General features: G+C 57.9%; 108 protein-coding genes, 1 tRNA gene and 2 pseudogenes (2 of these 111 only partly in view). 63 read left to right on the plus strand and 48 right to left on the minus strand.

From position 1 onward, the window contains the following. Window positions 1-131: pseudogene (locus KW849_RS31805) on the minus strand (site-specific integrase) (its annotated part extends 106 nt beyond the left edge of the window); the annotation flags it as partial. A 962-nt stretch (window positions 132-1,093) separates the two neighbouring features. Between KW849_RS31805 and KW849_RS08115 the strand changes: the two are divergent. Further along, on the plus strand, window positions 1,094-1,750 hold the full coding sequence (locus tag KW849_RS08115) for a trypsin-like peptidase domain-containing protein (RefSeq protein ID WP_218428909.1): 657 nt from the start codon (window positions 1,094-1,096) through the stop codon (window positions 1,748-1,750). Window positions 1,751-1,973: 223 nt separating this feature from the next. On the opposite strand, the gene KW849_RS08120 is transcribed toward KW849_RS08115, so the two are convergent. Further along, on the minus strand, window positions 1,974-2,180 hold the full coding sequence (locus KW849_RS08120; RefSeq protein WP_218428910.1) for a hypothetical protein: 207 nt from the start codon (window positions 2,178-2,180) through the stop codon (window positions 1,974-1,976). 252 nt (window positions 2,181-2,432) lie between these two features. Between KW849_RS08120 and KW849_RS08125 the strand changes: the two genes are divergently transcribed. Next, entirely contained in the window at window positions 2,433-2,627 is a 195-nt protein-coding gene (locus tag KW849_RS08125) for a hypothetical protein (protein WP_108217768.1), read from the plus strand. 75 nt (window positions 2,628-2,702) lie between these two features. On the opposite strand, the gene KW849_RS08130 is transcribed toward KW849_RS08125, so the two are convergent. Continuing rightward, a complete protein-coding gene (locus KW849_RS08130; protein ID WP_218428911.1) occupies window positions 2,703-3,455 on the minus strand; it encodes a carbonic anhydrase in 753 nt (250 codons plus the stop codon). Between the two features lie 203 nt (window positions 3,456-3,658). Here KW849_RS08130 and KW849_RS08135 point away from each other — a divergent pair, with 203 nt between their 5' ends. Beyond that, entirely contained in the window at window positions 3,659-4,114 is a 456-nt protein-coding gene (locus KW849_RS08135; protein WP_218428912.1) for a DUF2214 family protein, read from the plus strand. A gap of 184 nt (window positions 4,115-4,298) precedes the next feature. Here the strand turns inward: KW849_RS08135 and csrA are convergent, their stop codons facing one another. After that, a complete protein-coding gene (gene csrA, locus KW849_RS08140) occupies window positions 4,299-4,490 on the minus strand; it encodes a carbon storage regulator CsrA (protein WP_053161267.1) in 192 nt (63 codons plus the stop codon). A 250-nt stretch (window positions 4,491-4,740) separates the two neighbouring features. Here csrA and KW849_RS08145 point away from each other — a divergent pair, with 250 nt between their 5' ends. Continuing rightward, complete coding sequence (locus tag KW849_RS08145; protein WP_218428913.1) at window positions 4,741-5,106, plus strand: SPOR domain-containing protein; 366 nt, start codon at window positions 4,741-4,743, stop codon at window positions 5,104-5,106. A gap of 86 nt (window positions 5,107-5,192) precedes the next feature. Here the strand turns inward: KW849_RS08145 and KW849_RS08150 are convergent, their stop codons facing one another. The 3 genes from KW849_RS08150 to KW849_RS08160 all read right to left on the minus strand — a co-directional run bounded on the left by KW849_RS08150 (window position 5,193) and on the right by KW849_RS08160 (window position 7,426). After that, window positions 5,193-5,882 carry an endonuclease gene (locus KW849_RS08150; RefSeq protein WP_108217764.1) on the minus strand — a complete coding sequence of 230 codons (690 nt, stop codon included), beginning with the start codon at window positions 5,880-5,882 and terminating at the stop codon, window positions 5,193-5,195. Window positions 5,883-5,886: 4 nt separating this feature from the next. Then, a complete protein-coding gene (locus KW849_RS08155; protein WP_033047987.1) occupies window positions 5,887-6,156 on the minus strand; it encodes a DUF1654 domain-containing protein in 270 nt (89 codons plus the stop codon). Between the two features lie 181 nt (window positions 6,157-6,337). Continuing rightward, window positions 6,338-7,426, minus strand: coding sequence for an asparaginase (locus KW849_RS08160; protein WP_218428914.1), 1,089 nt, complete (start codon window positions 7,424-7,426; stop codon window positions 6,338-6,340). Window positions 7,427-7,773: 347 nt separating this feature from the next. Here KW849_RS08160 and KW849_RS08165 point away from each other — a divergent pair, with 347 nt between their 5' ends. The 8 genes from KW849_RS08165 (at window position 7,774) to KW849_RS08200 (ending at window position 15,475) form a co-directional block, all read left to right on the plus strand. Further along, complete coding sequence (locus KW849_RS08165) at window positions 7,774-8,235, plus strand: hypothetical protein (RefSeq protein WP_218428915.1); 462 nt, start codon at window positions 7,774-7,776, stop codon at window positions 8,233-8,235. A gap of 193 nt (window positions 8,236-8,428) precedes the next feature. After that, window positions 8,429-9,385, plus strand: a complete 957-nt coding sequence (locus tag KW849_RS08170; protein ID WP_218428916.1) for a sugar ABC transporter substrate-binding protein — start codon at window positions 8,429-8,431, stop codon at window positions 9,383-9,385. A 55-nt stretch (window positions 9,386-9,440) separates the two neighbouring features. Next, entirely contained in the window at window positions 9,441-10,994 is a 1,554-nt protein-coding gene (locus tag KW849_RS08175) for a sugar ABC transporter ATP-binding protein (protein WP_218428917.1), read from the plus strand. Then, window positions 10,991-11,968 carry an ABC transporter permease gene (locus tag KW849_RS08180; RefSeq protein WP_218428918.1) on the plus strand — a complete coding sequence of 326 codons (978 nt, stop codon included), beginning with the start codon at window positions 10,991-10,993 and terminating at the stop codon, window positions 11,966-11,968. The genes KW849_RS08175 and KW849_RS08180 overlap by 4 nt, the downstream gene beginning before the upstream one ends. 3 nt (window positions 11,969-11,971) lie before the next feature. Then, window positions 11,972-12,991: a LacI family DNA-binding transcriptional regulator gene (locus tag KW849_RS08185; RefSeq protein ID WP_108217758.1), complete on the plus strand. Its 1,020-nt coding sequence runs from the start codon at window positions 11,972-11,974 to the stop codon at window positions 12,989-12,991. A 92-nt stretch (window positions 12,992-13,083) separates the two neighbouring features. Further along, the gene (gene rbsK / locus KW849_RS08190) at window positions 13,084-14,001 is read left to right on the plus strand and encodes a ribokinase (RefSeq protein ID WP_218428919.1); all 918 of its coding nucleotides are present in this window, start codon (window positions 13,084-13,086) and stop codon (window positions 13,999-14,001) included. Next, window positions 13,998-14,402, plus strand: a complete 405-nt coding sequence (rbsD, locus tag KW849_RS08195) for a D-ribose pyranase (RefSeq protein ID WP_218428920.1) — start codon at window positions 13,998-14,000, stop codon at window positions 14,400-14,402. The genes rbsK and rbsD overlap by 4 nt, the downstream gene beginning before the upstream one ends. Before the next feature lie 65 nt (window positions 14,403-14,467). Continuing rightward, a complete protein-coding gene (locus KW849_RS08200) occupies window positions 14,468-15,475 on the plus strand; it encodes a nucleoside hydrolase (protein WP_218429140.1) in 1,008 nt (335 codons plus the stop codon). Between the two features lie 54 nt (window positions 15,476-15,529). Here KW849_RS08200 and KW849_RS08205 read toward each other — a convergent pair whose 3' ends face one another. After that, a complete protein-coding gene (locus tag KW849_RS08205) occupies window positions 15,530-15,721 on the minus strand; it encodes a hypothetical protein (RefSeq protein ID WP_218428921.1) in 192 nt (63 codons plus the stop codon). A 132-nt stretch (window positions 15,722-15,853) separates the two neighbouring features. Here KW849_RS08205 and KW849_RS08210 point away from each other — a divergent pair, with 132 nt between their 5' ends. Together KW849_RS08210 and KW849_RS08215 are read left to right on the plus strand one after the other, a co-directional pair. Continuing rightward, complete coding sequence (locus tag KW849_RS08210; RefSeq protein ID WP_007975706.1) at window positions 15,854-16,159, plus strand: hypothetical protein; 306 nt, start codon at window positions 15,854-15,856, stop codon at window positions 16,157-16,159. 148 nt (window positions 16,160-16,307) lie between these two features. Beyond that, window positions 16,308-16,628: an I78 family peptidase inhibitor gene (locus KW849_RS08215; RefSeq protein ID WP_218428922.1), complete on the plus strand. Its 321-nt coding sequence runs from the start codon at window positions 16,308-16,310 to the stop codon at window positions 16,626-16,628. 70 nt (window positions 16,629-16,698) lie between these two features. Here KW849_RS08215 and KW849_RS08220 read toward each other — a convergent pair whose 3' ends face one another. Continuing rightward, window positions 16,699-16,911 carry a cold-shock protein gene (locus KW849_RS08220; RefSeq protein WP_003179963.1) on the minus strand — a complete coding sequence of 71 codons (213 nt, stop codon included), beginning with the start codon at window positions 16,909-16,911 and terminating at the stop codon, window positions 16,699-16,701. A 291-nt stretch (window positions 16,912-17,202) separates the two neighbouring features. Further along, the gene (locus tag KW849_RS08225; RefSeq protein ID WP_218428923.1) at window positions 17,203-17,505 is read right to left on the minus strand and encodes a hypothetical protein; all 303 of its coding nucleotides are present in this window, start codon (window positions 17,503-17,505) and stop codon (window positions 17,203-17,205) included. Window positions 17,506-17,879: 374 nt separating this feature from the next. On the opposite strand from KW849_RS08225, the gene thrS reads away from it, so the two are divergent. The 9 genes from thrS (at window position 17,880) to KW849_RS08270 (ending at window position 25,333) form a co-directional block, all read left to right on the plus strand. Then, window positions 17,880-19,802: a threonine--tRNA ligase gene (thrS, locus tag KW849_RS08230; protein ID WP_108217750.1), complete on the plus strand. Its 1,923-nt coding sequence runs from the start codon at window positions 17,880-17,882 to the stop codon at window positions 19,800-19,802. Beyond that, window positions 19,802-20,353, plus strand: coding sequence for a translation initiation factor IF-3 (gene infC / locus KW849_RS08235; RefSeq protein ID WP_172668659.1), 552 nt, complete (start codon window positions 19,802-19,804; stop codon window positions 20,351-20,353). The genes thrS and infC overlap by 1 nt, the downstream gene beginning before the upstream one ends. A gap of 60 nt (window positions 20,354-20,413) precedes the next feature. Further along, window positions 20,414-20,608 (plus strand): 50S ribosomal protein L35, encoded by a 195-nt coding sequence (gene rpmI / locus KW849_RS08240; protein ID WP_002553160.1) that lies wholly within the window; start codon window positions 20,414-20,416, stop codon window positions 20,606-20,608. A 28-nt stretch (window positions 20,609-20,636) separates the two neighbouring features. Then, window positions 20,637-20,993 (plus strand): 50S ribosomal protein L20, encoded by a 357-nt coding sequence (gene rplT, locus KW849_RS08245; protein ID WP_007905879.1) that lies wholly within the window; start codon window positions 20,637-20,639, stop codon window positions 20,991-20,993. Window positions 20,994-21,102: 109 nt separating this feature from the next. Continuing rightward, the gene (gene pheS / locus KW849_RS08250; protein WP_007975711.1) at window positions 21,103-22,119 is read left to right on the plus strand and encodes a phenylalanine--tRNA ligase subunit alpha; all 1,017 of its coding nucleotides are present in this window, start codon (window positions 21,103-21,105) and stop codon (window positions 22,117-22,119) included. Between the two features lie 26 nt (window positions 22,120-22,145). After that, window positions 22,146-24,524 carry a phenylalanine--tRNA ligase subunit beta gene (gene pheT / locus KW849_RS08255; protein ID WP_218428924.1) on the plus strand — a complete coding sequence of 793 codons (2,379 nt, stop codon included), beginning with the start codon at window positions 22,146-22,148 and terminating at the stop codon, window positions 24,522-24,524. Window positions 24,525-24,527: 3 nt separating this feature from the next. Beyond that, window positions 24,528-24,830: an integration host factor subunit alpha gene (ihfA, locus tag KW849_RS08260; RefSeq protein ID WP_002553164.1), complete on the plus strand. Its 303-nt coding sequence runs from the start codon at window positions 24,528-24,530 to the stop codon at window positions 24,828-24,830. Beyond that, window positions 24,811-25,167, plus strand: coding sequence for a MerR family transcriptional regulator (locus KW849_RS08265; RefSeq protein ID WP_003179985.1), 357 nt, complete (start codon window positions 24,811-24,813; stop codon window positions 25,165-25,167). The genes ihfA and KW849_RS08265 overlap by 20 nt, the downstream gene beginning before the upstream one ends. 89 nt (window positions 25,168-25,256) lie before the next feature. Then, window positions 25,257-25,333: transfer RNA gene (locus tag KW849_RS08270), tRNA-Pro, on the plus strand. Window positions 25,334-25,781: 448 nt separating this feature from the next. Here the strand turns inward: KW849_RS08270 and KW849_RS08275 are convergent. Beyond that, complete coding sequence (locus tag KW849_RS08275; RefSeq protein WP_218428925.1) at window positions 25,782-26,648, minus strand: DUF5677 domain-containing protein; 867 nt, start codon at window positions 26,646-26,648, stop codon at window positions 25,782-25,784. A 292-nt stretch (window positions 26,649-26,940) separates the two neighbouring features. Between KW849_RS08275 and KW849_RS08280 the strand changes: the two genes are divergently transcribed. From KW849_RS08280 to KW849_RS08295, 4 genes are all read left to right on the plus strand, one after another. Further along, window positions 26,941-27,498, plus strand: coding sequence for a hypothetical protein (locus KW849_RS08280; protein ID WP_218428926.1), 558 nt, complete (start codon window positions 26,941-26,943; stop codon window positions 27,496-27,498). A 132-nt stretch (window positions 27,499-27,630) separates the two neighbouring features. Then, window positions 27,631-27,945: a type II toxin-antitoxin system YafO family toxin gene (locus KW849_RS08285; protein WP_256357151.1), complete on the plus strand. Its 315-nt coding sequence runs from the start codon at window positions 27,631-27,633 to the stop codon at window positions 27,943-27,945. Window positions 27,946-28,003: 58 nt separating this feature from the next. After that, complete coding sequence (locus KW849_RS08290) at window positions 28,004-28,225, plus strand: hypothetical protein (protein WP_218428928.1); 222 nt, start codon at window positions 28,004-28,006, stop codon at window positions 28,223-28,225. Between the two features lie 93 nt (window positions 28,226-28,318). Beyond that, window positions 28,319-28,930 carry a hypothetical protein gene (locus KW849_RS08295; protein WP_218428929.1) on the plus strand — a complete coding sequence of 204 codons (612 nt, stop codon included), beginning with the start codon at window positions 28,319-28,321 and terminating at the stop codon, window positions 28,928-28,930. Window positions 28,931-29,156: 226 nt separating this feature from the next. Here the strand turns inward: KW849_RS08295 and KW849_RS08300 are convergent, their stop codons facing one another. The 4 genes from KW849_RS08300 to KW849_RS08315 all read right to left on the minus strand — a co-directional run bounded on the left by KW849_RS08300 (window position 29,157) and on the right by KW849_RS08315 (window position 40,997). Beyond that, the gene (locus KW849_RS08300; protein ID WP_218428930.1) at window positions 29,157-29,303 is read right to left on the minus strand and encodes a hypothetical protein; all 147 of its coding nucleotides are present in this window, start codon (window positions 29,301-29,303) and stop codon (window positions 29,157-29,159) included. Between the two features lie 306 nt (window positions 29,304-29,609). Next, the gene (locus KW849_RS08305) at window positions 29,610-34,886 is read right to left on the minus strand and encodes a hypothetical protein (protein WP_218428931.1); all 5,277 of its coding nucleotides are present in this window, start codon (window positions 34,884-34,886) and stop codon (window positions 29,610-29,612) included. A gap of 1,292 nt (window positions 34,887-36,178) precedes the next feature. Further along, entirely contained in the window at window positions 36,179-38,428 is a 2,250-nt protein-coding gene (locus KW849_RS08310; protein WP_218428932.1) for an NACHT domain-containing NTPase, read from the minus strand. A gap of 985 nt (window positions 38,429-39,413) precedes the next feature. Further along, window positions 39,414-40,997: a hypothetical protein gene (locus tag KW849_RS08315; protein WP_218428933.1), complete on the minus strand. Its 1,584-nt coding sequence runs from the start codon at window positions 40,995-40,997 to the stop codon at window positions 39,414-39,416. A gap of 265 nt (window positions 40,998-41,262) precedes the next feature. On the opposite strand from KW849_RS08315, the gene KW849_RS08320 reads away from it, so the two are divergent. From KW849_RS08320 to KW849_RS08330, 3 genes are all read left to right on the plus strand, one after another. Next, entirely contained in the window at window positions 41,263-42,693 is a 1,431-nt protein-coding gene (locus KW849_RS08320) for an IS1182 family transposase (RefSeq protein ID WP_218428934.1), read from the plus strand. 315 nt (window positions 42,694-43,008) lie between these two features. After that, a complete protein-coding gene (locus KW849_RS08325; RefSeq protein WP_218428935.1) occupies window positions 43,009-43,359 on the plus strand; it encodes a helix-turn-helix transcriptional regulator in 351 nt (116 codons plus the stop codon). 37 nt (window positions 43,360-43,396) lie between these two features. Continuing rightward, window positions 43,397-44,467, plus strand: coding sequence for an NAD(P)/FAD-dependent oxidoreductase (locus KW849_RS08330; RefSeq protein ID WP_218428936.1), 1,071 nt, complete (start codon window positions 43,397-43,399; stop codon window positions 44,465-44,467). Between the two features lie 53 nt (window positions 44,468-44,520). Here KW849_RS08330 and KW849_RS08335 read toward each other — a convergent pair whose 3' ends face one another. Further along, on the minus strand, window positions 44,521-45,738 hold the full coding sequence (locus KW849_RS08335) for an MFS transporter (protein ID WP_256357152.1): 1,218 nt from the start codon (window positions 45,736-45,738) through the stop codon (window positions 44,521-44,523). 121 nt (window positions 45,739-45,859) lie between these two features. Here KW849_RS08335 and KW849_RS08340 point away from each other — a divergent pair, with 121 nt between their 5' ends. The 12 genes from KW849_RS08340 (at window position 45,860) to KW849_RS08395 (ending at window position 56,597) form a co-directional block, all read left to right on the plus strand. Further along, on the plus strand, window positions 45,860-46,357 hold the full coding sequence (locus KW849_RS08340; RefSeq protein ID WP_218428937.1) for a MarR family winged helix-turn-helix transcriptional regulator: 498 nt from the start codon (window positions 45,860-45,862) through the stop codon (window positions 46,355-46,357). Between the two features lie 64 nt (window positions 46,358-46,421). After that, window positions 46,422-46,925, plus strand: a complete 504-nt coding sequence (locus KW849_RS08345; RefSeq protein ID WP_218428938.1) for an arsinothricin resistance N-acetyltransferase ArsN1 family A — start codon at window positions 46,422-46,424, stop codon at window positions 46,923-46,925. Between the two features lie 14 nt (window positions 46,926-46,939). Further along, window positions 46,940-48,295, plus strand: a complete 1,356-nt coding sequence (locus tag KW849_RS08350; protein ID WP_218428939.1) for an FAD-dependent oxidoreductase — start codon at window positions 46,940-46,942, stop codon at window positions 48,293-48,295. Between the two features lie 328 nt (window positions 48,296-48,623). Beyond that, the gene (locus KW849_RS08355) at window positions 48,624-49,037 is read left to right on the plus strand and encodes an arsenate reductase ArsC (protein WP_218428940.1); all 414 of its coding nucleotides are present in this window, start codon (window positions 48,624-48,626) and stop codon (window positions 49,035-49,037) included. Between the two features lie 8 nt (window positions 49,038-49,045). Further along, entirely contained in the window at window positions 49,046-49,408 is a 363-nt protein-coding gene (locus tag KW849_RS08360; protein ID WP_218428941.1) for a metalloregulator ArsR/SmtB family transcription factor, read from the plus strand. A gap of 36 nt (window positions 49,409-49,444) precedes the next feature. Then, window positions 49,445-49,915 carry an arsenate reductase ArsC gene (locus KW849_RS08365; RefSeq protein ID WP_218428942.1) on the plus strand — a complete coding sequence of 157 codons (471 nt, stop codon included), beginning with the start codon at window positions 49,445-49,447 and terminating at the stop codon, window positions 49,913-49,915. Window positions 49,916-49,933: 18 nt separating this feature from the next. Beyond that, on the plus strand, window positions 49,934-51,007 hold the full coding sequence (gene arsB, locus KW849_RS08370; protein ID WP_218428943.1) for an ACR3 family arsenite efflux transporter: 1,074 nt from the start codon (window positions 49,934-49,936) through the stop codon (window positions 51,005-51,007). Beyond that, window positions 51,000-51,716 carry an arsenical resistance protein ArsH gene (gene arsH / locus KW849_RS08375; protein ID WP_218428944.1) on the plus strand — a complete coding sequence of 239 codons (717 nt, stop codon included), beginning with the start codon at window positions 51,000-51,002 and terminating at the stop codon, window positions 51,714-51,716. Before arsB ends, arsH begins: the two co-directional genes overlap by 8 nt. A 12-nt stretch (window positions 51,717-51,728) precedes the next feature. Next, the gene (locus KW849_RS08380; RefSeq protein ID WP_218428945.1) at window positions 51,729-52,241 is read left to right on the plus strand and encodes a cyclin-dependent kinase inhibitor 3 family protein; all 513 of its coding nucleotides are present in this window, start codon (window positions 51,729-51,731) and stop codon (window positions 52,239-52,241) included. A 23-nt stretch (window positions 52,242-52,264) separates the two neighbouring features. Next, entirely contained in the window at window positions 52,265-53,269 is a 1,005-nt protein-coding gene (locus tag KW849_RS08385) for an ArsJ-associated glyceraldehyde-3-phosphate dehydrogenase (protein ID WP_218428946.1), read from the plus strand. Window positions 53,270-53,278: 9 nt separating this feature from the next. After that, window positions 53,279-54,499, plus strand: coding sequence for an organoarsenical effux MFS transporter ArsJ (gene arsJ, locus KW849_RS08390; protein WP_218428947.1), 1,221 nt, complete (start codon window positions 53,279-53,281; stop codon window positions 54,497-54,499). Window positions 54,500-54,737: 238 nt separating this feature from the next. Then, window positions 54,738-56,597, plus strand: a complete 1,860-nt coding sequence (locus KW849_RS08395) for an ABC transporter ATP-binding protein (RefSeq protein ID WP_218428948.1) — start codon at window positions 54,738-54,740, stop codon at window positions 56,595-56,597. 510 nt (window positions 56,598-57,107) lie between these two features. Here the strand turns inward: KW849_RS08395 and KW849_RS08400 are convergent. The 14 genes from KW849_RS08400 to KW849_RS08465 form a co-directional block, all read right to left on the minus strand. Then, a complete protein-coding gene (locus tag KW849_RS08400; RefSeq protein ID WP_218428949.1) occupies window positions 57,108-57,626 on the minus strand; it encodes a cysteine hydrolase family protein in 519 nt (172 codons plus the stop codon). A 421-nt stretch (window positions 57,627-58,047) separates the two neighbouring features. Next, window positions 58,048-58,611 carry a hypothetical protein gene (locus tag KW849_RS08405; protein ID WP_218428950.1) on the minus strand — a complete coding sequence of 188 codons (564 nt, stop codon included), beginning with the start codon at window positions 58,609-58,611 and terminating at the stop codon, window positions 58,048-58,050. After that, entirely contained in the window at window positions 58,608-60,251 is a 1,644-nt protein-coding gene (locus KW849_RS08410; protein ID WP_218428951.1) for a YfjI family protein, read from the minus strand. The genes KW849_RS08405 and KW849_RS08410 overlap by 4 nt, the downstream gene beginning before the upstream one ends. Then, on the minus strand, window positions 60,248-61,117 hold the full coding sequence (locus KW849_RS08415) for a toprim domain-containing protein (protein WP_218428952.1): 870 nt from the start codon (window positions 61,115-61,117) through the stop codon (window positions 60,248-60,250). The genes KW849_RS08410 and KW849_RS08415 overlap by 4 nt, the downstream gene beginning before the upstream one ends. 148 nt (window positions 61,118-61,265) lie before the next feature. Next, window positions 61,266-61,472, minus strand: a complete 207-nt coding sequence (locus tag KW849_RS08420; protein ID WP_218428953.1) for an AlpA family transcriptional regulator — start codon at window positions 61,470-61,472, stop codon at window positions 61,266-61,268. Between the two features lie 116 nt (window positions 61,473-61,588). Continuing rightward, entirely contained in the window at window positions 61,589-62,620 is a 1,032-nt protein-coding gene (locus KW849_RS08425) for a hypothetical protein (protein WP_218428954.1), read from the minus strand. Window positions 62,621-62,718: 98 nt separating this feature from the next. After that, entirely contained in the window at window positions 62,719-64,134 is a 1,416-nt protein-coding gene (locus KW849_RS08430; protein ID WP_218428955.1) for a site-specific integrase, read from the minus strand. Between the two features lie 390 nt (window positions 64,135-64,524). After that, complete coding sequence (locus KW849_RS08435; RefSeq protein ID WP_218428956.1) at window positions 64,525-65,121, minus strand: sarcosine oxidase subunit gamma; 597 nt, start codon at window positions 65,119-65,121, stop codon at window positions 64,525-64,527. 3 nt (window positions 65,122-65,124) lie between these two features. Continuing rightward, window positions 65,125-68,022, minus strand: a complete 2,898-nt coding sequence (locus tag KW849_RS08440) for an FAD-dependent oxidoreductase (RefSeq protein WP_218428957.1) — start codon at window positions 68,020-68,022, stop codon at window positions 65,125-65,127. Continuing rightward, window positions 68,019-68,318, minus strand: a complete 300-nt coding sequence (locus tag KW849_RS08445; RefSeq protein ID WP_218428958.1) for a sarcosine oxidase subunit delta — start codon at window positions 68,316-68,318, stop codon at window positions 68,019-68,021. The genes KW849_RS08440 and KW849_RS08445 overlap by 4 nt, the downstream gene beginning before the upstream one ends. A gap of 13 nt (window positions 68,319-68,331) precedes the next feature. Then, window positions 68,332-69,573, minus strand: a complete 1,242-nt coding sequence (locus tag KW849_RS08450) for an FAD-dependent oxidoreductase (protein ID WP_160386916.1) — start codon at window positions 69,571-69,573, stop codon at window positions 68,332-68,334. Next, entirely contained in the window at window positions 69,555-70,469 is a 915-nt protein-coding gene (gene folD / locus KW849_RS08455; RefSeq protein WP_218428959.1) for a bifunctional methylenetetrahydrofolate dehydrogenase/methenyltetrahydrofolate cyclohydrolase FolD, read from the minus strand. The genes KW849_RS08450 and folD overlap by 19 nt, the downstream gene beginning before the upstream one ends. Further along, window positions 70,466-71,332: a formyltetrahydrofolate deformylase gene (purU, locus tag KW849_RS08460; protein ID WP_218428960.1), complete on the minus strand. Its 867-nt coding sequence runs from the start codon at window positions 71,330-71,332 to the stop codon at window positions 70,466-70,468. Before purU (KW849_RS08460) ends, folD begins: the two co-directional genes overlap by 4 nt. Window positions 71,333-71,573: 241 nt before the next feature. Beyond that, window positions 71,574-72,173: a helix-turn-helix domain-containing protein gene (locus KW849_RS08465; protein WP_218428961.1), complete on the minus strand. Its 600-nt coding sequence runs from the start codon at window positions 72,171-72,173 to the stop codon at window positions 71,574-71,576. 287 nt (window positions 72,174-72,460) lie between these two features. Here KW849_RS08465 and glnT point away from each other — a divergent pair, with 287 nt between their 5' ends. From glnT to KW849_RS08490, 5 genes are all read left to right on the plus strand, one after another. Continuing rightward, window positions 72,461-73,795 (plus strand): type III glutamate--ammonia ligase, encoded by a 1,335-nt coding sequence (gene glnT, locus KW849_RS08470; protein ID WP_218428962.1) that lies wholly within the window; start codon window positions 72,461-72,463, stop codon window positions 73,793-73,795. Between the two features lie 76 nt (window positions 73,796-73,871). Next, on the plus strand, window positions 73,872-74,777 hold the full coding sequence (locus KW849_RS08475; RefSeq protein ID WP_218428963.1) for a glutamine amidotransferase family protein: 906 nt from the start codon (window positions 73,872-73,874) through the stop codon (window positions 74,775-74,777). An 11-nt stretch (window positions 74,778-74,788) separates the two neighbouring features. Continuing rightward, entirely contained in the window at window positions 74,789-75,472 is a 684-nt protein-coding gene (locus KW849_RS08480) for a protein glxC (RefSeq protein ID WP_218428964.1), read from the plus strand. A 20-nt stretch (window positions 75,473-75,492) separates the two neighbouring features. Then, window positions 75,493-76,833: an FMN-binding glutamate synthase family protein gene (locus tag KW849_RS08485; RefSeq protein WP_218428965.1), complete on the plus strand. Its 1,341-nt coding sequence runs from the start codon at window positions 75,493-75,495 to the stop codon at window positions 76,831-76,833. Between the two features lie 229 nt (window positions 76,834-77,062). Beyond that, a complete protein-coding gene (locus tag KW849_RS08490; RefSeq protein ID WP_218428966.1) occupies window positions 77,063-78,388 on the plus strand; it encodes an ammonium transporter in 1,326 nt (441 codons plus the stop codon). A 129-nt stretch (window positions 78,389-78,517) separates the two neighbouring features. On the opposite strand, the gene KW849_RS08495 is transcribed toward KW849_RS08490, so the two are convergent. The 9 genes from KW849_RS08495 to KW849_RS08535 form a co-directional block, all read right to left on the minus strand. Continuing rightward, on the minus strand, window positions 78,518-79,438 hold the full coding sequence (locus KW849_RS08495) for a bifunctional 5,10-methylenetetrahydrofolate dehydrogenase/5,10-methenyltetrahydrofolate cyclohydrolase (RefSeq protein ID WP_218428967.1): 921 nt from the start codon (window positions 79,436-79,438) through the stop codon (window positions 78,518-78,520). A 96-nt stretch (window positions 79,439-79,534) separates the two neighbouring features. After that, complete coding sequence (locus KW849_RS08500) at window positions 79,535-81,214, minus strand: APC family permease (RefSeq protein ID WP_218428968.1); 1,680 nt, start codon at window positions 81,212-81,214, stop codon at window positions 79,535-79,537. A 156-nt stretch (window positions 81,215-81,370) separates the two neighbouring features. After that, entirely contained in the window at window positions 81,371-83,713 is a 2,343-nt protein-coding gene (locus KW849_RS08505) for a DUF1989 domain-containing protein (RefSeq protein WP_218428969.1), read from the minus strand. 14 nt (window positions 83,714-83,727) lie between these two features. Next, window positions 83,728-85,095: an NAD(P)-binding domain-containing protein gene (locus tag KW849_RS08510; protein ID WP_218428970.1), complete on the minus strand. Its 1,368-nt coding sequence runs from the start codon at window positions 85,093-85,095 to the stop codon at window positions 83,728-83,730. Between the two features lie 38 nt (window positions 85,096-85,133). Then, window positions 85,134-86,000, minus strand: a complete 867-nt coding sequence (purU, locus tag KW849_RS08515) for a formyltetrahydrofolate deformylase (protein ID WP_218428971.1) — start codon at window positions 85,998-86,000, stop codon at window positions 85,134-85,136. A gap of 31 nt (window positions 86,001-86,031) precedes the next feature. After that, window positions 86,032-87,162: an aminomethyltransferase family protein gene (locus KW849_RS08520; protein WP_218428972.1), complete on the minus strand. Its 1,131-nt coding sequence runs from the start codon at window positions 87,160-87,162 to the stop codon at window positions 86,032-86,034. A 33-nt stretch (window positions 87,163-87,195) separates the two neighbouring features. Beyond that, window positions 87,196-88,212, minus strand: coding sequence for a DUF3445 domain-containing protein (locus KW849_RS08525; protein WP_218428973.1), 1,017 nt, complete (start codon window positions 88,210-88,212; stop codon window positions 87,196-87,198). A 9-nt stretch (window positions 88,213-88,221) separates the two neighbouring features. Then, window positions 88,222-89,151, minus strand: a complete 930-nt coding sequence (locus KW849_RS08530) for a PDR/VanB family oxidoreductase (RefSeq protein WP_218428974.1) — start codon at window positions 89,149-89,151, stop codon at window positions 88,222-88,224. Next, window positions 89,148-89,660: a dimethylamine monooxygenase subunit DmmA family protein gene (locus tag KW849_RS08535; RefSeq protein ID WP_218428975.1), complete on the minus strand. Its 513-nt coding sequence runs from the start codon at window positions 89,658-89,660 to the stop codon at window positions 89,148-89,150. Before KW849_RS08535 ends, KW849_RS08530 begins: the two co-directional genes overlap by 4 nt. 223 nt (window positions 89,661-89,883) lie before the next feature. Between KW849_RS08535 and KW849_RS08540 the strand changes: the two genes are divergently transcribed. Genes KW849_RS08540 through KW849_RS08555 form a run of 4 tightly spaced genes read left to right on the plus strand, consistent with a single transcriptional unit; the run spans window position 89,884 to window position 92,694 of the window. Then, window positions 89,884-91,029 (plus strand): ATP-binding protein, encoded by a 1,146-nt coding sequence (locus KW849_RS08540; protein ID WP_371319120.1) that lies wholly within the window; start codon window positions 89,884-89,886, stop codon window positions 91,027-91,029. Further along, complete coding sequence (locus KW849_RS08545) at window positions 90,998-91,669, plus strand: response regulator (protein WP_218428976.1); 672 nt, start codon at window positions 90,998-91,000, stop codon at window positions 91,667-91,669. Before KW849_RS08540 ends, KW849_RS08545 begins: the two co-directional genes overlap by 32 nt. Then, complete coding sequence (locus KW849_RS08550) at window positions 91,670-92,431, plus strand: PAS domain-containing protein (RefSeq protein WP_218428977.1); 762 nt, start codon at window positions 91,670-91,672, stop codon at window positions 92,429-92,431. Further along, on the plus strand, window positions 92,428-92,694 hold the full coding sequence (locus KW849_RS08555) for a hypothetical protein (RefSeq protein WP_218428978.1): 267 nt from the start codon (window positions 92,428-92,430) through the stop codon (window positions 92,692-92,694). Before KW849_RS08550 ends, KW849_RS08555 begins: the two co-directional genes overlap by 4 nt. 508 nt (window positions 92,695-93,202) lie before the next feature. Here the strand turns inward: KW849_RS08555 and KW849_RS08560 are convergent. Continuing rightward, window positions 93,203-94,078, minus strand: a complete 876-nt coding sequence (locus tag KW849_RS08560; protein WP_218428979.1) for a LysR family transcriptional regulator — start codon at window positions 94,076-94,078, stop codon at window positions 93,203-93,205. 99 nt (window positions 94,079-94,177) lie between these two features. On the opposite strand from KW849_RS08560, the gene KW849_RS08565 reads away from it, so the two are divergent. The 7 genes from KW849_RS08565 (at window position 94,178) to KW849_RS08590 (ending at window position 100,352) form a co-directional block, all read left to right on the plus strand. Then, entirely contained in the window at window positions 94,178-95,347 is a 1,170-nt protein-coding gene (locus KW849_RS08565) for a mandelate racemase/muconate lactonizing enzyme family protein (protein ID WP_218428980.1), read from the plus strand. Between the two features lie 102 nt (window positions 95,348-95,449). Then, entirely contained in the window at window positions 95,450-96,757 is a 1,308-nt protein-coding gene (gene dctA / locus KW849_RS08570; protein WP_218428981.1) for a C4-dicarboxylate transporter DctA, read from the plus strand. A 120-nt stretch (window positions 96,758-96,877) separates the two neighbouring features. After that, window positions 96,878-97,750 (plus strand): oxaloacetate decarboxylase, encoded by an 873-nt coding sequence (locus KW849_RS08575; protein ID WP_218429143.1) that lies wholly within the window; start codon window positions 96,878-96,880, stop codon window positions 97,748-97,750. A 554-nt stretch (window positions 97,751-98,304) separates the two neighbouring features. Further along, entirely contained in the window at window positions 98,305-98,736 is a 432-nt protein-coding gene (locus KW849_RS08580; protein ID WP_218428982.1) for a MarR family winged helix-turn-helix transcriptional regulator, read from the plus strand. A 31-nt stretch (window positions 98,737-98,767) separates the two neighbouring features. After that, window positions 98,768-99,226: a nitroreductase family protein gene (locus tag KW849_RS31295; RefSeq protein ID WP_256357128.1), complete on the plus strand. Its 459-nt coding sequence runs from the start codon at window positions 98,768-98,770 to the stop codon at window positions 99,224-99,226. 28 nt (window positions 99,227-99,254) lie between these two features. Then, a complete protein-coding gene (locus KW849_RS31300; protein ID WP_256357129.1) occupies window positions 99,255-99,482 on the plus strand; it encodes a nitroreductase family protein in 228 nt (75 codons plus the stop codon). Window positions 99,483-99,611: 129 nt separating this feature from the next. Then, window positions 99,612-100,352, plus strand: a complete 741-nt coding sequence (locus KW849_RS08590; protein WP_218429144.1) for an NAD(P)-binding domain-containing protein — start codon at window positions 99,612-99,614, stop codon at window positions 100,350-100,352. Window positions 100,353-100,422: 70 nt separating this feature from the next. On the opposite strand, the gene KW849_RS08595 is transcribed toward KW849_RS08590, so the two are convergent. Then, window positions 100,423-100,638: a hypothetical protein gene (locus KW849_RS08595; protein ID WP_218429156.1), complete on the minus strand. Its 216-nt coding sequence runs from the start codon at window positions 100,636-100,638 to the stop codon at window positions 100,423-100,425. Between the two features lie 339 nt (window positions 100,639-100,977). Next, window positions 100,978-101,091: pseudogene (locus tag KW849_RS31305) on the minus strand (integrase); the annotation flags it as partial. 5 nt (window positions 101,092-101,096) lie between these two features. Between KW849_RS31305 and KW849_RS08600 the strand changes: the two are divergent. Then, a complete protein-coding gene (locus tag KW849_RS08600) occupies window positions 101,097-101,447 on the plus strand; it encodes an XdhC family protein (protein WP_218429145.1) in 351 nt (116 codons plus the stop codon). Window positions 101,448-101,648: 201 nt separating this feature from the next. Here the strand turns inward: KW849_RS08600 and KW849_RS08605 are convergent, their stop codons facing one another. The 6 genes from KW849_RS08605 to KW849_RS08630 all read right to left on the minus strand — a co-directional run bounded on the left by KW849_RS08605 (window position 101,649) and on the right by KW849_RS08630 (window position 108,124). Then, on the minus strand, window positions 101,649-102,941 hold the full coding sequence (locus tag KW849_RS08605) for an OprD family porin (protein WP_256357131.1): 1,293 nt from the start codon (window positions 102,939-102,941) through the stop codon (window positions 101,649-101,651). 205 nt (window positions 102,942-103,146) lie between these two features. Continuing rightward, window positions 103,147-104,463: an MFS transporter gene (locus tag KW849_RS08610; protein ID WP_218428983.1), complete on the minus strand. Its 1,317-nt coding sequence runs from the start codon at window positions 104,461-104,463 to the stop codon at window positions 103,147-103,149. A 269-nt stretch (window positions 104,464-104,732) separates the two neighbouring features. Beyond that, window positions 104,733-105,365, minus strand: coding sequence for an N-carbamoylsarcosine amidohydrolase (locus KW849_RS08615; RefSeq protein WP_218428984.1), 633 nt, complete (start codon window positions 105,363-105,365; stop codon window positions 104,733-104,735). Between the two features lie 9 nt (window positions 105,366-105,374). Continuing rightward, the gene (locus KW849_RS08620) at window positions 105,375-106,130 is read right to left on the minus strand and encodes an Asp/Glu racemase (protein ID WP_371319121.1); all 756 of its coding nucleotides are present in this window, start codon (window positions 106,128-106,130) and stop codon (window positions 105,375-105,377) included. Between the two features lie 30 nt (window positions 106,131-106,160). Then, window positions 106,161-106,979, minus strand: coding sequence for an alpha/beta fold hydrolase (locus KW849_RS08625; protein WP_218428985.1), 819 nt, complete (start codon window positions 106,977-106,979; stop codon window positions 106,161-106,163). After that, window positions 106,976-108,124: an FAD-dependent monooxygenase gene (locus KW849_RS08630; protein ID WP_108217711.1), complete on the minus strand. Its 1,149-nt coding sequence runs from the start codon at window positions 108,122-108,124 to the stop codon at window positions 106,976-106,978. Before KW849_RS08630 ends, KW849_RS08625 begins: the two co-directional genes overlap by 4 nt. 344 nt (window positions 108,125-108,468) lie before the next feature. Here KW849_RS08630 and KW849_RS08635 point away from each other — a divergent pair, with 344 nt between their 5' ends. The 4 genes from KW849_RS08635 to KW849_RS08650 all read left to right on the plus strand — a co-directional run. Then, window positions 108,469-109,521, plus strand: a complete 1,053-nt coding sequence (locus KW849_RS08635; protein WP_046043574.1) for a 2,5-dihydroxypyridine 5,6-dioxygenase — start codon at window positions 108,469-108,471, stop codon at window positions 109,519-109,521. Between the two features lie 104 nt (window positions 109,522-109,625). Continuing rightward, window positions 109,626-110,090, plus strand: a complete 465-nt coding sequence (locus KW849_RS08640) for a MarR family winged helix-turn-helix transcriptional regulator (RefSeq protein ID WP_218428986.1) — start codon at window positions 109,626-109,628, stop codon at window positions 110,088-110,090. Window positions 110,091-110,324: 234 nt separating this feature from the next. After that, on the plus strand, window positions 110,325-110,813 hold the full coding sequence (locus tag KW849_RS08645) for a (2Fe-2S)-binding protein (protein ID WP_218428987.1): 489 nt from the start codon (window positions 110,325-110,327) through the stop codon (window positions 110,811-110,813). 14 nt (window positions 110,814-110,827) lie between these two features. After that, window positions 110,828-113,766, plus strand: the 5' portion of a protein-coding gene (locus tag KW849_RS08650) for a molybdopterin cofactor-binding domain-containing protein (protein ID WP_218428988.1). Its footprint extends 631 nt past the window's final position; 2,939 of the gene's 3,570 nt are visible here — the first part of the coding sequence; it begins with the start codon at window positions 110,828-110,830; its stop codon lies beyond the right edge, outside the window.

Here is a 113,766-nt window from a genome sequence, read left to right on the forward strand (position 1 = left end):
CACGGCTTCGAGCTGGCTTGCCCAAGACTCGGCTTTTGTTTTCGTGCTGAAGGTTTTCGACTGGGGGATTTACCCTTAACCCGGACCTGAGCGCTCCAGTTGCCGGACGGTAGTAAGCGGAAATTGGCCATTGTTGACGCCTCATAATGTGAATAGGCGTTCTCTTAGGGCCTTGAGCTCCGTGGCTCAGCGCTTAGCATGGTGGCCCTTGACATGGTGGGGGTCGTTGGTTCGAGTCCAATCGCGACTACCAAACAAAATCCGCTCTGCTGGGCGGTCTGGAAGGGCTCACCGAAAGGTGGGCCCTTTTTCGTTGTTTGAAATTTCATGAGATTTTTCCTGGTCTGTTTAAAGCAAGAGACTTAAGCCTCTTGCCTCGCGTTACTGCGCCGCCGCTTGTACGGCGATACGCATGGTCCCTTTCTATAGCCGGTGTTACCACTCGATATTCAATAGTGCTGTTCGTAGTGCCCGCTGTATAACAGCGCGTGAAGCCAGGTTCCAATGTTTTACCGTTAACCCTGTCAGTGATGGCTTAATATCCTGGCGCCTGGACGTATAAATAAAACAGTCAGGAATAACCATGCCTTTAACTCCGGCAGAGTCTCTATGGGTGACTGCTCTTTAGAATGGTTGGTTGACTTGCTACTACCGCTAAAACCCGTTCCGTCGATATTGAAACGGTCCGGTTTCGCTATTGGCGAATTGCCTGTTGTATAGGCGCCCGATGCAAATGTTCTTGCGTTTGCGACTGCTTGCACTTTTCGCTCTTGTGGGTGACGGGCATAGCGATTGATTCAGGTAGGCGCCACTTTCCATGATCGTTGGTGCCATTAACGAAGGCGTCGATAGCAACGGCTGGTTTTGTTTCTCGTCTTTAACAATTTTCAGGCGCCAAATATTTGAACTTTTGAAGTTGATCGAAAAGCAATTGGCATTAGCACGATTTATTCATACGCGTCATTGCAAACTCAGCCATAAGTAAGAAAACGTCCAACTAGAGCAAACGGCGAGGAGTACTGCAATCTGACAAAAGCCAAAATAATGACAACAAAAAACAGTCACATTCTCCCAATTAAGTCGGTGATATATCATGATCAAGATCATGGCCTGCTTTTTAATTGGAGCTGTAACTGCAGGATGCAACGGCATCGTAAAACCCGACTTTTCGGGTCCTGCCAATGAGTCATACTTTTTAGTCCACTCGGGGTTTCCCGCACCGTATCTATACATGGCCTCGGCCGTGCAATGGAACGATGACTATGCGGTAACCACCCGCCACACTCCGTTCATCCCCAACGTGAAGTACAGCTGCAGCACAGGCTGCGATCTCGTCTTCATCCAGCACAAGGCCAGCGGCCATTACCCATCATGGCGCGCGCCGCGTGTGGGCGAGAGCGTCACTGCCGTTGGGACGAGTCCTTACCTCATGACCACTACCGGGAAAGGCAAGGTGTATCAAACGCCTTTCATCAATGCCGATGAACACAGTGGTGATCTCTATGCCATCCATGATGCCCCGCTGGTCAAGGGCATGTCGGGTGGGCCGGTCCTCACCAGTGACGGCTGTATTGTCGGCATCAATATCGGTTTCTACTCAACCACTCTGAACGATGTGAGCAATAACTCCGGCGTAAAGGGGGCTGAGAGGATCAGCATTTTTATTCCTTATTCGATCATTCAGCGCGAGTGGGGGATATTGCAGGCAAAACTCAACGATCCACACGGCGCGAGGTATGTCGCGAAGTAGCTTTTAGCTACCGATCAATTGGTCATTGAGCCTAACGAGCAAAATCCGCTCTACCGGGCGGTCTGGAAGGGCTCACCGAAAGTTGGGCCCTTTTTTGTTGGTGAGTGAGTCCAGTGTGGCTCCGAGACGCGTGTGAACCGGATAAACGCGGCGTACTTGAGTCCATCGCCAGCACGCTGGCTCCTACAGTTTCCCGGGATTGCGTGAAGAACCTCAAAAAAGGTCAGAGCGCGAAACCCGTCGCATGGGCAAGATGTCCCTCCTGCACGCCCGCGATCAGGTGCAGTGGGATGCTCTGCTGTACTTCAATGGACGGTACCTCGATGCTTCCTACAATCTGCAGCTGCCGCTCGCTCGGTTCGGTCGATTCTGCTGCCTTTTCCCTGGCCATTCTTGCGTGGTTCATTGCGATTTCGTTGAGCGTTGACACGTTACATCTCCTGGTGACTGGCCAAGCGTATCGCTGGAGTCCTTAAGCATTGGTTGAATGGCTACTGCGTCAGAATCATGTCGTTCCGGCCGCTGCTATACGCGATCTTAGCAATCCTCAAGCCACGGATGTGGGGGGATTCTTCGTTGTGTTTTCGTAGGCGACGAATGGCGGGCCGCCGTGGATGATAGTCCGGATTCTTTGCCATTCAGGCGTAAACTAGTGAGGCTGCGTCATCGAAAGGAGCCGCCTATGAACGTCGATCAAATCAGCAAGCAGGCATCTGTGGACAAGGCTGTTTGGGATCAATATTTCTGCACTGCATTAATTGCGGAAAGCAATTTGACTGCCCCGGTTGTGGGCGGTGCTACGCACGAAGACAGACAGAATCTGTTGATCGAGAGGGCTATAACCCTCGCCGACAAAATGATGGAAAATCGAAAATAAACAGAGCCCAGCCATCGCGCTGGGCTCTTTGCATGCGCGGTTGTGCTCCGATGCTGGCGATGTGCGTGTTGCGGTTCAAGCGATCAACTCTACCTTGCCGCTTGCCAGGCGATAAATGCCTCCCACTATCTTCAACTTGCCCTTGCTCTGCGCATCTGTCAGCAATGGCGAGGCCTGTTTCAGGCTGTTGACAGAGTTTTTGACGTTCTGCGCGGTGGCGTTTTCCATCAAGCTCCCGGGTTGCTTCAGCACTGTCTCGATTGCCGACTTGAGTGCGTCAGTCAGTTTCGGGATATGGCCCGGGAAAATCGTCTGATCCTTGACGGCCTTGATGCCTGCCTCGATGGCGCCACAGCTCTCATGACCGAGTACGAGAATCAGCGGTGCGCCCAGTACGGCAACCCCGTATTCAAGACTGCCCAGGCCTTCCGGGGTCACGAAGTTGCCCGCGACGCGGATGGAGAAAAGATCGCCTCGCGCGGTATCAAACGCGTATTCCGGAGCGATCCGCGAGTCAGAGCAGCTCAGTACTGCCACGAACGGATTTTGACCGGACACCAGGGCCTCTCGCTCAGCCTTGAAATCGTGTGTCGTGGAAGTACCGCTTACATATCGTTCGTTGCCCTCCATCAGCCTTTTCAGCGCCATATCCGGACTGATTACGTTTTGAGGTTTTGGTGGGGCTGACGCTTTCTCGGCTGCCTGGATGAGCTTGCCGGGCAGTGTGCCGGTCAGTAGCAGGGCGCCTGCGCTCAACCCGGCAAATTGAAGAAAACGACGACGGCCTGTTGTGTTTGAAGCAGAGCTTGAATCACATGATTCACACATGATTTTGTTTACTCAGTTCAATGCGGTGAGAGTGAGTTGTCGTTGGGGCTGGTACTGTCACGGACACTCAATGCCAGCGCAGTGGAGTCTAGTTGGTCTGTCATATTGTGTTCCGGACATTGTCCGCAGATGCCATGCAAGCAGCCATTTCATGGGCTACTACTGACAGGCTCATACAACTTCGACCTGGCAGGAGTTTCTCGATGCTGACTCACTGGTTTCTAGCGGCGGTTCATCTTTTGGCATTTGCCTTGGGATTTTGGGCGGTGTTGGTTCGAGGCACAGCTTTTCGGCGTTTGGCCGACGGGGCCGCGCAAGTGCGCAGTGTTCTGATGGCGGACAATATCTGGGGTATTTCAGCTGTCGTTTTGCTGATCAGCGGGGGGATGCGAGCCTTTGGCGGGTACGAGAAAGGCACGGACTATTACCTGCATCAGCCGCTGTTTCATCTGAAGATGACGCTGTTCGTCCTGATCTTGCTGCTGGAGATTGCGCCCATGGTGACGCTGATCAAATGGCGGATAGCGCTTGCCCGTAAAGTGGCGATCGATACGGGCCGTGCGAAGCTATTTGCGCGGATCAGTCATGTCGAGGCGCTGCTGGTGCTGCTGGTGATGGTGGCGGCGACGGGTATGGCGCGTGGCGTGATGTTTGGTTGATCACGCAGCTAACGCGTACTTCCGTAGGGCGAACCGGAAATGTCTGACAGCCAGAGCGTTGAGCTTGTCGCTAGTATCGGACCTTGGAGGCTTGTGTGGAAAGCAGGCGGGAACGATGCAATGTCGAATCTTTAGCCAGCCGTGATTCCGGACTGAACGGGCTGGCTACTGACTGCAGCAGGATTCAGGGTTGCGGCTTTTCCGGGGCGGTCAGGCCAGCCTGAATGCGCTGATAAATTTCTTCTCGATGCACGGCAACGTCCTTCGGGGCGTTGATGCCGATCCTGACTTGCTGGCCGCTTACGCCCAGGATGGTGATCGTAATGTCATCACCAATGTTTATGCTTTCACCGACTTTGCGGGTGAGTATCAGCATGGTCTTCTCCTTGATTGCTTCGTGGGGCACCTGATTCGGACAGTGCAGAGGTCGGTGTTATGTATAGATTAGTGCGAAGTCTCGCGGTTTGGGTGCCTCTTTCTGACGTGCAGATGCGGCATTAATTCCCAAGGCGTAACTATACAGAGGCCGCAACCATCATTCTCGTTGTTTTGAGCCCATTTTAAGGCGCTCGTGAAGTATTCATGGATGTTAAAATCCCCGCTTTATGGATTTAGAGGGAAACGCCGTGCGCAAAATGGTTTTGGTAGTCGCGATATTGGCGCTGGCGGGATGTGGCGAGGGCAGTAGTGTGGATGCGCCGAAGCCTGAACCGGCCATGGCTGCCGTACCCGCGACGGTGTCCGGCCCGCAATGGGATCTTGAAGTGCGAGGTGAAACCCCTCAGGCAGTCAGCGATTTGAGTGGCTGGCTGATCGAGCACAGCTTCATGTCCAGCGTCGTCAAGGAAAATGGCAATACGCGAATCCTGATGGGGCCGTTCATTTCGAAAGCCGAGGCCGAAGCCAAACAGGATGAAGTCCGTGCGGCGCTCACTCGCGCGAAAAAACAGAACATCGAATTGCTGGTGCTTGAGCGTCCGGCCGCTCAGTAACGTTCTGTATTGCGGATGCTCAAGAAATAAAAAAGGTCTCGGGTGCTCAGCCCCGAGGCCTTTTCAATTTCGGGTATTGCCTGGATTCAGCCGCAGGCCTTCATGTCTACCGGGCCGACAAACTCGTTGCCGCGCCCCATGACGCACGCCACGCTCTGGTTGCGTTGCCGTTCCCAGGCCTGAACCGGATAGGTTTTGTCCCACGCTTCGTACAGTTGCCGATCCCGTTTCGACAGACGTAAACCATACTGCTTGCTCATGTAGAAGTACGTTCGGGCGATCATGCCGCGGATGGAAGGGCGGGGCATGACTTTCTTGGCCTTGAAGTCGACTTGGGTCAGGCACGAACCATATTGCCCCGACTGCACGGGCAACCAGCCGAAGCTGAAGTTGCTGCGATCGCCATTGACCTCGCCAATGCTGGGCACCAGGTTGTGCAGATCGGACTCGGCCTTTTGGTAAACTGGATCGTAGCGGGTGCAGTTCTTGCGGCCGCCTTCTTGCCAGCACTGGCGTTGATGGCCGATCTGCCAGGCCGGAACGATATGCTCCCATTCGATGCGGGATGCGCGTTTGGCATTTTTACGTGGCACGTAACCGCAAGCGGCAAGGTTCACTCGGTTGCCGGTGTACTTGCAGCCACAGTAAAACTCGGTGGATTGGGGCGCGTAGAGCTTCCACGCCACCTTTTTCGCTTCGGTGAAGGTACGCGGAGCGTCGGCTTGCGCGCCCACGACAAAAAACAGGAACAGTAAAGCAAGCCAGCGGACACTCATCGACTCAATCTTCCTTCGGCACAACCCAGAAAATCTGCACGCCGCCATCGTCGCGATAGGCGAGGGTGACGTTGTCGTTCTCGTCGATTTCTTCCAGCAAGCGTTCCCATTCATCCACCGGCTCGTCAGGAAGGCGGAAGATCAGTGCTGCCCTGGCTTTTTGTGCGGTGGGAGAGTTGATGATTTTCTGAACGCGCAGGCCCATGCGTACATAGGTGTCAGGAGAGGCAGAGGTGGTGTCCACGGGATTATCCTTATTAAGCTGTACGTGCATACAGTATTTAACTGTAGGCCATTTCGCAACTGCTTAAAATTCAAGAAAATCCTCTGACAGCGATTTGTTCCGTTTGGCGTAAGACGAAGGGAGTTTTTTTGTCAGATTCAACGACGGCCACTCGCCAAGGCTGGCGAATGGCGCACGGGGTGCCCGACCGGATCGGTCGGGCGAGGGCGAATCAGTATTCCCAGAACATCCGTTGCAGCTCTTTGCTGTCATTGGTTTTGGTCAGCGCGACCATTGCCAGGATTCGGGCCTTTTGCGGGTTCAGATCGTGAGCCACGACCCAGTCGTATTTATCGTCAGGCTGTTCGGCGTTGCGCAGTACAAAGCCGCCGGCGTTGACGTGGGAGGAGCGAATGATCTGCACGCCGTCCTTGCGCAAGGCTTGCAGGGATGGAACTACCCGCGACGATACCGAGCCATTGCCGGTGCCGGCGTGGATGATGGCTTTGGCGCCGGCTTGAGCCAGGGCCTTGTAAGCAGTGTCGCTGACGTTGCCGTAGGAGTAGGCAATTTCGACGTCAGGCAGGCTCTTGATGTTCTTGATGTCGAATTCGGAATCCATGGTGTGGCGCTTGGCCGGCAGGCGGAACCAGTAGGATTTGCCTTCTACCACCATGCCCAGCGGACCCCAGGCGCTTTTAAACGCTTCGGTCTTGATGTTGATCATTTTGCTGACGTCGCGACCCGACTGGATTTCATCGTTCATGGTCACCAGCACACCTTTGCCCCGCGCGTCTTTGCTGCTGGCCACGGCCACCGCGTTGTACAGGTTCAGCATGCCATCGGCGGACATCGCGGTGCCCGGGCGCATCGAGCCCACGACAATGATCGGCTTCTCGGTTTTTTCCACCAGGTTCAGGAAGTACGCGGTTTCTTCCAGGGTGTCGGTGCCGTGAGTGATCACGATGCCATCGACGTCTTTGCTGTCGGCCAGTTCAGACACACGGCGACCCAGCTGCAGCAGGTTTTCGTTGGTAATGCTTTCGGAGGCGATCTGCATGACCTGTTCGCCGCGAACGTTAGCCAGTTGGCTCAGCTCAGGAACGCCAGCGATCAACTGTTCAATGCCGACTTTCGCCGCTTGATAGGTTGCGCTGTTGGCGGAGCTGGCCCCTGCGCCGGCAATGGTGCCGCCGGTGGCCAGGATCACCACGTTGGCCAGTTTCTGTTGGGTTTCGGCTTCTTTGGCCTGAAGGGCAGTGGGCAGAAGCAGCAGGAGGGCCAAGGCGCCCGGAACAAAGTTCTTGAGTGCAGATGTCATTATTTTTCTCTTCTGGTTGTGAGGCGGTGCAGATGCAAGTTCATCTAGCCCCAGGCGAATCTGAACGCTGGGGGTACGAGGGGAAAAGCAGGATCTGTACCAGTAATACCTGGAATCGAAAAATCCGCTTAAGTTAATGATTTGTAACGATATTGCTGTTTGTGTTCGGGCCGGTTTCGGGGGCGGGGCGTCCGGAATGCCGAACATGTTTAACTTTCGCGTTCGGCTCTCCGAAACGGATCGCGGTCTTGTTTAAAATTTCAACGGGTCAAATCATCCGTCACGACTAAAGAAACGCCCGCGCCGGTCGATGCTCCTTCAAGGGATCTTTTTCTTCAGGAGTTCACATGTCGTTATCTATTGGCTTCCCGAATGCCGCGGGCATCACCATCGGGGGCAAGTCTGCGGCGACCATTCGCGCTTTGGGCGATGCGACTGAGGATGCGGCTGCCAAAGCGCTGGGTGTAAAGGAAGGCGACGGCACCCAGGTTAAAACCGGCCCGGTAGGTCTGGGGGAGAGTGCCGGCGCACAGGCCGAGTCGCAAACCAGCGATAACACCGGTGTTGCGGTGAAGGTCTTGCTCAAGCGCCTGAAGGAGCTGCAGCAGCAATTGCGCGAGCAACAGCAGCAACTGGCGCAGGCCCAGGCGGCGTCCTATCCGACTCCGCAAGCCAAGACCACGGCAGTAGCGGCCATTCAGGGGCAGGTTGCCGACACCAACGGCGCCATCCTGCAAGTGAGTGCGAGTCTGATCAAAGAGCTGGCCAAGGGTTCTGGCACGGGATCGCTGGTCAACACCACGGCGTGAACTGGATGCCGTTTTTTCGCTGAACATCTCCGAAAGCACTTTTCAGGTCGTTGACAAATACCGGCAGGGTTCGCATAGTTTGCTTCACGCAAACGTTTGCGCGACTCCAGTGATGGCTTTCCATCGCAGTGGGCCGTGAAGTTTACGCCAGCGCAAGCGTTGCTCACAATAATCATAAGATCGGAGTGAACCCATGAAGCTGCCATTCGCTGGACGTCTTCTCGCTGTCGCTATGCTGGCCACCGCATCCGCAGCATTGCCTGTCTCCTCGGCTTTTGCTGAAGTCGCTGAAAAACCGAAAGTCGCACTGGTCATGAAATCCCTGGCCAATGAGTTCTTCCTGACAATGGAAGACGGCGCCAAGGCTTACCAGAAAGATCACTCCGGCGAATTCGAGCTCATCTCCAACGGCATCAAGGATGAAACCGACACCGCAGGCCAGACGCGCATCGTCGAGCAGATGATCCTGGCGAAGGTCAATGCACTGGTGATTGCACCGGCAGACTCCAAAGCCATGGTCCCGGTGATCAAGAAAGCCATCGATGCCGGTATCACCGTGATCAACATCGACAACCAGCTGGACCCCGCCGTCGTCAAAAGCAAAAACATCAATGTTCCGTTCGTAGGCCCGGACAACCGCAAGGGCGCACGGCTGGTGGGCGATTACCTGGCCAAACAGCTGAAGGCCGGTGACGAAGTCGGCATCATCGAAGGTGTGTCCACCACCACCAATGCCCAGCAGCGGACCGCGGGTTTCAAGGATGCGATGGAGGCGGCGCAGATCAAGGTCGTGTCCGTGCAATCCGGTGACTGGGAGATCGACAAGGGCAACAAGGTAGCTGCGTCGATTCTCAGCGAATACCCGCAAACCAAGGCCCTGTTGGCCGGCAACGACAGCATGGCGGTCGGTGCGGTATCTGCTGTGCGCGCCGCGGGCAAGGCCGGCAAGGTGCAAGTGGTCGGCTACGACAACATCAATGCCATCCAGCCAATGCTCAAGGATGGTCGCGTACTGGCCACGGCGGACCAGTTTGCGGCTAAACAGGCAGTGTTCGGCATCGAGACTGCATTGAAGATTCTCAAGGGCGAGAAGGTCGACGGCGGTGCCAATGGCGTGATCGAAACGCCGGTAGAGCTGGTCACCAAATAATCTTCTGGCGACGCAGCGGCGCTCGTCCAGCCGGACGAGCGCATGGAGAGTTTTTATGTCAGTTTCCGTCCCGAACGCTGTCCTTTCGGTCAGCGGTATCGGCAAGACCTACGCCCAACCGGTGCTGACCGGCATCGACCTGACGCTCATGCGCGGTGAAGTGCTGGCGTTGACCGGCGAGAACGGCGCAGGCAAAAGTACGCTTTCGAAGATTATTGGCGGGCTGGTCACGCCGACCACCGGCCAGATGCAGTTTCAGGGGCAGGACTATCGTCCGGGTAGCCGGTCTCAGGCTGAAGCGCTGGGTATCCGCATGGTCATGCAGGAACTCAATCTGCTGCCGACCTTGTCGGTGGCGGAAAACCTGTTTCTCGACAACCTGCCCAGCAAAGGTGGCTGGATCAGCCGCAAGCAGTTGCGCAAGGCTGCCATCGAGGCCATGGCGCATGTCGGGCTCGACGCCATTGACCCGGACACCCTGGTCGGCGAACTGGGCATTGGGCACCAGCAAATGGTGGAGATTGCCCGCAACCTGATTGGCGATTGTCATGTGCTGATTCTCGACGAGCCGACGGCGATGCTCACTGCGCGCGAAGTCGAAATGCTGTTCGAGCAGATCACCCGCCTGCAGGCTCGCGGCGTATCGATCATCTACATCTCCCACCGCCTCGAAGAATTGGCGCGAGTCGCGCAGCGCATTGCCGTACTGCGCGACGGCAATCTGGTTTGTGTTGAGCCAATGGCCAACTACAACAGCGAGCAACTGGTCACCCTGATGGTCGGGCGCGAACTCGGCGAACACATCGATATGGGGGCGCGCAAGATCGGCGCTCCGGTGTTGACGGTCAGCGGCCTGAGCCGTGCCGACAAGGTTCGCGATGTGTCGTTCGAAGTCCGTGCCGGAGAGATTTTCGGGATTTCCGGTTTGATCGGCGCGGGACGTACCGAGTTGCTGCGCCTGATCTTCGGTGCCGATATCGCCGACAGCGGCACGATTGCCCTGGGGTCGCCGGCAAAGGTCGTCAGTATCCGTTCGCCAGTGGATGCGGTCGGGCATGGCATCGCGTTGATCACTGAAGATCGCAAGGGCGAAGGCCTTTTGCTGACCCAATCGATCGGCGCCAACATCGCCTTGGGCAACATGCCCGGCATCTCCAGTGCTGGCTTGGTCGACAACGACGAGGAGAACGCCCTGGCCCAGCGTCAGATCGACGCCATGCGCATTCGCAGCTCCGGTCCGGCACAGTTGGTGTCCGAGTTGTCCGGCGGCAATCAGCAGAAAGTCGTCATCGGCCGTTGGCTGGAGCGCGACTGTTCGGTGCTGCTGTTCGACGAACCGACCCGCGGCATCGACGTCGGCGCCAAGTTCGATATCTACAACCTGCTCGGTGAGTTGACCCGCAAGGGCAAGGCACTGGTGGTGGTCTCCAGCGACTTGCGCGAGCTGATGCTGATCTGCGACCGGATCGGTGTGCTGTCGGCGGGTCGCCTGATCGACACCTTCGATCGCGACAGCTGGACCCAGGATGAGTTGCTCGCCGCTGCTTTTGCCGGCTACCAAAAACGTGATGCGCAGCTCTTTGAAGCCGCGCCTAGGGATCTTCCATGAAAACCGCTTCTTTCGCCGGCACACGCAGTGGCAACTTCTACGGCCTGGGCACCTACCTGGGCCTGGCGGGTGCCCTGTTGGCGATGATCGTGCTGTTCTCGGTGCTGAGCAGTCACTTTTTGTCTTACGATACTTTCAGCACCCTGGCCAACCAGATTCCGGACCTGATGGTGCTGGCGGTCGGCATGACCTTTGTGTTGATCATCGGTGGCATCGACCTGTCGGTAGGCTCGGTGCTGGCGCTGGCGGCCTCGACCGTGAGCGTGGCGATGCTTGGCTGGGGTTGGGGCGTGCTGCCGGCGGCGCTGCTGGGCGTGGCCGTCGCGGCGCTCGCCGGTACCATCACCGGCTCGATCACGGTGGCCTGGCGGATTCCGTCGTTCATCGTGTCCCTGGGCGTGCTGGAAATGGCTCGCGGGATGGCGTACCAGATGACCGGTTCGCGTACGGCCTACATCGGCGATGCGTTCGCCTGGTTGTCCAACCCGATCGCCTTCGGCATTTCACCGTCGTTCATCATCGCGTTGCTGATCATTTTCATCGCCCAGGCCGTGTTGACCCGCACGGTGTTCGGTCGCTACCTGATCGGTATCGGCACCAATGAAGAGGCGGTGCGGTTGGCGGGGATCAATCCCAAGCCTTACAAGATCCTGGTCTTCAGCCTGATGGGGTTGCTGGCCGGTATTGCCGCGTTGTTCCAGATTTCCCGCCTGGAAGCCGCCGACCCGAATGCCGGCTCCGGTCTTGAGTTGCAAGTGATCGCGGCCGTCGTGATCGGCGGCACCAGCCTGATGGGCGGGCGCGGCTCGGTGATCAGCACGTTTTTTGGCGTACTGATCATTTCCGTGCTGGCCGCGGGGCTGGCGCAGATCGGCGCAACCGAGCCAACCAAACGCATCATTACCGGCGCGGTGATCGTGGTGGCGGTGGTGCTGGACACCTATCGCAGTCAACGCGCAAGCCGGCGGACCTGAGTCATGGCGACAATCAAAGATGTGGCAGCCCTTGCCGGCATTTCCTACACCACGGTTTCCCATGTGGTGAACAAGACCCGCCCGGTCAGTGAAGAAGTCCGGATCAAGGTCGAGGCGGCAATCCAGACCCTCGACTACGTCCCCAGCGCGGTGGCCCGTTCACTCAAGGCCAAAACCACGGCGACCATCGGCCTGTTGGTGCCCAACAGCCTCAACCCGTATTTCGCCGAACTGGCCCGGGGCATCGAGGATTACTGCGAGCGAAACGGTTACTGCGTCATCCTGTGCAACTCCGACGACAATCCGGACAAGCAGCGCAGCTACCTGCGTGTGTTGCTGGAAAAACGTATCGACGGCCTGATTGTCGCTTCGGCCGGCGGCGACAGTCGCCTGGTGCAAGGTCTTAAAGGCGTCCGTACGCCCATGGTGATCGTCGACCGCGGACTGGACGGTATCGATGCGGACCTGGTGCGCATCGACCATGAATACGGCGCGTATCTGGCGACCCGACACCTGCTGGAACTGGGGCATCGGGATATCGCCACGATCAGCGGGCCGGAGAACACCAGCGTGGCGCAGATGCGTCTGGCGGGTTATCGCCGGGCCTTGAAGGAGGCGGGCGTCGAAGTCTCTCCCGAGCGCATGCTGGAAAGCGATTTCACCAGCACCGGCGGTTACAGTGCCGCCGCAATTCTGCTGGAAAACAACCCGCCTACCGCCATTTTTGCGGCCAACGACATGATCGGCATCGGCGTGCTACGGGCCGCCGCCGAGCGCAATATTCGCGTACCGAGCGAGTTGTCGGTGATCGGCTTCGACGATATCCAGATGAGTCGGTATGTCTATCCGTCGTTGACCACGGTGGGGCAATCGATCGTGCAACTCGGCGAAATGGCCGCCGAAGTGCTTTTACGGCGAATCGCCACGCCGGGCCTGGCGACCGATCAGCGGATCGTGACGCCGAGTATCGTCATACGTGAATCGACGGCGCCGCTGGCCGGCGTGTTTGCCCAGTGCCGTTGAAAACAAAGAGCCGTTGAAAGCAGAAAACCGTTGAAAACAGAAAGCCGCTGAACCCACAGCACCGCCGAAACAGAATCGATGAGTAGCAATGTATGCCAGCAAAAGTAGTGGTAATAGGCAGTTTGAACATGGACCTGGTGACCCGGGCGCCACGCTTGCCCAAGGGCGGTGAAACGCTGATTGGTCAGTCGTTCAGCACCGTCTCCGGCGGCAAGGGCGCCAATCAGGCCGTGGCTGCGGCGCGGCTGGGAGCCCAGGTGTCGATGATCGGGTGCGTGGGCAGTGACGCTTATGGTGAGGCGCTGCGTGGGGCGCTGTTGGCCGAGCAGATCGATTGTCAGGCGGTCAGCACCGTTGACGGTTCCAGCGGCGTGGCGTTGATTGTGGTCGACGACAACAGTCAGAACACCATTGTGATCGTCCCCGGCGCCAACGGTGCATTGACTACAGAAGTCATTGACCGTTTTGATTCGGTGATACGCGCGGCGGACGTGCTCATCTGTCAGCTGGAAGTGCCCGATGCTTCTGTTGGCCATGCGCTCAAGCGCGGTCGCGAGCTGGGCAAGACGGTCATCCTCAATCCGGCACCGGCCAGTCGTCCGTTGCCATCGGACTGGTACGCGTCCATCGATTACCTGATTCCCAACGAGAGCGAGGCGTCGGCCCTGAGCGGTCTGTCGGTGGACTCCCTGGACACCGCGCAAGCCGCGGCGACCCGCCTGATAGCCCTGGGCGCCGGCAAGGTGATTATCACCCTCGGTGCGCAAGGTTCGCTGTTTGCCGATGGCCAACGCTTCGAGCATTTCCCCGCACCCGTGGTAAAGGCTGTCGATACCACGGCGGCCGGCGATACGTTCGTCGGCGGTTTCGCGGCGGCGCTGGCCGCGGGCCAAGATGAGGTGTCGGCGATCCGCTTCGGGCAGGTGGCTGCGGCGTTGTCGGTCACCCGTGCCGGCGCGCAACCCTCGATTCCCGCCTTGAGCGATGTACAGGCGTTTAAAACCCTATGAAAAAGACACCCCTGCTCAACATTGCACTGTCACGGCTGATCGCTTCATTGGGGCATGGCGACAGGGTCGTCATCGGGGATGCGGGGCTGCCGGCTCCACCGGGCGTTGAATTGATCGACCTGGCCTTGACCCACGGCATTCCGGATTTTGTCAGCACCTTGAAGGTCGTGCTCAGTGAGATGCAGGTCGAAAGCCATGTGCTGGCTCAGGAAATCTTCGATAAAAAGCCGCCGGCCCTGGTCGCGCTGAATGAGTTGGACGGCGAAGGCGCACTGGGTCGGCGTGAGGTGCTCACCCATGAACAATTCAAGGTCCTGAGCCGGCAGGCAAGGGCGATTGTTCGGACAGGCGAGTGTCAGCCGTACTGCAACATTGTGCTGGTCGCCGGCGTAACGTTTTGACTGGTTGTCCGCGTGTTTGATGTCCCCGGCACACGGAGTGTGTCCCGTATCGCTATGCTCAGAAACTGAACCCACTGCTCCGGAGCTTGCTGCTTTTGACCTTGAAGACCGCCACGAACGCCCTCGAGGCAGCAAAGATCGACTTGATCATCGACACCGATCCAGGGGCTGACGATATCGTTGCCCTGTTGTTCGCCCTGGCATCGCCGGACGAGCTGAATGTGCGGGCATTGACCACCGTTGCGGGCAACGTTCGCCTGGACAAGACCTCACGCAATGCGCGATTGGCCCGGGAATGGGCGGGGCGTGAGGAGGTGCCGGTTTATGCCGGTGCACCCAGGCCGCTGATGCGCACGCCGATCTATGCCGAGGATATTCATGGTAAGGAAGGTCTGTCGGGCGTCGCCGTGCATGAGCCGAAGAAAGGCCTGGAAAAGGGCAGTGCGGTGACTTACCTGATTGATGTGCTGAAATCGGCCAAGCCCCACAGCATTACTATCGCCATGCTCGGCCCGCAGACCAATCTGGCCCTGGCGCTGATCCAGGAGCCGGGCATCGTGCAGGGCATCAAGGAAGTGGTGGTCATGGGGGGTGCGCACTTCAATGGCGGCAACATCACGCCGGTGGCTGAATTCAACCTGTTCGCCGATCCGCAGGCCGCCGAAGTGGTACTCAGGAGTGGTGTAAAGCTGACCTACCTGCCGCTGGATGTGACCCACAAGATCCTGACCAGCGAAGCGCGCCTGAAACAGATTGCCGCGCTGAACAACAACGCCAGCCGGCTGGTGAGCGACATTCTCAATGAGTACATCAAAGGCGACATGGAACACTACGGCATTCCGGGCGGCCCGGTGCATGACGCCACGGTTGTCGCTTACCTGCTCAAGCCGCAGTTGTTCAGCGGTCGCTCGGTCAACGTGGTGGTCGACAGTCGCGAAGGACCGACCTTTGGGCAAACCATCGTCGACTGGTATGACGGCTTGAAAGCGCCAAAGAACGCCTTCTGGGTTGAAAGCGGCGATGCCCAGGGCTTCTTCGATCTGCTGATCGAGCGCCTGGCCCGCCTGAAGTAAGCATCATCTCCCGCCGGTGCTTGCCTGCGGGATTCACTCCCTCGCGCTAACCGCCTAGGCCTTTTGGTCCGACAGATGTTTCTCGAAAATCTGCTCGATGAACGATTGGGCGGCTTCGGTTCCAAGGTCCCTGACCAGAAGGTCGATACCGATAATGGCGAGCTCCTCCGTGCTGCCTGGGCTGTAGGAGCTGTGGCCGTCTTGCCACTTGGCCTTGATGTCAGCGTCGATGCTTACGGTGGTCATGATGGCGCTCGTGAGGTCGGGGAAGTCTGAGTGCCGAGTTAACCACTTTGCGGGGCTTTTGACACGTCGACTTAGGCAGCAAAGGAGGGCTGTGCGACACTTGGTCTCTGACGAATATTCAAGGAATGCGCTGTGCAGATCGATTTGAACTCCCCGGATGGCCTGACTCTTGAGGCGGTGCGTCAGTTGCTGGCCGGCGCCAGTGACGATGAACACACTCAGTTGCGGGTCACCAAAGGAGGCATTGCCTACATCTCCTCAGGTGTCGTGGGCGGTACCGATATCGACGGGTTGTTGTTTCGGCTCGAAACCTGGGCCAAGGGCTCCGGTTATGTCGGTCGGGTCGCGGCCAGCGATGAAGTCTGGGTCATGCAAATCTTCAATGCCTTGAAAGAGAACTGGCCCAATCCGCCTTACGACTATATCGACGTCTATTGAGCGTCGTTCATATTCAGTCACGATTCAGTGATTAAGGGGAGCACGGCGCTCAGGCAGAATCGCGGCTCGTCCCTAGCACTGCCTGTGAAACCAAACGCCAGTCTGGTTGTCGCACGATCTCAGCTTAATCATTGAATAAGGAGGCTTCATGCCTTGGAAGCTCGCGTCATTGGGTACTTTGTTGGCCGTTGCCACGCTGGCCGGTTGCAGCACTACCTCTACTGAGTCTGCAGCAACTGATGTTGCGACGACTGACACGGGTCACAGCCGCTGTGAAGCAAAGGCTGCCGAGTTCACCATCGGCAAACAGGCATCGCCGCAATTGCTTGAGCAAGCGCGTACCCGCGCAGGAGCGCAAAACGCGCGGTTCCTGTTGCCAACCGATATGGTGACGCTGGAGTACCGTTCTGATCGCCTGAACCTGAACACCGATGCCAGTAAGGTGGTCACCCGCGTCAACTGCGGCTGATCCTTCGGCTTTTGTTTCACCCATAAAAAACCCCGTCACATGGACGGGGTTTTTTTAGTGCGCCTGGAAATTACTCTGGGCGAACTTGAGCAGCTTGCATACCCTTTTGGCCTTTCTCAGCCACGAAGGAAACAGTCTGGCCTTCTTTCAGGCTTTTGAAACCGTCGCTTTCGATAGCTTTGAAGTGTACGAACAGGTCGTCACCGCCACCTTGAGGAGTGATGAAGCCGAAGCCTTTTTCATCGTTGAACCATTTAACGGTGCCGGTTTGGCGATTAGACATGGTGTATCTCCAAGAAACATATATTTTCAGTAGTACTGTGCTGCTCAGGCCAACTGGGCACACCCGGATATCATAGTCGAAATGTTCGCTTTGGGAGCCCCCCGGGCGAGCTGTTTGCCTTGCTGTCGAGCGGTCTTTGGTGCTTCATATCGCTGGAGGCCCCGTTTTAAAAGGCTTTCAGCCGAAAGAGAAGACGAAAAAAAAGCTGTAAAACCTTCAAAAAATGTCAGACAAAGCGACATTCGGCCTGTTTTTTCGGTCATTGCAGGTGAAAAAATCAATGCGAGAAGCTTATTTCTTCGCCCCGGCATCGACCCTGCAAGTGGCGATTTTCTGCATCGCCTGATTTCCCAGCTCTTGACTTGCCGTGCCGTCCATCAATGCCTGAAGGTCTTTGGCAGGATAGGATTTGAGCTGGTCGGCGCCGCAACCACAGACGGCTTTTGCCTTCGCATCACCGATCTTTTGTGCCGCTGCAGGGACGCATTGCGCCATGTATTTCTCGCGCTCACCCTTTGGCCAATCGGCGTGGGCGGCCAATGGCAGCAGCAGAACGATGGGTGCGACTATGGCGAACAAACGGTTCAGACGCATGCTGGGATGCTCCTTGTGGGTCAATGACGTGTTATCTGAGGGGCGAAGCGGTGTTCAAGTTCAGCACTCTGGCATAAAAATGCCTGATTTGCCCCCGCACAAAGTCTGCGTGCATCGACGACCGTTCATCTGTGCTAGCATGCCTCGCTCGGGCGTTTGCAGGCTCCGGATGACCTTCAGTCCCGGCGGCGGCAGATGCGCGATTAACCCTGATTTGAATCCCAGTCACTCTGGTTCGGTTTTCCGGTTGGCCGCAAGGCTCCTGCCGCTGTAAGGCAGGCGTTCGTCATTGAATGGCCTGGACCGGATCTTGTACTGGCTCATCCCAACCCACGTGACCTTTGGTAGGGGTCACCACTAGGAGAGGAGGCGCCATGCCAACTATTACTCTTCCCGACGGCAGTCAACGTTCATTCGATCACCCGGTTTCCGTAGCCGAGGTCGCCGCATCCATCGGTGCAGGCCTGGCGAAGGCCACCGTGGCCGGCAAGGTCAATGGCAAACTGGTCGACGCCAGCGACATCATCGACAGCGACGCGTCGCTGCAAATCATCACGCCAAAGGATGAAGAGGGGCTGGAGATCATTCGTCACTCTTGCGCCCACCTGGTTGGCCATGCGGTCAAGCAGTTGTACCCGACCGCCAAAATGGTCATCGGTCCGGTCATCGATGAAGGTTTCTATTACGACATCGCTTTCGAGCGTCCTTTCACTCCGGACGACCTGGCCGCCATCGAACAGCGCATGCAGCAGCTGATCGAGAAAGATTACGACGTGATCAAGAAAGTCACTCCGCGCGCCGAAGTGATCGAAGTGTTCAAGGCCCGTGGCGAAGACTACAAGTTGCGCCTGGTCGAGGACATGCCGAACGAGCAGGCCATGGGCCTGTACTATCACGAAGAATACGTCGACATGTGCCGCGGTCCGCACGTGCCGAACACCCGCTTCCTGAAATCCTTCAAGCTGACCAAACTGTCCGGTGCCTACTGGCGCGGCGATGCCAAGAACGAGCAATTGCAGCGCGTCTACGGCACCGCATGGGCGGACAAGAAGCAACTGGCCGCCTACATCCAGCGCATTGAAGAAGCCGAAAAGCGCGACCACCGCAAGATCGGCAAGCGCCTGGGCCTGTTCCACACCCAGGAAGAGGCGCCGGGCATGGTGTTCTGGCACCCGAACGGCTGGACTTTGTACCAGGTGCTCGAGCAGTACATGCGCAAGGTTCAGCGCGACAACGGTTACCTGGAAATCAAGACCCCCCAGGTCGTTGACCGCAGCCTGTGGGAAAAGTCCGGGCACTGGGCCAACTACGCCGACAACATGTTCACCACCCAGTCGGAAAGCCGCGACTACGCGATCAAGCCGATGAACTGCCCGTGCCACGTGCAGGTGTTCAACCAGGGCCTGAAGAGCTACCGCGAGTTGCCGATGCGCCTGGCCGAATTCGGTGCCTGCCACCGTAACGAGCCATCGGGTGCCTTGCACGGCATCATGCGCGTGCGTGGATTCACCCAGGATGACGCGCACATTTTCTGCACTGAAGAACAGATGCAGGCTGAATCCGCTGCGTTCATCAAGCTGACCATGGATGTCTACGCCGACTTCGGCTTCACCGATGTCGAGATGAAGCTGTCCACTCGTCCGGAAAAACGCGTCGGTTCCGACGAGCTTTGGGATCGCGCCGAAGCTGCGCTGGCCGCAGCCCTTGATAGCGCGGGCCTGCCGTACGATCTGCAGCCGGGCGAGGGTGCGTTCTACGGTCCGAAGATCGAGTTCTCGCTGAAAGATTGCCTCGGTCGCGTCTGGCAATGTGGTACCCTGCAGCTCGATTTTAACCTGCCTGTCCGTCTGGGAGCCGAATACGTCTCCGAAGACAACAGCCGCAAGCACCCGGTCATGTTGCACCGGGCGATCCTGGGGTCCTTCGAACGTTTCGTCGGAATCCTGATCGAGCACTACGAGGGCGCATTCCCCGCGTGGCTGGCTCCGACCCAGGCAGTGGTGATGAATATCACTGATAAACAGGCTGATTTTGCCGCCGAAGTGGAAAAAACTCTCAACGAAAGCGGGTTTCGTGCCAAGTCTGACTTGAGAAATGAAAAGATCGGCTTTAAAATCCGCGAGCATACTTTGCTCAAGGTTCCTTTTCTCTTGGTTATCGGAGATCGGGAAGTCGAGATGCAGACTGTCGCTGTGCGTACTCGTGAAGGTGCTGACCTGGGCTCGATGCCCGTCGCCCAGTTCGCTGAGTTTCTCGCGCAAGCGGTTTCCCGGCGTGGTCGCCCAGATTCGGAGTAATTATTATTAAGCGTGAAATGAGACAAGATAAACGAGCTGCACCGAAAGCCCCGATCAACGAGAATATCTCGGCACGCGAGGTTCGGTTAATTGGAGCTGAAGGTGAACAGCTTGGGATTGTGTCAATTGAAGACGCGCTTCTTAAGGCTGAAGAGGCCAAGCTGGATCTGGTGGAGATTTCCGCCGATGCAGTGCCACCTGTTTGCAAACTGATGGACTACGGCAAATCGATCTTCGAAAAGAAGAAACAGGTTGCTGCGGCCAAGAAAAACCAGAAGCAGATTCAGGTTAAAGAAATCAAGTTTCGTCCAGGGACGGAGGAAGGGGATTACCAGGTAAAACTGCGCAACCTGGTACGTTTCCTGAGTGATGGGGACAGGGCCAAGGTATCCTTGCGATTCCGCGGCCGTGAGATGGCCCACCAGGAGCTGGGGATGGAACTCCTCAAGCGAGTTGAAGGTGACTTGCTCGAGTACGGTTCGGTCGAACAGCATCCTAAGATGGAAGGACGCCAGCTGATCATGGTCATCGCCCCGAAAAAGAAGAAGTAATCAACAGGGCACGGCAGGCCTTCTGATTATGTTTATCAACTGAATGCGGAGTATCCGAACATGCCAAAAATGAAGACCAAAAGTGGTGCTGCTAAGCGGTTTCTGAAAACTGCTAACGGTATCAAGCACAAGCACGCTTTCAAGAGCCACATCCTGACCAAAATGTCGACCAAGCGTAAGCGTCAACTGCGCGGTAGCAGCTTGCTGCATCCGTCTGACGTGGCAAAAGTCGAGCGCATGCTGCGCCTTCGTTAATTTTAGTCAAGAATAGAGGAAGTAACTCATGGCTCGTGTAAAGCGTGGCGTCATTGCCCGTAAGCGTCACAAAAAAATTCTGAAACTTGCTAAAGGCTACTACGGCGCACGCTCCCGCGTATTCCGTGTTGCCAAGCAAGCGGTAATCAAGGCAGGCCAATACGCCTACCGTGACCGTCGTCAGAAAAAACGTCAGTTCCGCGCTCTGTGGATCGCTCGTATCAACGCTGGTGCTCGTATCAACGGTCTGTCCTACAGCCGTTTCATCGCCGGCCTGAAAAAAGCGTCCATCGAGATCGACCGTAAGGTTCTGGCTGATCTGGCAGTGAACGAAAAAGCGGCGTTTGCTGCGATTGTCGAGAAAGCTAAAGCCACCTTGGCTTAAGTACCCCCGACAGTCACCCGGCCTCGCATCTGTGGGGCCAGGTGTTAAACGTCATAAATAGGGGAAGAGCCTTCAAGCTCTTCCCCTATTTTGTATCTGGAGTCTGTACATGGAAAACCTGGATGCGCTCGTCTCTCAAGCACTAGAGGCTGTGCAAAGCGCTGAAGATATCAATGCCCTGGAGCAAATCCGGGTTCACTACCTTGGCAAGAAGGGTGAATTGACTCAGGTGATGAAGACCCTGGGGAATTTGCCGGCAGAAGAGCGTCCGCAGGTCGGTGCGCTGATCAACGTTGCCAAGGAGCGTGTCACAGAGGTCCTTAATGCGCGCAAGGCATTGTTTGAAGAAGCCGACCTGGCTGCCAAACTTTCTGCCGAGTCCATTGACGTGACCCTGCCTGGCCGTGGTCAGACCTCCGGTGGTCTGCATCCGGTTACCCGCACTCTGGAACGCGTCGAACAGTTCTTCACCCGTATTGGCTACGGCATCGCCGAAGGCCCGGAGGTCGAAGACGACTATCACAACTTCGAAGCACTCAACATCCCAGGCCACCACCCGGCCCGGTCGATGCATGACACCTTCTATTTCAATGCGAACATGCTGTTGCGCACCCATACCTCGCCGGTACAGGTCCGCACCATGGAGTCGAAACAGCCGCCGATCCGCATCGTCTGCCCAGGCCGTGTATACCGCAGCGACTCCGATATCACCCACTCGCCGATGTTCCACCAGGTCGAAGGCCTGCTGATCGATCGCGACATCAATTTCGCCGACCTCAAAGGCACCATCGAAGAATTCCTGCGGGTGTTCTTCGAAAAGGAACTGGCGGTGCGTTTCCGTCCTTCCTACTTCCCGTTCACCGAGCCATCCGCCGAAGTCGACATGGAGTGCGTGATGTGCAGCGGTAAAGGCTGCCGCGTCTGCAAGCAGACTGGCTGGCTGGAAGTGATGGGCTGCGGCATGGTGCATCCGAACGTGCTGCGCATGTCCGGTATCGACCCGGAAGAGTTCTCGGGCTTTGCCTTCGGCATGGGTGTCGAGCGTCTGGCCATGCTGCGTTACGGCGTGAACGACTTGCGTCTGTTCTTCGACAACGACTTGCGGTTCCTCGCGCAATTTCGCTAGTCGTAACGAATTCTTAGGAGAGCAGGATGAAATTCAGTGAACAATGGCTGCGTGGCTGGGTTAGCCCGCAGGTAAGTCGCGACGAGCTGGTTGCTCGTCTGTCGATGGCCGGTCTTGAGGTCGATAGCGTTACGCCGGCCGCCGGTGTTTTCAGTGGCGTGGTGGTTGGCGAGGTGTTGAGCACCGAACCGCACCCGGACGCAGACAAGCTGCGCGTGTGCCAGGTCAGCAACGGTTCGGAAACCTTCCAGGTCGTTTGCGGTGCGCCAAACGTGCGCCCGGGCCTGAAGATTCCTTTCGCCATGATCGGTGCCGAGCTGCCAGGCGACTTCAAGATCAAGAAGGCCAAGCTGCGTGGCGTTGAGTCCAACGGCATGCTGTGCTCGCAATCCGAGCTGCAGGTTGGTGAAGGTAATGACGGTCTGATGGAGCTGCCGGCCGATGCGCCGGTCGGTCAGGACATTCGTGAATACCTGAACCTGGAAGATGCCAGCATCGAGGTCGATCTGACCCCGAACCGTGGTGACTGCCTGTCCCTGGCCGGTCTGGCTCGTGAAGTCGGCGCGCTGTACGCTGCTCCGGTCGTCCGTCCGGTAGTCGCTTCGGTGCCTGCCGCGCACGACGAAGTGCGTTCGGTAGAAGTGCTGGCGCCGGCCGCGTGCCCGCGCTACCTGGGTCGTGTCATTCGTAACGTCGACCTGTCCAGGCCTACGCCGCTGTGGATGGTCGAGCGCCTGCGTCGTGCAGACGTGCGCAGCATCGATGCCGCCGTCGACATCACCAACTACGTGATGCTGGAACTGGGTCAGCCGCTGCACGCCTTCGATCTCGCCGAAATCAACGGTGGCATCCGTGTGCGCATGGCTGAAGAGGGCGAGAAGCTGGTGCTGCTCGACGGTCAGGAAGTCAGCCTGCGTAGCGATACGCTGGTGATTGCCGACCACTCCCGCGCACTGGCAATCGCCGGCGTCATGGGTGGCGAGCACAGCGGTGTTTCTGCGACCACCCGTGATGTGTTCCTGGAAAGCGCCTTCTTCGACCAGATCGCCGTAGCAGGCAAGGCCCGTTCCTATGGCCTGCACACCGATGCATCCCATCGCTATGAGCGTGGTGTGGACTGGCAACTGGCCCGCGAAGCCATGGAGCGCGCGACCGGCTTGCTGCTGGACATCACCGGTGGTGAAGCGGGTCCGATCATCGAGACCGTCAGCGAACAGCACCTGCCGAAAATTGCTCCGGTCACCCTGCGTGCCCAGCGCATTACCCAGATGCTGGGTATGGAAATGGATTCGGCTGAAGTGGAGCGTCTGCTCAATGCCTTGGGCCTGACCATTACTGCCGACGGGGCAGGGCAGTGGCGTGTAGAAGTGCCAAGCCATCGCTTCGACATCAGCCTGGAAGTCGACCTGATCGAGGAGCTGGCACGCCTGTACGGCTACAACCGTTTGCCGGTTCGTTATCCGCAAGCGCGTCTGGCGCCGCAAGCCAAGGCAGAAGCCCGTAGCGATTTGCCGGAACTGCGCCGCCTGCTGGTTGCCCGTGGATATCAGGAAGCCATTACCTACAGCTTCATCGATCCGAAACAGTTCGAACTGTTTAATCCGGGTGTGGAGCCGTTGCTGCTGGCTAACCCGATCTCCAATGACATGGCTGCCATGCGTTCGTCGCTGTGGCCAGGTCTGGTCAAGGCGCTTCAGCACAACCTGAACCGTCAGCAGGATCGCGTGCGTCTGTTCGAAAGCGGCCTGCGTTTCGTTGGTCAGCTCGAGGGTTTGAAGCAAGAGCCGATGTTGGCGGGTGTTGTTTGCGGTAGTCGCCTGCCGGAAGGCTGGGCGCAGGGTCGCGATACCGTCGACTTCTTCGACGTCAAGGCAGACGTGGAAGCGGTACTGGGCTTCGCCGGTGCCCTGGATGCGTTCACTTTCGTGCCGGGCAAGCACCCAGCGCTGCACCCGGGTCAAACCGCGCGCATCGAGCGTGACGGTCGTCTGGTCGGCTTCATTGGCGCGATCCACCCTGAATTGTCGAAAACCCTCGGTCTCGACCGTCCGGTCTTCGTCTTCGAGCTGGTTCTGGCGGAAGTGGCGTCGGGCAAAATGCCAAAATTCCAAGAGTTATCGCGCTTTCCTGAAGTGCGTCGTGACCTTGCACTGATTGCACACAAAGACGTTGCAGCCACGGCCGTACTGGATGTAATCCGTGAAAATGCAGGCGAATGGCTGACAGACCTCAGGCTATTTGACGTGTATCAGGGTAAAGGCATTGATCCTGATAGAAAAAGCCTCGCAGTCGGCTTGACCTGGCAGCATCCATCGCGCACTCTTAATGACGATGAGGTGAATACCGCAACGCAAAACATCCTCACCTCGCTCGAAAAAAGGTTGAACGCCACGTTAAGGAAGTGACGTATGGGGGCTCTGACGAAAGCTGAGATGGCGGAACGTCTGTATGAAGAGCTGGGCCTGAACAAACGGGAGGCCAAGGAATTGGTCGAACTGTTTTTTGAAGAAATCAGGCACGCTCTTGAAGACAACGAACAAGTCAAATTGTCCGGTTTCGGCAATTTCGACCTTCGGGACAAACGCCAGCGGCCTGGCCGCAATCCGAAAACGGGGGAAGAAATCCCGATCACGGCTCGCCGTGTGGTCACCTTTCGTCCAGGGCAGAAGTTGAAGGCCCGAGTTGAGGCTTATGCTGGAACCAAGTCATAACGACGAGCTCCCCGTCATCCCGGGCAAACGCTACTTCACCATTGGTGAAGTCAGCGAGCTGTGTGCGGTAAAACCGCACGTGCTGCGCTACTGGGAGCAGGAGTTTCCTCAACTCAACCCTGTCAAACGCCGCGGAAACCGCCGGTATTATCAGCGCCAGGACGTGCTGATGATTCGGCAAATCCGCGCGCTTCTTTATGACCAGGGGTTCACCATCGGCGGAGCGCGCCTGCGTTTGTCCGGTGATGAGGCCAAAGACGACACCACCCAATACAAACAAATGATCCGCCAGATGATCGCCGAGCTCGAAGATGTTCTGGTGGTGCTTAAGAAATAAATTCCTGCTTTTAAATACTTCCAGTTTTCAAAAGCTTGCGATATATTCTTGAGCGTTCCTCGAGGTGAGGAACAGATTTCACGCCTAGTCGGGGCGTAGCGCAGTCCGGTAGCGCACTAGCATGGGGTGCTAGGGGTCGAGTGTTCGAATCACTCCGTCCCGACCATATAATTCAATGACTTAGGTCTGTAGCGAAAGCGCAGGCCTTTTTCATTTATGAATTTACCCCACCTTTTACCCCACTGAAAAATTGCCCCGCCAGCAGAACGTACAGCGGGTGGGTGTCTAATTGATTCCTTGCTAGTTTAGCCAGCGAGACCGCCAACTTGCTGCGTAGGCAAAATATCTTGTATGGACAAAAATTCTACGAATTAATGCGAGAAGGTTTTCCGGAGCGGTCTTTGAAGCGAAGGCTCCAGACTTTTGCCCCGCCCCCTCCCTAAGGCCTCTGTCAAGCAGCACCAGTGAATCGCCCCTAGTTTCGTAGGCAACCTTGATCGTCAGCTCAGGCTGCTCAGTATCGATCGTGACCGGCACAAATTGGCCAAAAGCGGTCATTGTCCGAGCGGAGGCAGCCCACTCAAAATCTTTGCTGGGCATACGCCCACTTCGGCTCAATCCTGCTTTTTAGCTGACGACGAACTGTCCCGGCCGAAGTCTTCACTTTGGGCAGCTTTATACAAACGCTTGAACAGCTTCCGTTCAACGTCGATCAGTGGCTGGCAGTTGTGAATCTGCGCGAACGCTGCGAGAAAGCCACTGGCAGCGTGGCTGACAGCAGAGAGAATGTCGACCACTTGGCTCTCTGTATTGGCAAGAAAGCCCTCGACGTTCATTTCGCCGGGGTTGTGTGCGCTCATGAAGTAGCTCATACCGTACACTGACCCGTGGATGATCTCCGAAGAGATGGCGTATATCAGTCCATAAGCACCGAGCAAGGCCCCTCCAGCTGGCCGGACTACTTTCCCTATGCGATCAATCTTCGATGGCGCATCCAGCGTGCTCCATGAGCCCTGTCCTTTACCAGCGAACTCAGGAAACATCAGCGCTGCCGATGCCTTCGGATCAGGGCCGGTGCTCAATGTGAATGCGAATTCGCCGGTGCCAATCACGCGGTTCATATGCTTCCAGGCGGCATAGTCTTTATGCTTCAAAGCGCGTTGCGATACTTCGACCGGCTGAGTTACGAAGAAAGCAGCATTGATAAACCCCTCTATCACACCGCGGGTAATCGGGTAGAGATCACGAACGGGGATACCGACGGCGCTTGATCCTTTTAGGATTGTATTGAGCGACTGACCAGCGCCAAGCGATGTGGCGCTCACTGCCCGCACCTGATCCCATTCGAGGACGGATTTCAGCTTCTGCCCGCGAAAAACGATAGGCCCCTGCGACATCACCCACAAAATCAAGCGCAGTAGTTCCTGCTGCTCTTCAATGACGGCACGTAATTCTATTATTGCTAATATGTTCTCGCTCATGTCCTTTCCGTAGGTTGGTGGCTCCTTCAAGAGCATTCGCTTTGGGTCGATCGACAGCTGCCGACATTCTCGCATCGCTCGAGGACTTGTTACACGACGGCGCCACAGCTTGAAATACGGTGTTGGCCCTGTTTTTGCAGGGCTATAGCCGCCTGTCTGATATGCCTGGTCGTTACAAAAATGTGGTGACATTACGGTGGCACATTTGGTCAGACGATATAGAGTCACTTTTAAACACCGGCCTGAAACGCAAGCAGCAACAGACCAGAGCACGCCCAAGAGGGCAAAGACCATGAAGCGCGACCAACAGCATCACCGTCATGACCCTTATTCTAAAGAGGTCATGCTTTCCCTTACTTTGCGTGTGTCGCTGTATTGCGCACAAGTTGCAGCTGCCTCCAGTGCTGAGTCGAGCGCTCGCCTGGAAGCCGCACGCGAGAGAAATGTTGTTGAAGACGCAAAAATTCGTACCGCGATCAAAGAAGCTATTGTCAGCTTGAATGAGCTCAATGACTTTGTGTTTGACGCAGGGCGCTCCATGCTCACAAACATGCCCCCACGGCACGTGATAGAAGATGAACGGTTTTCCGAGGTGGCGAGCACATTGCGCGCGTTGGAATCAGTGTTAGCCACTAAGGCTGAGCTGTATTCGAACGTGCCAACTATGAGTGACGAATACAATGCGCTTCGGCGCAATCTTGCTACTACGCGTTCGCGGACAGCACAGAACGCCATGATTCTTAAACAGATGTTTCACGTGCCTGAAAGCTACGAGAGTTCAATAGATATGAAAGGGCTGGAAGCCTTGGCTTCCATTTCGACAGAGCGCCTCCATCAGCTTGTGAGCTGATGCCATATGACGATAATTGTCGAGTATAGCCCCGACACATACGATGATTTTTTTAAGGATGTTTTGTCCAATCACCCCACAATCTTGAACTCTTTGCGCGACGACTTTTATACCTACATCGCGTCCAACAGAATGACGCTCCCGGCATATTTCGGGTGCGACGTGCCATACACTCATCCACATGAAGCCTATGTCGTGGGCTTGATGCATATTCACATCGCCATCCCGCCGTCAGTGTTCCCTACGAGTAAACCGCAGTTTGACCGAAAGTGTCCTCTAGGTGATCCCACCAAAGATGCTGCGTTGGTATATGCACAAGGGCTCTACGATGAAGATAGATACGTTCTCATCGCCATGCTTCACCCCGGCGCCCATGACAAAGCCCGCACCGAAAAAATAGTTAAGCGACTAGCGGGAGTGGCAAAGCGTTTCCGCGATATCTATTAGTCTGACTCCCTGTCTCTTCGCTGCTACGCTTTCGGTTTTCTCGAACGGAATCGAAGCCATGCCCACCGAATACTCTCTGCCTGACACCCTAGAACGCATGTACGAAAATCAGCTCGCACTCGAAGCGGCGTTGATGGAGGTTGTGCTGTGGGTCGAGCAGCGCGGATCAAATGACGTCGGCGAGAATATGCGCAGTGCGCTGGACCTAATCGGCGAGAACGCTGGGCACATCAAACAAGGCCTGGCCAAGCTGGCTGTGCAGCACCGTGGTGACGCCTGAAAGGCCGATGGACAGACTGATGGCAAATCGGTAGCTTCCGCTGCTGCGCTGAAGCTATACCCGCCGAACTTGCACATCAGAGGCTGCACAGGAATGAAAGGATTCATCGAAACGTTGTTCGCCATCATTGCTCTGGTCGGGGCAGAAGCTTGGTTTCTTGCAGGTTACTATTCGGGAAGTCCTGACTATGAACCGGCCTTGGCATTCTTAGCTGCTTTGGGTTTTATACTTGCAAGGGACCCTATACGCGCAAAGTTTGCCAAGCCAGGAAACGGGCAGGCTCATGACAAAGAGTTGTTTAACTTGTTGCTCGCTGCGTTGCCTCCCAACCAAACATCTAAGTTCTTTAGAGAGCATGACTTCGGCGGCTCCTTTCATAGCGCAGACGTTAAGCCGCTTTATCGGTTTGCAGACACTTGGGAAAGTGTCGAAAACGAATTCCTCGACCCAGAGCTTGAGCGAAAAAACAAGGACTTCTACAAAATAGCCCTTGACCTCGCTTCCGAAATATCGAGTAGAACCGTACCGCTTAAAGGCAATACGCTCTCATCTGTTTACTCAGATAATCAAAGAAACGCAGGAGGGCCAAGACCGCCCTCGGTCATTGAGGATGCAAAGGTTCTTAACCTGAAATCAGCTGAGTTCGTGAAAAAGTACGAAGAGTTTGTGCGCGCTTGCCGTACGAAACTTAAGCACGAAGCATAACTAATTCATATCTATTTACCGTTCCAACACAAAACAAAGGGCGCTCTCCAAAGGCGCCCTTGTCGTCTGTTCTGCATACCGACATTCATCAATGACCTTCCGCCCTGGTGCCGGCCGTTGACTCTCTGGCCTGGCGCTCGAACCCTTCCCTGCCCCTGATGGCTGTGGCTTCGACTGCGGGAGCATCGCCTCAGCTGTGTCGGACAACCGGCTGTTCCTGTCAGGTTTACAGCCAGACCGAGGTGTTGTTGATGGGGCTGCGGCAGCTAAGCGAGCTCACCGACAATTTGTTCTCCCGCAGCTCCATCACCGCCATGCTCATCGGCGGTGTGTTCTGGTCAGAAAATCTCTGAAGACCAAAGCGGTAAAGCATCAACGTCTGCTTTGGGTCTTTTCAGCCGGTCGCCACAGGCAGAAAACGGCCGATTCTGTTGAAAAAGTCGACCATGGTTTGCGCAGCAGAAAAGTATGCGTCCGAGATTGAAATCTTTACTTTCGGCAGAGGCTTCCGGACTCGGATTTCACCTAGCAGTGTGCAAAAAAGGCGTTTTAACCAGTCAATGACCAGGCTGTTTGGGCGAACCGACTTTTTCAACAGAATCGGCCAATTGCAGACGTTGAGATTGAGGCGGCGAACGAACTTTCGTCACGCCGACCTCGTGAAGCCTGTTCTCGACCACTATCGCAGTTGCTTAATGCGCTCTTGGAGAGCCAGGGCGGCTGGGATGTTCATGGCTGCAAGTGCGGCAGCTATCTCGATAAGCGCCTGCCGCGCCTGAGCGCATTGCGACAGGGCCTGCGCGTCTGAACTCAATGCCGCCGCTACCAGCTCCACCAATGCGTCTCCCGTACCCTCGCGGTACCAGAGACTGGACGGCTCGCGCTCCTTCAGCATGGCGGCGAGCCAGCGAAGCCCGTCAAGCCGAAGTGGGGCTCCGAACTTTGTCGTCAGGAAGTGGCAGAAACGGGTGACGCATTCTTCGTCCCGAGCCAGGTGCCCAGCGGCCCAGCGTTTATAGAGATCGTTCATCCGCAGAGCCGCGCCCGGGTGCAGCCGGGACAGCGCATCCTCGTTCCCGAAGCCAAGCAGGTCGCAAATCAAGCGCTCGCCGTAGAACCAGAGGCCAGGTTGAGACCAATCGGCTGAGAGGCCGTACTCCGCAGTGGTCCGCCAGACGCGCTCGAATGCCACCGGGTCGTCACCTTTCCCGAGGCGCAGGAACATGCTGCGAATGAAGTGCTGCAGCGCGTAGTGTGCGGCTGGACCGTGAGCTAGAACGGCTTCCCAAACCGCGCGAGCCTCCCCTGCGGGCGCCGCGATCGACAGGGCTCCGAGCTTCAGAAGGATATCGTAACCGAGGTTCTGGCTCGGCAAGTCGTACTTGCCATGCTCACTCGCGCGCGCCTTGGCGCGCGTGGCGTCGTAATTCCAGATGCGCAGCGCCAAGCGTGTGTCGAGATCGCGGTCGCCAGTGCCACCGCCTTCGATGAGCCAGTTAAACAGGACTTCGAGGAGTTGACTGTCTAGCGAGCTGCCTCGTTCGCGCTCCGGTTTTCCGCGCCAAGTCTGATCGCCGGCATTGTAGAGCCGCGTCCGGCGCTGGAAGTCCAAACGTTCTAGGCCCGTGACGACACGCTTGAAATCGAGCTCATCCGGTGTCGTGTTCGCTCCACGGAGCGGAAAGCGCCGCAACCGCGCGAGCCACACCCTCCAGGCGCGCTCCGCATAGTCGCCATCGCGGTGGTGCGGAGCGAGCAGGATGAGGCCCGACCAGAGGAGCCCGGCGCGGAGCAGCCGCCACCAAGCGGTGCCAAGCTGCTCTCGATTGGCGTAGGCGACGCCGACCACAACGGCGGTCGCTCGCATGTCGCCGCTCGTCAGAAGGCGCAGGACGGCGGTCTCCCATTCCTGAACGCCATCTCCATCGGCGAGCCAAAGGTGCATGATCGCGTAGGCGACGAACTTCAGCTCGTCGCGGAGGCTCCCTATGCGCCCCCCGCGAATCTCTTCTCCTGTCGACGCGACCGCCGCTACACCGGCGCGTACGACTTCGAGCGCGTGCTCCTGCACTTCAGGGTTCTGGGCGAGCCAAGCGCCGCCCAATGCGACGAGCGTGCCGGCTGCAGCGAAACGGCATTTCGATGTCGCTTCCTCATCTTCGCCCTCCGTTCCGGCGTCACATTCTTGGAGCAGATTGAAGAGGTACGAGGCCTCATCGTCGGTGAGCGGTTGGCCGCCCTGAAGCCTCTGCTCGCACCGGTCAGGCACGAAAAGGTACGTGAGGGTTGGCGCGCAGTCGGCCTGCCACGACAACACCTCGAGGCGCAGTTCGTCAGGGTACACGAGGCTCCTGGTCTCCCCGCCCGTCGCCGGGTCGGTGTCGATCTGATAGTTGGCCCGGTCAAGCGCGGCGAAGAGCAACTTGAACTCCAACGCCACCTTCGGGTCCTCAGGCAGCGCCCAGGTCGGCAGCAGCGCTTGAAGACGCCGCGCAACATCGTCGTCGGCCAACAGGAGTTCGGTTACGACATCGAGGAACTTATGCTGGCGATGGGGTGCTAGGGTCCAATCACGGGCGAAGTCAAACATCGCCTGGCCGCCCTGGAGCCCGCTCCAACCGATGAAATTATGGCCAACCTGCTCCACGCGGGCGCTGTCCCAATAGAACAGGTTCGGGAACGTCAGCAGAGCCGAGAGGGGCCCCGTCAGCAACGACGGTCGATACTTGGCGACGTTGAGGAGCACGCTGATGAGCGCCACGGAGTTCCCCTCCCGCAGTATCCTCTCGATATCAGCGGTGATGTCCTCACCCGCGTCGAGCCGCAGCGTAAACCAGCGCTCCAACGCATCGAGAGCACAGAACAGGTTTCCGTTGCGCATCGAGTCATTGGACTGCGGCCAGCCGAAAACCTGCCACCAGCCAGGGAAGGTCTTATCCGACCCGTCCGCGAGTTGCAGAGTCACTCCGGGAGCGGTATCTGTGCGACCCTTCATGACCTCGGCGACCCAACGTTCCGTGCAGAAGTTCACCAGCGCGATGAGCGAGGTGAGCGCCGTTTCCGGGGCTAGCTGGAAGAAAGAGAAGAACGGGCTTTTCCAGAAGGCCGTCGGGTATGCGTCCTGGGGGTATTCGAGGCCGAGGTCCGTTTCGAACCGCGCGGACCCGTACTCCCGTTCCGGCTGGTCTTCGATGATGAGCGCGAGCAGGACTTCGGCCGCCAGCTCAGGCTGCACACGCATCAGAGACTGGATGCCGTTCTCCTTGATGCAGGCGGTCCGAAAATCCATGTCGACCTTGTCGTTGGCCCCTAGCGGCCAAGGCGGCAATCGTTCGCTGAGCGACCCGAGAGCGCGCGGCATCTGCTTCCGTTCTTCGTGCCGCACCTTGTATTTGGCATCGGTCTGCAGACGCTCGGCGTGGGCCTTCGCCTTCTGTAGCTGAACCTCGGCGATGCGCCGTTTGGCGTCAGCGTCGACCTGTCGGCGTCCCGCGAGTTCGAGCGCCCAGTTCCCGACCTCGGTAGGCAAGTCTGCCGCCCCAGCCAGTGGTGCGGTGTACAGCAACGGCTCATGCGTCAGGTACATCACGCCGTTGCCCTTCTCGACCTGCACGGTCCGAGCCATGGCGAGCGCCATCTCCGCCATCTCCGTCCGGAAAGGCATTAGATTGCCGTTGCTCAGCGTGCGCGGCGTCTTCGTCAGCCAGGTCTCGATGACCTTCGCGAGAGCGGACGAAACCAGCCCGGCTAGTCGCTCCCGTTGCGCGATGAGGAAGCAGAGAACGGGCGGCCATCGGCCAAAGACAATCGAGCGGTAGTGTGCCTCCATGTACAAGCCGACTGCCGTGTTCAGTCCCATTCCGCCGCCGGTCGGCACCGTCGCGATGTGGTGGAAGCGCAGGAGCAGCCGTGTGAAGTGTTTCGCGCCGTTGTCGAGCAGGAGGTCGACGCGTTCGGTCAGGAAGCGTTCGGCGTCGGGGTCCAAGCAGAGCGCATCAAGGAGGATATTGCCTGCCAGGTCGTTCTTCGCGGCTTCCGCGGCCCCGAAGGCGACGTCCCATACCGTGCCATTCTCGGCCGGCTGTCGCAGCAGGAACTGGCCCAGCATCCGGAGCGCGTTCGTCCAGAGCGGATTGCCGGCCAGGGCGGCCCACTGCGGCGTGTCCGTCCAAATCTGTTTCAGGAACTGGAAGCGCGCCCAATCCGCCGCGAGATCGTGTTCGAACTCGATGCGGTTGGTCCGCTCGTTCAGGCGCAGCGGAAGCTCGTCGGGGCGCTGCGTGAACGTCGCCGTGTCCGCCGGCTCCAAGTCGGTTAGCGCGAAGCTGCGCTCGAACGATGCTTCTCGCTGGGCGAGGCGCATCATCAACGCCTTCACGTCGGCGCGGTCCTTCGTCCAATACTTCCAGAGTCGATCGGCGATGGCGGTGTGAGACGCGAGTCCACTAGCGTTCGCCCCCAGCGCCGCACCCGCCTTGATGACCCACGCCAATGTCCGCAGGTTCGTCAGCGCCGCAATGGTGTCGTCATGCGCGGCCAACCAGCCCAAGGTGAGTGAAGGCAGAAGCGCCAACTTCACCGCATCGTTCTTGAGCGTTTCGACCTCGACGAGATGCGCTTTCCGCCCGCCGAGTATCGTCTCTTCGCCTTCGACCCAACTCTGCGTCTGCGTGACGATGACGACCCGCCACGCGCCCTCGGTCTCGGTCTCTTCGCCGTCACTCGGCAGAATAGCTTGAAGCAGCTGGCGGATGACGACGAACTCGCCGGCCTCGATGCGTTCCGCAGAGTCGATGACCAGCACGTTCTGCAGCTTCACCGTGAGGTTCAGCACCAGCGAGAGGTCGTGTGTCAGAGGGAGGGCGCCGCGGCGCGCGGCGCTAAGCGCCGTCTTCAGTTCTTCCGGACCGAACCACACCTGGTTCCAGGACGGATACGCGCCGTCCAACACAGACTTGACCAGCGCCGACTTGCCCGAGCCCGACTCCCCGAAGACCACCGTGATCGGGTGGTCGGCGACAGCTGCCTGGAGCGATGCCTTCTCCGCTGTCCGCGGGACGGAGTAGCCAGACGTTAACTCTGTCTCTATTCGCGCCTTGTGGTCCGCGGTGATGTTGAAGAGCGTCCCCCAATCACGCTCGAAGTCCGGATGATGGCGGAGGCCGAACTGGCCTCGGAGCAAGGACAACAGGTCCGGGACGGTAATGGTCCCGCTGCGAAGGCGTACCTCCTTCGCGACGTTAATGAGGCCCTTCCAAAGAGCCTGCGCTTCGTCGTCACAGCCAGACGCGAGCAAGCGACGGCATTGCGCGATGGCCTGGGTCTCGTTCTCGGAGTGCGCGAACTGCAAGTCGGTCGGCAGCACGTGCAGGCGGCGAATGAGCTCGATGGTCTCCTCGTCGGACGCGCCGCCGGGCTTCTGGACGCTGTCGAAGACGCCCGACTGCCTCTTGTTGCTGCGGATGCGGCTCATAGCGAGCGCGGTATCCGTGCCGCTGCACGCGTTCTTCACTTCGCGCCACGCCGGGTCGAACACCTGATGGGTGCCGAGCGTGACCAAGGCCAGCCCGTCGGCCGCGCGGTTGAACGACCCCTGCGGGTCACGCCACTGTTCCCATGCGCACGTCACGAAGTCAGCGGGGAGACCGGCCGCGGTTACCTGCAAATTGCCTTTCACCGAGATCGCAAGCCGCCGAGGCGCGGTGGTTGCCTGGGCCGTCAGCAGCAGGTCGTCGATACGCCACCCCAAGGTCGAGACTTGGGCTTGGACCTGCGTGACCACGCCGCCGATACCCGGTGCCTGCTCACCTGACAGGGACTTCACCAACTGCCAGGCGCTTATCAGGTCCTCGAACTCGAACCCGGCGCCGCTCGTCGACCGCAGCGTCGCGGACGCGCGTTTCTCGCTGCCGCCACGAGGCGCTTTCGGCTTCGATGTGTTCTTAGATGGGGCCATTAGCTTCCGAATGCTTGTAGCTGTGCCGTATCTGTCGGCGAGAAGTAGGGGGTGCAGGCTCCTCGCAGCCTTATGGTGGGCTTGAAGCGCGTCATAGGTCCCCGATTGCTAGTTCAGCACAACTGTGTTGCACCGACAAAGTGTACTGCCGAGGTGGTGCCGAAGCCACCGCGCCTGCAGTCAAAACCTGGGGGTGTGCATCCGGAGCAGACCTCCGGAACGTCCCCAAAGGGTCGATTTCGGCCGGTTGCGACAGGCAGAAACGACCCATAGCTGACGGTGGCGACAGACAGGAAACGGCCGATTCTGTTGAAAAAGTCGGTTCGCCCAAACAGCCTGGTCATTGACTGGTTAAAACGCCTTTTTTGCACACTGCTACGTGAAATCTGAGCCCCGAAGCCTCTGCCGAAAGTAAAGATTTCAATCTCGGACGCATACTTTTCTGCTGCGGAAACCATCGTCGACTTTTTCAACAGAATCGGCCAGGAGCGGTCAGTCACAATAGACAGAGTCGGTCCTCAGCTCACTCTCGTCCGAATCAAGATCGTGGTTTATTCCAGATTTTTAGAAGGGCTACAGAATATCTTGTCGTAGTCCAGCGTGAGTTAGAATTGTGAACCGAAACTCTGCTCCGCGCCCCGGGGAAGAACTGTGCGGTTCCGGAGATAATCATAACTGAACGGGATTAGTAGACGATGTCGCTTTATAAGTATGTAACAACCAAGACCGCCATAAAAATTCTTAATGGAAGCTCGCACCACTGTAGAGTGTGTAGGCTATAAGGACTGCGACACGAACACTCATTGAAGCCGCGACATCCCATCAACTCTCCTGAGAATCGTGGCGAATTTCCCGAGAGGCTGGGTAGCCGATTATTACCGTATAACGACGGCTGTAAAGGCTTCGAAACAACTCACGCAAAGGTTGGTATAGCCGATGTCGAGATATTTCAGAAAGCGACAGGCGCCTGCGGGAATCCGCAAGTGATTGTCACTCTTAGTTGCACAGCCGCCTCTCCCGAGAACTGCCCATCCTGCTGAGGATGGACAGTACTAAACCTCATTTAGTCACGGCTAATCCCGCCGACCGAGACCGGTACTGTCCGTCAACGACGCTCCAAACAACGGCGTTGACAGCCTCCGCGCCGGTTTTGAGGACTACCTGGGCAAACCGTGCGACTTTACCGAACTGCTGTGCCTGGAAATCATGGCATGGCTGCGTAGTCCCAGGGTCACCGACGGGCTTTCTCTGTCTTCCGACCGGCGCGCCAATGTATACAGGTAATTGCTTCTCTATTGCTTTAGAGTAGACGCTTCTTTCCAGACCGGGTCTTCGGAAAGGGTAAGCTCAGAACGAATTTTATTCATTCTGTCTGTATATCTTCGAATAGGTTTATATACCCAGCCATCATCTCCCTTGGCTCTATCTATAAGGCCCTCCCGCAAAAGCATTTTGATAATCGAATCTACTAATTTTGGGCTAAATTTTTGGCCGTAGCCACCCTTTAGAAGGGATGCTTCTTCTCTTCCGCCACCAGGCTGGAAAAAAATCTTATGAATTATAGAAAGAAACAATTTTTGAGCTGGTGGTAGGATGCTTTCTTTGATTCTTGAAGCATTGGAGATGCGCTCATAGTTGAAAGCCTCAGTATTTGTGACCCAGGCTGGAAAGCCTTGGGAATCTGAAACTCCAAATGCGTGTGAAACAATGCACCCATCAATCACCACGCCATCTTGTACTGTTATTGGTGTTGCGCCAAGAAATAAATGTTCAATCTCGGAATCCTTGATCACCAGATTTTTTATTACTCGAGCACTAAGATTTAACACTGGGAAGACTGAGCCAGACAGCTGCAGGGACTGAAAGTCCAACGGGTCGCCACCATAAATTGTTAGGATTGAAACTATCTCGCCAAGCTTTTTTGTATTTCGGCTGTTGCCATTTTTCTTTATATACGAAAAACAATGCTGCTCTAAATCGAAGATTCTAATTGTTTGTGCGGCATGAAATGCACCAAGATGCCGAAGTGATTGGCACCATTGAACTTGATCGTGTATATCCTTCATATTAATAACGTCTACAACAAGCGCTTCCGCACGAAGGATGTCAAGAACATTAAGATCAAGAAAATGTCGGTCAGGAGACTCTGGCTCTATCCTGCCGAGAGTGCACATTCTTGAAAGGAGCTGGCGACCACTTTGATCTGGAACTGATCCTACTACTGCTTGGTAGGCAGTATCAATATCACTAGGGGAAAGCCGGCCATTGGCTGTGGCGGAGTAACGGGTTACAGACGCTAATCTATGAAGAATCGCGTGAATGGTTTGAGGGGCGATCGAACCACCCACTCCGCTAGACTCTCGTCTACAAACTGCATGAATGAAGGTGCCCCAGAATTCGTATTCACCATGCTGGCGATTTAATATAACGCCAACGTCTGCCGGGTCTAGTTCAACGAGGAGCTGGAAAACTAATGGCTTCCTCGGTAACCACTCAGGTACAAGGGACTTAATGCCGATTGCTTCTAGGTATTTATTCCCTTCATCTTCTGAGAATTCTTCCGGCGCCTCAATGCACTCCGTGTTAGACCCGGCGGATAAACCGAGGCTTTCTAGCATCTCCTCGCTGCTATCGAAAAAATGAGAACGGCCGGTTATTAGTATCCCCGTTTTTCCACGGGTAATTAAATCGCGAACACCTTGTACTGCTCTCCGTCGAAGGCTTTTTCTGTCTTCGACTCTCGCGTCATGAACTTGAGTGCCGATCTCATCAAATCCGTCCAATAGGAGAATGAGTTTCCCAGAGTTCAGGAGGCGAATGACATTGTCTATAGAGCTACCGATGCCGATTATACCGAGGTGCCCTGCTATAACTTCTAACGCGCTTGAACTGCTCCAGTGATCTCGTAGGTTTATTGCCAGAGGGTAAGCGCCCGATTCTCTAGTGCGCGTTCTGAGTAACTCATACACCTCACGGACGCACCGGCTTTTACCAGTTCCATAATCTCCGGTAAGTACGATGTTTTGACCGCGCTGCAGGCTTGAGGCGATATTTTCTAACGTGTATTTTTTTGAGCCATCTGTTTCAGAGTACCGAACATGAATGAATTCGCGAGGGTCATTCGCACCTGTCTTTGAATCCACGGCACTACCAAAAGGAGATCTTTTTCGCAACGCGTCGTAGGAAGCGAAATCAAAAAAATCTTTGCTAAACTCAGCGGCCGAACATACTTTTATATGGCTGCTTCTGCCAGCTTCAATCATACTGAGCGTAGGCTCATCTTCTAATACAATGTAAGCCCGGCAAATTATACCCTCAACTGCAAGCCTCATTTTCGTAGGCTTTATCTTGTTGAGGTCATCACGCACCTTCTGAAGGGTTCTTTCAGTAGTGACTTCTATAATAATCACTTCATCATCGGAGATGCGAATAACACTATCAAAATCCACCCCGTCAATATGCTCTGCTTTGCAAGGTGCCCCCCACTTTAGAGAGGCGATCGAGCGAACGTATTCTTCAAGGTTCTTCCATGTGGCGGACATATCTCAAGCACCTGCGGACTAAGATAAATTGTATTAGCTCATGCGCGTCGCATGAGGCAATCCCTATGTTAAATATTGTGGGTATCGATCTCGCAATGTTGATCTTCCAAGCTGCGCTCTACTACCGACAGTGAAACTGATTAACCTTCGCTGACATTGTGTTCAAGCTTTCTGCAAAATCCATTTCCCTGCTCCGTTGCACATTCACCCGATCGGGGTCGTAGAGGCGCAACGCTACTATGCCTTAATCCAATTCTGCTACTGGCATTCCATCCACGCTGGATGCCTGGCCAGGTGGATGACATCTGGTTTATCCGCTATCGGGCTCTTGAACCCTCTGGTTTCCTAACACATCCAGATGACTGCTTTTGGCCGTTCTCTGCCCGTCAAAACGTACTCAACGCGATTAGAGGGGGATGCGATAGCGGCCGGGGTGATTACGATATTCTGGGTCATGGTCTTGGCTCCATTGGCGTCTGGTTATACCGCTCGTGCAACTCGGCCCCCGTTACACAGTAACGGCCTGCCGGCGCATAGCAGGTGCGGCAGGCGAACAAGTGGCGATGGTACTGGTCACGGGCCTCGAGCCATTCAGGCGATACCATGGCGGCGCTGTGGTAGATGTGCTTCGCGGCTCCCCGGCGTCATGCTGCTCGATTGTCGGGTCAGCCATTGGTGCTGGTGGCGACCATGCCGGATGGCTACGGATCAGGCGGGCGGCAAAGCATGGGTGTGTGCCGCACTGCTCGGCCAGATCATCAGCAGTCAGAAACCGCAGCCCCAGCAGATATGCCGGCGAGCATCCCAGCAGGCGAGCAAAATGACCAAGCCATCGACTTGCCTCTACTTTGGACGGCCCCTGAGCTGGGTGGTCATTAGCGCCGGGGGGCGCTGGCTTCTCGACTTTGTGTTTTTCAGGGGGAACCGAGGGAGCCGGGGGAAGAGGAGACAGCCTTTGATCTTCACGTCGGCAATTAGCGCACGCTCAGTCAGCAGGAAGCGTGGGACCATGTAAATGAGCATCGATGACACGAAGTGACTTGCGAGCTGCCGTCACAGCGCCGGCGTGTAAGTTGTCGGCGACAATCTTCGCTAAGAAGGCACGATCATTAGGTTCAGTCGCTGCTTCCGCGATTAATCGATACCAATACCCGAGGGCTGCTTCTCGATGACGCTGCGGAATTGTTTCGTGCTGCTCCATGAAGAATTGCCATAAATCACTCGCGCCGATCAGTCCTGTCGAGAATGCTACGACCATAGTGCCTAATAACTCAGGCAACTCCCGAGGTGAACCAGCATTTTGGCCAACCCGATCAGCTAATGCAGCACGAGTTTGTTCAGCACGAGAAAGACCGCCCCTGATTTCGCTCGTCCATTCAGCTGGCGGTGCAGTTTCGCGACGGACTGCCTCGATTCCCGCCAGTACCTCGTTGATTCTCTCAGTAAATGAGGCACGGTTTGCAGCATCCACCGCTTGCCGTAAGAATCCGGCCAGATGCTGAAGTTGTTCTTCAGCCACCAAGCGTACAACGAACCAATATGGCCGAATCGTTGCTCTGCTTACACTGAAAGCAGCCGCAATAAATGGCCACGCCATTTGACCAGTTAACTCCCTGTGACCGAGTTCTGCCACTAGTTGCTCTTGAGTGAGTTGAAATAGGTCGAGCTGGAAATCCGCTGGTGGCAGGTGGAGCACCCCCTCTCTTAGCCTGCCGTTCGCTGATGGAATATCAGCATTGAATTGCTCACCAATCGAGCGGAACTCCCTACGGAGATGAGCCGCTTCTACGGGCAGAGCGCCAGGAACATTCGGACGTATCGCTACCGGAATCGCCGGCCCTCCACCCGCCGCGCGTATTAAACGACCTGGTACGGCCTCATGCACGATTGCCATTAAAAGTGCTACGTCACCAGCAGTAGGTACAACAGCAACGCGATCCAACGCCTGCAACCAACCTGGCTCCTCGGCCGGAATGTCCGGAAGCACTAGAAAGATAGAACGCAGGGCCTGAGCGCGATCGGTTATGGATTCCGCTGTATTGAGTTGCGAGACCAACTGTTCCAACAATACCTCGATCTGTCTAGCCGGCAGTTCTAGCGATGGAAGTGCCTCAAGGTAGGGCTTTACTCTTGTCGATTTTCCAAGAGCATTAAGGAAGCTGTACACCCTGTTGACCGCCTCCACAGCCACATCTATGCCAACTCCTCTGCCGCCATGAAGTCCAGCTGCGCGAAATGAGAGCAACGCCCTAAACCATAGAGACATCTCAAGCAGTTGTTGTCTGTGGACATCAGCATCAGGAACTCCAGCCGTAAGAAATGCGGCCCGTGATGGAGGTCGTCTGAGTAGATCTCTCACCTCCTCAAGAATTGTGCTAGCGGACTTATATTGGGAGCCCGCTACAAACGCAGCTTCATCACCCATGACTTGGATGAGAATCGCCGCAAGGGCCTGCTCAGCAGAGGTTCCAGCCATGCCAATGACCGCGGCGTTTTTCGCTTCCTCTGATCGCAACTGATGACGCTTAGGCAGGGCTAACGCTGTTAGCGCGATGGCCAAACTGTCCATGCTCGCCTCTAAGAGGCGGACACTGCTTCGACTTAGATACTGCGGCAATAGCTTCACTCCTTTTCAGCCAGCCACACAGCCAACACAGGCATATTAGGATATCTTGAGCCTGCGTCGCCTTACTGCCTAATCATGTATAGCTAATAAGCGGCTACTTTGGGTCGATTGCAGCGTTTCGTGTAGGCAGCTATCGGCCCAGAGTGTGTAAAAACGCCTTCGCGAACCCTTGCTATGATTTCTGAGGATTTCATCGCAGGGATCGCCCATGAAGCGCTTTATCCAAGGTGAACATCGAGGCCAAGGCACCTTACTTCCCGAGAGCCTCGACGACTACGTCAGCGATACCAATCCGGTACGTGTAGTCGACGTCTTTGTCGACGAACTCGACCTGGTCAATCTGGGTTTTGAAGGTGCCATTCCAGCCGATACTGGCCGGCCTGCTTACCACCCCGCGATCTTGCTGAAGATCTACATCTACGGCTATCTCAACCGCATCCAGTCGAGCCGACGTTTGGAGCGAGAAGCTCAACGCAACGTCGAGCTGATGTGGTTGACCGGGCGTTTGATGCCGGATTTCAAGACCATCGCCAACTTCCGAAAAGACAACAGCAAGGCCATCCGAGGCGTCTGTCGCCAGTTCGTCGTGCTGTGTCAGCAATTGGGACTGTTCGGAGAACATCTGGTCGCCATCGATGGCAGCAAATCCAAAGCAGTCAACAACCGCGACCGCAATTTCACCAGCGCCAAACTGAAGCGGCGAATGGAAGAAATTGAATCGAGCATCAACCGTTACCTGACGGCACTCGATGCTGCTGATCGGCAAGAACCAACAGCTTCCGAGCCCAATGCCGTGCGGCTGGAAGAGAAAGTCGCCAAGCTCAAAACTCAAATGAAGGAGTTTCAGGCGATCGAAATCCAGCTCAATGAATCGCCGGATAAACAGGTCTCACTGACCGATCCAGACAGCCGCTCCATGATGACGCGCGGCACGGGAATCGTTGGCTACAACGTGCAGACTGCGGTCGATACTCAGCACCATTTAGTCGTTGCGCACGAGGTGACCAACGTCGGTTCCGACCGCGATCAACTCAGCTCGATGGCCAAGCAGGCCCGCGAGGCGATGGCGTCAGATGCGTTGTCGGTGGTGGCTGATCGAGGTTACTTCAAAAGCGAACAAATCCTGGCCTGTCACGATGCAGGCATCACCGCTTATGTGCCCAAGCCGATGACCTCTGGAGCCAAGGCTGACGGGCGTTTCAATAACGATGCCTTCGTCTATGACGCGGCAAAAAACGAATACATTTGCCCGGCTGGAGAGGCGCTGATCTGGCACTATTCCTACGTTGAAAAAGGCCTGAAGTTGCATCGTTACTGGAGTTCGAAATGCCAGGGTTGCGCGTTGAAGTCGCAATGCACCCCGAGCACGGAGCGACGAGTTCGACGCTGGGAGCATGAAGACGTATTGGAGGAGATGCAGCTTCGGCTGAGCAAAACACCAGAGATGATGCGAGTCCGAAAACGGACTGTTGAGCATCCCTTCGGGACGCTCAAACAATGGATGGGTGCGACGCACTTCCTGACGCGAAAGCTGGCTGGGGTGAGTACAGAGATGAGCTTGAATGTGCTCGCCTACAACTTGAAGCGGGTCATGAAAATCATCGGCACCCATCACTTGATGAAGGCGCTAACGGCCTAAAAACCGGCCGGTTTTTACGTGTTCCGATGATCTGGCGCGTTGCTGGGCGGTTTAGCTCATCAGGAAGGGACATCGTGCCTTGATCAGGCTGCGAAGCCGGACAGCCGCTCAGCCTTGAAGATCGAAACGGGATCTAGCGTTTATACACACTCTGGGCCGATTGCTGCCTGTTGCGAAATGCTTCAAGCGACCCATAACTGACAGTCGGATTTGCTATTCGGGACGTGCAGGCATTGATCAGGCTCTACAGGTATTCGTTGTGGCGTTGATTCGACAAATTGACGTGTGCATTGATCTGCACATATAGTGATCCGTATGACGAACCCAACCTCTACACGTTCTCGGGCAATTGATGCCGCAATCGACTCTCTCGATGGAGCCTTCTTCAAAGCTCTATGCGAGCCGTCGCGGGTAGCGGTGCTCAAGCGAGTCATGCAACTGGGACGAGCAGATATCGGTGAGATTGCCGAAGGGCTACCTCAAGAGCGTTCAGTGGTGTCCCGTCATCTGCAAGTGCTATTAGAGGCCGGCATTGTCCGCGCTACCAAGGTCAGCAGGCAGATGTTCTACGAGGTGGATGGACCGGCAGTGGTGACACGGCTCGAAGCCATTCTCCAACAAATGAAGAGTCTGGCCCCGTTTTGCTGCCCTGGTATGGCAGAGTAATTTTTTATTATCTCTATATATGTATGAGTGCGCACACATGAACATAATTCATGAGTCCAAGGATGTCATCGTTATTGGTGCGGGCCAAGCTGGGCTCGCGTGCGGTTGGCATCTGCGGCAGCAGAATCTCAGTTTTCTCATCCTGGAAGCCGAGAGCCAGCCAGGTGGAAACTGGCGCAACTATTACGACAGCCTGAGACTTTTTTCCCCTGCTGCTTACTCATCGTTACCTGGGATGCCTTTTCCAGCTGAAGCCAAGCACTATCCGCTACGCGATGAAGTCGTACGTTATTTGGAGCAGTACGCGGACGCTTTCCAGTTACCCATTCGGCAGAACATACGAGTCCAGAGAGTGAGTAGGGAGGATGGACTCTTTTTGCTTCAGGCATCTGATGGTCAGAGTTTCTGCTCAAAAGCATTGATCGTTTGCACTGGCGGATTCAATCAGCCGTTCATCCCTGACATTCAGGGGCTGGGGAGTTTTCGCGGGCAATGTTTACACAGTGCTGATTACCGAAATGTCGACGGCTTCAGTGATCAACGAGTAGTGGTCATAGGTGCTGCCAACTCAGCTGTACAAATTGCCCATGAGTTGGCTCAAGTCAGCAGCGTCGTATTGGCGACAAGGGAATCGATTCGGTTTTTTCCGCAAAAGATTCTCGGTGTGGATTTTCATGCTTGGCTCAAGTGGACAGGGATGGAGAAGACTCGTTGGCTGAATGACCAAAGTACCCCCGTTCTGGATGATGGCACCTATCGTCGAGCCATCAAGCAGGGACTTTTTGAGCGCAAGCCGATGTTCACGGAGGTAACGTCAACGGGCGTGATCTGGGCTGATGGGCAGCATACTGACGTGGACAGTTTGGTTTTCGCGACCGGGTTTCGTCCGAACCTTGATTTTTTGGCAGGTCTGCATGTGGTGGGGAATGAAAGTCTGACCCAACGCAACGGGAAGGCGGAACACGTACCGGGTTTGTATTTTGTGGGATTACCGAAGCAGCGCAACTTTGCTTCGGCAACCCTTAGAGGCGTTGGGCCAGATGCTTCTCACATCATCCCTAGCTTGATGCGCTTCATTCACAAAGCATCACACCCAGTGTTCGCGTGATGCCGGGTATCGACTTTTTTCTGTTCAACACTGCGCCTACCGGGACATCTTCATTACTTGCCGTTTTGCGTAATTGGCAGACGACAAGTGGCAATGAAGCACAGCAACAGAAACCCGCACATCACGCTAATCAGTACCGATGCTCCGAAGCTGTCCAGAACGTAAGCGGCGGCGATGGGGCCGCAGGCTTGGGCGATAAGGACGGGCCTTGCGAGCAGTCCCATTCGTGCGCCATATCCTTGAGGCCCGAACAGCGCCAATGGAAGAGTACCGCGAGCGATGGTGAGGATGCCGTTGCCGGCCCCGTAAAGTGCTATCGCCACGAAGGCCAGCCAAGGCAGGCCTGAGATCAGCAGTCCAAGCCCGATCAAACAAAGCAACACACCGGCTCGTGCGGACCAAGTTGGATGGAGGTTCCTGCCTATGGAAAACTCAGCCACCCGTGCCAGGACTTGCGAAGGACCAATCACCATGCCGATGGCCAAGGCCACAGCAGTCGCGATTCCTAATTGCTTGAGGACATTGAGCAGGTGTACCGAGATACCTGATACGACCAACGCCAGAACCGTCAGCATGGCGCCAATCAGCAAGAACAACTGGTTGGTGGTCCCAGGGCGAAGCTCGGATGCATTGGGTGATTCTACTATTACGGGATGAGGCGGATGCTTTGTGCTTCCAGGAATCAACAGCGCATGAATGGGCAATCCGATTAGCAGATGAGCTGCGGCAATGGTAAAGCAGGCGTTTCTCCAGCCGATCCAACTCTCCAGTCCCGCTATCACCGGCCAGCCTATGGTGCTGGCGAAGCCACCCAACAAGGTCAGCCCGGTGATTGACGTTCGAGCCTCCTCCCCGAAAAGTCGTCCCAGGGTTGAGAAGGCTGCGTCGTATAAGCCTGCCGCCATGGCAACGCCGATCAGGGTCCAGGCGACATAGTAGGTGGCAACGTTGCCCGCCAGTCCCATCAACAGCATGCCGAGAGCCAGCAGCAGTGAGCTGGCCGCTAGGACAGAGCGTCCGCCGTGGCGGTCAATCTGACGACCAACTGCCGGCGAGGACGCTCCCGCTACCAGCAGCCCCCAGGACAGGCCGCCCACCACGCTGGTAATGGACCATCCCGTCTCTTTGGCTATCGGAGACGCAAGTACTGCGGGCAAGTAGTAGGTCGAACCCCAGGCAAGAATCTGGGTGAAACCCATCGCCCATACGAGCCTGGAGCGATTGATCGGAGGATGAATCTGCTCTGGAAGTGTCACAACCGGTGCGCCCATTTTTGTTGTCAGTGACAACAAGCTAGCGCCTTCCTTTGGCTATCGTCAATCGAGAGATCGGTGTTGACGATTCCGAGATTCCAGGATTACTGTTGCAGCTAACAACTAATTTGTGACGGTTATGACGAAGCGTAAAAACGATCAGCTGACTCAGGATTCCGAGGAATTGTATGAGGCGCTGAACCAGCTTGTTCGCGTCTATCAGTTCCGTGATCGTGATCGGATTTGCTGTTACGACGTATCGGTAACCCAATGCTATGCCGTCGAGACGCTGGTCAAAAGGGGCGCACTGCGCCTTCAGGTCTTGGCAGAAGAAATGTTCTTGGATAAGAGCACCGCGAGTCGAGTGATCGATACCCTGGAACGTAAAGGGTATGTGTCCCGCGTTGAGGATGATGAAGATCGGCGTGCAGTGCGAATCCAGGCAACGGAAGCTGGGCGTGAGCTGTACGAAAAAATCAGGGCCGACTTGATTGCTGAAGAGCGAACGATGATCGAGAACCTGTCGGCTGAAGCCAGGCAGGGAGCGCTGAGTTTGCTCAGGCAGATTACGCGGGCCACGGAGATTCGCTGCGGGCTCGTGAGTGAGTGCTGCCCAGCCGTGAAGAGCAAGGATTGAAAGGGATTAACTTCCCTTTTTTTGCCAGTAATGTTGTTACTACCAACGTAATGGGGCTTCAACAATGCGAGTTCGTTTAGCTGAACCCAAAGACACTGTTTCAATAGCGGCCATCTACAACCAGGGGATCGAGGAACGTAGTTCTACGTTTGAAACGACTCCTCGAAGCCCGGCGGACATGCTTGATCGCATCAACTCAATGGAGCGTTATCCAGTGTTGGTCATGGTCAATGAGGCTGATCAGGTTGTTGGATGGGCTGGACTCAGTAGTTATCGCCCCCGTGCCTGTTACGACGGTATTGTGGATTTTTCCATTTACCTGGACCGCAGCGTTCGCGGTCAGGGGCTCGGCAAACAGTTACTTCAGTCACTGCTGAAAGAAGCCGAAGTTCGGGGATTCTGGAAAGTCCTTTCACGCATTTTTACTTTCAATCACGCCAGCCTTGCATTGTGCGAAGCCTGCGGTTTCCGCCAAGTGGGGGTGTATGAAAAACACGCCTGCCTAGAAGGGCGCTGGCTCGACTGCGCGATTGTCGAGCGCCTGTTTCCGGTCAATCAGCCAGTCTGAAGAAGGAATCGATCATGGAAAACAATCACCTTCCCGTCGCCATCATTGGAGCAGGTCCAGTGGGCCTCGCCGCAGCTGTCCATTTGTTGGCCAGAGGTATCACTCCGCTGATTCTGGAAGCTGGCCCGAAAGCTGGGTCCAGTATTGAAGAGTGGGCGCATGTGAAGATGTTCTCTCCATGGCAGTTCAATGTGGACAAGGAGGCAGCAAAACTTCTGCTGGCCGATGGTTGGACTCCACCACCGGAGAACGAGTATCCAACGGGTCGTGAACTGCTGGATCGGTTTGTTCGACCTCTCGCGGACCTCGAACAGATCAAGCGTCACTTGCAGCTCAATACCCGTGTTCTGGCCGTCACGCGCGTCGGTCAGGATGTGATGAAGACCCAGGACAGATCGGCGGCTCCTTTTTTACTGCGTGTCGCAGGGCCGTCGGGTGAGCGAGATGTGCTGGCCAACGCTGTCATTGATGCCTCGGGCACTTACCTGACACCGAACTGGATGGGCGCCCATGGCATCCCTGCCTTGGGCGAGATCGAGCATGCAGCACGCATCGCATACGGCACTCCGGAGGTACTGGGCCGTGCCCGGAATCGTTATGCCAACAAAAGGGTCCTCGTGGTGGGTGGTGGTCACTCCGCGTTTAACGCCCTACATGATCTGGTACGCCTGACTCAGGAGGCGCCGCAAACCAAAGTGCTCTGGGCGATCCGGGGTAATTCTCTTGAGCGCATTTTGGGTGGTGGTGCGTATGACCAATTGGAAGAGCGCGGAAAGCTCGGCCTGAAGATTCGCCAGTTGTTGAATGACGGCGTGATCGAGCTGTTCAAAAACGTCGCTATCGATCGGGTTGCAAGCAATGGCCAAGGGCTGGTCGTGAAGGCAGGCGAGCATATACTTCCGCCTGTGGACGAGATCATTTTGGCGACTGGATTCCGCCCAGAACTGAGTCTGCTCGCCGAGCTGCGTATTGCACTTGATCCTGCTACCCAAAGCGCAGTGTTACTCGCTCCTATGATTGACCCCAACGAACACAGCTGCGGTACGGTCAGGCCCCATGGCGCGGTAGAACTGGCCCATCCTGAGGAAGGCTTGTTCATTGTGGGGATGAAGAGCTATGGCCGAGCGCCAACGTTCCTGTTGATGACGGGGTATGAGCAGGTACGGTCTGTTGTCGCGGCATTGGCGGGCGATTGGGATGCAGCCAAAAGAGTTGAGCTGGTCCTCCCGGAGACTGGCATTTGCAACTCGGATTTCGATGAAGTCGATGATCACTTGAACGCTTCGGCAGGTCAGGCGTCTTGTTGCGGCACGGGAGGGACAATTCCTGAGGTCGCACCTCGTACTTCGCCGGGTTGTTGCAAAGCCTAGTGCACAGCCACCGAGCCCGCCCTCGATGACCGGGGCGGGTTAGGGGCGACCTTCTTATTTCTTCTGCATGTCCAGGTAGTCCTTGAGCCAGGGAGCGACCTGTTTCTGCGTGAATGACAGATTCATTACATAAACCATATATGCTTCGCCGCAGAAATTTGAAGAGAACCGGAAAGCGATTTACGTGGCTAACGCCGTAATACAGAGCTTTCATTGAAGGTGGTCGGCGGAGTCCAATCGTTTTGATGGATTAATGTGTCGCTGGCTCTTTATCTTGCATGCGGAAAAACATATATTAGTTAAGCCGTATATGAGCTGAAACTTCACAATGACCAGCAAAGCCCGTGTCCTGTTCGTCTGTACCGCCAACGCTGCCCGCTCTCAGCTGGCCCAAGCGTTGCTGAGGCATACCGATTCGGAGCATTTCGAGGCGTTCAGCGCCGGCACAACTCCGACTCAGGTAGATTCGCGCACCTTTGAGGCACTTTCACACATCGGTGTGAGCTCCGAAGGATTACGTAGCAAGTCGATAGACGAGTTCCGTGGTGAACGTTTCGATTACGTCATCACCTTGTGTGATAAAGCCGCAGCTGAATGCCTGTCTTTACCAGGGGCGGGTGAGGCATTGTCCTGGAGTTTTGAGGACCCGGTCACCAGCATCAAACCCGATGCCTTCCGTCACACCCTTCACGAAATTCATGAGCGCATCAAGATGTTCGTCTTGGTCAAAAACAAACACTGAGAAACGATATGGCTGACCATCTGACACCGACCACTGTTTTCAAATGCCTGGCTGACGACACTCGGGTCCGCACGATGATGCTCATCACCCGTGAAGGAGAGCTTTGTGTTTGCGAGCTGACCTGCGCGTTGAATGAGAGTCAGCCAAAAGTCTCTAGACACTTGGCGCAGCTGCGCAGTTGCGGTTTGCTGTCGGACCGTCGGCAAGGCCAATGGGTGTATTACCGACTGCACCCAAATCTCCCAGATTGGGTCCATCAAGTACTGACCACTGTGCTCGAAAGCAACAAGCATTGGTTGAGCCCTGACGCTAAACGCCTTGATGAAATGGGCGATCGTCCTAAGCGGGCACTGGCGTGTTGTGAAAGCTAAATCGCCTGATTCCGCCTTCGACTACGAGATCGCTCGATGAAAATCCTGTTCCTCTGCACTGCCAATAGCTGCCGCAGCATCCTTTGTGAAGCAGTCTTCAATCATTTGGCACCGGAAGGCATGAAAGCCTACAGCGCTGGCAGTCAGCCCAAAGGTGAAGTGAATCCGCTGAGTCTCATGACTTTGGAGAACGCTGGTATTTCGACGCTTGGGCTGTTCAGTAAGTCCAGTGATGTCCATGTGAATTTGGCACCTGATTTCGTCATCACGGTGTGCGACAAGGCTGCCGGTGAGGCCTGTCCGGTATTTTTCGGGCCGGCTACCAAGGCTCACTGGGGGCTGGCCGACCCTTCGGAATACCAAGGGACTCAAGAAGAGATCGAGGCGGCTTTTGAATCCACCTTGGAACAAATCAAAACCCGTATTGAAGCCTTCTTGGCTTTACCGCTTTCCCAACTGAGTGTCGAACAGCTCAAGGCAGAGCTGGCCCTGATTGGCACGCTGTAAACACAGGAGCAAATGATCATGAGTAAAAGCCGCCTTTCCTTTCTAGACCGTTACCTGACGCCGTGGATTTTTCTCGCCATGGCCTTGGGCATAGGTCTGGGGAGTCTGTTCGAAGGCTGGCCGCAGTGGCTCAACAGTCTTTCTGTGGGCACCACCAACATCCCCATCGCTATCGGCTTGATCGTGATGATGTATCCGCCTCTGGCCAAGGTTCGTTATGAGGAACTGCCGGAGGTCTTCAAGGACAAGCGCATCGTCGTTTTGTCGTTGGTCCAGAACTGGGTCATCGGACCGGTGTTGATGTTCGCGCTGGCGATTATCTTCCTTCGGGACCAGCCGGAGTACATGACTGGCCTGATCCTGATCGGCTTGGCCCGTTGCATCGCGATGGTCTTGGTCTGGAACCAGATCGCGGGTGGCAACAATCAATACGTTGCCGGGCTGGTGGCGTTCAACAGCATCTTCCAGATTCTGTTTTTCAGTCTGTATGCCTGGGTATTTCTTGGGCTGTTGCCCCCGCTGTTCGGGCTGGAAGGCAGTGTGATTGAGACCAGCTTTGTCAGCATTGCCAAGTCGGTTCTGATCTACCTGGGTGTGCCGTTCCTGGCAGGCTTCCTGACCCGCAAAATTCTCATCGCCCGTAAAGGTGAAGCCTGGTTCCAGGAGCGCTTCATTCCAAAGATCAGCCCGCTGACGCTGGTGGCGCTGCTGTTGACCATCGTGGCCATGTTCAGCCTCAAGGGCGATGTGGTGCTGCAATTGCCATTGGATGTATTGCGCATCGCGATTCCGCTGACGATCTACTTCGTGGTGATGTTCTTCATCAGCTTCTGGATGGGCAAATTGCTCAAGGCTGATTACCCACGGACCACCGCACTGGCTTTCACAGCCGCGAGCAACAACTTCGAACTGGCGATTGCCGTGGCCATTGCCACCTTCGGTCTGGCTTCCCCGGTCGCCTTCGCCACGGTGATTGGTCCACTGGTGGAAGTGCCGGTACTGATTTCCCTGGTCGGTGTAGCCCTTTGGCTGAAACGCCGCTGGTTCGATGATTCCAAGAGCGCCGTTGCGCAGGACAAAGACTATGTTTGATGACCATATGCCCCAACTCGATACCGAACTGATTGATCTCCCGTCGGCAGACAAACTCGGTATCGAAAAGACCTCCATCCACAAGCCGCGCATTTTGCTGCTGTACGGATCGACCCGTGAGCGCTCCTTCAGTCGCCTGATGGTAGAAGAGGCCGCTCGACTGCTGGAGCACTTCGGCGCCGAGGCGCGAATCTTCAATCCGTCAGGCTTGCCGCTGCCAGATGACGCACCCGACGATCACCCACGTGTGAAGGAACTACGTGACCTAGTGCTGTGGTCCGAGGGACAGGTTTGGTGCTCTCCAGAACGTCACGGCTCTATGAGCGCAGTGTTCAAAGCGCAGATCGACTGGGTGCCACTGGCCATGGGAGCGGTACGTCCGACCCAGGGCAAAACTCTCGCCGTCATGCAGGTGTGCGGTGGCTCGCAGTCGTTCAACGTGGTTAATCAACTGCGAGTGCTGGGGCGTTGGATGCGGATGTTCACCATCCCCAACCAGTCCTCCGTGCCAAAGGCCTATATGGAGTTCGACGACAACGGCCGGATGAAACCTTCTCCGTTCTACGACCGCGTTGTTGATGTGATGGAAGAGTTGGTGAAGTTCACGCTGCTGCTTCGCGACCGTCAGGACTATTTGGTTGATCGTTATTCCGAGCGAAAAGAGTCGGCGGAAGAACTCATGAACCGTGTCAATCAGCGCTCCATCTGAGGATATTTCACCGTGCAACAACACCCATATTCCGTACTGCCCTTGGCACAGTTTGATGGCCAATTGATCTTCACCCCGTGTCCAGGCACGAAGGGCACAAAGCCTTTCGAGGCGTTGCAAACCCTCAAGGACGCAGGTGCATCGGCGTTACTGACGCTAATGCCGGCCGAGGAGTTGCTTCAGAACGAGATCGACCTGCTGCCAGAAGAGTGCCAGTTGCTCGGCATCGAGTGGTTTCACCTGCCAGTAGAAGACGATCAGGCTCCTGGCGAAGCATTTAAAGCCGCATGGGAGCAGCACCATCCGCGACTCAAGCAGCTGCTGACCGAAGGGAAAACCATCGCCATTCATTGCAAGGGCGGCTCGGGTCGTACGGGCTTGGTCGCCGCTCAATTGTTGATCGAGAGCGGTGTGCCATTCAGCGATGCCATCCGCGATGTTCAGTCATTGCGTCCACGCGCCATTCAGCATTCTGCCCATATCGAATACATCGGCCAGTTCGACACCCAGTCGAACTCCCACTGACAACAGATACAGAGCACAACAACATGACTATCAAAGTTGGCATCAATGGTTTTGGTCGGATCGGTCGCCTCGCTCTGCGAGCGGCCTGGAGCTGGCCAGAGTTTGAATTTGTGCAGATCAACGATCCGGCCGGCGATGCAATAACCCATGCGCACCTGATCAACTTCGACTCCGTGCATGGTCGTTGGCACAACGAAGCCAGCGCTGAGGGCGATCAGGTGGTGATTGGCGGCAAGCACATCAAGGTGACCGCGAACAAAGCAATTGCCGACACCGACTGGTCGGGTTGCGATCTGGTGATCGAGGCCAGCGGCAAGATGAAAACCGTCGCAGTGCTTCAGGCTTACCTCGACCAAGGCGTGAAGCGTGTGGTGGTCTGCGCTCCGGTGAAGGAAAAAGGCGCGCTGAACGTCGTCATGGGCGTCAACCATCAACTGTTCAATCCGGCTGAACATCGCATCGTCACCGCTGCTTCTTGTACCACCAACTGTCTGGCGCCAGTGGTGAAAGTGATCCACGAGAAGCTGGGTATACGCCACGGCTCGATCACCACCATCCACGACCTGACCAACACCCAGAGCATTCTCGATCAGCCGCATAAGGATTTGCGGCGTGCGCGTGCTTCCGGGATGAGTTTGATACCGACCAGCACCGGCTCGGCCACTGCTATCGCCGAAATTTTCCCGGAGCTGCGTGGGCGCTTGAATGGTCACGCCGTGCGCGTGCCGCTAGCCAACGCTTCGCTGACGGACTGTGTCTTCGAGGTCGAGCGAGCCACCACTGTGGAAGAAGTGAATCAACTTCTCAAGGACGCTTCCGAGAACGAGCTGAAAGACATCCTCGGTTTCGAGGAGCGTCCCTTGGTATCCATCGACTACCGTACCGACCCGCGCTCATCGATCATTGATGCGCTGTCGACCATGGTTATCAACGGCACCCAGGTCAAACTCTATGCCTGGTACGACAACGAGTGGGGCTATGCCAACCGTACGGTCGAACTGGCCAAAATGGTCGGTCTGGCAGTCTAAGGAGCGGTCATGAAAGCGTTGTCAGCCCTCGCTCCAGAAGTGCGGCAGTACTTGCTCGTGACGGGCAACTACTGGGCCTTCACCCTCACCGACGGCGCCTTACGCATGTTGGTGGTGTTGCACTTTCACGCGTTGGGCTACAGCCCACTTCAAATCGCGGCGTTGTTTCTGTTCTACGAACTCTTTGGCGTGATCACCAACCTGGTGGGTGGCTACCTAGGCGCTCGGCTGGGGCTGAACCGAACCATGAACATCGGGCTGGGCATGCAGGTCGCGGCACTGTTGATGCTGACAGTGCCCTCGGCCTTTTTGACCATCCCATGGGTGATGGGCGCTCAGGCTTTGTCGGGGATTGCCAAAGACCTAAACAAGATGAGTGCCAAAAGCTCCATTAAGCTTCTGGTTCCGGATGGGCAACAGGGCAAGCTCTACAAGTGGGTGGCGATCCTCACTGGCTCGAAGAACGCACTCAAGGGTGTCGGCTTCTTTCTGGGTGGAGCCTTGCTGGCACTCATCGGCTTCAAAGGCGCCTTGCTGGCCATGGCGGGTGTCCTAGCGCTGATCTGGATCAGCAGTCTGATCCTGTTGAAGAAGGACCTGGGCAAAGCGAAAGCCAAACCCAAGTTTCGCGACATCCTGTCTAAGAGCCGGGCGATCAATATCCTCTCGGCGGCCCGAATGTTCCTGTTCGGCGCCCGCGATGTTTGGTTTGTCGTGGCCTTGCCGGTGTACCTGAGCAGTGTGTTCGGCTGGGACTTCTGGGAGGTTGGCGGCTTCCTTGCTGCCTGGGTGATCGGCTACGGCATCGTGCAATCGTTCGCGCCGCGAATCACCGGCAAGAAACGTGGGCACGTGCCGGATGGTCGTGCAGCATTTCTTTGGGCACTTGCACTGGCGGGTCTGCCTGCGGCAATCGCTTTCGGGCTGAACACCGGCCTATCACAACAGGTTGTGCTGCTCGGCGGATTGATGGTTTTTGGCGTGCTGTTCGCGGTGAATTCGTCGCTGCACAGCTATTTGATTGTGTCCTACGCCAAGGAAGACGGTGTGTCACTGGATGTGGGTTTTTATTACATGTCGAACGCCATGGGCCGCCTGATCGGTACGGTGCTTTCTGGTTGGGTCTATCAGGTGTATGGATTGGAAGCGTGCTTATGGATATCGAGCGCATTCGTGCTGTTCGCAGCTTTGATTTCGATTGCATTGCCTCGTCACGCGTTTAGTGAGTGACTGTTTTTGGTTATGGATTCAACCAGTCCTTAGATGAACGTCCGGTCTTGGCCAGTCCCCTTCGATGCCGGCCGATTTATCCCTGCCGACCGAGTCTCTGGCAACGTATGAGAGCCCGCACCCGGCGACCAAATCCTCAGAGCGACCTGCCAACAGCGCCATACCTCAACTTCGCAAAACCCTCAAAGCAACCGTTCAATGGCAGAATCTCCTCAACTTGATCGTTTTGGAGAACACCATGCTCCGTGTGTTTGAACGAAGGCTCGACCCCTTTCCTCCTGACGAGGTACCACCGCCACCCGACGGCCTGGCTCGCTTCTTGTGGGCCTGTACGCGGGGCGCCCGCGGTTACATCCTTGCGCTTGCGCTACTAAGTGCCGGTGTGTCGATTTACGAAGCCTGGCTGTTTTCCTTCCTCGGACAGGTCGTGGACCTGCTCTCGACCTGGCAGACAGGCGGTGAAGCGGCTGCGCAAGAAAGTCGCGTGTTGCGGGGCATGGGCATCGTAATGGTGGCCAGTGTCGGGCTGGTGGCGTTGCGCACCATGGTGCAGCACCAGATATTGGCAATTAATTTGCCGTTGCGGCTGCGCTGGGACTTCCATCGCCTGATGCTGCGGCAAAGCCTTTCGTTTTTTTCCGATGAGTTTTCCGGCCGAGTCACTACCAAGGTGATGCAGACTGCGCTAGCGGTGCGCGACGTGCTATTCACCCTTATCGAGATCGCGCCCGGGATCGGGGTGTATTTCATTGCGATCATCGCACTGGCCGGCGGCTTCGCTCTGAAACTGATGCTGCCTTTTGTTGCCTGGGTCGTGTTGTTCGGTCTGGCCATGCTGTACTTCGTCCCCCGTCTGGGGAAAGTCGGGCAGGAACAGGCCAATGCGCGGTCGATGATGACTGGGCGTATCTCAGACGCCTACACCAACATCACTACGGTGAAGCTGTTCTCTCACTCCAATCGTGAAGCGCACTTCGCGCGTGCAGCGATGGAGGATTTCAAGCAAACCGGCTTTCGCCAGATGCGCCTGGTCAGCCAATTCGAGATCGTCAACCAGGCATTGGTGGTGGCGTTGATCATGGCAGCAGGTGGTTATGCCCTGTGGCTTTGGCACCAGGGTGAGGTCGGCGCAGGTGCCGTGGCGGCAATCACCGCCATGGCGTTGCGTATCAATGGCATGTCGAACTGGATCATGTGGCAAATGACCTCGCTGTTCGAGAGTATCGGCACGGTACAGGATGGCATGGCGACGCTGACCCTGGGCACCAAGGTGCAGGACGCGTCGGGTGCCGGCGTGCTGGTGACCTCCGGCGGCGCGGTAACCTTCGATAAGGTGAGCTTCAACTACAATGGCGAACGCCAGGTGCTCGATGGCCTGAGCCTGAGTATCCGCCCGGGCGAAAAAATCGGCCTGGTTGGCCGCTCTGGTGCTGGTAAATCCACGCTTATCAACTTGCTGCTGCGCTTCTATGACGTCGACAGCGGGGAGATTCGTATCGACGGCCAAAACATCGCACACGTGACGCAAGACAGCCTGCGCGGCTCCATCGGCATGGTCACGCAGGATACCTCCCTGCTGCACCGTTCAATTCGCGACAACATCGCCTACGGCCGTCCCGATGCGACCGACGCGCAAATCCGCAGCGCCGCGGCCAATGCCCAGGCCGATGCGTTCATAAGCCAACTGAGCGACCGGCAAGGCCATACCGGCTACGACACCCTTGTGGGTGAGCGGGGCATCAAGCTGTCGGGCGGTCAGCGCCAACGCGTCGCGATTGCCCGGGTGATGCTCAAGAACGCCCCGATCCTGCTTCTTGACGAGGCCACCAGCGCGCTGGACTCGGAAGTCGAAGTGGCCATTCAGGAAAGCCTCGATGAAATGATGCAGGGCAAGACGGTGATCGCCATCGCCCATCGGCTGTCCACGATTGCGGCCATGGACCGGCTCGTCGTAATGGATGACGGACGCATCATCGAGCAGGGCACCCACACCGAATTGCTCGGGAAGAACGGCGTCTATGCGCGGCTGTGGCAGCATCAAAGCGGCGGGTTTCTGGGTGAGGATAAGGGAGTGGTCGAGGCTATGGATCAGGCGTGAGCGTGAAGGGTGCGCAGCAGGGGGGCTTTGAGCAGTGCAGTGGGGCGAGAGGGGAGGGCCACGACCGTCGCCACTCGTCAAGGGCTGCTCTGACCCCTCTTCGAGTGTTGTAGATGACACCGGAGCCGGGTGCACGAAAATATCAGCGTAAATCAAAGGCATGTTTCTGGTTGGAGCGTACTACGGGACTTTAGCGGTGCGAATGTATCTGGATGGTTTTTTGGCGGTGCCGACGGGCCGCTTCTGGCCGATTCTGTTGAAAAAGTCGTTTCGCCCAAACGGTCTGGTCATTGACTGGTTAAAACGCCTTTTTTGCACATTGCTACGTGAAATCTGAGTCCGGAAGCCTCTGCCGAAAGTAAAGATTTTAATCTCGGACGCATACTTTTCTACTGCGCAAACCATGGTCGACTGTTTTCAACAGAATCGGCCGATAGTGGCCAGTGGAGAAGAATCCCATAAGCGCCAAGCGTACTGATCGACCCTGACTGGGGTCGATCGGGGGGGCTCTTAGAAACTCCATTCCTCAGCCTGAACGACTCGGCAGAATGGCCCTGCCAAGGTTGCATTGTGGTGGGCAACGATGGCCACTGCTTTGAGCGTTGGAGTATCAGAGCAGGTATGTCCGTCGGCGATGAGCACAGCATCGAAGCCGCAATCGCGGGCAGCACGGCAAGTACTATCTACGCAGTATTGAGTTTTCATTCCTGTAACGACGATGCCTTCACAGCCGCGTTCGCGTAGCTGACCGGCCAGCTCAGTCTGAGCAAAGGCGTTGGGACGTTTTTTCTCAAAAATCACTTCGTCACCCCTTAGCTGCAACTCCTGGACAAGCTCGGTGAGCTGACTACCCGGCTCGATAGGAGACCCGGCCGGACCTATGTGGCGGGCGAGAAAGATGGGGGCGCCAGTCTCCCGTGCACTTCTCATCAGCCTATTCAATGTATCGAGAAGCGCTTCACTGCCCCAAGGTCTATCCGGGGCGTGAACAAGCCCTACCTGCATGTCGAGAATCAGAAGTGCATACATGTACGTTTCCTTACGTGTGTGCCAATAAAACCGGGGCAAAAAAAAGACCCGGTCCATTACTGGCGGGTCTTTGGGGTTATACGTTGTTTTAACTCACACAACCTCCCACGACCCGCCTGTGGCGGTCGTGAAGGTTGTGGTCGATTCGATGCATGGCGTCGTCATGACGCAAACCTTAACTGTGGCACGCCGGTCTTGCAAGTGAACATGCCCGGGATGAAAGTCATTTCATTCGGATGGGACTCAACGACCGCTCTTGGCACAGCTTGCCGGTCTATTAGCGTGTTTCGTGGCCGTCGTTGTAAATGCCTTGCCTCGCCTGGCAGTTGATGAACAGAGGCGATGGTAAATGGTGAGGTTGTTACGTTGTGTTGTGTTCGGCTTGATGCGATAGCGGCCATGGTGATTACGATGTTCCGCATCATGGTCTTGGCTCCATTGGCATCTGGTCATACCGTTGGCGCAACTTGGCCCCTGTTACACAGTAGCGGTTTGTTGGGGCATGGCAGGCGTGGCAAAGCATCGGATGGTTAAGGTATAGGTTATAGGTCCGGCACCATTCAGGCGTTACAGTGACGGCGGTCAAGACGCATCGGGCACGGCTGTTTTCCTGCTCGGACGCGGGAGGTGCTGGGGTGTCGGGCCGCTCCAGGCCCCACGCGGGATTGCTGCGGATCAGCGGCACGACAAAGCGCGGATGAATGCGGCGCTGCTCGGCCAGGTCATGCTGGTCGATATAGCCATGCTCCAACAGGTAGCCCGGCGAACACTCCAGCAGGCAGGCGACATGGGCCAGCCATTGCGCTTCTGCTGTCGAATCCTTCGCCGCCCCCAACACGGCAATGATTTCCAGGCGGTGCGCCTTGATGCTGGTCAGCAGATCAACGGGCGGCTGGTGGTCGGCGGTCCATGTCAGTCGGTCGCCCTCCAGCACCAGTGCCACACCTTCGGCACCGGCACGACTCAGTACCTCGGCGGCGCTCATACCTCACCCCCGAACACGGGGCGCACTGCGACATTTGCGACTTCTGCGACACTCCCCGGATTTATTGACGAGAACGTTTGCGACAAGTCTGTGACAGGTTGCGACAGGTCGGAGGCCACAGGCTCCTGGTCGCAGCTTGTCCCAACGCTGTCGCAAGCTCGGAGCTGCTGCGGGGCGGGTTTTGTCACGGTTGTCGCAGTTGTCGCAGCTGGGTTGATGGTGAAATGCTTCCCATCGCTGGTCAGAAGCTGGCGATGCTCCACCAGAACGGCCAGCAACTGGTCGCGCTGTTTTGCGGCCTTGCGAGCTATGGACGGTCCTTCGCGCTGTAGTGTGCGTGAATCGAAGGTGTACCACCCTTTGTTGAGTAGCCAATCCAGTAGGTTTTGCGCTTTAAATAAGTGCGGGCTCGCCTTCGTTGGGGTGGTCAGTCGCAGGGCTTCGTCCAGATGCCAGCGCACCAGCATTCCGGCCCGCTCGATAATCGGCGGGGTAATGGCTTCGGCGTTCTCGACCACGGCCAGTACGCCGGCAATCCGCAGTAGGTTTTCGCCACCCTTGGCGGCGGCCGGTTTGATTTCGCACAATTCGCCCCATTTGCCTAACTCCGCCTCAATGGCGTCGTGCTGGGCAACCCAGACGGCCAGCGACTGCGGCCCCATTGGCAGCGCGGGCGGGGCCAGTTCCCCTTGCTCATTCTGCGGCGGCTCAAGGGCCAGCAGATGGGCCATGCGCTGCCAGTAGCGCCCCAGTCGAACGTCTCGCATGGGGTCGACATCCCGGTAGAAGCGACTCCCGGCCAGTGACTGTGGCCAAGCGATTAGAAAACGTGCCAGAAAGCCTTGGCCCTGTAACACTGGATTACCCAGCACGTTTTGCGCCACGATTGGCTGAATCATCAGATGTGCGCTCAAGCGGCAACCGCTGCGTGATGCGCTTTCACCTTCGGCGGCGCGGATGCGCGTGATAGGTGAGCCGTCCCAAAGCTTCGACAGCCCGGCCACACTTTTCAGCATGTTCTCCGGTCTGCTGGCGTAACCGCCGAAGAATTGGCCGCCTTCGTCACTGAATAGCCCTTGCGAGGCGTAACCGCGCAGCAGGGACTTTTGCAGCCCCTCTAACGTCGGCTCTTCGGCCAGGATGAAAGGCGATGGCGGCTCGATTGGCTCAAGCAACTTACCCAGCTCGGTAGCTACGGTTTCCGGATCGCCCTTGGCGTTGTCGAGAATAGCTGCACGGGCTTTCAGGTAGGCATCCCGGTGGTTGCGGTACTCCTTGTGTTCGGTCTTATGTGCGCCCAGCAGAGTGTGCTGGTGTTGGTGGTGGGCGTGCAGTGCTAAGCGGTCCGCTGCCGACTTGCGGTCACCAGACTCGGCAACGGTAAGGGCGAACAGTGATAGGGGAATTAGTTGGCCGCCGCGTTGTACATTGGCGTGAGGTTGTGCAGCCATTGCAGCAGCGGCCAGCACGGCTTGCCCAGCTAGGGCATCGGGCACTTGCACGCTTTCGATAATGGCTGCAGCAGCCCCACCCAGCAAATCACCCAAGGCTTGCAGGGGATAAGGTGCCGCAATCGACACGTCTGGCAGCAGAGGCTGCGGATCGGGATAGGCTGGCTCAGGAATAAGCGTGGAAGTCATTGAGCTGCTCCCCAATTGGCCAGGTCGTTAAAATCGGAAAGAGTCAGGGGCTCGGCCCCCGACCAAGGCGGAAAGATCATGCGACAGCCAAGAGCAGCGGCTGCCTCGATGGCGTAAGTGCGTCCGGGGTTTCCTTCGGTCATGCGGTCGTCGTCGCCGGCTACGATCAGCACGGCGTCTGGATGCTGGCGCTGGAGGCGCTGGCCGACCTCTAGCAGGTTGTTGGCAGTCATGGCGCAAGCCACGGCGGCGCCGGTTTCGGCGTGAAGCGTGGCACCGGTTGCCCAGCCCTCGCAGATGTACAGCACCCGGTCTGGCTGAATTGTGCCGATAAGTGAACAGCTGCCCTTGGTCATGCCGCCGAACAGAAAGCGTTTGTCGCCGTCTGATTTGATGCGTTGAAGACTGACCAGCACCCCGTCACGCATAAGCGGCACCAGTAATACGTCACCGGTCTGACGCAGGGCATAAGAACGCACCCCTTTTGCCACTAGATAGGGGTGCTCGGGATCGGCGCTGCGGGCGTTACGCCACATCCGGTTTGCATGTTCGGCGGCAGCTTGCTGGCCCTGATGCTGCTTAGCTGCCCGCTGGCGTCGGGCCTGCTCGATGCGTAGGGCGTTTATTTGCGCCTCTAGGTGATCGGTAGGCTTGCGGCTGTGCCAGACCTGCGAGCCGCCTGCTTTCCAGCTCCCGAACATGCCGCAGGGGATGCCGTCCAAAAACAGAACATACCAGCCGTTTCGGGTAGCAGGCTTATCGCCTGGCACGTGGAAGCGGTGGATGTTTCCGTCTGGTATCGGCAGCCAATCAAGCGACCCGAGCACGGATTGCATGGCGTCACGAAACAAGATCACGAAATCCATAAAGCCACCTCCAAGCAGATCAGCAACGCTAGGTCAGCACCAATCGGTGACAGGGTGAACAGGTAGAGGCTGGCGAGATTTGGGGAGGTGTTATTTATGTGCGATTCATTCCCGAGCTTGCCCTTAGTGGTGGGCTTCTTTTTGTCCATTATGCGCGGCCCTCCAAGCGATCAGTGATCCACTGTTCAACCTCCAGGCTGTCCCAGCCGACAGCGCGTGAGCCAATGCGGCGGCACTTGGGGAAGGTTCCAGCATCCATAAAGTTGTAAATGGAGCTGCGCCCGTAGCCGGTCATGGTGACGACTTCCGGTAGGCGCATGATGCGGCGGGGTGAGGTGGTTGCTATTGCGGCCATTGCCATAACTCCTTCGCGCCAGCTGGCGCTCAGTGGATTTATGGCGGCATTCAACAGGTTGTGACGTGGCTTGTGCCCTAATGGGGGTTGGCAAAACCCCATTGGGGTAAATAGGGTTAGGCTTTGCCGACTCGTGCGGCGGCATCTTTAAGGAACTTCACCACTGTTCCAGGGCTGCTGGGTAATTCAAGACCATTGGACGCGGCGGCTGCTCTCAGGGTTTCGTCTGCGGCATAGGGGGTAGACAGATCAAGCTTGGCCATTGCGGAAAGCGCGGCGATTATTTGGCCAGCGCTTTTTCGTTCACTCGAGTGAAGTGGTTTTTCTGGTTGAAAATCATCAGCAAGCAGTTTTTCCTCAAGCTCTCTGAGTGCTCCGGTTCGCACAACCAGCACACTATCGTCGGGCAACCCTCCGGCTGGGTAATACTGTGTTCTCTCATCCATGACGGGTTCGCGGTCTTCGTTATGCTTCTGAATGAGATTTTTGGCCTCTTCGCGGCTCTTTTTGTTCCCGTGAATGAGCTGGGATATCCACTTGAAGCTGGCGTGCGAACCGGCCAAATCGGGATTTTCCTCATCGCGTTCCTGAAGCTGGTATACATACGTACCGTCACATATAAAGGCACCATTAATCCCCTGAATGGTTATGGATGGCCCTTTTGTTTTCTGCTGATAAGCGTCCTCAACGCTCAGGTATTCGTTACCGATTAAGGGTAAGTCCCAAACCCCGCTCGTTATGTGAAAGATATCTTCCTCAAGATTTATGTACTGCTCTTCGCCGGTGCGGGCTGCAAGGCTGGTCATGAGCGGCATAAGCCCCTGCTCTTCGGATTCGGGGTTCTCGCGCAAAAGCTTTTGCAATTTCCAAGGCATAGTGGTCGTGGGAGGGTGGTCGTCTTCGCTCACGCGCACTCCTGGAGTGTTGAATAGTGGTGGAACCAGTGTCCAATTTGTGTCGTCGAACGCGACAATTTCTCCGCGACGAGCAACAGTACGGTTCACAAAATACACAGAAACGGTTAAATGGCCCTCTAGTGCAAGGCGCAAAACATCTGCCTCGCTCACAGTCTCCCCTGCGCTAATGGATAGCCGCTTGGCGGTATCCTCTATCGTCAACCATTCCTTAAGCTTGATCAGCTTGCTCATATCTTCGCCTCCCCGGGCGTCGCCATCCTGAATAAAGTGGCTGGTCTCGCAGGTGGGGGCTGCTTGTCGGAAGCTCCCCCTAGGCCAGCCGGTAAATCTTATCCGTGCTTTTGGTTGATCGGCACGACGTTGTCAGCAGCCAATATTGCGTCGATACGTTCGCCCAGCAGTCGCCATGCTTCGGTTTTTTCCTTGGCGTAGTCATGGTGAAGATAGTGTCGGCGAACCTTGGAGCCACCCAGCAGGTGATTCTGGCAGCGGTCGATAATTTCCAAGGTGACGCCCAGCTCCTGCATCGTCGTTGCGCCAGTGCGGCGCAGGTCGTGCGGTGTCCAGTCGCCATTGGTGCCCTTGCTCAGTACCAGCGTATTGTCATTGCGCCGGCCGGATAAAGGTTTACTGCGTTTCTTGAACTGTTCTTGCCGGTCGCCTACGCGCTTGGAAATGCTCTTTAGGTCTACGTGGCCGGTATGGTTGGTGGCGGGGAACAGGTGTGGCGTGTTGCCCGTCAGGGTGTGCAGTTCTTTGAACTGGCGCAGGGCGAAGGTAGACAGAAAAACATGGTGATCCTGGCGCGTTCCTCGGTGACCTTTGGTGTTCATGGCAGGCAAAAACCATGTTCCCTTGCTTAGATCGATGTGGCGCCATTCGGCCTTGAGTAGTTCGCCGATGCGGCAGAGGGTGCCCAAGCATATCCATAGTGCAAGCTGTGCTTTCCTTTCCAGCGGACGGACGCCGGAATATTTCTGGCCAGGGGGCAGGGCGGCATAATCACGCTCCATGCGCTCAAATATGTCGCGCAGCTCCCTGATTTCATCGACAGTCAGAATGCGGTCGCGTTCTTCTTGATAGTCGTGGTCGAGAAGTTTTTTGACTTCCACCAGGTTGGCAGGGTTGCCGTCGATCATCAGGCCGCGCCAAGGCTTGCGCTTCTCGCCCCATGCGAGCATCTGATTCAGATCGGCAAACAGGCGGACTACATGCCGATTGACGCCACGTTCGCGCACGGCACGCAACATGGCGAGTATGTCTTTCTCGGTGAGAGCACGCAGAGGCTTTTTGCCGATGCTGGGTAGCACATCCTTAGTGAAGCTGCGGGTTAGCTCTGCGTTGTCATCCTGGCGGGCCACGCCATCTTTTAGCCACTCGACGAACAGGTCGGTCACTGTCAGGTTCTCGGCAGCCTGGCGCTCGGCTCCGGCAATGGTCGCCTCGATAGCGGCCTGTTTTTCGATCCTGGCGGCTTTCTTCGCGGCGGTGGGGTTGATTCCTTCGCCTACCGTAACGCGCAGGCGGTCGCGCTCGGCACGGATGTTGGCAAGGCTTTTCTTGGGCCAAGAACCTAGTGCCTGGTCGCGCTTGACGCCATTCAACTTGAACTCATAACGAAACAGAACAGTGATGCCCCGTTGCCCGACGCGAACGCGCCCGACAATTCCGCCATCCTCTCGCAGTGTCAGGCCGCCATCATCAGCGGTAAGCGCTTCCAGTTGCTTGACTTGGATTTTTGCCATGCCACTTTCGCCTTCGTATTTTTACCCCACTTTTACCCCACCGAAAACGCTGGCTTGTATTGCTTCGTTCTGGGTGGTGTTGGACGGTAGATTAGCCTGAAGGTGTTGTGTTTGCTAGGGTGTTATGGATTTATTTGTTTTTATTAGCGTCCAGTGGAATCCGATCTATAATGGCATGGGGTGCTAGGGGTCGAGTGTTCGAATCACTCCGTCCCGACCATATAATTCAAGGGGTTGCGAGATTTTATCTCGCGACCCCTTTTTATTTTCAGTGTTTTTTACCCCCACAAAACGACTGGCTCTTGGTGGAATCCTCACCGCTTTCGTGGGAGCAGACGTCCGTTGTTGTAACGCCTGGGTGATCTTCGATTCACCTGTTTCTGATAAGCGTCAGACTGGCGTCTCATCCGTTGCCAACCCCGAAAACTCCTCCATTGCATCCAGCAACGCCGCGTTAAAGTAAGCCTTCGATGTCCGGTCACACAGGATGAATAAGCTCGGCTGTTGCAGGGCACTGGCGTTGATCACGATCACGTTGATACGCGCGGCCGAGGTTTGTGCGACCGTGCCCGGGCCAAAAACTTGCGGACTCAAATCCACACCACAGAGTTTGGCCATGACCTCTGTGAGGTGATCACCACTGAGTTGAAACCAGGCATGGCTATCCTGGCGCGGCAGCAGGTAATTGGCCTTGTGATCCAGCTCCCAGCGGGCCTCTTCGTCTGCAACACGCTCACCTTGATCCTGGGGGCTGCCCAGCAACAGGTACTCGGTCTGGGACAGGCGCGCCACTTGACTGCCGTCATCCTGTACGACCGCGCGGTTGGGAGCGTCCGGTAGTAAAAAGTGGCGGCTCAGCAAATATTCCGCACTGTGTGCACCGCGAAAACCCACCCGTGGCAGGTCGGTGAGGTCGGTCAGTGTGCAACTGGACAAGAGGGCCAGGGCAGGATGGCCGGTGCCAGGTTGTTGTCTCAGGCTGGTCATGGGTCAAAGCTCCTGGCGCGAGTTAGTGGGATCAAGGAAGGGTAACGGCACGACGTCGGCATGAACCACGACTCCACCTTCGACGCGGATCGGAATTCGTTGTCCCGGCTTGCTTTGGTCGATGCCGGCATAGGCCAGGCCGATGATCTTGCTCAGGCTTGCGGAATATTCGCAGGAGGTGACGTTGCCACTGATGTCCGGGCCATTGAGCACCAGATGGCCTTCCAGCGGTTGCAGGCTGCCCTTGGGCAAAGTGAACCCAACGAGTTTGCGTTTTTGTGGCTGGGCTTCGAGGATATCCACCGAGCGCCGGCCGACGAAGAACGGCTTGTTGCGACTGACCGCCCAGTCCATGTCGATTTCCGCGGGATGGGTCATGCCATCGGTGTCCTGGCTGATGATCACATGGCCTTTTTCCAGACGCAGCAGACGCTGGGTTTCGACGCCGAAGGGACGTATGTCGTGTGCTTTGCCCGCCTCGATCAGCGCGTCCCAAAGTTTCAGCCCGTGACGCGCGGGTACGTGGATTTCATAACCCAGTTCGCCGACGAAACCGACTCGCAATAACCTGGCCTTGATGCCGGCAACCGTACCTTGGCGGACGCCCAGATAAGGGAAGGCGTCGGCGCTCAGATCCAGATTGGTGCAAACCTGTTCCAGCACCTTGCGCGAATCGGGCCCGGCGACATTGACTGCGCAAATGGCCGCGGTGACATTGGCAACGTCCACGTCCAGGCGCCATTGTGCGTTCCACTTGAGCATTTGCTGATAGATGCGGTCGACGCCGCTGGTGGTGGCAGTGACGTAGAAATGGTTATCGGCGAAACGAGCGCACACACCGTCATCGATCACGACGCCGTGCTCATTGGTCATTAATGCATAACGAGAGCGACCGATCGGTTGCTTGAGAAAGGCAAAGGTGTACATGCGGTTGAGCAGTTCGGCGGCGTCCGGGCCACGCACGTCGAGTCCGCCCAGAGTCGATACATCGATAATCCCGACCTTGTTGCGCACGTGCAGTGCTTCGGCCTGCATACAGGCGTCGCGATCCTTGGCACTGCCATAGTAGGCCGGCCGCTGCCAAATCCCGGCGGGCATCATCTTTGCCCCCGTTTGTACATGCCGGGCGTGCATCGGTGTCTGGCGGTAAGGGTCGAAAGCCCTGCCGGCAACATGCGCCAGCTTTTCCGCCACAAAGGGTGGGCGTGCCGTGGTGACCCCGGTTTCGCTGATGTTGCGCTGGGTAGCCCAGGCGACCAACCGTGCGGTGGGCAGCGCCGAGTGACGTCCCTGGGAAGGGCCCATGCCCACGGTGGAGTAGCGCTTGACCAGTTGCACGTCGCGATAGCCGATCCGGGTGGCGTTGACGATGTCCGCCACTTGCAGGTCCTCGTCGAAGTCGACGAAGTCCTTGCCCTTGGGATGGGGGAAGATCGGCCAGTTGAAGTTGACCCGAACCTCGCTGCCCAAGGGTGCGCGTTGTGCGCTGGCTGCCAGCCCTAGCGCGAGCGCGGCATCAGCTCCGGCATTCACGCCATCAGCGATCACGTTGTCGAGGCGGTGACAACCATTGACCGAGCCTGCGACTGCAAGGTTTTGTGGCAGGCCACTGAGGGTGAATTCGGCGCGCTGATCGTCATACGCCAGTTTGCCGCCTGCCTGGCAGAGCAGTTGATAGACCGGCATGTAACCGGCGGACATGCACAGCAAGTCGCAGTCCAAGTGTTCCCCACTTGCCGCGACCTGACCCTGGGCGGTGATCTTGCGTACATCGACGCCGTTGATATGACGCATGCCTTTCTCGTGCAGCGCTTCATACACGGTGCTGTTGCGCTGGCAAGGGATCTTGCGCTGAGCCAGTGCTTGCGGCAGGGACTCATCGCCAGGACCATGGCGCAAGTCCACCACTGCGGCGACTTCCACGCCCTGATCGTGCAGATCCAAAGCGGCGAGGTAACCGTCATCATTACCCGTCAGCACCACCGCGCGTTTGCCCGGCTTGACCGCATACAACTTCATCAAGCGCAGCGCAGCGCTGGTCAGCATCACACCCGGCAAATCGTTGTTGCGAAACACCACCGGTTGGTCGAAAGCGCCGCTGCACACCAGGCATTGGCGGGCACGCACCTTGTACATGCGCTTGCCCTGGATGACCGGCAGGTAGTTGTCGGTGAACCAGGCATTGCAGGTCGCCTCGGTGAGGATCCGGATATTGGCGTGTTGTTCCACCGCAGACAGCAGTTCGCGGCGCAGGGATTCGGCTCTTTTGCCTTCAATATCGAAACGGGCATAGGTCAACGAACCACCGAGAATCGGTTGTTGTTCGATGAGCAACACCTTCGCCCCGGCATTGGCCGCCGTCAGCGCCGCATGCAGTCCGGCGGGCCCGGCACCGATCACGGCCACGTCGGTGAACAGGTAAGCCTTGTCGTAATACTCGGGCTGGAAGGTCAGGTCGAGCACTCCGAGGCCGGCCTTCTTGCGAATGATCGGTTCCCAGACTTTCCACATGCCCTTGGGTTTGTAGAAGGAACGGTAGTAAAAGCCCACCGGCATGAATTTGGAGAACTTGCCCAGGTAAGCATCGCGATCGTTGTCCAGCGAGCCGTTGACGTTCTGCGCCGTGACCTGCAAGCCGGCCGACAGCGCGTGAGCATCGGCCAGCACATTGGGCTCCTGGGGCAGTTGCACCAGGCTGTTGGCGTCCTGTCCGGCCATGGTCAGCGGGCCGCGCGGACGGTGGTATTTGAACGAGCGCGAGATCAGGAAGCGTCCATTGGCCAACAAGGCGCTGGCGATGCTGTCGCCTTGCAGGCCTTGATAGCGATGACCGTCGAAACTGAAATCCAGCGGCTGATCGCGGTCGATCAGCAGGCCCATCGGGGCGGGTAGGCGGTTCATCCTGCGATCTCCTGGGCGGCGCTGAAGTCGACGCGGGCGTTGAAGAGTTCCTTGGGGTCGAAGGTGCGAAGAATTTCATCGCTCACGGTGTGACGCTCCGCCAGAAACCAGTAGCTCGACGGCGTATGCATCCACCACTCGCGCACCACGCCGGCGAGGTTGTCGGTGTTGAACACGTAGTCGGCCCATTCGGCATCGCTGCAGCGAACGGGGTCGGGCATTGGCTTGAACTCGCCGCCATAAGTGAATTCGCTGATGTTGCGTGGCCCGTTGAGCGGGCAATTGATGATTTTCATGGTCCGCTCTCCGTCAGTGACTGGCCGCCGTAGCGCCCATTTCGTTGACTTGCTGGAAGGTCGAAAAGCGCTCGAGGCCGAAAGGCTTGATCAGATCCGGCACCTTGCCGCCGCTTGCCACCAGCTCGGCCATGGTCTTGCCGCAGATCGGTGTCGCCTTGAAACCCCAAGTGCCCCACCCGGCGTCGAGGTAGTAATTTTTCACCGGCGAAAGCCCCATGATCGGGCTGTAATCCGGGGTCATGTCGGTGATCCCGGCCCATTGGCGCATCAGCTTGGCGTTGGCCAGAAACGGGAACATTTCGATGGCGTGGGCCAGCAGGCTTTCCTTCAGATCGAGCGTGGAACGGGTGTTGAACAGCGGATAAGGATCGGAGCCGCCGCCGAACACCACCTCGCCACGGCTGGTCTGCTGCACGTAGCAATGCAGCGCCGATGAGCTCACCAACGGATCGAGAAACGGCTTGAATGGTTGCGTGACCATCGCTTGCAGCGGAAAGGTCTGGATCGGCGAGCGGATCCCGGCCTTGGCCATCAGCAACGAACTGTGCCCGGCGATTGCCTGCACGGCGCAGCCGCACTTGATGGTGCCGCGATTGGTCTTTACGGCGGTGATTGCTCCGTTCTCGATGATCAGGTCCTGCACTTCAGTGAGTTGATGGATCTCCACGCCGCGCTTGGCCGCCTGCTTGGCGTAACCCCAGGCGACGGCGTCGTGGCGCGCGGTGGCGCCATCGATGTGCCAGAGGCCCGCGATGACCGGCAGGTGACCGGGGTCGAGATTAAGGCTGGGCACCAGTTCGCGAATCTGCTGGCGGTCGATCATCTCGGTACGGCCGCCGAAGTGCTTGTTGACCTCGGCCCGCTGGCGGAACGAACGCACGGTGGCATCGGTATGGGCCAGGGTCAGCTGGCCGCGCTCGGAGTACATGATGTTGAAATCGAATTCATTGGACAGCCCCTGGAACATCCGCACTGACTCGGCGTAAAAGCGCACGCCTTCGCTGGTCAGGTAATTGGAGCGGATCACCGCGGTATTGCGCGCGGTATTGCCACCACCCAGATAGGACTTTTCCAGTACCGCGATGTTGGTAATGCCGTGGTACTTGGCCAGGTAATAAGCGGTTGCCAGGCCGTGGCCGCCGGCACCGATGATCACCACGTCATAGCTCGATTTGAGTTCCCGGGGCGGCGGTAGATCGACTTCCACCGGATACTCCGAACTCAACCCGTACTTCAATAGATTGAACGGCATAGGGCCTCCGATTGGCTGCGTTGAGCCTGATGTTGCACCAGGGCTGCGGTCACGGTGTTTTTCATCAAGAAGGCAATGGTCATCGGGCCGACGCCACCGGGAACCGGGGTGATCGCTGCGACGTGGGGCAGGGCACTGTCGAAATCGACGTCGCCCACCAGACGGCTGCGGCCCTGGTCGTCGATGCGGTTGATGCGGTTGATGCCGACATCAATCACCACCGCGCCGGGCTTCAGCCAGCTGGCGTCGATCAGCCGCGGGCGCCCTACGGCGGCGATGACGATGTCTGCCTGCCGACACAACGCCTGCGGATCCCGGCTGCGCGAATGCAGCACGGTCACCGAGCAATCGGCCTTGAGCAGCAGGGCGGCCATGGGTTTGCCGACAATGTTCGAGCGGCCGATCACCACCGCGTGTTTACCGCGCAGATCGCCGCAGGTTTGCTCCAGCAGGTACAGGCAGCCGCTGGGTGTGCAGGGGGCGAGCACCGTGCGGCCCTGGCTGAGGCCACCGACGTTTTCACTGTGAAAACCGTCGACATCCTTGGTCGGGGCTATGGCCTCCAGGGCGCGCAATTCGTCGATGTGAGCCGGCAACGGCAATTGCAGCAGAATGCCGTTGATCGAAGGGTCGGCATTCAGCCTGCCAATCAGGTTCAGCAGTTGTTCGGTGCTGGTGTCGCTGGACAGTCGATGCTCCACGGAACGAATGCCCACCTCTTCGGCACGCAGGATCTTGTTGCGCACGTAAACCTGGCTGGCCGGGTCGCTGCCCACCAGAACCACCGCCAGGGCCGGTTGGATGTCTTGCTCGCGCAGAGCGTCCACGTCCTTGCGAACCTGAATCAGCACACGAGCAGCGGCGGCTTTTCCGTCAATCAGTCTGGTCGTGTTCATCGAAAAATCACCGTTCTGTCCTGGTTGAGGAAAACCCGGTGTTCCAGGTGGTACTTGACCGCCTTGGACAAGGCCACGGTTTCGGTGTCACGGCCGGTGGCGACCAGGTCGTCCGGCAGGTAAACGTGATCGACGCGCTGCACTTCCTGTTCAATGATTGGCCCTTCGTCGAGGTCGCTGGTGACGTAGTGCGCCGTAGCGCCGATCAGTTTCACCCCGCGTTGGTAGGCCTGGTGATAAGGCTTGGCACCTTTGAACCCCGGCAGGAACGAGTGATGGATGTTGATCGCGCGGCCCGAGAGTTGCTTGCACAGGTCATCGGAGAGGATCTGCATGTAGCGCGCCAACACCACCAGTTCGGTACCGGTGTCGTCGACGACTTTCATCAGCTCGGCTTCCTGCCGGGCCTTGGTGTCTTTGGTCACCGGCAGATAGATGAAGCGAATGCCCTCGCGCTCGGCCATGGGCCGCAGGTCCAGGTGGTTGGAGACGATGGCGGTGATGGTCATGTCCATCTCGCCCTTGTGGTAGCGGTAGAGCAGGTCGGTCAGACAGTGGTCGAACTTGCTGACCATCAGCAGCACACGCATCGGCTCGCGGGTGTCGTGCAGTTCCCAGCTCATGTCGAATGCGTTGGCGACGTCGCTGAAGCCTTCTTTGATCTGCTGGATATCACCCAAGTGGCCGTCGTTGAAACGGAACACCGCGCGCATGAAAAAACGGCCGCTGAAGTCGTCGTCGAATTGCGCCATCTCCCCGATGTAGCAACCGTTGTCCGCCAGGTAAGTGGTGACGGCCGCGACGATGCCAGACACTGCGGGACAGGTGATCTTGATGATGAAATGGTTTTTTTCGTGTTGCATGACACGTCCTCGGGAAGATGGCGGCAGCTCATCGCATAGCGAAAAAAACATGGGTAAACAGCAATCTCGTCCGTGAGTGCATTTTCTTATGGGGAATAAAATATTCCTGAAGTTGGCTTTATAGGGGAATGCCCGCGCCGCGTCCAGAATTTTTATGAAAGTTTTTTAACTGGCAGGAAAACGCCTGAGGCCGACACAGGTCGGCCTCAGGGCTGGAATCGAACGGGGAGTGGGGCGGGGATTATTCTTTGTCGTTGCCGTAATTCATGATCGACAGCATACGGATCGGCACCTGCACCAGTTGCTCGGGGCCATGGGGGATTTCCCCTTCGAAGGTCAGGCTGTCGCCAGCTTCCATGCGGTACAGCTGATTGCCGTGGCGATAAATCAGCTCACCTTCCAGAAGGTGGAGAAATTCAGTCCCAGGATGGGAGAAGGTCGGAAACTCCTCGCTCGCGTCATCCATGCTCACCATGTAAGCCTCGAAACTCTTCTTCGGCCCGCGGGTGTGATTGAGCAGATGGTAGGTGTGACCTTTCTCGGTGCCGCGGCGCACCACTTCCATGCCCTGATCGGCCTTGACCAATAGCGCGCTGCCATCTTGCTGATCGTACTCACTGAACAACTTCGACAAGGGTAGGCCGAGTACGTCGCACAAGCGGCTCAGAGTATCGAGGCTGGTGGACACCTGGGCGTTTTCGATCTTGCTCAACATGCCCTGGCTGATATCGGCAATCTTGGCCACGTCGGACAGTTTCAGGTCCTGCGCCTGGCGCTGGCGTTTGATCTGCAGTCCCAGGTATTGCTCAAGCTTGAGGCGCGGGGCGGTTTCAGTCGACATAGTCATCAAATCCTGCACACTTTCCGTTCAGTAATATTAGTTTCGCACTGAGAAAGTGCAAATCACAGCGTTCCTCTCCAGCCCATTGGGCAGTATTCCCACCGGGAAAAGAATATTCCCATATATACAGCACAAAAGCGCTGGTTACGGCACTTCAGCTTTTCATTCGCGATTCTGGCAAGGGCCTTGCATTCCCATTGGGAAACTAACTTTCTTTTCAGGAATATCAAAAGAAAGTGACGGCCTATCCACAATGATTTGCCCTTTTTCGCCAGGAGTGACGAGCAATGTTGCCAGCAGAAACCCAGCGCATCATCGACAAGCACGGGATCAAGTATGTGCTTGCGCAGTTTGTCGATATCCATGGTTCGGCCAAGACCAAATCGGTGCCGATCTGTGGGCTCAAGGCCGTGGCCGAGGACGGCGCGGGGTTTGCCGGGTTCGCCATTAGCGGCATGGGCATGGAACCCCACGGTCCGGACTTCATGGCCCGTGGCGATTTGTCCACGCTGATGCCTGTGCCCTGGCAACCGGGTTATGGCCGGATCGTGTGCATCGGTCATGTCGACGGCAAGCCGCATCCTTATGACAGCCGTTACGTTCTGCAGCAGCAGGTTCGTCGCCTGGAAGACAAGGGCTGGACCCTCAACACCGGCCTGGAACCTGAATTCAACCTGATGCGCCGCGACGAGCTGGGCAAACTGCAGTTGGTCGACGCCAGCGACAACCTGGACAAGCCTTGCTACGACTACAAAGGCCTGTCGCGCTCCCGGGTGTTCCTCGAACGCCTGACCGAAGCCTTGCAGGCGGTGGATTTCGAGGTCTATCAAATCGACCACGAAGACGCCAACGGCCAGTTCGAGATCAATTACACCTACAGCGACGCCATGACCTCGGCGGATCGATTCACGTTCTTTCGCATGGCGGCCGGCGAGATTGCCAATGACCTGGGCATGATCTGCTCGTTCATGCCCAAGCCCGACCCGAAACGCGCCGGCAACGGCATGCACTTTCACCTGTCGATCAGCAGCGCCGAGAACAAGAACCTGTTCTTTGATGCCAGCGACCCGAGCGGCATGGGCCTGTCGAAACTGGCCTATCACTTCGCCGCCGGTCTGCTTGCCCATGGCCCGGCGCTCTGCGCCTTTGCCGCGCCGACGGTCAATTCCTACAAGCGTCTGGTGGTGGGCAACTCGTTGTCCGGCGCGACCTGGGCGCCAGCCTTTATTGCCTTCGGCGCCAACAACCGCTCGGCGATGGTTCGGGTGCCTTATGGCCGCCTGGAGTTTCGCCTGCCGGATGCCGGTTGCAACCCTTATCTGGTCAGCGCGGCGATCATCGCGGCGGGCCTCGACGGTATCGACCGCCAGCTGGAAATCGACCACGTCTGCAACGAAAACCTCTACAGCCTGAGCCTGGAGCAGATTGCCGCGCGCGGCATCAAGACCCTGCCGCAATCGCTCAAGGAAGCCTGCGACGCGCTGGAAGCCGACCCGCTGTTTGCCGAAGTGATGGGGCCGCAGATCGTTGGCGAGTTCATCAAGCTCAAGCGCATGGAGTGGGTGGAATACAGCCGCCACGTCTCCGACTGGGAAGTGCAGCGCTACACCGAATTTTTCTAAGCGCCACCGGAGCGCTCAAACGAACCATCTCGCAGCTTGAAACTTGCCGCTGCCGAACGTAGTGAGGACTGTTGTCATGTGTGGAATCGTAGGCCTTTACCTGAAAAACCCGCAGCTGGAATCCCGGCTCGGCCAGCTCTTCGAACCGATGCTACAGGCCATGACCGATCGTGGCCCGGACAGTGCCGGCTTCGCCATCTATGGCGATGAAGTGGCCGATGGCTGGGTCAAGCTGACCTTGCAGGCGACCACCGAAGCCTTCGACTGGAAAACCCTGATGGGCGAACTCGAAGGCCGTCTAGGCTGTTCGCTGGACTGGTTTCAGAACGCCAGTGCCGCCGTATTGAAGATCCATGCTGAAGAAACGCCAGTCCGTCTGGCCCTCGCCGAACTGGCCCCGAGCATCCGCATCATGAGCGCCGGGCAGAGCATCGAAATCCTCAAGGGCATGGGCTTGCCCCAGGAAATTTCCCAACGCTTCGGCCTGGCCAGCATGAAGGGCAGTCACATCATCGGCCACACCCGCATGGCCACCGAAAGCGCGGTGACCATGGAAGGTAGCCACCCGTTTTCCACCGGCGCCGACCTGTGCCTGGTGCACAACGGTTCGCTGTCCAATCACTTTCGTCTGCGCCAGGAACTCAAGCGCGAAGGCATCCATTTCGAAACCGACAACGACACGGAAGTGGCTGCCGGCTACCTGACCTGGCGGCTGCAACAAGGCGACTCGCTGAAAGAGGCGCTGGATCATTCGCTGGAGGACCTGGATGGCTTTTTCACTTTCGCCATTGGTACCCGCAATGGCTTTGCGGTGATCCGCGACCCGATTGCCTGCAAGCCGGCGATCCTCGCCGAGACCGACGATTACGTCGCCATGGCGTCCGAGTATCAGGCCTTGTCGAGCCTGCCGGGTATCGAACACGCCAGGATCTGGGAGCCGGCACCGGCCACCCTGTACATCTGGGAACGCGAGTCAGCTTAAGGAGCGCACACATGAAAACCATCGATCTTTCCACTGCCACCGTGCGTGACCTCAATCAGGCGCTGCATGACCAGGTCAACAACGTAGAAGACCGCGATTGGGTGGTGACTCATTCCAACGGCAAGCACAACCTTGCGGTTGGGGTGAACCAGGCCGTGTCCATCGATATCCAGGGGCACGCCGGCTACTACTGCGCGGGCATGAACCAGAAAGCGTGCATCACAGTGCATGGCAACGCCGGTGTCGGCGTCGCGGAAAACATGATGTCGGGCATGGTGCGGATCAAGGGCAGCGCGTCCCAGGCCGCAGGCGCCACTGCCCATGGCGGGCTGCTGGTGATCGAAGGCGATGCCGGCGCCCGTTGTGGAATTTCCATGAAAGGCATCGACATCGTGGTCGGCGGCAGCATCGGCCACATGAGCTGCTTCATGGGCCAAGCCGGACGCTTGGTGGTGTGTGGCGATGCGGGCGATGCCTTGGGCGATTCGCTCTACGAAACCCACATCTATGTGCGGGGTACCGTCGCGTCCCTGGGTTCGGATTGCGTCGAGAAGGAGATGCGCGCCGAGCACCTGGAAGAGCTGCAAGGGCTGCTCAACCGTGCCGGTTTCGAGCACGACGCGGCTGACTTCAAGCGATACGGTTCCGCCCGTCAGTTGTACAACTTCAAAGTCGATAACGCGTCCGCGTACTGATCCGCGCGAGGAGAACAGATATGAGCGACCCAATCAGCCAAAAAGCGGCTCCAGTACTGCGCGAGTCAGCCACTTTCGACCGCCTGACGATCCAGGAAATCCAGCGTGCCGCGGAAACCGGCATCTACGACATTCGTGGCGGCGGCACCAAGCGCAAATTGCCGCACTTCGATGACTTGCTGTTGCTCGGCGCCAGCGTCTCGCGTTATCCACTGGAAGGCTACCGCGAGAAATGCGGTACTGATGTGATCCTCGGTAATCGTTTCGCCAAAAAGCCGATTCACCTGAAGATTCCGGTGACCATCGCAGGCATGAGCTTCGGTGCGTTGTCGGCCAATGCCAAAGAAGCGTTGGGCCGAGGCGCGACCATCGCCGGTACAAGCACCACGACCGGTGACGGCGGCATGACCCCGGAGGAGCGCGGGCAATCGCAGCATCTGGTCTATCAGTACCTGCCGTCGCGCTACGGCATGAATCCGGACGATCTGCGCAAGGCGGACGCCATCGAAATCGTCCTGGGGCAGGGCGCCAAACCCGGTGGTGGTGGCATGTTGCTGGGCATGAAAGTCACCGAGCGGGTGGCCGGCATGCGCACCTTGCCGATCGGCGTCGACCAGCGCAGTGCCTGCCGTCACCCGGACTGGACCGGCCCGGATGACCTGGCAATCAAGATTGCCGAGATCCGGGAAATCACAGACTGGGAAAAACCGATCTACGTAAAGATCGGGGCGAGCCGGCCTTACTATGACGTCAAACTGGCGGTGAAAGCCGGGGCCGATGTGATTGTGCTCGACGGCATGCAAGGCGGCACTGCGGCGACCCAGGAAGTGTTTATCGAACACGTGGGCATTCCGATTTTGCCGGCGATCCCGCAAGCGGTACAGGCTTTGCAAGAGATGGGCATGCATCGCAAGGTTCAGTTGATCGTTTCGGGGGGGATTCGCAACGGTGCCGACGTGGCCAAGGCCATGGCGTTGGGCGCCGATGCCGTGGCGATCGGCACGGCGGCGCTTATTGCGCTGGGCGACAACCACCCGCGACTGGATGAAGAACTGCACAAGATTGGTTCGGCGGCCGGTTTTTATGACGACTGGCAGAACGGCCGCGACCCGGCCGGGATCACCACGCAGGACCCGGAGCTGTCCAAGCGTCTGGACCCAGTGGAAGGTGGTCGGCGTCTGGCCAATTACCTGCGCGTGCTGGTGCTGGAAGCCCAGACCATGGCGCGGGCCTGCGGCAAGTCGCACTTGCACAATCTCGACCCCGAAGATTTGGTGGCCTTGACTGTGGAGTCGGCCGCCATGGCACGGGTGCCGCTGGCGGGGACCAACTGGATTCCGGGATCCGGTACCGGTTACTGACAAAAAACTGTGGCGAGGGAGCTTGCTCGCGCTGGGCTGTGAAGCGGCCCCAAGAATCTTTGCGAGTGCAACGCACTCGAGCGCGAGCAAGCTCGCTCGCCACAGTTATAAGCGGATCTGAAAAACCGCGGCTTGTTCATTCAACGCCCAAGAGGTCTCTCAAGAGGCCCGTGCGCACTCACTTTGCTCGCTGCCAGACACCTACCATTCCTTTGCAGGAGCTTTGAACATGGTCAATCGTCTTCTCGGCAAATCTCTTCTCGGCTTACTGGCGGTCGGCGCGCTCGCGCCGCTCGCCCAGGCGGCCGACGCACCCACATTGAACACCGGCAGCACCGCCTGGATGGTGACCGCCGCGGTGCTGGTGCTGTTCATGTGTCTGCCGGGCCTCGCATTGTTTTACGGCGGTCTGGTGCGGGCGAAAAACATGCTCTCGCTGTTTACCCAGTGCTTCGGCATCGCCGGCCTGGTCGGTGTGCTGTGGGTGATCTATGGCTACAGCATGGTGGTCGACAGTACCGGCATGGTTGAGGGGCAGGTGACGTTCAACAGTTTCGTCGGTGGTTTGAGCCGGGCCTTTCTTGCTGGCATGACCCCGGATAGCCTGGTCGGTGACATCCCGGAAGGCGTGTTCGTGACCTTCCAGATGACCTTCGCGATCATTACCCCGGCGCTGATTGCCGGTGCATTCGCCGAGCGCATGAAGTTCTCGGCAGCGCTGTGGTTCATGGCGCTGTGGTTCACCCTGGTTTATGCGCCCGTCGCCCATATGGTCTGGGGTGGTTCGGGCGCTTTGATGCATAACTGGGGCGTTCTCGATTTTGCCGGCGGCACTGCGGTGCATATCAATGCCGGCGTCGCTGCTTTGGCTGCGTGCCTGATTCTCGGCAAGCGCAAGGGCTACCAGAATACGCCAATGCCGGCCCACAACCTGAGCCTCACCATGGCCGGTGCGGCGATGCTCTGGGTTGGCTGGTTCGGCTTCAATATCGGTTCCGGCGGCGGTCTCAATGGCACTTCGGGCATTGTCATGCTCAACACCCAGCTGGGTGCTTGCGCGGGGATTCTCGGCTGGATGTTCACCGAGTGGTTCAAGGTCGGCAAGCCGAGTGCTTTGGGCCTGGCCAGCGGTGCTTTGGCCGGTTTGGTCGGCATTACTCCGGCGTGTGCGTATGTGGGCGTAGGCGGCGCGTTGGCCATCGGTCTGCTGTGCGGGGTGTTCTGCTACCTGAGCGTCACTGTGCTGAAACGCCGCTTCGGTTATGACGACAGCCTCGATGTGTTTGGCCTGCACGGCATCGGCGGAATGATTGGCGCGGTATTGACCGGCGTGTTCTGCGTGCCTTCCCTTGGCGGGTTGGTGGAAGGCGTGAGCATGGGCGCTCAGGTCGTGGCGCAGATCAAGGGCGTATTGCTGACGACGGTGTACTGCTTCGCCATCAGCTGGATCATTCTCAAAGTGGTGAATGCCCTGATCGGCTTGCGCGCCGATGAATCGGTGGAGGAGATGGGCCTGGATCTGGCCGAGCACAACGAGCGTGCGTACAACCACTAATCGTTACTGCTGAACATTGTAGGAGCGAGCTTGCTCGCGATGGACTCAATAGCGCCGCGTTTAGCCAGTAAACACGCGTTATCGTTAACGACCATCGCGAGCAAGCTCGCTCCTACAATTTGGCTCAGCTCAGCTCAACGCCACGCTGACGGGCAGCGGCTCGCGCGCCTGGGCAGCACGCTGTAGCTCACTGGCGATCAGGGTGTTCTTCAGCAGATAGGCAATGGTCATCGGTCCGACACCACCGGGCACCGGCGTGATCGCGCTGGCCACGGTGCGTGCACTCTCGTAATCGACATCGCCGACCAGGCGGTTGCCCGATTCGCCGGCAATACGATTGATGCCGACGTCGATCACTACCGCCCTGGGTTTGAGCCAACTGGCATCAATCAGCTGGGGTCGACCCACCGCCGCGACCACGATGTCTGCCAATCTGCACAACGCCGGTGCATCGACGCTGCGCGAATGCACCACGCTGACCGAGCAGTTGGCCTGCAACAACAAGGTCGCCATGGGTTTGCCGACAATGTTCGAACGACCGACGACCACCGCGTGCAAGCCGCTCAAGTCACCGCAGGTTTCGTGTAGCAGACGCATGCAGCCGCTGGGTGTGCAGGGTGTCAGGACTTCGATGCCTTGCACCAGGCCGCCGACGTTTTCCCGATGAAAGCCGTCCACGTCCTTGATCGGATCAATGGCATGAATCACCGCTCCTTCGTCGATATGGGCCGGCAATGGCAGCTGCACCAGGATGCCGTTTACGGTGACGTCGGCGTTCAGTTGCGTAATCAGTTCCAGCACTTGCGCCTGGCTGGCGGTTTCCGGCAGACGGTATTCAAGGGAACGGATCCCGACTTCCTTGGCCCGCAGCAGTTTGTTGCGCACATAGACCTCGCTGGCCGGGTCTTCACCGACGAGCAACACAGCCAGGGCGGGGTAAATCTGCTGTCCGGCCAGGACCAGAACCTCTTCTCGAACTTCGTCGAGAACCTGGGCAGAGATGGCTTTGCCGTCGATAACACGGGCAAGTGCAGGGGTGGTGCTGATCAAAAGAGTCACCGTCGTCTTGATTGATAGGGGGGCGAAGTGATCATCGAGGCGTCGTTGCGCCCCGATGATCCATCAGAGACCTGCAGGCAAGGGCGCTCAGGCTACCAGTTGATGGCAACCGTACACCACCAGTACACCCGCGATCAGCGTGGCATAAGGCAACCAACCGGCGCGTTTTTGACCGGCATCGGCCTGAATGTACAGGTCGCTGAGCATCGCTTCAGGGAAGCGCCCTTTGTCCTGCACGTAGTGGCGGTAGCAGAACACCGGAAGAATCAACAGCGCCAGCAGCAGGCCGGTCACCAGGGTGCCGGCGCCCCAGATATCGGCTCCCAGACCCATACACGCCAGGTTGACGAAGCTCAGTACGCCACCAGCGGCCAATAGCACGGTCGGGGCCTTGTACGGGCGTATCCATTCGGGACGGTCCAGGCGATGGATCCAGCCGGCATTGAGGTTGAGGAAGTTGAAGATGATGTAGCTGACGTTGGACGCGGCCAGCACGAACACATAATCGGACATCAGCAACAGCAGCAGGTTGAACGACAGGTCGGTCCACATCGCTGCGGTAGGCGCGCCGTGTTCGTTGGTGCGGCCCAGGTATTTCGGCAGCCAGCCATCGACCGACGCCTGATACAGGGTGCGCGAGGAGCCGGACATCGAGGTCATGATTGCCAGCAGCGTGGCCAGGACCAACATGATCAGCACGATGTTGGCCACCAGCTTGCCGCCGCCGATGCTGTCCGCCATGACCTGGCCAACGCCCATGCCGCTGTAGATCGCGGGTGACAGCAGACCGCTGTAGACCGCCGGTGTGACCACCGCACCGCTGGCATCGAGCACCGCCGGGGTCACCAGTTGCCCGAGACCCAGGCTGCCTTGAAACGCCAGGGGCACCAGGGTGAACACCAGAATGCACAGCAGGCCGGCGTAGAAGATCGCCTTGAAGGTGTCACGCTTGGGGTCCTTGAATTCCCGGGTGTAGCACACGGCTGTTTCGAAGCCGTAAGTGGACCATGCGGCCATGAACAGGCCGCCGGCCATCAACGACCAACCGGACATGTCCCAAGGCCCGTCGATCACTTGCCCGGCCGCATCATGGGCCAGCGGGTACAAGGGCAGGAAGTTGGCCTGGGTCGCGTCCCCGGTGAACAACGGCACCACACCCACCAGCAGCAGAGGAATCAACGAGGTCACACCAAGCACCAGAGTCAGGCGTGCCGAGCGCAAGATGCCGCCATGCTGCACGGCGAACACCGTCAGTAAAATCAACAGGCCGATGGCGAACGTCGCGTTGATCCGAAGCGACAGGCCACTCTTGACCCAGCCCAGGTCAAGCAGGGTCAGTTGCCAGGTATTGATCAGCGCATCAGCGGGAAACAGGGCTGTGAGGATGTAACCCGCCGCCAGCCCTGAGCCAATGGACAGCACCGGCGACCAGGCCAGCCAGTTGCACCACACCGAAACCGGTGCGATCAGCTTGCTGTAGCGCACCCAGGCTACCGCGCCGTAGACCGAGGCACCGCCGGATTTGTGCGGGAACAGTCCGGCAATTTCGGCATAGGTGAAGGCCTGGATAAACCCGAACAGGATCGACACGATCCAGACAATCCAGGCCGGTTTGCCGACCGTGGCGGCAATCGCACCGATAGAAAACAGCACCAGGGCGGGCACGCCACTGGCGACCCAGAAAGCCCCGCGCCAATCGATCTTGCGCTGCAGGCTGCCCACTGAACCGGCGGCCTGCGGTACGGCCTCGAACGTAGTCGCTTCCATCTTCGTATTCCCATGTTTGAGTAGATCGGGCCCTGTAGGAGCCGGCTTGCCAGCGAAGGCATTCTTGAGCCTTGCACGAGCCGTGAGGACGCCTTCGCTGGCAAGCCAGCTCCTACAGGTGCGGGTATGGGCAGAAAAAAATGTGTGTGAAGTCGATCAACTGCGTACCCGGCTCTTGTCCGGGTCGTAGAAAATCGCCGCGGTGACCGTGGCGCTGATGCGCTTCTGCAGGCCATCGACTTTGCCGATCTCAAGCGTCGTGCCGACGTCGGCGCAGGCCACGTCGACCCGGCACAGCGCGATATTGCTGGCCAGCAGCGGCGAGCGGCAGGCACTGGTGATGACCCCGACCTGGGCCCGACCGCGGTACACCGGATCACCGTGGTGGGCGCCTTCGTTACCGCTCAGTTGCAGGCCCACCAGTTTGTGAGCGGGATGGGCGTAGCGCCGTAGCAGGGCGTCGCGGCCGATGAAGTCATCGGTTTTGCTTTTCAGCGGTACGCAAAAGCCGATACCGGCCTCGAACGGATCGGTCTGGTCGCTGAATTCGTAGCCGGCAAAAATCAGCCCGGCTTCGATGCGCAGCATGTCCAGCGCTTCCAGGCCTAACGGCACCAGGCCCAAGGGTTGGCCTAGCGCCCAGATTCGGTCCCAGACCCGCTCGGCATCCTCAGGCTGGCACCAGACTTCGTAACCCAGCTCGCCGGTGTAGCCGGTGCGCGAGATCATGAGCGGGCAGCCGTCGTAACCGTCCAGGCGTCCCACCAGAAAGCGGAACCAGCCCAGGGTTTCCAGACTCGGCTGGTTGGGCGCGGTCCAGACCATTTGCTTGAGCAGCTCGCGGCTCATCGGGCCTTGAACCGCCAGGTTATGGATCTGCTCGCTGGCGGATTTGATCCAGACCTTCATGCCGAGTTTTTGCGCCTGCTCGCGCAGCCACACCCCGGCGTAGTCTTCGCCGCAGATCCAGCGGAAATTGTCGGGACCCAGGCGCAGCAAGGTGCCGTCGTCGAGCATGCCGCCGTGCTCGTGGCACATCGCCGAGTACACCACTTGACCCACCGCCAGGCGCCGCACATCACGGGTCAGGCAGTACTGCAACAAGGCTTCGGCGTCGGGGCCGATGATTTCGAATTTGCGCAGGGCGGTCAGGTCCATCACCGCCACTCGCTCGCGGCAACCGAGGTATTCCTCGATCGCGCCATAGCCGTCATAGCGCAGCGGCAGCCACCAGTTGCGGTAGTCGACGAAGCTGCCGGTCAAGCGGCTGGTGCGCGAGTGGAACGCGGACTCACGGGTAAGAATCGGGTCGGCATCGGCCGTGGTTCGAGTGCTCATGGCGATGGAAAAACGCTCCTTTTCGCTGTAGATGCGGACATGGATATCGGTTGGGCTCCAGCCATTAGCCGGGTCTATGTCGTCCGGGCACGAAGTACTGCCGCACACCAGGTCGGTCATGGCGCGCAGCAGCACGTAGTCGCCGGGACGCGACCAGGGTTCATCCAGGGTCATCTGCTGGTGTGCGTCGATCCCGGTATTGAAGAAAAAATTGATCGCCGGCCAGCCGCCCCGGGCCTTGACCCCATGGGGCGCCAGCACCTGGCTGAGGTTGTCGCTGCAGTTGTCGTGCCCGAAGTAGCCGTGGCTCTCGTAATAGCGCGCGGCGCAGGCCAGGGCGAAGGAGTCGTGGCGGCCGACGGTGTCGCGCACCACCTCCAGCATCGGCTGCATCTGCCGGTCGAAAAATTTCGAAAACAGTCCCGGTGCCGGGTAGGCGCTGCCGTTCAGGGTGCGGGTCACGGTCTGGTCCAGGTCCAGTTCCAGGCCGCGATCCAGTGCCCGTCGATTCAGGGCGACGAAGTCCGAGCATTGGCGGCCGGCGACGTCCAGCACCTGCACGTACTGCCCTTTGCCGACGGTGTAACTGCGGGCAGTGCCGGCGCTAATGGTGAATTCGTCAATTAACTCGCCCAGGGGTTCAGGCAATGTCGGGAGCAGCAGCGGCGAAGGATTGGCCCGCGTCACCAGCAGCCGCAGCTCGCTGGGCCGGTATTGGCGGTCAACGGCGGTCGGTCCGTCGGGTGCAGCGACGATCACCAGTAGCTCATCGCTGGCGACGAAGCGGCGGCTGAAGTCGGCCGGGCTGTCCTCGTCCCAGAGTGAGGCGGCGCTGGGCAGGTGTTGTGGATCAATCGCGCGTCGGATCAGCGCTTGGCCAATGCGACGCGACTGCAAGGTCGGTTCGGCGAGCCGTGCGCCAATGAACCCGCAGGCCGTCGAACCGCTCAGTGCCCAGGCCGCCAAGGCGCTGCGACCGAGCATATCCACGGCCAGCAATTCGCAAGGTTGCCGGCCTTCGAGGTCGATCACTTGCAGGCTGTCGCCGGGCTGCAACGCGACAAGGGTCAGGCCACCGGCGGCCACCCGATAGCGCTCCATGGCCGGGGTCCGGGCAAAGAGTCCGGGCTCCCGCGGGCGGGAAACACGAGGTGTGTTCATGGTGGGCTCCCGGGTCAACCGATCGACTTGACGGACATCGGCGGTTCAGCGAGGTACGCCGCCATGGAATCGTCAAGGGCATGCAGCCAGGGCGTGTGGTGGGGTGGCGACTGGGTGCCGGTCATCAGCGATCGGTAGGACTTGTCGCGGTACCCCATGATGTTGTGGGCCTTGTCGTGCTTCCAGTGCAGGAAGGTGTCGTTGACCGCGGCGATATCGAAGTTCGGGTAGTCGGTGGCGTCCACCAGTTGCTGGATATAGGCGCCCTGGTATTCGAACATCTGCTGGTTGGTTTCAAGCTGCTGCTCACGGGCATGCCATTGCTGACTATCGGCGGCCCTTTGTGCCTGGTCGGGTAGGGCGATGCGTTGCAGGATCACGTCGCGGGCGTACCAGGCCTGGGCGTCGAACATGTTGAACGAGTACCACTGGTCCTGCATGCCGAGGTAGATCAGTTGCGGGTTGGGCTCCCAGAAAATGCCCTTGTACAGGTTCATCGGCCATAGCCGATTGTCGGTCTTGAGGCACAGTTCGTCCGGCAGGAAGGGGAAGTGATGTTTGTAGCCGGTGCACAGGATCACCGCATCGATGTGCTTGTGGGTGCCGTCGATAAAGTACGCGCGGTTTTTTTCCAGGCGCTGCAATAGCGGTTTTTCTTCCCAGTTGGCGGGCCAGTCATAGCCCATGGGTGCGGTGCGATAGCAGCTGGTGATGCTGCGGGCGCCGTACTTGTAGCACTGTGAACCGATGTCTTCGGCGGAATAGCTGCTGCCGACGATCAGCAGATCCTTGCCCTTGAACTCCAGCGCCTCGCGGAAATCATGGGCGTGCAGGATGCGCCCGCCGAACTGCTCGAATCCGGGGAAGTACGGCATCTTCGGCGTCGAAAAGTGCCCGCAGGCGTTGATCACATAGTCGAACTGTTCCGAGGTCTGGGTATCGCTGCCGTGGTCGTGGGCGACCACCGTGAAGCGGCGAGTCTCTTCGTCAAAGGTGACCTGGCGCACCACGTTGTTGAAGCGGATGTAATCCCGTACCCCGGCTTTTTCGACGCGGCCCTTGATGTAGTCCCAGAGCACTTCTCGTGGTGGGTAGGAGCCGATGGGGCGGCCAAAATGTTCTTCGAAGGTGTAGTCGGCGAACTCCAGGCATTCCTTCGGGCCGTTCGACCAGAGGTAGCGATACATGCTGCCATGCACCGGTTCGCCGTTCTCGTCCAGGCCGGTGCGCCAGGTGTAATTCCACATGCCACCCCAGTCTTGCTGTTTTTCATAGCAGACCAGTTCCGGGATGGGTGTTCCCTGGTCCCTGGCCGATTGAAATGCCCGCAGTTGAGCCATGCCGCAAGGGCCGGCGCCGATGATTGCAACGCGTGTGGTCATGGTCGTATCTCGTGGCTGTGGATCGGAAAAGGGCTCGCTCAGCGAAAAATCACCGTCTTGTCCTGGTTGATGAACACCCGGTGTTCCAGGTGGTATTTCAGGGCTTTGGAAAGCGCTACGGTTTCGGTGTCGCGGCCGATGGCAACCAGCGAGTCGGGCAGGTGGGTATGGTCGACCCGCTGGATTTCCTGCTCGATGATTGGCCCCTCGTCGAGGTCGCTGGTGACGTAGTGGGCGGTGGCGCCGATCAGCTTCACGCCACGGTCATAGGCCTGGTGATAGGGCTTGGCGCCCTTGAAACCGGGCAGGAACGAGTGATGGATGTTGATGGCCCGGCCGGACAGCTGCTGGCACAGTCCGTCGGACAGAATCTGCATGTAGCGCGCGAGCACCACCAGATCGGTCCGGGTGTCCTCGACGATGCGCATCAACTCGGCTTCCTGGCTGGCCTTGCTGTCCTTGGTGATCGGCAGGTAGATGAAGCGAATGCCTTCGCGTTCGGCCATGGCTCGCAGGTCCAGGTGGTTGGAGACCACTGCGGTGATGTGCATGTCCATCTCGCCTTTGCGGTGGCGGTACAGCAGGTCAGTCAGGCAGTGGTCGAACTTGCTGACCATCAGCAGCACCCGGGTCGGCTGACTGCTGCAGAACAGCTGCCACTGCATGTCGAAGCCGCCGGCCAGGTCGCCCAGATCCTCGCGCAGGGCACCGATATCGCCCGTCACGCCGGTGTTGAAGCGGAACACCGCGCGCATGAAAAACTGCCCGGTGAACTCGTCGTCGAATTGCGCCAGCTCGCTGATGTAGCACTGCTGTCGGGCCAGGCAGGTGGTGATCGCGGCCACGATGCCGGACGCTGTCGGGCAATTGATCTTGAGAATGTAATGTTCGTTGGAAGTGTCCATCGAAGACCCCTTGGATAAAGTGGTTGGAGGCTCAGCCCTTGGCCGTGCGCTTGGTTTTTTCCGGGTCGTCGAAGGGCAGGGCGTGGGTCACTGCGGCGCTTTCCTGGCTGCCGCGCACCTGCAGGGCGATGCCTGGATTCGAGCAGGCGACGCTCATGCGGGCGATGGCCATCGAGCGTTTGCTCAGGCGCGAATACATGCCGCAGGTGACCACCCCGACTTGCTGGTTGCCTTGCCACAGGGTGTCGCCGGCCTCCGCGGCGCGGACGCCTTCGAGCAACACGCCGGTGATCTTGAAGCGCTCCCGGCCGCGCAACCGAAAGTGCTCTTCGGCGCCACGGAACTCGCGCTTGTCCGGGGACACGGTGAAATCCAGGCCCATTTCCCACAGAGTGTCGCCAGCCTTCTGATCGGCGAAGGGGTACATCTGCGAGTTGTCGTAGGGGAAAAACATCAGCGAGCTTTCCACCCGCAACCAGTCCAGGGCGGTAAAGGCGCAAGGGATGATGCCCAGGCCTGCGCCCTGTTCGAGGATCGTGTCCCACAGCGCCGGGGCATCGGCGGCCTTGCAGAAAATCTCGTAGCCGCGTTCGCCGGTATAGCCGGTGCGCGAGATCATCACCGGGCGATCGAACAGGCGGGTTTGCAGGTGATGGAAGTAAGGCAGCTGACGGATCCCGGGAACGTGCTCGGCGAGAAAGTCCACCGCCAGCGGCCCTTGCAGCGACAGGTCGTGCAGGTCGTCATCGAACAGCACCGCCACTTGCCGGCCCTGGGATGAGCGCACCAGCATTTCGTGGCCGCTGCCGGCACCGTGCACCACCATGAACGCGTTGGGTCCGGTGCGGTAGACGATGCAGTCATCGACGAACTTGCCGTCCTCGTCGAGCATCGAGGCGTACACCGACTTGCCGGGGTAAAGCTTGGCGATGTCGCGGGTGGTCGCCCACTGCAGCAGGCTTTCGGCGTGGGGGCCGACGTAGTGGACTTTTTTCAGTCCGGACACGTCCATCAGCCCGGCCCGGGTGCGGATCGCCTGATGGTGATCGGCCAGGTCACTGTCGTAGGTCCAGGCAGTGCCCATGCCGTTCCAGTCTTCCAGGTTCGAGCCGAGTGCGCGGTGCCGTTCGGCCAGTGCAGAAATACGCCATGAATGAGCCATGTGAGGATCCTTGTCGGGGGAAAGTGGGTAGGGTCAGGCTTGCGGATCGAAGCGGCTCAGCCACTCGACCAGGGTCTGTCGGTAGCGGCTCATGCCCTTGTAGTCGGCGATCGGCTCGGGCAGGTCGCGCAGCACGCGGTGCAGGCGACAACCCCAGCCGGGTTGAGTGACCAGTTCGTCCATGCTGATCAGGTAGGTGCGGATGCTGAACATCACCGCGTTGCTGCGCGGCAGACGGGCCATCACTTGCAGCTCGACGCGCAGGTGAACCTGTTGCCCGACGTTTTCGGCGGTGATGCGGCCGCGGTCGGCGCCCCATTCATGGAAAGTCTCGGGCGAGGAATCCAGGCGTGGATTGATCGTCAGTGTCCAGTTAAGACGCCGCACCGGCTGGCCTGTTTGCAAGTTGAGCAGGTACTTCAGCGCGCGGTCGAACACGCCCATCTGATGGGCCATGGGCACCGGCGAATGCCACTGCTTGAAACTCATGCCGGCGTCGAAGGCCAGGGACCAGTCGGCCGGGCTGGTGACCAGGCCGGCGTCCATGTACAGATCGCCGTCGCGTTGATCGAGCAGGGCGAAATCCCCTTGCACCTGTCGGCCGATGAACTCCAACGGCTCGCAGGGCAGGCTGGTGGCATCACCGAACACAAAGTGCTGATCGATGTTCAGCAGCGTGTTGCGCCAATGCCAGTGATCACCTTCACGCACCAGCGAGAACCACTGCGGATAATCCGCGGCCAGGTGCTCCATGAGCATCTGCAGCGCATCCCAGGCCGCCACTTGCATGTGCGGCATCACCAGGTAGCGGCGCGGATCCTTGTCCAGCACCAGGGCGCGTTCGGCCATTTCCGAACGGTAGTGTTCGTCGATGTCGAACCCGTGCTGGTAAATCGAGCCGGGATCCCGGGAGGTCGCCGGTTCGATGTTCACCGAATACAGGTAGCTGTCCTCGGTGAAGGGGAAGGGAAAACGGCGGATGGCGGCGGGGCTGTTGCGAAAGCTGAAATCGTCTCGATAGCTCTGCACGGGGCTTGATTGAATGGTCATGGTCGACTCCTAAAGATCCAGCGAAACGCAAGGGCCGCAGCCGCGAGAGACACAGGGCATGAGAAAGTCGGCCTGCTCGGCGGGGCTCAGAAAACTGTCGCGGTGTTCGATGTCGCCGCCCACGTGGCGGGTCATGCACTGGCCGCAGACCCCGCCGCGGCACAGGTTGGGGATCTGCAGCCCGGCGGATTCCAGGGCTTCGAGCAGGCTTTGTTCGGCGCCGACTCGCAAGCGCTGGCCGCTGCGCAGCAGTTCCAGGTCGAAGGGTTGGCCCGGTTGTGCGGCATTGAAAGCTTCCCAGTGCACCCGGCCGGGCGGCCAGCCGAGTGCCCTGGCCTGTTGCCGAACCGCGTCGAGCAACGGTTGCGGGCCGCAGGTGTAAAGGTGGCTGCCCAGCGGTCGATCACGCAGGATCCGGCTCAGGTCCGGGCGGCTGGCGTAGGTGTGCAGGCGCGATCCCAGTCGCTGTTGCAACGCCTCGACATAGGCATCGCTCAGTCCCGGACGACAGAGGTAGTGCAATTCGAAGTGGGCCTTGCGTTGTTCCAGGGCCGCGATGTAGGCCATGAACGGCGTGATGCCGATGCCTCCGGCGATCAGGATGTGCAGGCTGGCGGTCGAGTGCAGGGCGAACAGATTGGCCGGTGGCGAAATCTGCAGCGTGTCCCCGACCTGGACTTGCCGATGCAGGTACTGCGAGCCGCCGCGGGAGGCCTCCTGCAGGCGTACGGCAATGCGGTAGTGCTGGCTGTCCGCCGGGTCGCTCGTGAGTGAATAGGCATTGCGCAGCTTGCCCTCGGCCAGTGGCAGGTGAACCTGCACATGACTGCCGGGGGAGAAAGCCGGCAGGGGCCCGGCGCATGCCTGCAGGGTGAATTCGCGCACCACTGGAGTAAGCATTCTCGCCGCGCTGACCCGCACTTCGATTGCGGCGCTCATGACCGGACTTCGGCATAAGGCTGGTCGGGGTTGGTGCAGACGCCGAGGTACGCCCCCAGGCGGCGGGAAAAGTGTTCGCGCACTTCCAGCCCTACGTCGCAACCGATGCAGGTCAGCAGCGCCTCTGGCCCGGCGGCCTGAGTCAGGCCGCAGTGCACGCAATACACCAGGCGCGCACCGGCAATCGTGCGGGTGATGTCGATCTCGTCATTTTCCAGTCCGGCGCTGCGGGCCTCGCCGTGGATGCGCCAGATAAAGGCCTCGTCGCCCATGATGTAGAGATGGCTGCCGACGGTGGCGCTGACCAGCACCTGATGCAGGCGCCGGGAAAAGTCGGCGCTCTCGCCATTCAGCACCAAGGGCTGTTCCAGTTCCCCGACAACGGGCGAGCAGGCGGCCGCCGATTGCATGACTACGATGTGCCGGGTGACGCTTTCACGAGGCAGCGGCTGGCGATAGCGCGGGAGGCTGTGAAGTCGGTCCGGGGCGGCGCTGTGTCTATCCGTCATGTGGGCTTTCCTGGCTGATCCGCGCCTGTCGAAGGGCGAGAAAGGTGGCGTTGGACTGGGAATTTGTTTCCTGTTGGGGAAGATACTTTCCTGTGGGGAAAATCTTCTCAATCCGGAAAAAGGGCTATGTCTTTGGAGATAAGTCTTGCGCAACGCCTGTTCGGGGCATGGAAGTTGCTGGTCTTTGCTCAGGGCTGAGCAACCGGACGGGGAGTGATCGATAGTGCGAACACGAGTGCAGTGGTGGCCGCTCTGGTTGGGGCGTGTGCGTCCCGAACAGGCGCGCAGCGTGCGCAAACTGCTGGCCGGGTTGCCCTTGAGTCAGGTGCACGCTGACGGTGCCTTGCCGGGTTTTCTGGACCGTTTCGAAGCACTGTTGCCGACCTGCAAACTGAATCTGATCCTGGGCGGCGAAGACCTGGGGCCGGCACGGCGCGGATTGCTCGAGGGCTGTCAGGACGTTGCGCGTTGCCCTTGGCGTGACTCGACACTGCCTGATGCGGCTCAGGCCTGTGGCCCTTGCCGGCAACGGGGCGTACATCGCCTGCTGTGTGCCTTGCCGCACAGCGACGATTCGAGTAAAGGGGTGTTGTTGCTCGATACCCCACAACGGGTCCACGCAAGCTGGCGCCAGTTGCTGGAAGAGGCGGCGCAGGCGGTCGGCGTCACCGTGCGCTTGCGCTGCTACACCCGTGAGCAACAGCGCAAACAGGCTACGTCCCGGCACGGCGCCCTGGCCCGTGAGCTGCACGATTCGGTGGCTCAGCAGTTGGGTTACCTGTCGTTCCAGGCGCGTTTGCTGCAGTCGCAGTTGGGCGAGCCTGCGCAGGCCTTCGCCGCGTTGCAGGAACTGTGCGGCGGCTTGAGTCAGCTGCAGCGCCAGGTGCGCGAGCTGATCACCAGCGCTCGTCTGACCATGGATGGGCGTTCGCTGCGCCAGGCCCTGGCCGACTCTGTCGCCGAGTTCTCGCGGCGCTGCATCATCGTTTTTGAACTGGACAATCGCCTGGCTGATGACGCTTTGAGCCCGGAAACCGAACTGCAGATTCTGCAGATCATTCGCGAGGCTCTGGCCAACGCGGTACGCCATTCCCATGCACGGCATGTGCGCATCGAGTTGCGGCAAAACCAGGACGGTGATGCTTCGGTTTCGGTGGAGGATGACGGCATCGGACTGAGCCCGGCGTCAGGGGAGGAAAACCATTTCGGCCTGGCGATTATCCGCGAGCGCGCCGCGAGCATTGGCGCCCGATTGACCATTGAGGCGATCCGCCCGCACGGGGTCCGCGTACACCTTGGCCTTCGCCGCCACCAAGACCTGCCACAGGGGAGTTTCGATGGACTGCACGACCTTATTACTGATCGATGATCACCCGTTGTTTCGCAAAGGACTGGCACAGCTGTTCGGCGCCAGCGACGACTTCGAAGTGGTGGGGCAGGCCGCCAGTGGCCGCGAAGGCATCAACCTGGCCGTGAGCCTGGCACCGCAGCAGGTCTTGCTTGATCTGCACATGCCCGGCTTGAGCGGTTTGCAGGTGCTCGACGAACTGCGTCAGTTGCGTCTCGACTGCCAGGTGGTGGTGCTCACCGCATCGATGGATCGCGCCGAGCTGTTGACCGCCCTGCGCCTGGGGGCCAGTGGTTATGTGCTCAAGGAAACCGAGCCCGATGCGTTGCTGGCCTACATGCGCAATTGCCACAAGGGCGCGATCGTTCTGGATTCAACCCTGATTGCGCTGCTGGCCGATCAGGGCGAGTCGGTGACCCGGCCTGCGTACGATTCGGATCCGCTCGACACCGGCAACCTGACCGAGCGCGAGGGGCAGACCCTGGCCCTGATCGCCGCTGGCATGAGCAATAAGCAGATCGGCCGGGAACTGGGGATCAGCGATGGCACGGTCAAAATCTATGTGAGGAATCTGTTGCAGAAACTCAGCCTGCACTCGCGCCTGGAGCTGGCGGCGTGGGTGCACAACGCCGCGTCGGTGAGACACGAGGAGCGTCATTAGATGATGGAACGGCCAGAGGCATTCGTGCAGACACTGCCCTTGCACCTGATGGATCGCTTTCCGGCGGCGTTGCTCGAACTGCGCGATAACGGTCAGATCGCCCATTTCAACCTGGCCTGGGTCGAGCTGATGGATCTGCCGGGCACGGAACGCAACCTCATCGACTATGTGCACCACGAAGACCGTTCGTTGTGGCGTCAGGCCCTGCATGAACTGCGTCGGCGCCCCGAAACCTCCTTCAACCAGCGGCTGCGCTTTGTTCACCCTTCGGGGGAACTGCGCTGGTTCGACGTCAGCCTGAAGCGTGGGCCGCAGGGTTTCTATCTGGTGGCCGGCGACATCACTGCGCACAAGCGGCGCGAGATTGCTTTGCAGGCCAGCCAGCGCAGCAGCATGAGCTTGCTCGACAGCATGCCGGGGCTGATCTATCGCGGTCGCAACAACCGCGACTGGACCATGGAATTCGTCAGTGCCGGTTGCCTGCAACTGACCGGGTATCCACCGGAGCGGCTGGTGGACAACCATGAATTCACCTACAACAGCCTGATCCTGGCGCAGGATGCCGATTACGTCTGGCGCGAGGTGCAATATGCCCTGTCGCGGCAGGAGCCGTTCGAACTCAATTACCGGATTCGCTGTGCCGATCAGTCGATCAAGCACGTCTGGGAAAAGGGCGTCGGGATCTATGCCGACACACGTGAAGTGCTGGGTATCGAGGGGGCGATTTTCGAGCGCAATACCGGCCAGGACCTGGGGCGTTGAAAGTAGGTTTGCGGGGAAGGTACAACGCCGGGCATTTCCCCGGTGTTGTGGTTATTTCAGGGGTTGATCAGGAGCGTTCGCCGACCCCGTGGGTGCGCTTGTCGAGTTTCATCGTCCATAGAGATTCGACCGGCCAGATTGCGATCCTCCCTGAGGATCCGGCCGGCATCGTTGGCGGTCAGCGACTCGAGTTCTTTGATGGTAATTTTGGCAATGAAATGGGTTCCCCCTACTTTTACCCCCACAAAAACGGCGGCTCTTGATGGACGTTACCGGACTCTCGTAGAGCCGAACACCGCTGCAGCTCAAGCAAATACTCGGTTGGAAAAATCCAGAGTGAAACTCTCGAAGCTTTCAAAAAGTATGAAAAAGGAGATGGGGTGCTAGGGGTCGAGTGTTCGAATCACTCCGTCCCGACCATATAATTCAAGGGGTTGCGAGATTTTATCTCGCGACCCCTTTTTATTTTTAAGTGTTTTTACCCCTACAGAACCACTGGCTCTAGGTGGAATCCTTCGCGTAGATTCTGGAAAGGCTGAGAACATGGAGGGGCAGGAAATTCCGCTCGAGGTTCACCCTAGGCCCTGACGTTATGCTGTAAATCGATCAGGCACTCAAAGAACAGGTGGCCGACGCACTGAATAGCACCTCGGAGACCTTGAACCTCGGGTTACGTCCGTTTCACAGCGGCGCATGCGCGTCAATGCTTCGTAGTGTCCTGATAGTAAGAGTTAGACTGGGCGATAATCTGATGAATCAGGTTACTGGGATCTAGTCGCCCACCCTGGCCCAGAATTCTTCGGCAGATTGACTGAGTGGCGCTGTTGGACGGGTCAGATGAATTTCCAGGGGGATATCCCAGCTTTCGTCGAGTGCTCTGACTAAGCGCCCATCCAGTATTTCTTGCTCGGTGAGGCTTTTGGGCAACCACGCAACTCCTTTGCTTTCCAGTGCCATGGACATCAGAACCGCCGCGAGGTGGCTGCTGAAAAGTGGTTTGAGGTGAAGGTAATCTTCCTTGCCATGCAGTCGGTGAGCAACTATGCGCCCCAATCCTGACTCATGGCTGTAAGCCAGATACGGCAATGCCGCTGGGGAGGTACCGAAGTTGGCAGAAGCACTCGCCAGAGGAACGAGAACATCCTCTCCAACTTTTTTACCTATGAACTGGTCAGGAGCCAGTAAGGGGGGAACGTCGGGATGGCGGTGACAGAGCAGAAACTGAACCTGTCCATGTATAAGCATCTGCTCACAGACAGCCATGCTATCTGAATGCAATTGCACAGCCTCGATTGGGGCGCCGTTTTCTGCGCTTCGAAGCCACCTTGGAAAAAATGTAAACGACAGAGAGTGGGTTGCAGCGAAGTGCAGCGATTTAGCGGCCATTCCCGCCACCTCTTGAGCTTCGTTGCGCATCCTGTACAAGCGCCTGGCGGCCTCCTGAGCACTTGGCAAAATTTGCCTCCCAGCTTCGGTCAAGGTCGCACCTTGAGGGGTGCGAACGAACAGCTGTACCCCCATCCAATTCTCTAATGAGCGCACTCTGCGACTGAATGCTGGCTGAGTAACATGCCTCGCTTCAGCCGCCCGAACAAAGCTGCCGTATTCCGCAAGAGCTGAAAGATCTTCGAGCCAAACGAGTTCCAAGGGCCATGCCTCCTGTGCATAGGGTCCGGCATTAATAGCATTGGGCGGGTGACATCGCAAAGCATAACGTGGGGCCACAAACAACAAGAGGAACCCGTCATGCGTATCGTAGACATTCGTGAAAAAACTGTTTCTATTGCCTCCCCAATTGCCAACGCCTATATCGATTTTTCCAAAATGACCTGCTCGGTCGTCGCTGTCATTACGGATGTGATTCGCGATGGTAAACCTGTCATCGGCTACGGTTTCAACTCCAATGGTCGCTATGGCCAAGGTGCCCTGATGCGTGATCGTTTCCTGGCGCGTATCACAGAAGCTGACCCAGACACTCTTGTCGACCATGAAAACAACAACCTGGATCCGTTCGCCATCTGGAAAACCCTGATGACTAACGAAAAACCAGGTGGTCACGGCGAGCGCTCAGTCGCAGTTGGCACCATCGACATGGCTGTGTGGGATGCCGTTGCCAAGATTGAAGGCAAACCTCTGTATCGCCTGCTGGCCGACCGTTATCGTGACGGCGTGGCAGATGACAAGGTTTGGGTCTACGCAGCGGGTGGCTATTACTACCCTGGCAAAGATCAGACTAAGCTCAAAGCGGAGATGCAGAGCTATCTGGATCGTGGCTACGATGTCGTCAAGATGAAGATTGGTGCGGTTCCTCTGGACGATGATATCCGTCGCATCGAAGCGGTACTTGAGGTAGTTGGCGACGGTCGTCGACTGGCGGTCGATGCCAATGGGCGCTTCGATCTGAAGACAGGTATTGCGTACGCGGAGGCCATCAAAAAGTACAACCTCTTCTGGTACGAAGAAGTCGGCGATCCGCTGGACTATGAGCTGCAGGCTGAGCTTGCAAACCACTATGAACTGCCTATGGCCACTGGGGAAAACCTGTTCTCCCACCAAGACGCCCGTAACCTTCTGCGTCACGGTGGTATGCGCCCTGATCGCGACTTTCTCCAGTTCGACTGTGCTCTGTCCTACGGGCTTGTGGAGTACATGCGCACCTTGAAGGTGATGGAAGAAATGGGTTGGTCTTCCCGCCGCGTAGTTCCGCATGGTGGTCACCAGATGTCTCTGAACATCGCAGCAGGTCTTCACCTTGGCGGCAACGAATCTTACCCAGACGTGTTCCAGCCTTTCGGCGGTTTTGCTGATGGCATCCGCGTCGAAAATGGCTATGTCGGTCTGCCGGATATCCCAGGTGTTGGCTTCGAAGCCAAGTCCGCCTTGTACGCAGTAATGCGTGAGTTGGGCGAAGGCTGATCACCCTCAATCTGCGGCCTCCTTTAAAGAGGCCGCAGAATCAGGCGTCACCCACTGACGCCAAGCCACATGCCCATCACAAAAATAAAATGAGGTGCTTCCGTGGAAATTTCCAAGTCCCGCTGGTACGGCCAGCTGTATGTGCAAGTGCTGATCGGCATCGTAATCGGTGCAGCAATCGGTTACTTCGTGCCTGATTTTGGAGCCAAGCTCCAACCCTTTGCCGACGCCTTCATCAAACTGATCAAAATGCTATTGGCGCCTATTATTTTCGGTACCGTCGTCGTGGGTATCGCGAAGATGGGCAGTATCAAAGAGGTCGGGAGAATTGGCGTAAAGGCGCTGATCTACTTTGAGATTCTATCCACCATCGCCCTGGTCGTCGGCCTCATTGTGGTCAACATCGTCAAGCCTGGCGTCGGGATGAACATTAACGTCAACGCGCTTGATGGAAGTGCTATCAGCAAGTACAGCCAGGCCGCCAGTGAACAGGGCGGCACCATTGATTTCTTCCTCAATATCATCCCCCACACGTTCCTCGGCGCATTCTCCAATGGCGTCATGCTCCAGGTCATCCTGCTTTCGGTGTTGATGGGTGTTGCCCTGGTTCAAATGGGCGAAACCAGCAAGCCGCTGATCAATACCATTGATTTGTTCCTGCAAGGCCTGTTCAAGATCGTCGCAATGGTTATGCGCTTGGCGCCGATTGGTGCCGGTGCCGGCATGGCGTTCACTATCGGCAAGTACGGGATTGGTACCTTGCTGTCACTCGGTCAGTTGCTGGTCGCGCTCTACATCACAACCTTGATTTTCATCGTGGTGGTGCTGGGCACGGTTGCCAGATGGTCGGGCATGCCGCTCATGCAATTCCTTCGTTACTTCAAAGATGAAATTCTCATCACGCTTGGCACCTGTTCAACCGAAGCCGTGCTGCCACGAATGATGGTGAAGCTTGAAAAGCTTGGCTGCAAAAAATCGGTAGTGGGCATGGTGTTGCCAACGGGGTACACCTTCAACGCGGACGGCACCTGCATCTATCTCACCATGGCCGCCATCTTCATCGCCCAGGCGACTAATACACCACTGACGTTTGTGGATCAGATGATTCTGCTGGGCGTATTCCTGCTGACGTCCAAAGGTTCGGCTGGCGTGGCAGGTGCGGGGTTTGTGACGTTGGCTGCAACGCTCACAACTATCCACTCCATTCCTCTGGTAGGCCTCGTTTTGCTCTTGGGCATTGACCGCTTCCTGAATGAAGCTCGGGCCGTGACCAACCTGATCGGTAATGGCATCGGCACCATTGCCATTGCCAAGTGGGACAACTCATTCGATGTCGAGGCCTGCGAGCGTGAAATCGCCGCCATGAAACACGAAAAGGCAGCAAGAAAGGCATTGCTGGCGCAGAAATAATCCGCAAAGCGATCCGGTCATTTCGCCTCAGAAACGGTTATGACCGGTATTGCCTTTCAGGTTCCGTCCAATGCGGAACGAACCCGGGGAATTACTTGAATGAATTTGATGGAGCCAAAAATGATTGAGCGATCACACCATGAATTGCGCAAGGCGTTTGGTGATTTACTCCAGGGAACCGTCTGCAAATTTGCTGCTTCCGTATTCGATCCTATCTCGGCTCGTATGGCCTCCGACCTTGGCTTTGATGTCGCCATTCAAGGTGGTTCCGTCGCCTCGCTTCAAGTGCTCGGGGCACCGGACATCGCACTGCTCACGCTGGATGAATATGTCGAGCAGGTTTCCAGAGTCGGACGTGCCAGCCAGATTCCAATCATTGGGGACGCTGACCATGGATTCGGAAACGCGCTTAATGTGATGCGAACTGTGACCGAACTTCAGAAAGCCGGTGTTGCCGCCCTAACGCTGGAGGACACCCACTTACCGGCCAAATTCGACGAGCAATCGCACGTACTTATCGAAAGGGAAGAAGCCGCAGCCAAGATATACGCCGCGCGGTTCGCCCGCTCAGATGATGCCCTCAGCATCATCGCCCGAACGAATGTGGCCGTTACCACTTTGGACGATTCCATTGCACGCACCACAGCCTATGAAAGAGCCGGGGCCGACGCGATTTGCCTCATCGGAGTAAAGGACTTCCAACATTTGGAAACACTTACCTCACACCTTTCTGTGCCGATCATGCTGATCAATTATGGAAACCCTGCTCTGAGCGATGTTGAGAAACTGAGTGCAGCCAATGTGCGGATCGTGGTCAATGGGCATGCTCCCTATTTGTCCGCGATTAAAGCGACCGACGAGGCGCTGCGCGAACAAAGCGGCACAGAGGGGTGTGAGCTTTCCCTTCCTGAGCTGCTTTCTAAATACACGCTCTCGGACAATTACCGTGAGTGGGCAAAAACCTATTTGAAGTCAGAGCACGATTCAAATTGAGTTTGAAACAGGTGAAATAAAGCGTGATGAAAAGACAGTCCTGGCCTTCAGCCGCGTCTCACCCAGTCTGCTTGATCCTTACACAGATAAGTCCGACGCGCTCCGTCTCCTTTTGTCGCCGACGCGTGTCCTGATTTTTGGATGCTAGGCGTTATTCTTTTTCAGGCTTTCGGGGCTGCCAGCGCAAAAAACAGAGGCAGCTTGTTGGATCGCAGTAGCGAGGGCACAGTTTCTTCTTGCTCCGATTCATATTGGGAAAGGCGGGCAAAGCTGATCAACCGTTGGAGAGCATGGATGAATGCGGTGCGCAATCTCGCGGAAGGTTTGGCTACTAGCAGAGCACTCTGCTACAGCCTGAAACGCTGACTGACGCAGCTGGCAAGTGGGATTGGTCATTCGCTACTGCATGACCCGGCGTCCGCCTCAAATCACAGCAACTGTAAGGCATAGTCTACTTAGCTAGATGAGCCATTCGTCGAGGGCCGAAGGCGTCGGTTGACAGTGCGACTCTCCTTCTAGAATATATAGTGCACTATATAATAGCGAGCTATGAAATGACTTCGAACCGGAAGCGGGTGGGTACCCAGCTGTCTTTTTCACTCTACGCGGCGGCAAATCGGGTCGTGCGATTGCACAAACCCTATCTGGAGCCCTTGGGCCTAACCTTCCCGCAGTACCTGGTCATCCTAGAGCTTCTAAACGGCTCGCCACTTACTGTGGGCGCCCTTGGAACTCGGCTTTCGATGGACGCTGGAACCATAACGCCATTGCTGAAAAGGCTTGAGGCTGCCGAACTCGTCAGCCGCACACGGGATCCCGCCGACGAGCGTCGCGTGATGATCGACCTGACGCCTGATAGCCGCATGTTGGAAGCTGACATTCGGGGAATTACTAGCAAAATTAAGTCAGCTTGCCAGCTTGATGAGCGGGGTATCGATGAGCTTCGGCAAACACTCGATGCGCTCGGTCATCCGGCAACCGACTGAATATTTTTCACGCTTGCACAAAGAGGAAATCATGACTATTTCAATAGCTAGATTCGATGCTGATACAGCGGTGGATGACACCCTTCAATTCCAAAAGACGGCTCGTACCCGGCGGTCTTTTCGTGGGTTTCTGGACACCTCTGTGCCCGATCACATCATTCAGGAGGTGTTGAAGGATGCCCAGTGCGCTCCCTCCAACTGCAACACCCAGCCCTGGGATGTACACATCGTTCGTGGCCAAAAACTGAAAGAGCTTTCGCAAATTCTCCACGCGAAAAATACTGCAGGCGAATTCACACCAGACTTTTCGTTCGATATGGATGCTTTTTACGGCCCCTACGGAGGCCGCAAGAATGCGCAAGGCAAAGCCTACTACGAGGCTATGAACGTTATGCGTGAGGACAAGGAGGGGCGCCGGCGCGCGGCAGCCTTGAATTTGTCCTTTTTTAATGCCCCAGGCCGTTTTTCTATTTATGCCAGTGTTTGGTGACAATGTTCGAACTGCTGGCGACATCGGTATGTATGGGCAGACCTTCCTACTGTCACTTGCTGCCCGAGGGTTAGGCGGCATTCCGCAAACCTCGCTTGGTTTCTATGCAGCTACGATCCGAGAGGCGCTAGGCATTTCTGAAGAAATGAAAATGCTGTTTGGAATGTCATTCGGCTATCCGGACGAGAGCGCTCCAGGCAACCGCATGCATATGGATCGTGTGCCGATTACCGACAGCGTTACCTTTCATTCTTGAAGAGTCGTATTTACCTGAGTCAGGCGACATGCGTGCACACCCCAGATCGCAGCGGCTTCGCGACACGCTTAATTCATTCGCACACCCAGCCAAGCAGTCACTTGAGTATTGGTTGTAGGTAAGGAGGTTATTGAAGTGAAAATCGGAATTATCGGCGCCGGCAATATTGGGGCTACCCTTGCCCGTAAGCTCGCTGCGTGCGGCCATGAAATTAAACTGGCAAACTCGAAAGAGCCTCAGAGCATTCAGAACCTTGCCAATGAGATCGGCGTACACGCGGTGACCAAGGAAGATGCTGTTTCCGAGGTAGACGTTGTGATCCTCTCGATCCCCTTCGCAAAATACCCAGATCTCAAACAAACCTTGAGCAATGTTCCGGAGAAAACCGTCGTCATTGATACGTCCAATTACTATCCGGGGCGCGACGGGGTAATCAAAGAAGTTGACGACGGCAAGCCTGAGAGCGTTTGGGTAAGCGAGCAGATAGGCCACCCGGTGATTAAGGCTTGGAACGCCGTTCTCGCAGCGACTCTTGCCGACAAAGGTCAACCAGCCCGGTCTTCAGAACGCATCGCCTTACCTGTAGCCGGAGATGATATTAATGCAGAGACAATCGCGCAGGATCTTGTTGAGGATACGGGCTTTATCGCGCTTGCCGCTGGCAACCTTGAAGATTCGTGGCGTCAGCAACCAGGTACGCCTGCCTACTGTACCGAGTTGACATTGCCCGAATTGAAAGTGGCGCTGCAGGCAGCAGACAAAGCACGAGCGCCAAAAAACCGCGACTCACTGATCGCCAAGTTCATGGCTCCCGGCAGTCAGTTTACTCACGAGCAAATTGTTGCCTCGAATCGCGCCATGACGGTCTGACTATCGGATTAGGGGGATTCTTACCTAGAGTCACGCCTAACTGATCAAGTTGTTGAATCCAACTGTTCACTTAAAAGGGGGCAGTGCAGAAGAGTGCCAAGCTCAGCGTCTGGATAAGACCGGTGAATTTCGCACCTTTCCTGGATCTCGGCGCTGAAAAAAAGCTGCCCGACACGCCGTCCTTGCGCACTGAGATTCGACCGGCCAGATTGCCATCCTCCCTGAGGAGCCGGCCCGCATCTTCAACGGTCAGCGACTCGATTTCTTTGATGGTAATTTTGGTCATGTAACGGACTCCCCCTACTTTTACCCCCACAAAAACGTCGGCTCTTGATGGACGTTCCTGGATTCTCGTAGAGCAGAACCCCGCTGGAGCTCAAGTAAATACTCGCTTGGAAAAATCCAGAGTAAAATTTTGGAAGCTTTCAAGAAGTATGAAAAAGGAGATGGGGTGCTAGGGGTCGAGTGTTCGAATCACTCCGTCCCGACCATTATTCCTGAGTAAAATCAGACACTTAAGCCGATCAGATGGATCGGCTTTTTTGTGCCTGCGCAAAACCCGCGCAAAACTGGCGCAAAACTACCCGGTGATTTCGCTGATGTTCAGGTCCGGAATAGCCTCTGATCAGATGATTTCCTCGTGGTCCCGCAGGTAGTTTTTGGTCATGACTTCACTGGCATGGCCAGCGATTTTCTGCCCATCCTTTCCTGCTTTCTTGTACAGGTGCAGCGACAGTGCTGATTATGACCCGCAGCTATCGACAAGATCGGTATTGGCTGGAAAACGTTTTGCAATGTTCTCCCGCCTATGTCGGGCAGTTGGGTCCTCGAGAGCGAACAGAACGACTGCTTGATGAGATGGGCGCATCGGCCCGTTCGCCAGAAGTTGTGCCCGGGCTTCATTATCCGATTGGGTTGGATTTGGGGGGCGATACCCCAGCAAGCGTGGCCTTGGCCATTGTTGGCGAGATCACGGCCTACCTCAATGAACACAGTGGCGGGATGCTGAAATACCGCAAGACCACCATTCACCAAGCTTGTGATCCAACCCACTCTCCAGCGGTGGGCGGCCTGCAGGCGAAAATGAAAGCGTAGCCTCTGCCCGAAGCGTGCTACTGATTTATGTTGGGTCCTTGTGTAGTGGCGCCTCAACCGCCGGTTCACCACGGGGTGATCTTCCCGAGGGTGATGATGCTCGCTGAGGCTCTGCTTCGCCATGTCGGCTCCTGGGCACCGTCGCTGATGGTGCCCAGGTTCTTGGCTTGCTCTGCCTGAAAGTTCCGACGGGTACGGCTATCAGAAAAGGCTGATGTTATAGCTGAGGATCAGCCGGTTCTCATCAATATCGCTACGGTAGTTGGAGCGTGCAATAGCGTTGCGGATGCGGATACCCACTCCACGCAGCACTCCACTCTGGACAGCGTAGCCAATATCCAGATCGCGCTCCCGGTCCTGACCTTCAAACCCCCGCCCAGTGGTGACGTTGTCTCCAGTCACGTAGCGCAGAGTGGTGGTCAGACCGGGAATTCCGAGGGCGACGAAGTCGTAGTCGTGCCGGACTTGCCAGGAGCGTTCATCCGGTGCGGCGAACTCGTAGGTAGGCAGGGTATTGCCAAGCGGGTTGGTGTTGGCGCCAACCTGGATGAAACCATCGTCACCGCCGATCTGCTGGTAGCCCAGGTAGAAGGTATGGCCGCCGCGCTTCGCCGACAACAGGTTGAACAGTGCATGGTTATCGAGCTTGCCGGCGATGCTCCGGCCGTCGTCGCGGGCATCGAAGTAGCCGACACTTATGCCTAGCGTCCAGTCACCTACTGGCTCGGCGTGCTTGAAGCTGTAGTAACGCTGCTGGTAGATGTCTTCCAGTTGCGCCTGCCAGAGACCGACGCTGGTGCGATTGGAGTTGAAACTGTAGTCGGCACCCAGATAGTTGAAGCGGTCGCTGGTGAAATTGGCGATACGCGCCGGGTTGATCGGGTCATTGATCAGTGCATACATCTCCTGGGTGTTACTCGAGTCGCGCAGGCTGGTGGAGTGCAGCTGGCCAGCGTTTACGGTGAGTCCGGACAATTCGTTGGAGACCAGCGAAGCACCCTGGTAGGTCGGCGGCAGCAGGCGCAGATCGCTGTAGACCAGTACCGGCAGGTTGGGCCGCAGCTCACCAACCTTCAGCTCAGTGCCGGAGACCTTGAGTTTCATCGCCGCACCCAGGCGGCCGTACTCATCGGCGGATCTGCCGTCGTCGTGTGTCGGCAGCAGTCCGGTCCTGGCCCGGCTCGGGCTGCTGTCGAGCTTGACACCGTAGAGGCCGAGCACGTCCACGCCGACACCGATACTGCCCTGTGTGTAGCCTGAGCGGGCATCAAGGATAAAGCCCTGGGCCCACTCCTCGGCCCTGGATTGCTTGTTGGGGCCGACGATGTCGGAGAAGTCGCGGCTAAAGTAGTAGTTGCGCAGTTGCAGGTTGGCCGTCGCGCCTTCGATGAAGCCGGCTTCTTCGGCCAGCAGTGGCGGGGCCAGGCCCAGCGTCAGGCAGCCGCCGAGGGTACCGCTGATTGCATGGGCTTTGCGCAGTGCAGGAGTGTGCATGCTGTTGATCTCTGGAATGAGGACAAAGCGCCTCCCGTCAGACGAGGTCGAGGCCTGTCCGCAGGAGGGGTTTGAACATGAGGTGGCTGATGGCTCGCGGGCCTGGCTTGAGCTGCTCCGCGTCGGTGGGATCAGCCGCAAGGGGGGCTGTATGAGATCCCCTTGCGACTCACACCAGGACACGCAGTCGCCTGGCTGACGTGTCTCAACGATTGACCAGCTTGGCCGGCAGGGCAATCACCAGGAAGCTGCTGAGAATCAGGCAGCCGGCGAAGAACCACAGTGCGCCGGCGCTGCTGCCGGTGACGTCGATGGCCACGCCCATCAGCGAGTTGCTGACCAGCCCGGCGATGTTCGCCACCGAGCAGGCGAGGGCGAAGCCGGTAGCCGCCGCGGTGCCTTTGAGAAAGGTTGCCGGCAGGCTGAAGAACACCGGCACCGCGCCGATGATCGCCGCCGACGCAATAGCGAACAGCGCCACGGTCGCCACCACGTTGTCGACAAAGAAGGGCGCACTGGCCATGGCTGCTGCGCCTACCAGAAAGGGCACGATGATGTGCCAGCGGCGTTCGCGGTGTTTGTCGGAGCTGGCGCCGATCAACAGCATGCCCAGCAACGCGGCAATGCTCGGCAGCGCGGTGAGCACGCCGATGTGAAAGGTATCGACGACGCCTGCGTTGCGGATGAAGGTCGGCATCCAGAACCCCATGGCATAGGCGCTGAGCAGGATCGAGAAGTCGATGCCACCGAGCATCCACACCTTCAGGTTGAAGAAACCGTCGCGAAAGCTGTGCTTGCTGCCGGTGGAGTCGGCGTCGTCGGCGCGCAGTTCCTGTTCCAGCAGGTTTTTCTCGTCATCGTTGAGCCATTTGGCCTGGCGGTAGTTGTTCGGCAAGGCCCAGAAGGTGAGCACACCGAGTAACACGCTGGGTATCGCTTCGAGGAGGAACAGCCACTGCCAGCCGCGCAGGCCGCCGGCGTAGTCGAAATGCCCCATGATCCAGCCGGACAGCGGGCCGCCGAGCACGCTGGACAACGGCAGGCCGATCATGAACAAGGCGATGATGCGGCCGCGGCGATAGGTCGGGAACCAGGTGGTCAGGTAATACAGCACCCCCGGCAGAAAGCCCGCTTCGGCGGCGCCGAGCAGGAAGCGCAGGATGTAAAACTGCGTGGTGGAAGTGACGAGCATGGTGCAGGCCGAGAGCAGCCCCCAGGTGATCATGATGCGGGCGATCCAGATCTTCGCCCCGACTTTTTCCAGGACCAGATTGCTCGGAACCTCGAAAATGATGTAGCCGACGAAAAACAGACCGGCGCCCAGGCCGAAAGCCGTTTCGCTGAAGTGCAGATGCTCGAGCATTTGCAGTTTGGCGAAGCCGACGTTGATCCGGTCCAGATAGGAGGCCAGATAGCAGAAGCAGAGGAAGGGAATAAGCTTCCAGGTGATCTTGCGGTAAAGCGCCTGGACTGGGTCTGCGACGGTGGTCGCAGTGGGTGTACCTACATTTGCAGAGGGCATGGGTGTCTCCTGGCGGTGACTTTGTGATTGTTGTTTAGCCGCGGATCAATGCTTTGGTAGCACCGGACGGCGGCTTCCAAAGGCAGTGTCAGAAGACTGGGCAGGGTTTGATGTCGACCCTTGCTCAGTATTTGGCGACCAGTGCTCTACGGCCTGGTTCGACGGCAGATATCCATTTCTGCCGGTTATTCGGTAAAGCCGTGAATCTGTGGAGGTTGCAGGCTTGCCCGGGAGGACACTGTGTCAGCCCGGGAAAATCAATGGTCCTCTCATTTTCTGAACTGCGTCATGGCCTCCTGTTTACTCACCACATCGCCATACTTGCTATCAATGTCGAACAGGTTGGCTTCGTGTGGTGCGGGGTGTCGATCGCCGACGCATTCGCGAACAACGATGGTCCGGAATCCATGCTGCACGGCATCTACCGCCGTCGCGCGAATACAGCCACTGGTTGAGCAACCCGCCAGTACTACGGTGTCGATACCTTTGGCGCGCAGCATCGACGCCAGGCTGGTGCCAAAAAACGAGCTGGCGTATTGCTTGCTGATGACCACTTCGTCCGGGTTGGGCAGCACCGGCTCGCAGAAGGCTGCCAGTGGGTTGCCCTCGATCATGGCTTTCATCACGGGGGCTTTTTTGACCCATATACCGCCGTCGGCAAAATGCCCTGGGTGGTAGCGAATGTTTGTATGCACTACCAGGACTTCATGTTGGCGGGCGCAGGCCAATAGTTCGACGCTCTCGGCTACAGCGCTGACCACGCCTGGCGCGTACAGCGGTGCGCCTTCTTGTGTATAGCCCTGCATGAAATCGATCATCAACAGTGCAGGCTTATTGCCAAAGCCGATGCGCTGGCCCCACACGCCCTGATAGTTGGCATCGGCACTTTGTTCTTGGCTCATGACACTCTCCTATTTATAGGCGCCAGACAGCAGCGCGCCCGCACCCGGAACGATGGGCTCCAGGTCCAGTGCCTTGAGCATGGCGTAGGTGGTGGCGATGGCGGCGGTGAGTACCGGTTTGCCGGTTTCGGCCTCGACTTGTGCGACCACTCCCAGCGATTGCATCTGCACGCAGGCCGACAGGACGATCACATCCACGCCTTCAAGGTTCATGTCGCGCACAATGGCGGGCAGGTTGGCCGGGTCGTGGCGGGCGACGGCCAGGTTGTCGGGAATTTCCAGGGCGCGCCAGTCCACCACCTCGAAACCTTCTTCGCGAATGTAATCCACCACCAGCTCGGTCAGCGGCTTCATGTACGGCGCGACAATGGCAATGCGTTTGGCGCCCATTACTTTCAAGCCATCGATCAAGGCGCCAGCACTGGTGATGACCGGTGCGTTACCGTCGTTGTCGGCGGTGGCCTGGCGCAGGCGTTTCTCGGACTGGCGATGGTAGCCCAGGCCCATGGCCATGATTGCGACCAGGCAGGCATAACCCAGTACATCGACCTTGGCGTCCGACAGCTCAATGGCACAGCGGTCGGACTCGCCGTCCATGGCCGCCAGTTCCTCCTTGCGCACTTGCTTCATGCGCATGCGGCTGGAGTGAAAGGTGAAGCGTTCGGGGCGGATCAATTGGCGTGCTGCCAGCATCGCCGGGATCTCGGTTTCCATGGTGGTGTTGGAGCTCGGCACAATCTGGCCGATACGATAAGGCTTGATCACAAGCTATCTCCTTTGCAACGTGCGTTGAATTCAGGTCAGGGGCTGGCCGAGGAAATCGCCGAAAGCCGCGAAAAAACCTTCGAGGTCATCCCACGGAATCATGTGCCCGGCGTTTTCAACGTGAGCAATCTGGATCGCGGGTTGCAGGTCGCGAATTTCCGCTTCGTCCCCGGCCTGGATTACGCCGCCGCGACTGGCAACGATCAGCAGGGCAGGGACAGGCAGGTGCGGCAGATCTTGATGAAAGTCCACGTCATGAAAATCGTTGAAGGCGCGGACGATGGCAGGTGTGTAGCAGGTGTGCAGCCACTCGGCGCGTACTTGCAGCTGCTCCTCGGTCCAGGTCGGGCAGAAGGCGCGCATGGCGTCGGCGTCCATCCCGCTCAGTGATTGGCGGATAGAGTCCACGTACCACGACAGCTTGCTCGGGTACTCGCGCCGGCCGGGGCCGGAGACGGGAGGATCGATCAGTACCAGGCTTTGCAGACCTTCTGGATTGCGTACGGCGCTGCGCACGGCAAACCGCGCGCCCATGGAGTGGCCGACCAGGTGATAGGCATTGATGCCCATGGCTTTGGCGAATGCGCCGATGTCATCGGCGCAGGCGTCGGTGCCGTAGTCCAGTTCCGGTCCGGTGGAGGACAGGCCGCGGCCACGAACGTCGAGTACGTAGGTATCGAAATACTGGCCCAGGCGCTCGGCGACAAACCCCCAGGTGATAGCCGGGCTGGTGATGCCGGGAATCAGCAACACTATCGGTTTGCCGGTGCTGCCCTGACCGCCATAACGCAGGTAGTGCTGGCGGATACCATTGGCTTGAACGTTGCCGCCCTGAATGAAGGTGCTCATGCGGCCACTTCCGATTTCAGTGGGTGGCCGTAGAGGTCATAACCATAGACCCAGGCCGGATCTTCCTGTGTGCGCAGCCAGGTGTTGGCATTGGACACCGCCTGTACTCGCGAGGCGCGGTCCTTGCGGTTGGCTTCGTATAGCTTGAACGCGGTGCGGTAATCGGTGAGCCCGGTTTCCTGCAGGCAGCGGGTCAACATGGCGGCATCTTCGATGGCCATGCCCGCGCCTTGCGCCATGTGCGGTTTCATCGGGTGGCAAGCATCACCCAGCAACACCATCCGTCCACGGCTCCAGAGCGGTAGCGGGTTGCGATTGAGCAGCGGCCATTTGGTCACGCTTTCACTGGATTCGATCAACGCTTGAACGGTGGGGTGATAGCCCTGGAATGCGTCGTACATTTCGTCGCGGCTGCTATCGACAAAGCTGCCCTGGAAGTCCCAGGCCGGGTGCGGTACGCCGGTGACGTAGTAGTACTCATCGCGCTTGCTGGTGGTGTGGTAGACCATCATGTGACGATCTTCGCTCCACCACTTCACGCAGTTTTCAAAGTCCATGTTGTACTTGGCCAGCACCTCGCCGCGAATCAAGGCGCGGTGGGCAACCCAGCCGCTGTACAGCGGTCTTTCCGCTCCGAGCAACTCTTCGCGAATTCTGGAGTTGATGCCATCGGCGCCGATGACGATGTCGACCTCGGTGGTGGTGCCGTCACTGAAGTGCAGGCGCACCAGATCATCGGTTTCCTCGATCCCGGTCAGGCGCTTGTTGAAGTGCACAGTGCCCGGCGCAATGGTCGACATTTGCAGTGCATGCAGGTCCCCGCGGTGCACGGTGATGTAAGCCGCGCCGTATTCCTTGCGAGCGAATTCACCCAAGGGGATGCGGGACAGATAGTCACCGCTGGCGCCGTCGCGGCTGAACCAGAAATCAGGGTGCGAGCCCATGTCGCTCAACTTCTGCTCAATGCCCATGCGGCGGAAGATTTTCATGATGTTCGGGCCCATGTGGATACCCGCACCAATACGGGAAAACTCTGGCGCCTGTTCATAAACATCGACTTCGAACCCGGCTTTCTGTAACAGCGTGGCAGCAGCAGCGCCACCTAGACCGGCGCCGACGATTGCGATTTTTTGTTTGTTTCGCATGGGGCTTTTCCTTCGATTTGAATATTTGGCTGGTGAGATCGGGTTGTCGTCTCGCCGCGAATTGGAGTGTATACGCTATTGTTTTTCGAATGGAAGAGGCCGCTTGAAAAATAAAAAATCAACGATAAACGGTACGTGTAACGCTACGTAACCTATAAATAGTGGGTGCGTGTCGCTTTGTAACGTTTCACTCCTTCTCTTGAGACGCCCGTTAATTTGTTGTGTTATCGTCATTAAGTAGCGTATACACTTAAAATTCGTACAGCTGCCGAGCCCGCTGCCTTGCTTTGGTGCGCAGGGCGCGAGGCTCGAACGAACTCAACAGGTTAAGAGGAAGACAAGAAATGCCGGTAAGCGATTGCGAACTGACCCAGATGTTTGAACACGTGTTGAAACTGTCGAAAGTGGACTCCACTCAAAGTGTCGCGGTGCTGAAAAGCCACTACTCCGACTCGCGTACCGTGCGGGCGGCCATGGACGCCGCCCAGCGTCTTGGGGCCAAGGTCTATGCGGTCGAGTTGCCGTCATTCAATCACCCGATGGCCATGGGCAACGACATGACCGCTTACTGCGGCGACACCGCGCTGACCGGCAATATCGCCGCGCAACGGGCGCTGGAAGCGGCGGACCTCGTGGTCGACACCATGATGTTGCTGCACTCGCCGGAGCAGGAGCAGATCCTCAAGACCGGGACGCGCATACTGCTGGCGGTCGAACCACCGGAAGTGCTGGCGCGGATGCTGCCTACGCTGGCGGACAAAGAGCGGGTGATGGCGGCCGAGAAGCTGCTGAAGCAGGCGCGCTCGATCCACGTGAAGTCCAGGGCCGGCAGTGATTTCAAGGCGTTGCTCGGGCAATACCCTGCGGTCACCGAGTACGGTTTTGCCGATGAGCCGGGGCGTTGGGATCACTGGCCCAGCGGTTTTCTATTCTCCTGGCCAAACGAGGAAACCGCCGAGGGCGTACTGGTGATCGACGTCGGCGATATCCTGTTGCCGTTCAAGAATTACTCGCGAGAGAAGATCACCCTGGAAATCGAAAAGGGCTTCATTACCTCGATCCATGGTGGCTTCGAGGCCGAATACCTGCGTGACTACATGAAGTACTTCAACGACCCCGAGGTGTACGGCATCTCCCATATCGGCTGGGGTTTGCAGCCGCGTGCGCAGTGGACCGCCATGGGCTTGCATGACAAAAACGACGGCATGTGCATGGATGCCCGGGCGTTCTACGGCAACTTCCTGTTCTCCACCGGGCCCAATACCGAAGTGGGCGGTACCCGAAAAACCCCGTGCCACCTGGACATCCCGCTACGCCATTGCGATATCTACCTCGATGATCAGGCGGTGGTCCTGGGTGGTGATGTGGTAGCGCCGCAGGCATCTATCGCGCGGTGATATAAAAGAGGGGGGCGGGACGGTGACCCATCATGATTGAGTTACCTTGATCCCCCTCGCAGGTTAATGTAAACGCCACTTACTTTTTTTTGATAGAGCCCGCCGTGCCGGATACGACAGATAACACCCCACAGACAACCGCGCCCTATGCCTTTTCCGAGCAGGTCGGTCATTTGCTGCGCAAGGCTTACCAGCGCAACATGGCGATCTTCCAGCAGAACGTCGACGATTCGCAGCTGACCGCTGTGCAGTTCATCACGCTGTGCGCCGTGCGTGATGCCGGACCTAGCTCATTGACCGAGCTGGTCAAGGCCACTGCGGTGGACCAGGCAACCATTCGAGGCATCGTCGAGCGGCTCAAGGCGCGCGACCTCATCACCCTGGAACCAGACCCTCAAGATCGGCGCAAAGTCATCGTTGGCCTGTCCGACAGTGGCCATCAATTAGTGCGTGACACCGTGCCTCATGCTGCCCGCGTCAGCGAACTGACCATGGGTAACCTCAACCCGGCCGAGCGTGTCGCGATGCTGTATCTGCTGCGCAAGATGATCGATGACGTCGACGATTAACGAGTAAGAAACCGCCCCTGGCATTCTTCTTGCGTCTGATTCATGAAGTGGATACTTCATAAAAAATGTAGTCAGGGGTAACGTGAGGAGTCGGGTAGCCATCCCCCTCACAAGCTCTAGAACCCGCATGGCACTGCGCATGCGGTACCGGTCACGCCTTTTTCATGTAGTGATTACTTAATAAAAAGCCGCGCTTCATCAAGAGAGCGAGCGGTAACACCTGGAGAGTGCGACATGAGTGAGCAAGCACTGGTGCCGGAAAAGACCGTGACGCTTCACGTCAATGGCCAGACCACTACGGTCTGTGCCATGGCCGACACGCCGCTGTTGCTGGTGCTGCGCAATGATTTACAGCTCAACGGCCCGAAATACGGTTGTGGCCTGGGCGAGTGCGGCGCCTGCACGGTGATCATCGATGGTGTTGCGGCGCGGGCTTGTGTGTTTCCGTTGTCCGGCGCCGAGGGCCGGGAAATCACCACCCTCGAAGGCATTGGCAGCCGAGAGCATCCGCACCCGGTGCAACAGGCCTTTATAGATGAGCAGGCGGCGCAGTGTGGCTACTGCATGAACGGCATGATCATGACCGCCAAGGCCTTGCTCGACCGCAATCCGCACCCCAGCGAGGCGCAGATACGCAACGAGTTGTCGGCCAATCTCTGCCGCTGCGGCACCCATATCGAAATTCTTCGTGCGGTACTGCGTGCCGCCCGTCAAAAGCCTTGAACGGATTGATGACCATGACTCATGCAACGCTCACCCGTGATCAGCTGTTGGCCAAGTCCGGCGTTTTGTTGGTCGTCGATCAGATACAGCCACCGTCCGGCCCCGTCGCCAAAGGTTGTGTACCCGTCATCAAACCCAAGGAGCTAGCGTTGTTCCTTGCGGTCAATGACGATGGCAAGGTCTATGCGTTCAACGGCCACGTGGACCTGGGCACCGGGATCCGTACTGCGCTGGCACAAATCGTCGCCGAAGAGCTGGACCTGGCGCTGGATCAAGTCTGTATGGTCCTTGGCGATACCGATAGCGCGCCGAACCAGGGCGCAACCATCGCCAGTGCGACCATCCAGATTTCGGCCATCCCCTTGCGTAACGCGGCGGCTGAAGCCCGGCGATTTTTGCTGGCGCGGGCGGCCCAGCGTTTAGCCGTTGCGGCTGACACCTTGCGTATAAGCAGCGGGGTAGTCAGCAGCGAAGACGGTCGCCAGCTAACGCTTGCCGAACTGGTGGAGGGCGAGCGTGACCAGTTGACGATTTCTGGCGACGCGCCACTCAAGCGTCTGGAAGATTATCGGCTGGTGGGCAAGGGCGCAGCGCGGGTGGACATTCCCGGTAAAGCCACCGGTGAGCTGACCTACGTGCATGACATGCGGCTGCCGGACATGCTTCATGGCCGGGTGATTCGCCCGCCTTATGCCGGGCTCGACAGCGGCGATTTTGTCGGCAACAGCCTGCTGGAGGTGGACGAGTCCTCCATCGCGCACATTCCCGGCATCGTCCGGGTGGTGGTGATTCGCGATTTCGTCGGCGTGGTCGCCCTGCGTGAAGAGCAGGCTGCGAAGGCCGCCCAGGCGCTGAAAGTCACTTGGAAAGCCTGGAACCACAAACTGCCGAACATGGATGACGTCGCTCAGGCCATTCGCGACAACCCCCGGGTACAGCGCGTCGTGCTGGACAAGGGCAATGTTGAGCAAGCCTTGGAGCAGGCCAGCGAGCGCATGGCCCGCACCTACCTGTGGCCGTATCAGCTTCACGCCTCCATCGGCCCGTCATGTGGGCTGGCGGACTATCATGAGGACGGCATTCGCGTCTGGTCCGGCACGCAAAACCCGCATTTACTGCGCGCTGACCTGGCATGGCTGTTGGAGTATCCGGAAGAGCGGATCGAGATCATCCGCATGGAAGCGGCAGGTTGTTACGGGCGTAATTGCGCCGACGACGTGTGCGCCGATGCGGTGTTACTGTCCCGGGCTGTTGGCCTGCCGGTACGGGTGCAGCTGACCCGCGAGCAGGAGCATGTCTGGGAGCCCAAAGGCACGGCGCAACTGATGGAAGTCGATGGAGGCATCAATGCCGATGGTGGTGTGGCCGGTTACGATTTCCAGACCAGCTACCCGTCCAACGGTGCGCCGACCCTGGCACTGCTGCTGACAGGGCGTGTCGAACCGGTAGCGGCGATGTTCGAAATGGGCGACCGCACTTCGATCCCTCCGTATGATTTTGAACACATGCGCGTGAGCGTAAATGACATGGCACCCATTGTCCGGGCTTCGTGGATGCGGGGCGTGTCGGCGCTGCCCAATACTTTCGCCCATGAGTCGTATATTGATGAATTGGCCTTTGCTGCGGGCGTCGACCCTGTCGAATACCGCTTGCGTTATCTGAATGATGAGCGCGCCTCGGATCTGGTCAAGGCCACGGCTGCCCGCGCCGAATGGACGCCGCGTACGCAGCCGATGCAAATCCCGGAACAAGACAACATCCTGCGCGGCCGGGGTTTTGCCTATGCCCGTTACATTCACAGCAAATTTCCAGGCTTTGGCGCGGCGTGGGCGGCGTGGGTCGCGGACGTGGCGGTGGACAAGCGCAGCGGCGAAGTGTCAGTCACCCGGGTCGTGATTGGTCATGACGCCGGGATGATGATCAATCCGGCCGGTGTTCAGCATCAGATTCACGGCAATGTGATTCAGTCCACCAGCCGCGTGCTCAAGGAGCGTGTGACCTTCGAGGAGTCCACCGTTGCCAGCAAGGAATGGGGCGGCTACCCGATCCTGACATTCCCCCAGGTACCGGAAATCGATGTGCTGATGATGCCGCGCCAGAACGAAGCACCCATGGGGGCGGGTGAGTCGGCGGCAGTGCCGAGCGCGGCAGCGATAGCCAATGCGATCTACGACGCCACCGGGATTCGCTTTCGTGAACTACCGATCACCGCTGAGCGTGTGCTGGCAGCGCTCAAAGGCTCGGCGGACGAAGCGAATGCCAATCCCCCTGATTCGCCAAAGGCCAAGCGCTCGAAATGGTTGTTCGGCTCATTGTTCGCCGCGTTCGGCGCGATACTTGGCGTTGCTGCCACGGCTTTGCCCTGGCGTGCGGAAATCGCACCGATCACGCCACCCAGCGCGGGCACCTGGTCTGCGGCGACGCTGGAGCGAGGGCGTTTGCTGGCAGCCGTCGGCGATTGCGCGGTGTGCCACACTGCGCCAGGCGGTGCGACCAATGCGGGCGGGTTGGCAATGCAGACGCCTTTCGGAACGCTGTACAGCAGCAACATCACACCTGACCCGAAAACCGGGATTGGCAGTTGGTCCTATCCCGCGTTCGAGCGGGCCATGCGCGATGGCATCAGTCGCGATGGCAAGAATCTGTATCCGGCATTTCCTTACACTGCCTTCAGGAATATCAACGATGCCGATATGCAGGCGCTGTACGCGTACTTGATGTCACAGGCCCCGGTGAGCCAGCCAGCCAAGGTCAACGACATGCAGTTCCCATTCAACATGCGGCCGCTGATGGCGGGTTGGAACGCTTTATTCCTGCGCAAGGGTGAAATCCAGGTGCAGCCGCAACGCAGCGAGCAGTGGAATCGCGGCGCCTACCTGGTCAATGGGTTGGGTCACTGCGCGGCCTGTCATTCACCGCGCAACCTGATGGGGGCGGAGAAGGGCGGTAAAAA

The sequence above is a fragment of the Pseudomonas sp. PDM26 genome, from assembly GCF_019219185.1.
Lineage (GTDB): Bacteria > Pseudomonadota > Gammaproteobacteria > Pseudomonadales > Pseudomonadaceae > Aquipseudomonas.

What these genes read in the sequence shown, in the direction of transcription:
- KW849_RS08485 (WP_218428965.1), top strand. Translation starts at nt 75,493, where the DNA reads ATGAGCGACCCAATCAGCCAAAAAGCGGCTCCAGTACTGCGCGAGTCA.
- arsB (WP_218428943.1), top strand. Translation starts at nt 49,934, where the DNA reads ATGAGTAAAAGCCGCCTTTCCTTTCTAGACCGTTACCTGACGCCGTGG.
- csrA (WP_053161267.1), bottom strand. Translation starts at nt 4,490, where the DNA reads ATGCTGATACTCACCCGCAAAGTCGGTGAAAGCATAAACATTGGTGAT.
- KW849_RS08520 (WP_218428972.1), bottom strand. Translation starts at nt 87,162, where the DNA reads ATGGCTCATTCATGGCGTATTTCTGCACTGGCCGAACGGCACCGCGCA.
- KW849_RS08150 (WP_108217764.1), bottom strand. Translation starts at nt 5,882, where the DNA reads ATGAGTGTCCGCTGGCTTGCTTTACTGTTCCTGTTTTTTGTCGTGGGC.
- KW849_RS08505 (WP_218428969.1), bottom strand. Translation starts at nt 83,713, where the DNA reads ATGAACACACCTCGTGTTTCCCGCCCGCGGGAGCCCGGACTCTTTGCC.
- KW849_RS08180 (WP_218428918.1), top strand. Translation starts at nt 10,991, where the DNA reads ATGAAAACCGCTTCTTTCGCCGGCACACGCAGTGGCAACTTCTACGGC.
- KW849_RS08480 (WP_218428964.1), top strand. Translation starts at nt 74,789, where the DNA reads ATGAAAACCATCGATCTTTCCACTGCCACCGTGCGTGACCTCAATCAG.
- KW849_RS08205 (WP_218428921.1), bottom strand. Translation starts at nt 15,721, where the DNA reads ATGACCACCGTAAGCATCGACGCTGACATCAAGGCCAAGTGGCAAGAC.
- KW849_RS08290 (WP_218428928.1), top strand. Translation starts at nt 28,004, where the DNA reads ATGCCCACCGAATACTCTCTGCCTGACACCCTAGAACGCATGTACGAA.
- arsH (WP_218428944.1), top strand. Translation starts at nt 51,000, where the DNA reads ATGTTTGATGACCATATGCCCCAACTCGATACCGAACTGATTGATCTC.
- KW849_RS08305 (WP_218428931.1), bottom strand. Translation starts at nt 34,886, where the DNA reads ATGGCCCCATCTAAGAACACATCGAAGCCGAAAGCGCCTCGTGGCGGC.
- KW849_RS08350 (WP_218428939.1), top strand. Translation starts at nt 46,940, where the DNA reads ATGGAAAACAATCACCTTCCCGTCGCCATCATTGGAGCAGGTCCAGTG.
- KW849_RS08445 (WP_218428958.1), bottom strand. Translation starts at nt 68,318, where the DNA reads ATGAAAATCATCAATTGCCCGCTCAACGGGCCACGCAACATCAGCGAA.
- KW849_RS08625 (WP_218428985.1), bottom strand. Translation starts at nt 106,979, where the DNA reads ATGAGCACCTTCATTCAGGGCGGCAACGTTCAAGCCAATGGTATCCGC.
- KW849_RS08320 (WP_218428934.1), top strand. Translation starts at nt 41,263, where the DNA reads ATGAAGCGCTTTATCCAAGGTGAACATCGAGGCCAAGGCACCTTACTT.
- KW849_RS08500 (WP_218428968.1), bottom strand. Translation starts at nt 81,214, where the DNA reads ATGGAAGCGACTACGTTCGAGGCCGTACCGCAGGCCGCCGGTTCAGTG.
- KW849_RS08340 (WP_218428937.1), top strand. Translation starts at nt 45,860, where the DNA reads ATGACGAAGCGTAAAAACGATCAGCTGACTCAGGATTCCGAGGAATTG.
- KW849_RS31295 (WP_256357128.1), top strand. Translation starts at nt 98,768, where the DNA reads ATGACTATTTCAATAGCTAGATTCGATGCTGATACAGCGGTGGATGAC.
- KW849_RS08490 (WP_218428966.1), top strand. Translation starts at nt 77,063, where the DNA reads ATGGTCAATCGTCTTCTCGGCAAATCTCTTCTCGGCTTACTGGCGGTC.
- KW849_RS08185 (WP_108217758.1), top strand. Translation starts at nt 11,972, where the DNA reads ATGGCGACAATCAAAGATGTGGCAGCCCTTGCCGGCATTTCCTACACC.
- folD (WP_218428959.1), bottom strand. Translation starts at nt 70,469, where the DNA reads ATGAACACGACCAGACTGATTGACGGAAAAGCCGCCGCTGCTCGTGTG.
- KW849_RS08550 (WP_218428977.1), top strand. Translation starts at nt 91,670, where the DNA reads ATGATGGAACGGCCAGAGGCATTCGTGCAGACACTGCCCTTGCACCTG.
- KW849_RS08385 (WP_218428946.1), top strand. Translation starts at nt 52,265, where the DNA reads ATGACTATCAAAGTTGGCATCAATGGTTTTGGTCGGATCGGTCGCCTC.
- KW849_RS08595 (WP_218429156.1), bottom strand. Translation starts at nt 100,638, where the DNA reads ATGACCAAAATTACCATCAAAGAAATCGAGTCGCTGACCGTTGAAGAT.
- thrS (WP_108217750.1), top strand. Translation starts at nt 17,880, where the DNA reads ATGCCAACTATTACTCTTCCCGACGGCAGTCAACGTTCATTCGATCAC.
- KW849_RS08615 (WP_218428984.1), bottom strand. Translation starts at nt 105,365, where the DNA reads ATGAGCCAAGAACAAAGTGCCGATGCCAACTATCAGGGCGTGTGGGGC.
- KW849_RS08410 (WP_218428951.1), bottom strand. Translation starts at nt 60,251, where the DNA reads ATGACTTCCACGCTTATTCCTGAGCCAGCCTATCCCGATCCGCAGCCT.
- KW849_RS08610 (WP_218428983.1), bottom strand. Translation starts at nt 104,463, where the DNA reads ATGCCCTCTGCAAATGTAGGTACACCCACTGCGACCACCGTCGCAGAC.
- KW849_RS08345 (WP_218428938.1), top strand. Translation starts at nt 46,422, where the DNA reads ATGCGAGTTCGTTTAGCTGAACCCAAAGACACTGTTTCAATAGCGGCC.
- KW849_RS08525 (WP_218428973.1), bottom strand. Translation starts at nt 88,212, where the DNA reads ATGACCATTCAATCAAGCCCCGTGCAGAGCTATCGAGACGATTTCAGC.
- ihfA (WP_002553164.1), top strand. Translation starts at nt 24,528, where the DNA reads ATGGGGGCTCTGACGAAAGCTGAGATGGCGGAACGTCTGTATGAAGAG.
- KW849_RS08530 (WP_218428974.1), bottom strand. Translation starts at nt 89,151, where the DNA reads ATGAGCGCCGCAATCGAAGTGCGGGTCAGCGCGGCGAGAATGCTTACT.
- KW849_RS08435 (WP_218428956.1), bottom strand. Translation starts at nt 65,121, where the DNA reads ATGACCAGCCTGAGACAACAACCTGGCACCGGCCATCCTGCCCTGGCC.
- KW849_RS08295 (WP_218428929.1), top strand. Translation starts at nt 28,319, where the DNA reads ATGAAAGGATTCATCGAAACGTTGTTCGCCATCATTGCTCTGGTCGGG.
- glnT (WP_218428962.1), top strand. Translation starts at nt 72,461, where the DNA reads ATGTTGCCAGCAGAAACCCAGCGCATCATCGACAAGCACGGGATCAAG.
- KW849_RS08535 (WP_218428975.1), bottom strand. Translation starts at nt 89,660, where the DNA reads ATGACGGATAGACACAGCGCCGCCCCGGACCGACTTCACAGCCTCCCG.
- KW849_RS08335 (WP_256357152.1), bottom strand. Translation starts at nt 45,738, where the DNA reads ATGGGCGCACCGGTTGTGACACTTCCAGAGCAGATTCATCCTCCGATC.
- pheS (WP_007975711.1), top strand. Translation starts at nt 21,103, where the DNA reads ATGGAAAACCTGGATGCGCTCGTCTCTCAAGCACTAGAGGCTGTGCAA.
- KW849_RS08115 (WP_218428909.1), top strand. Translation starts at nt 1,094, where the DNA reads ATGATCAAGATCATGGCCTGCTTTTTAATTGGAGCTGTAACTGCAGGA.
- KW849_RS08645 (WP_218428987.1), top strand. Translation starts at nt 110,325, where the DNA reads ATGAGTGAGCAAGCACTGGTGCCGGAAAAGACCGTGACGCTTCACGTC.
- KW849_RS08415 (WP_218428952.1), bottom strand. Translation starts at nt 61,117, where the DNA reads ATGGATTTCGTGATCTTGTTTCGTGACGCCATGCAATCCGTGCTCGGG.
- KW849_RS08220 (WP_003179963.1), bottom strand. Translation starts at nt 16,911, where the DNA reads ATGTCTAATCGCCAAACCGGCACCGTTAAATGGTTCAACGATGAAAAA.
- KW849_RS08175 (WP_218428917.1), top strand. Translation starts at nt 9,441, where the DNA reads ATGTCAGTTTCCGTCCCGAACGCTGTCCTTTCGGTCAGCGGTATCGGC.
- rpmI (WP_002553160.1), top strand. Translation starts at nt 20,414, where the DNA reads ATGCCAAAAATGAAGACCAAAAGTGGTGCTGCTAAGCGGTTTCTGAAA.
- rbsK (WP_218428919.1), top strand. Translation starts at nt 13,084, where the DNA reads ATGCCAGCAAAAGTAGTGGTAATAGGCAGTTTGAACATGGACCTGGTG.
- KW849_RS08605 (WP_256357131.1), bottom strand. Translation starts at nt 102,941, where the DNA reads ATGCACACTCCTGCACTGCGCAAAGCCCATGCAATCAGCGGTACCCTC.
- purU (WP_218428971.1), bottom strand. Translation starts at nt 86,000, where the DNA reads ATGGACACTTCCAACGAACATTACATTCTCAAGATCAATTGCCCGACA.
- KW849_RS08265 (WP_003179985.1), top strand. Translation starts at nt 24,811, where the DNA reads ATGCTGGAACCAAGTCATAACGACGAGCTCCCCGTCATCCCGGGCAAA.
- KW849_RS08170 (WP_218428916.1), top strand. Translation starts at nt 8,429, where the DNA reads ATGAAGCTGCCATTCGCTGGACGTCTTCTCGCTGTCGCTATGCTGGCC.
- KW849_RS08285 (WP_256357151.1), top strand. Translation starts at nt 27,631, where the DNA reads ATGACGCTCCCGGCATATTTCGGGTGCGACGTGCCATACACTCATCCA.
- KW849_RS08275 (WP_218428925.1), bottom strand. Translation starts at nt 26,648, where the DNA reads ATGAGCGAGAACATATTAGCAATAATAGAATTACGTGCCGTCATTGAA.
- KW849_RS08600 (WP_218429145.1), top strand. Translation starts at nt 101,097, where the DNA reads ATGACCCGCAGCTATCGACAAGATCGGTATTGGCTGGAAAACGTTTTG.
- KW849_RS08580 (WP_218428982.1), top strand. Translation starts at nt 98,305, where the DNA reads ATGACTTCGAACCGGAAGCGGGTGGGTACCCAGCTGTCTTTTTCACTC.
- KW849_RS08310 (WP_218428932.1), bottom strand. Translation starts at nt 38,428, where the DNA reads ATGTCCGCCACATGGAAGAACCTTGAAGAATACGTTCGCTCGATCGCC.
- purU (WP_218428960.1), bottom strand. Translation starts at nt 71,332, where the DNA reads ATGCAACACGAAAAAAACCATTTCATCATCAAGATCACCTGTCCCGCA.
- KW849_RS08440 (WP_218428957.1), bottom strand. Translation starts at nt 68,022, where the DNA reads ATGAACCGCCTACCCGCCCCGATGGGCCTGCTGATCGACCGCGATCAG.
- KW849_RS08155 (WP_033047987.1), bottom strand. Translation starts at nt 6,156, where the DNA reads ATGCACGTACAGCTTAATAAGGATAATCCCGTGGACACCACCTCTGCC.
- KW849_RS08130 (WP_218428911.1), bottom strand. Translation starts at nt 3,455, where the DNA reads ATGTGTGAATCATGTGATTCAAGCTCTGCTTCAAACACAACAGGCCGT.
- KW849_RS08215 (WP_218428922.1), top strand. Translation starts at nt 16,308, where the DNA reads ATGCCTTGGAAGCTCGCGTCATTGGGTACTTTGTTGGCCGTTGCCACG.
- KW849_RS08430 (WP_218428955.1), bottom strand. Translation starts at nt 64,134, where the DNA reads ATGGCAAAAATCCAAGTCAAGCAACTGGAAGCGCTTACCGCTGATGAT.
- KW849_RS08315 (WP_218428933.1), bottom strand. Translation starts at nt 40,997, where the DNA reads ATGGACAGTTTGGCCATCGCGCTAACAGCGTTAGCCCTGCCTAAGCGT.
- KW849_RS08565 (WP_218428980.1), top strand. Translation starts at nt 94,178, where the DNA reads ATGCGTATCGTAGACATTCGTGAAAAAACTGTTTCTATTGCCTCCCCA.
- KW849_RS08405 (WP_218428950.1), bottom strand. Translation starts at nt 58,611, where the DNA reads ATGAGCGCCGCCGAGGTACTGAGTCGTGCCGGTGCCGAAGGTGTGGCA.
- KW849_RS08325 (WP_218428935.1), top strand. Translation starts at nt 43,009, where the DNA reads ATGACGAACCCAACCTCTACACGTTCTCGGGCAATTGATGCCGCAATC.
- KW849_RS08400 (WP_218428949.1), bottom strand. Translation starts at nt 57,626, where the DNA reads ATGTATGCACTTCTGATTCTCGACATGCAGGTAGGGCTTGTTCACGCC.
- KW849_RS08160 (WP_218428914.1), bottom strand. Translation starts at nt 7,426, where the DNA reads ATGACATCTGCACTCAAGAACTTTGTTCCGGGCGCCTTGGCCCTCCTG.
- rbsD (WP_218428920.1), top strand. Translation starts at nt 13,998, where the DNA reads ATGAAAAAGACACCCCTGCTCAACATTGCACTGTCACGGCTGATCGCT.
- KW849_RS08355 (WP_218428940.1), top strand. Translation starts at nt 48,624, where the DNA reads ATGACCAGCAAAGCCCGTGTCCTGTTCGTCTGTACCGCCAACGCTGCC.
- KW849_RS08475 (WP_218428963.1), top strand. Translation starts at nt 73,872, where the DNA reads ATGTGTGGAATCGTAGGCCTTTACCTGAAAAACCCGCAGCTGGAATCC.
- KW849_RS08420 (WP_218428953.1), bottom strand. Translation starts at nt 61,472, where the DNA reads ATGGCCGCAATAGCAACCACCTCACCCCGCCGCATCATGCGCCTACCG.
- KW849_RS08545 (WP_218428976.1), top strand. Translation starts at nt 90,998, where the DNA reads ATGGACTGCACGACCTTATTACTGATCGATGATCACCCGTTGTTTCGC.
- KW849_RS08465 (WP_218428961.1), bottom strand. Translation starts at nt 72,173, where the DNA reads ATGTCGACTGAAACCGCCCCGCGCCTCAAGCTTGAGCAATACCTGGGA.
- KW849_RS08365 (WP_218428942.1), top strand. Translation starts at nt 49,445, where the DNA reads ATGAAAATCCTGTTCCTCTGCACTGCCAATAGCTGCCGCAGCATCCTT.
- KW849_RS08395 (WP_218428948.1), top strand. Translation starts at nt 54,738, where the DNA reads ATGCTCCGTGTGTTTGAACGAAGGCTCGACCCCTTTCCTCCTGACGAG.
- KW849_RS08630 (WP_108217711.1), bottom strand. Translation starts at nt 108,124, where the DNA reads ATGCGAAACAAACAAAAAATCGCAATCGTCGGCGCCGGTCTAGGTGGC.
- KW849_RS08165 (WP_218428915.1), top strand. Translation starts at nt 7,774, where the DNA reads ATGTCGTTATCTATTGGCTTCCCGAATGCCGCGGGCATCACCATCGGG.
- KW849_RS08510 (WP_218428970.1), bottom strand. Translation starts at nt 85,095, where the DNA reads ATGACCACACGCGTTGCAATCATCGGCGCCGGCCCTTGCGGCATGGCT.
- KW849_RS08450 (WP_160386916.1), bottom strand. Translation starts at nt 69,573, where the DNA reads ATGCCGTTCAATCTATTGAAGTACGGGTTGAGTTCGGAGTATCCGGTG.
- KW849_RS08225 (WP_218428923.1), bottom strand. Translation starts at nt 17,505, where the DNA reads ATGCGTCTGAACCGTTTGTTCGCCATAGTCGCACCCATCGTTCTGCTG.
- KW849_RS31300 (WP_256357129.1), top strand. Translation starts at nt 99,255, where the DNA reads ATGTATGGGCAGACCTTCCTACTGTCACTTGCTGCCCGAGGGTTAGGC.
- KW849_RS08280 (WP_218428926.1), top strand. Translation starts at nt 26,941, where the DNA reads ATGAAGCGCGACCAACAGCATCACCGTCATGACCCTTATTCTAAAGAG.
- KW849_RS08300 (WP_218428930.1), bottom strand. Translation starts at nt 29,303, where the DNA reads ATGCTTTACCGCTTTGGTCTTCAGAGATTTTCTGACCAGAACACACCG.
- KW849_RS08360 (WP_218428941.1), top strand. Translation starts at nt 49,046, where the DNA reads ATGGCTGACCATCTGACACCGACCACTGTTTTCAAATGCCTGGCTGAC.
- arsJ (WP_218428947.1), top strand. Translation starts at nt 53,279, where the DNA reads ATGAAAGCGTTGTCAGCCCTCGCTCCAGAAGTGCGGCAGTACTTGCTC.
- KW849_RS08330 (WP_218428936.1), top strand. Translation starts at nt 43,397, where the DNA reads ATGAACATAATTCATGAGTCCAAGGATGTCATCGTTATTGGTGCGGGC.
- pheT (WP_218428924.1), top strand. Translation starts at nt 22,146, where the DNA reads ATGAAATTCAGTGAACAATGGCTGCGTGGCTGGGTTAGCCCGCAGGTA.
- rplT (WP_007905879.1), top strand. Translation starts at nt 20,637, where the DNA reads ATGGCTCGTGTAAAGCGTGGCGTCATTGCCCGTAAGCGTCACAAAAAA.
- KW849_RS08425 (WP_218428954.1), bottom strand. Translation starts at nt 62,620, where the DNA reads ATGAGCAAGCTGATCAAGCTTAAGGAATGGTTGACGATAGAGGATACC.
- KW849_RS08125 (WP_108217768.1), top strand. Translation starts at nt 2,433, where the DNA reads ATGAACGTCGATCAAATCAGCAAGCAGGCATCTGTGGACAAGGCTGTT.
- KW849_RS08575 (WP_218429143.1), top strand. Translation starts at nt 96,878, where the DNA reads ATGATTGAGCGATCACACCATGAATTGCGCAAGGCGTTTGGTGATTTA.
- KW849_RS08635 (WP_046043574.1), top strand. Translation starts at nt 108,469, where the DNA reads ATGCCGGTAAGCGATTGCGAACTGACCCAGATGTTTGAACACGTGTTG.
- KW849_RS08135 (WP_218428912.1), top strand. Translation starts at nt 3,659, where the DNA reads ATGCTGACTCACTGGTTTCTAGCGGCGGTTCATCTTTTGGCATTTGCC.